General features: G+C 38.9%; 53 protein-coding genes and 1 pseudogene (1 of these 54 running past the window's edge). 29 read left to right on the forward strand and 25 right to left on the reverse strand.

Annotated features, from left to right (window positions below; all coding sequences use genetic code 11):
* Positions 1 to 856, forward strand: the 3' portion of a protein-coding gene (locus tag DHD80_RS13365; RefSeq protein ID WP_251741894.1) for a glycoside hydrolase family 27 protein. It extends 389 nt beyond the left edge of the window; only the last 856 of its 1,245 coding nucleotides appear in the window; its start codon lies off the left edge, out of view; it ends in the stop codon at positions 854 to 856.
* A gap of 53 nt (positions 857 to 909) precedes the next feature.
* Here the strand turns inward: DHD80_RS13365 and DHD80_RS13370 are convergent, their stop codons facing one another.
* The 10 genes from DHD80_RS13370 to DHD80_RS13415 form a co-directional block, all read right to left on the reverse strand.
* Positions 910 to 1,464 (reverse strand): copper homeostasis protein CutC, encoded by a 555-nt coding sequence (locus DHD80_RS13370; RefSeq protein WP_251741993.1) that lies wholly within the window; start codon positions 1,462 to 1,464, stop codon positions 910 to 912.
* A gap of 179 nt (positions 1,465 to 1,643) precedes the next feature.
* Entirely contained in the window at positions 1,644 to 3,257 is a 1,614-nt protein-coding gene (locus DHD80_RS13375; protein WP_251741896.1) for a M81 family metallopeptidase, read from the reverse strand.
* Positions 3,258 to 4,002: 745 nt separating this feature from the next.
* Complete coding sequence (locus DHD80_RS13380; RefSeq protein WP_251741897.1) at positions 4,003 to 6,735, reverse strand: glycoside hydrolase family 20 zincin-like fold domain-containing protein; 2,733 nt, start codon at positions 6,733 to 6,735, stop codon at positions 4,003 to 4,005.
* A 179-nt stretch (positions 6,736 to 6,914) separates the two neighbouring features.
* Positions 6,915 to 9,587, reverse strand: a complete 2,673-nt coding sequence (locus DHD80_RS13385) for a glycoside hydrolase family 2 TIM barrel-domain containing protein (RefSeq protein ID WP_251741898.1) — start codon at positions 9,585 to 9,587, stop codon at positions 6,915 to 6,917.
* A 138-nt stretch (positions 9,588 to 9,725) separates the two neighbouring features.
* A complete protein-coding gene (locus DHD80_RS13390; protein WP_251741900.1) occupies positions 9,726 to 10,520 on the reverse strand; it encodes a glycoside hydrolase family 16 protein in 795 nt (264 codons plus the stop codon).
* A 43-nt stretch (positions 10,521 to 10,563) separates the two neighbouring features.
* Positions 10,564 to 12,339, reverse strand: coding sequence for a beta-N-acetylhexosaminidase (locus tag DHD80_RS13395; RefSeq protein ID WP_347709973.1), 1,776 nt, complete (start codon positions 12,337 to 12,339; stop codon positions 10,564 to 10,566).
* Positions 12,340 to 12,354: 15 nt separating this feature from the next.
* The gene (locus DHD80_RS13400) at positions 12,355 to 14,025 is read right to left on the reverse strand and encodes a sulfatase (protein WP_251741904.1); all 1,671 of its coding nucleotides are present in this window, start codon (positions 14,023 to 14,025) and stop codon (positions 12,355 to 12,357) included.
* A gap of 21 nt (positions 14,026 to 14,046) precedes the next feature.
* On the reverse strand, positions 14,047 to 15,621 hold the full coding sequence (locus DHD80_RS13405) for an arylsulfatase (RefSeq protein ID WP_251741906.1): 1,575 nt from the start codon (positions 15,619 to 15,621) through the stop codon (positions 14,047 to 14,049).
* A gap of 100 nt (positions 15,622 to 15,721) precedes the next feature.
* Positions 15,722 to 17,455, reverse strand: a complete 1,734-nt coding sequence (locus tag DHD80_RS13410) for a RagB/SusD family nutrient uptake outer membrane protein (RefSeq protein WP_251741907.1) — start codon at positions 17,453 to 17,455, stop codon at positions 15,722 to 15,724.
* Positions 17,456 to 17,467: 12 nt separating this feature from the next.
* A complete protein-coding gene (locus DHD80_RS13415) occupies positions 17,468 to 20,581 on the reverse strand; it encodes a TonB-dependent receptor (RefSeq protein WP_251741912.1) in 3,114 nt (1,037 codons plus the stop codon).
* Positions 20,582 to 20,855: 274 nt separating this feature from the next.
* Between DHD80_RS13415 and DHD80_RS13420 the strand changes: the two genes are divergently transcribed.
* The 8 genes from DHD80_RS13420 (at position 20,856) to DHD80_RS13455 (ending at position 36,662) form a co-directional block, all read left to right on the forward strand.
* Positions 20,856 to 23,819 (forward strand): two-component regulator propeller domain-containing protein, encoded by a 2,964-nt coding sequence (locus tag DHD80_RS13420; protein WP_251741914.1) that lies wholly within the window; start codon positions 20,856 to 20,858, stop codon positions 23,817 to 23,819.
* 196 nt (positions 23,820 to 24,015) lie between these two features.
* Positions 24,016 to 25,185: an AGE family epimerase/isomerase gene (locus DHD80_RS13425; protein WP_251741916.1), complete on the forward strand. Its 1,170-nt coding sequence runs from the start codon at positions 24,016 to 24,018 to the stop codon at positions 25,183 to 25,185.
* A gap of 128 nt (positions 25,186 to 25,313) precedes the next feature.
* Positions 25,314 to 27,329: a family 20 glycosylhydrolase gene (locus DHD80_RS13430; RefSeq protein ID WP_251741918.1), complete on the forward strand. Its 2,016-nt coding sequence runs from the start codon at positions 25,314 to 25,316 to the stop codon at positions 27,327 to 27,329.
* A 525-nt stretch (positions 27,330 to 27,854) separates the two neighbouring features.
* Complete coding sequence (locus DHD80_RS13435; RefSeq protein WP_251741920.1) at positions 27,855 to 28,997, forward strand: sialidase family protein; 1,143 nt, start codon at positions 27,855 to 27,857, stop codon at positions 28,995 to 28,997.
* 244 nt (positions 28,998 to 29,241) lie between these two features.
* Complete coding sequence (locus DHD80_RS13440) at positions 29,242 to 30,921, forward strand: beta-N-acetylhexosaminidase (protein ID WP_251741922.1); 1,680 nt, start codon at positions 29,242 to 29,244, stop codon at positions 30,919 to 30,921.
* A gap of 131 nt (positions 30,922 to 31,052) precedes the next feature.
* Positions 31,053 to 32,549: a sialate O-acetylesterase gene (locus DHD80_RS13445; protein WP_251741923.1), complete on the forward strand. Its 1,497-nt coding sequence runs from the start codon at positions 31,053 to 31,055 to the stop codon at positions 32,547 to 32,549.
* A gap of 311 nt (positions 32,550 to 32,860) precedes the next feature.
* The gene (locus DHD80_RS13450) at positions 32,861 to 35,572 is read left to right on the forward strand and encodes a sodium/solute symporter (RefSeq protein ID WP_251741925.1); all 2,712 of its coding nucleotides are present in this window, start codon (positions 32,861 to 32,863) and stop codon (positions 35,570 to 35,572) included.
* On the forward strand, positions 35,565 to 36,662 hold the full coding sequence (locus DHD80_RS13455; protein WP_251741927.1) for an SGNH/GDSL hydrolase family protein: 1,098 nt from the start codon (positions 35,565 to 35,567) through the stop codon (positions 36,660 to 36,662). The genes DHD80_RS13450 and DHD80_RS13455 overlap by 8 nt, the downstream gene beginning before the upstream one ends.
* Before the next feature lie 260 nt (positions 36,663 to 36,922).
* On the opposite strand, the gene DHD80_RS13460 is transcribed toward DHD80_RS13455, so the two are convergent.
* The 3 genes from DHD80_RS13460 to DHD80_RS13470 all read right to left on the reverse strand — a co-directional run bounded on the left by DHD80_RS13460 (position 36,923) and on the right by DHD80_RS13470 (position 39,787).
* The gene (locus DHD80_RS13460; RefSeq protein WP_251741929.1) at positions 36,923 to 37,516 is read right to left on the reverse strand and encodes a DUF1080 domain-containing protein; all 594 of its coding nucleotides are present in this window, start codon (positions 37,514 to 37,516) and stop codon (positions 36,923 to 36,925) included.
* Positions 37,517 to 37,605: 89 nt separating this feature from the next.
* Entirely contained in the window at positions 37,606 to 38,424 is an 819-nt protein-coding gene (locus tag DHD80_RS13465; RefSeq protein WP_251741930.1) for a DUF1080 domain-containing protein, read from the reverse strand.
* A gap of 16 nt (positions 38,425 to 38,440) precedes the next feature.
* Positions 38,441 to 39,787 (reverse strand): Gfo/Idh/MocA family oxidoreductase, encoded by a 1,347-nt coding sequence (locus DHD80_RS13470; RefSeq protein WP_251741932.1) that lies wholly within the window; start codon positions 39,785 to 39,787, stop codon positions 38,441 to 38,443.
* Positions 39,788 to 40,217: 430 nt separating this feature from the next.
* Between DHD80_RS13470 and DHD80_RS13475 the strand changes: the two genes are divergently transcribed.
* The 3 genes from DHD80_RS13475 (at position 40,218) to DHD80_RS13485 (ending at position 47,128) form a co-directional block, all read left to right on the forward strand.
* A complete protein-coding gene (locus tag DHD80_RS13475) occupies positions 40,218 to 41,693 on the forward strand; it encodes a Gfo/Idh/MocA family oxidoreductase (RefSeq protein ID WP_251741934.1) in 1,476 nt (491 codons plus the stop codon).
* A gap of 89 nt (positions 41,694 to 41,782) precedes the next feature.
* The gene (locus tag DHD80_RS13480) at positions 41,783 to 43,882 is read left to right on the forward strand and encodes a sulfatase-like hydrolase/transferase (RefSeq protein ID WP_251741936.1); all 2,100 of its coding nucleotides are present in this window, start codon (positions 41,783 to 41,785) and stop codon (positions 43,880 to 43,882) included.
* Between the two features lie 105 nt (positions 43,883 to 43,987).
* Positions 43,988 to 47,128 (forward strand): glycoside hydrolase family 2 TIM barrel-domain containing protein, encoded by a 3,141-nt coding sequence (locus tag DHD80_RS13485; RefSeq protein WP_251741938.1) that lies wholly within the window; start codon positions 43,988 to 43,990, stop codon positions 47,126 to 47,128.
* 69 nt (positions 47,129 to 47,197) lie between these two features.
* On the opposite strand, the gene DHD80_RS13490 is transcribed toward DHD80_RS13485, so the two are convergent.
* Together DHD80_RS13490 and DHD80_RS13495 are read right to left on the reverse strand one after the other, a co-directional pair.
* Complete coding sequence (locus tag DHD80_RS13490) at positions 47,198 to 48,013, reverse strand: endonuclease/exonuclease/phosphatase family protein (protein ID WP_251741940.1); 816 nt, start codon at positions 48,011 to 48,013, stop codon at positions 47,198 to 47,200.
* Between the two features lie 12 nt (positions 48,014 to 48,025).
* Positions 48,026 to 49,849, reverse strand: coding sequence for a glycoside hydrolase domain-containing protein (locus DHD80_RS13495; RefSeq protein WP_251741942.1), 1,824 nt, complete (start codon positions 49,847 to 49,849; stop codon positions 48,026 to 48,028).
* 667 nt (positions 49,850 to 50,516) lie between these two features.
* Here DHD80_RS13495 and DHD80_RS13500 point away from each other — a divergent pair.
* From DHD80_RS13500 to DHD80_RS13535, 8 genes are all read left to right on the forward strand, one after another.
* Positions 50,517 to 51,656 carry an SIS domain-containing protein gene (locus tag DHD80_RS13500; protein ID WP_251741944.1) on the forward strand — a complete coding sequence of 380 codons (1,140 nt, stop codon included), beginning with the start codon at positions 50,517 to 50,519 and terminating at the stop codon, positions 51,654 to 51,656.
* Complete coding sequence (locus DHD80_RS13505; protein ID WP_251741946.1) at positions 51,653 to 52,579, forward strand: PfkB family carbohydrate kinase; 927 nt, start codon at positions 51,653 to 51,655, stop codon at positions 52,577 to 52,579. Before DHD80_RS13500 ends, DHD80_RS13505 begins: the two co-directional genes overlap by 4 nt.
* Positions 52,569 to 53,513, forward strand: coding sequence for a carbohydrate kinase family protein (locus tag DHD80_RS13510; protein ID WP_251741948.1), 945 nt, complete (start codon positions 52,569 to 52,571; stop codon positions 53,511 to 53,513). The genes DHD80_RS13505 and DHD80_RS13510 overlap by 11 nt, the downstream gene beginning before the upstream one ends.
* A 1-nt stretch (position 53,514) precedes the next feature.
* On the forward strand, positions 53,515 to 54,336 hold the full coding sequence (locus DHD80_RS13515; RefSeq protein ID WP_251741950.1) for a class II fructose-bisphosphate aldolase: 822 nt from the start codon (positions 53,515 to 53,517) through the stop codon (positions 54,334 to 54,336).
* A 34-nt stretch (positions 54,337 to 54,370) separates the two neighbouring features.
* A complete protein-coding gene (locus tag DHD80_RS13520; RefSeq protein WP_251741952.1) occupies positions 54,371 to 55,369 on the forward strand; it encodes an amidohydrolase family protein in 999 nt (332 codons plus the stop codon).
* Positions 55,370 to 55,544: 175 nt separating this feature from the next.
* On the forward strand, positions 55,545 to 56,309 hold the full coding sequence (gene agaR / locus DHD80_RS13525; RefSeq protein WP_251741954.1) for a transcriptional repressor AgaR: 765 nt from the start codon (positions 55,545 to 55,547) through the stop codon (positions 56,307 to 56,309).
* 53 nt (positions 56,310 to 56,362) lie between these two features.
* Positions 56,363 to 58,195, forward strand: a complete 1,833-nt coding sequence (locus tag DHD80_RS13530) for a sodium:solute symporter family protein (protein WP_251741956.1) — start codon at positions 56,363 to 56,365, stop codon at positions 58,193 to 58,195.
* Between the two features lie 122 nt (positions 58,196 to 58,317).
* Entirely contained in the window at positions 58,318 to 58,971 is a 654-nt protein-coding gene (locus DHD80_RS13535) for a CBM9 family sugar-binding protein (protein WP_251741958.1), read from the forward strand.
* Positions 58,972 to 59,285: 314 nt separating this feature from the next.
* Here the strand turns inward: DHD80_RS13535 and DHD80_RS13540 are convergent, their stop codons facing one another.
* The 10 genes from DHD80_RS13540 to DHD80_RS13585 form a co-directional block, all read right to left on the reverse strand.
* Positions 59,286 to 61,421 (reverse strand): thioredoxin domain-containing protein, encoded by a 2,136-nt coding sequence (locus DHD80_RS13540; protein WP_251741959.1) that lies wholly within the window; start codon positions 61,419 to 61,421, stop codon positions 59,286 to 59,288.
* Between the two features lie 318 nt (positions 61,422 to 61,739).
* Positions 61,740 to 65,129, reverse strand: a complete 3,390-nt coding sequence (locus tag DHD80_RS13545; protein ID WP_251741961.1) for a VCBS repeat-containing protein — start codon at positions 65,127 to 65,129, stop codon at positions 61,740 to 61,742.
* Between the two features lie 276 nt (positions 65,130 to 65,405).
* Positions 65,406 to 69,851, reverse strand: a complete 4,446-nt coding sequence (locus tag DHD80_RS13550) for a choice-of-anchor J domain-containing protein (RefSeq protein WP_251741962.1) — start codon at positions 69,849 to 69,851, stop codon at positions 65,406 to 65,408.
* Between the two features lie 76 nt (positions 69,852 to 69,927).
* Positions 69,928 to 71,373, reverse strand: a complete 1,446-nt coding sequence (locus tag DHD80_RS13555) for a sulfatase (protein ID WP_251741964.1) — start codon at positions 71,371 to 71,373, stop codon at positions 69,928 to 69,930.
* Positions 71,374 to 71,442: 69 nt separating this feature from the next.
* Positions 71,443 to 73,566, reverse strand: a complete 2,124-nt coding sequence (locus DHD80_RS13560) for an alginate lyase family protein (RefSeq protein ID WP_251741966.1) — start codon at positions 73,564 to 73,566, stop codon at positions 71,443 to 71,445.
* 347 nt (positions 73,567 to 73,913) lie between these two features.
* Positions 73,914 to 75,416 carry a RagB/SusD family nutrient uptake outer membrane protein gene (locus DHD80_RS13565; protein WP_251741968.1) on the reverse strand — a complete coding sequence of 501 codons (1,503 nt, stop codon included), beginning with the start codon at positions 75,414 to 75,416 and terminating at the stop codon, positions 73,914 to 73,916.
* Positions 75,417 to 75,440: 24 nt separating this feature from the next.
* Entirely contained in the window at positions 75,441 to 78,401 is a 2,961-nt protein-coding gene (locus tag DHD80_RS13570) for a TonB-dependent receptor (protein WP_251741970.1), read from the reverse strand.
* Between the two features lie 851 nt (positions 78,402 to 79,252).
* A complete protein-coding gene (locus DHD80_RS13575; RefSeq protein ID WP_251741971.1) occupies positions 79,253 to 80,191 on the reverse strand; it encodes a DUF5017 domain-containing protein in 939 nt (312 codons plus the stop codon).
* 41 nt (positions 80,192 to 80,232) lie between these two features.
* The gene (locus DHD80_RS13580) at positions 80,233 to 81,804 is read right to left on the reverse strand and encodes a RagB/SusD family nutrient uptake outer membrane protein (RefSeq protein ID WP_251741973.1); all 1,572 of its coding nucleotides are present in this window, start codon (positions 81,802 to 81,804) and stop codon (positions 80,233 to 80,235) included.
* A gap of 13 nt (positions 81,805 to 81,817) precedes the next feature.
* On the reverse strand, positions 81,818 to 84,994 hold the full coding sequence (locus tag DHD80_RS13585) for a TonB-dependent receptor (protein ID WP_251741975.1): 3,177 nt from the start codon (positions 84,992 to 84,994) through the stop codon (positions 81,818 to 81,820).
* Positions 84,995 to 85,526: 532 nt separating this feature from the next.
* On the opposite strand from DHD80_RS13585, the gene DHD80_RS13590 reads away from it, so the two are divergent.
* The 9 genes and pseudogenes from DHD80_RS13590 to DHD80_RS13630 form a co-directional block, all read left to right on the forward strand.
* On the forward strand, positions 85,527 to 87,140 hold the full coding sequence (locus DHD80_RS13590; RefSeq protein ID WP_251741976.1) for a sulfatase-like hydrolase/transferase: 1,614 nt from the start codon (positions 85,527 to 85,529) through the stop codon (positions 87,138 to 87,140).
* A gap of 366 nt (positions 87,141 to 87,506) precedes the next feature.
* Positions 87,507 to 90,599, forward strand: a complete 3,093-nt coding sequence (locus DHD80_RS13595; RefSeq protein ID WP_251741978.1) for a chondroitinase family polysaccharide lyase — start codon at positions 87,507 to 87,509, stop codon at positions 90,597 to 90,599.
* Positions 90,596 to 92,035 carry a sulfatase-like hydrolase/transferase gene (locus DHD80_RS13600; protein WP_251741980.1) on the forward strand — a complete coding sequence of 480 codons (1,440 nt, stop codon included), beginning with the start codon at positions 90,596 to 90,598 and terminating at the stop codon, positions 92,033 to 92,035. The genes DHD80_RS13595 and DHD80_RS13600 overlap by 4 nt, the downstream gene beginning before the upstream one ends.
* A gap of 1 nt (position 92,036) precedes the next feature.
* A complete protein-coding gene (locus DHD80_RS13605; RefSeq protein WP_251741981.1) occupies positions 92,037 to 92,726 on the forward strand; it encodes a DUF6250 domain-containing protein in 690 nt (229 codons plus the stop codon).
* Between the two features lie 5 nt (positions 92,727 to 92,731).
* Entirely contained in the window at positions 92,732 to 93,964 is a 1,233-nt protein-coding gene (locus DHD80_RS13610) for a glycoside hydrolase family 88 protein (protein ID WP_251741984.1), read from the forward strand.
* A 9-nt stretch (positions 93,965 to 93,973) separates the two neighbouring features.
* Complete coding sequence (locus tag DHD80_RS13615) at positions 93,974 to 95,521, forward strand: DUF4955 domain-containing protein (RefSeq protein WP_251741986.1); 1,548 nt, start codon at positions 93,974 to 93,976, stop codon at positions 95,519 to 95,521.
* 58 nt (positions 95,522 to 95,579) lie between these two features.
* A complete protein-coding gene (locus DHD80_RS13620; RefSeq protein ID WP_251741987.1) occupies positions 95,580 to 97,175 on the forward strand; it encodes a sulfatase in 1,596 nt (531 codons plus the stop codon).
* 69 nt (positions 97,176 to 97,244) lie between these two features.
* Positions 97,245 to 98,450 (forward strand): DUF4861 family protein, encoded by a 1,206-nt coding sequence (locus DHD80_RS13625; protein ID WP_251741989.1) that lies wholly within the window; start codon positions 97,245 to 97,247, stop codon positions 98,448 to 98,450.
* 28 nt (positions 98,451 to 98,478) lie between these two features.
* Positions 98,479 to 98,734: pseudogene (locus DHD80_RS13630) on the forward strand (5-dehydro-4-deoxy-D-glucuronate isomerase); the annotation flags it as partial.

The raw sequence follows: 98,734 nt of genomic DNA on the forward strand, positions 1-98,734 counted from the left end.
CTGTGCTTCTTATTGGGACAAGGATACCATTGGGGTAGGAATGGGGCTGTACAACAATGAAAGAAAAGACCTTCAGCTTATGCTCAAAGAATGGGATTATGATTTTATAAAAGTAGATTGGTGTGGTGCCGATTGGATGGGACTGGATGAAGAGGTTCGCTACACAAAAATAGCGAACATCATACAGGAGATTAAGCCCGAGGTGGTTTATAATATCTGTAGGTGGGAATTTCCGGGAAAGTGGGCAGTTAATATTGCTGATTCATGGCGTATTTCTGGAGACGTTGCCAATACTTTTGAATCTGTTATGCATATAGTAGATCAAAATGCAGAACTCTGGCGGTATGCCGGTCCTGGTCACGTTAATGATATGGACATGCTACAGGTAGGGCGGGGAATGAGTTATGAAGAAGATAAAACCCATTTTAGTATGTGGTGCATGTTGAGTTCCCCACTTATTGCCGGTAATGATCTTACCACAATGTCCGATCAAACATTGGGCATTCTAACAAATAAAGAAATGATAGCTATCAACCGGGATCCACTTGTTTACCAGGCCCGAAGGTTAAAAGATGAAGGGGATATTGAAGTGTGGGCAAAGCCTTTAAAAAGTACCCTAAGCGGAGAAGTAGCCGTAGCATTTTTAAATAGGTCCGAGAGCCAGGCATCCATTTCGGTTGAATTGAGCGATATAGGTATTGATCCATCCAAAAATTATACGGTCAGGGATGTTTGGGAACATAAGGATTTAGAACCCAATAAAAACCAATTGACAAGAAAGGTACCCGCCCACGGAATCGTGGTACTTAAAATCCAGGGCGAATCTTTAGCTTACAATGTTTTTCAATATGAATGAGAGATGAGAGGCCCAAAGCGAACAAACTTATCCTCATGATTCTTCGGAAGGTATCAAGATAAATCTCCTACGATACGTTTACCGTGATATGCTCTGGCACCAAAATACTCATGCAACTCGTGTAAGTTTTTGTTGGTTATTTTGCCGGCCGGAACTATTTCTATTCTGTCCCCACAAAGTTGGAGCATCTCCTTAATAGTTTCCTTTCCCTCCATAGCGGTTTGGCCCCCACCGGAAGTCAATACACTGGTAATACCTTTTATTTTTATTAGTTTCGCTAAGCCTTCAATAAGATTGATGCTGTGGTCTATAGCTTTATGAAAGACAACCTTCAAAGGAGCGGCCATATCGGTCAATTGCCTGATTGCCCCGAGCTCCAATTTACCATCAGAGTTCAATATTCCAAAAACGACGCCTTCTACCCCAATTTTCTTGCAAAATTCAATGGAAGCTATCATTTCCTTTAGCTCTTCAGCAGAATATATAAAGTCACCTCCACGCGGTCTTATCATTATTCTTAAAGGGATGTTCAACTGCCGGCTTGCTTCCACGATAAGCTTTCTTGAAGGTGTTAGACCATCAAGCTCTAAATTTGCACATAGCTCAATCCTATCCGCTCTTAAGGCCTGTTAAGTTAAAATCATTTTGACCGGATTCCTCACCAGACCCCTGAAAAGAGGCTTGGGAACCAACCTGATACCGCTACCTGGTTATAATCCATTTTCCATGGTCATATCGTCCTGCTAAAAACTTGTAATTTCCTTCTTTCTTGTACTGAAAAGTTATTTTATTGCACTTGAAAATGTTTTGGGATGTAAGCCTCGGATGAAGGTATCAATTTTGCTTTTAGATCGGGGTCTTTCATGTTTTCATCAAGTGGGAACATTGGCCTGTTGATCCTACTGTATTCAAGGCTTTTCAGGTCTTGATCTACCCCGCCAGGGGTAAGCGCCATGATCCAGTCTGCCTGCATATTGTATAGTTGCGGTACCAAATAGCCCATTTTCACGACTATTATGTCCGTGGCCATAGGATCGAGACCTAAGCTGTCGAAGTTAATATTTCGATTGCGATCTTTCGTGACAATAACCTGGATACTGCCCACCTTCACTACCACAGCCTTGTCATCAATAGATTCCACTGTCCCTACCAGCTGTACAGGAGGTGCAAAACGCGAATCTACTGTGGCTCCTACATAACCCTCAACTTTTCCTCCCACACCTGCTGCGGTGGCTTTTTTCGCCAACTCTAGTCCCGGTATAGATGCATAGATCATAGAAGGGCCGTTTGCGGATTTGAATTCAGGACGGGCCAGGATTTCTCTTAGCGTCCAGGTCACGTCACCAGCTCCTCCAGCAGTAGGGTTGTCCCCAACATCACTAATGAAAAACGGATGTATTTTGCTTGCCAAAGCCTTGTCCAGGCTACCATGTAAATCGTCTGTGGGGGCAACAAAATCGAATTTTGACCTTACTTCCCATAAGCTTTGCGCCAATTGCTCTGCTGTGCCAGATACTTTTTCTTTATCATCTCCCGTGACCATCACCACTGCATGATTTCGAGGTTCGTCTGCCCAGGCATAGCCAATCCATATAGCGGCATCAATGACCCCCTCTTGTGCCGTGGCCGATGGCAATTTTCCATACAGGCTTTTCGCGGGTTCTACCCGGGTACTGGTCTTTTCCCCGGGCAACAAAATTGGTACGGGAATCCAGGCTTTATAAGCAGGTTTTCCCTTTCCGCTTTCTATCCTGGACAATAGATTGTCTATGGCACGTTTCTTTGTTTCATATCGATCTTCATGGGGTGCCATACGGAAACATGTGATCAAATCGCTGTTTTGGGCCAGGCCCCAAGACACGTTGCCATGTAAATCCATTGAAGTAGATATAATGGCTTCCTTACCAATTACTTCACGAATCCGGGCGATAAAATTCCCCTCAGGATCATCCATGCCAACCACGCTCATGGCACCATGCAAGTCCAGGTACAGACCATCATAAGGTGTGTTTTTCTTAAGAAGATCCAAGGTTCGTTCCACAAGGGATTCAAAGGTTTCTCTGGTAACGGCACCTCCAGGTGACGCACTGGCTACCATTGCGGGAAACCAATTTGCCCTAGTTCGATTGAGGGAATCTTTGGACATAAAAGGATAGGAGGAGAACACAGCTTCACCTTGCAGCACACGAAAAGCATCTTCTCGGGCTAGTGCCGGTGAAAAAGTGCTCGATTCTGTTCCCATTCCCGCAATGGCAATACGAGGTTGTACTTTTTGCTTGGCATTGTCTGCCAACTCCCGGTCAGTACTATCTTTGATCAAGGTTTGTTTTTCTAAAATAAAAAAAAGAGAGGTGGATACGACCAATGTAACGAAGATGGTTAGAAGAAATAATTGTTTCATATTTTTAATGTTTTTCCCTAAATAATAATGCCTGCGGTAGGTTAGTTCGCCGAGGCATGCCTGAAAATTAACCTGCCTCCCGGTAGGTTTATACAGTCGGACTTGACCGAGCTTCGTGATTTCAAATCCCGGTAGCTCACAGGTAGAAAAACCACAAAAGCAGGGTATTTTCCAAAGTCCCGAGCTACCCAAAAAGATCCCTCCAACTGGAGCGACATCTACAATTCCTTGATGCGTATGTTCCTGAACCATACCGTGTATCCATGGCAAAGAAATCCTATGTGTCCTTTCTCACGTTTCAATCCGGGATAATCTTTACCATCCAAAGTTCCGTTTTTTCGGACATCGGAGATATTCCCATCAAGTATGGTAGTTCAATTCAATATCACCTTTATCTTTGGGCCATTCACGATCACCTCCTGATAGTTCCACTCGGCTTTAGAGAACCGCACTTTCGCGGTAATCTATTCAAGCCTGCTCTGTCCAAAATATTTTTTATTTAAAAGAATTTTAGATGTTACCCAAATAAAATAAAAATTTATTTTTATGATATTGTAAATATTAATGTGATAATATGAAAGAACGGTACTTTCAATATTTAATTTAATTAAAAAATTTGATCCCAAATAAAATTTTCTTCATTTTTCCATTTTCTTCACTTTCCATAGGTATCTCATTAAAATTTTAAAAAATTGTTTGATGTTTGAATATCCTGAAGCACAAGAAATATATGACTGAGCAGCGTTTATTCCACCACAATCTCATCAAGAAAGATAAAGCTAGATCTTCCGGCGCCGGTATGCCATTCTGGTAATGGTCCCATAGATTTCACCACAACTTTAATATATCGCGCTTTTTCTTTTAATTCTCCCGAAGAAAAATTCTCAATGATCAAGCCTGGATTTTGTGGATCTATGGGATTTTCAGCAACAGCTACTTTTTTAAAATTTTTCGCATCTTCTGAAACATAGAACTCCACGCTTTCCGGTAACATAATCCAGGATATTAAACGCTGGTAGAAATCTGCCGAAATTTCATTTATTTCGGTTTTTGTTTTTAAATCTAAAACCACTTCAATATCCTGTCCGGCATAACCCTGCCATCTGCCATCGCCAAAATCTTCAGAACCTTTTAGTCCGTCGGTAAGTCCGCCAGTACCTCCTGCGGAATAAGCAGGATTTGCAGTACTTACCCGGCCCTTAATTTCTGGCTTTGCACCCAGGGCTTTATGCACATTAAAGTATTTAGCTGAAATTTCGCCTTTTTTGGTGTTTTGAAACGCCCTTGCCTTAATCTGTGCATTTTCTGTAACACTTAACGATCCTTTATATAATTTGCTATCCCTCGTTGGTTCCCCGCCATTGGTGGTATATCTAATTTCAGTATCCGGATACAGCGTACTTAAATTCATCTCCATTTCCCCGGGTTTTATAGCCTCCCCGGCATTTATAAATACGTACGTTTCAAGGTCTAATAATTCACGAGCTGCCTTGTCATATTTATTTAGATTTTCGGTAAGCCAATACTCCCGGTTTTCAGCTTTCCACAAATGGATGTAATCTATTTTAAGTTGATGTAATTCCTTAAATAATTCATCACGGGTTTGTTTAATTTCTTCCTCAGAAACTGCCTCAGGATTCTCGTGAACTTTTTGTAATTTTAGAATGAACAAGTTCTTCTTTGCAGCAAAAGCAGCTCTTTTTGCAGCATTTTCAGCCACTTGCATAGTTATCTTTTCTGCACCTGCTTTATCGGCTTTAGCCTCAAGTTCTTTAGCCAAGGCACTTGCTTGTTTCAGCATCGTTTTATTGGCCTGCTCAACTTTTTGTGCTTCTTCTTTAGGATAGAAATCGAAAATACTACTCCAAACCGATGCGTTACTCATACTTCCAAAAACAGGAATATCTCTCAATTCCCTAAATTTATTCAGGGATTGCATTATACTTTCCCCGTTTTTCATATCAAAGAACAACAAATCCATTCCTTTATTGAAGGTACTTAATCTACTCTCTCTTTCTTTTTTAGCCTCTGCTTCTTCCTGACTTTCGATTGGATTCCAGGCCATTTCTGCACCCCAAATAATTCCGTGCCAGTTAGCATTGAATAAAGTTTCTCCATCATCATCCCAGGCAGTATTTATCATTCCCATAGCGCCGTATTCTTTTCCGTCCCTCACGTAGTTCGCAATGTTTTTTACGGCAACATCTAAATTGGGATAGATCTCACTCCAGCTTCTCACCCCGGGAGCGACCATAAAATCAAAGCCCGATTCTTTAAAAGGTAAAATAGTTTTGTCAAAACTGTCCCTGGGATCGTATCCCCAGGAAAGGATGATAAGATCTTTTGGCAGCTGATCTATAATTTCCTGGTGGTTAACAGCAATATCTCCCCACATCATAGTTCGTTTACCGTGTTTTTTAAGAATCTCATCCAGCTTATTTATATGCATCGCATACACGGCTTCCATTCCCAAAGAATCAACCAGGGCTTTGGCCTTTCCAGATCCCAGGCCGTCGGTTTCATCGGCCCCAATATTGAAAAAAGGATGGTCATAGGCGTCGGCGGCATCCCCAAGATAACCTTCCAGGAACCCATAAGTTGCGGGACTTCCTGGATTCAAATTCCATTTATTATCGGCAATATCATCATAGAAAGGAATTTTTAAAATTTCTTCCATGTGCCCAAAAGCCTGTTGGTTACCAATTAATACTAAATGATACTGCGCTGCAAATTCTTCTAACTCGTTAATTTCTTCGGGAGTAAAAGAATCTAAAGGCGCGATATCGGCAAATTTTTCATTGCGAAGTGTGTGCTCGGTATAAAGGTTTAAAAAATTAAGCTTGTATTGCGAAAGTTTACGAATGGCGTCTTTTACAAAAGCTACTGTTGGAATGGGACCCCGACTAATATCGTCCATCCAGCCCCGGTATTCCAGTGCTGGCCAGTCAGTAATTTCCAGCACGGGAAGGTTTCCATTTTCAGCTGTTTTTATAAGCTGTCTTAACGTTTGCACGCCATAAAACAAACCTTTTTCAGTATTGGCGATAAGCCTAATTTGATTTTTGTCGATTTTAAGCCAATATCCCTGTTCTCCAATTTTCTGAAGTTTTTCTGAATCGGGGAGGTGTTTTTTTATTTCTGATTCCGGATTTTTTTCTATGGAATATAAAATAATATTAGCTTTTTTCGGAGATATTACCAGTTCTGAAGCAACTCCCATTTCTTCAGATAATTCATCTTTTAACTGTTGAAGCGCAAAGTCATTATGCTTAGAGCTGTTAACCCAAAGTCGTTGATTATTATTCAGGCTAAATTCAGCTTCCGAAGTAATAATCTCTTGCGGTTTTGGAATAAGCGTAAAATCCTGCGCCTGCATTCTTAGAAATGAAAACCCAAAGAACAGTAGCATAGTTATAATGCTCAATCTACTGCTGGGACTAGTTCTTATTGTGGCATTTACCGCCTTTTGTTTATTCATATGCTAGATATTATTTAAGATTTGCTTGAATGTCCGTATTCATTCATAAGCTCAGAAAGCTGTAACCTGCACCAGACCTCACAGTCCCGATAGCAATGCAGGATCAAAAACCTGTGAGGTCTCTCGTAGAATGGCTGCTGCATACTTATTCATATTCGTGAACTTGTGACTATTATCTTTTAATTATTTATTTCTTTGCCACCAAAATCCTCTTGCTGCTGTTCCACTTCCTTGAGTTTTATCGTATTCAATTCCTGTTGCAATTTCTCAACTTTTTCTTCCAGCTCTTCCTGATTTTTGCTACTTTGCTGCAGCGTAGAATTTCTGTTTAACTTATAAGCCGCTAGTTCTTCGGTGTCATATACCATTTCCTTTTTAGCCGAAACACTGTTAAAAGTGATTTCTCCGCTTACTGGTCGTTGTGATCCTTCCAATCTTAAAGTCGCTTTTACAGTAATTTTTCCCGGGGTATTTGTGGTTTTAACTAGAACCGGAGCGGTTCCCCACCTTAATTGCTGCGGATTGGCAATAAAATTTTGATTGCCCAAAATCTCCCCTTCTCCCGAAATCTCAAATTCCAGGGTACTATTATTCAATCGCTTTATATTTCGGTTCTTATCGGTTACTGCAGCAACCACGGTCACAAAATCGGAGCCATTGGCATGCAAGTCCAGGTTCTCGTCATCTAACCAAAGCATAATTTTTTCTGGTCTAAGTGCCGGCCTTACCGTATCGGTTGCGACCAATTTTCCATCAATAAAACCTTCGGCTTTTAAAAATACTTCGTTTGCTTTTTTTGCTCTATGCTTTTCTTTGATATCCATAAAATTATAGACATCTTTAAACACAATAGGAGGGAAGGGCATGCCTTCTCTATTTTTATCTATTTTGTGCGTAAAGGTTTCCCCATTTTCAAATTTTGTCAATTTTACTTCGTCGCAATTAGAGAAAACAGTTACATCATTTGGGGAAAACGGGGTCATCTCGTTAGCGATATAAATCATGGGTCCGGTTTCGGCAATAAGATTAGATTTCTCCGGGTTTCGTTGTGCTTTAAACATATAATAGGAATATTTTGGCTGTCTATAAGCATCCATTATTCCGCCGTAAAAAGGATCGGGATGATAGCCTCTCTGGTGATCGAAAGGATGCCAAAGTGCACCACCAATATGCTGCCGACTGGTTTTATAGAAAATATCATAACTTATATAGGAGTAAGGCGGAATTGAATAATGCTGCGCCTGTACCAACATAGGATTTTCGCCCCAGGCACGGGAAACACGGCTGGGAGAATTATGCGAATTCCAATCATCTACATTGTCACCCCACTCGCGGGTGAAATAAGTTTTTGAGGGATCTGCCTCTTCTTCGGGCAACATTTCAAAAGGATAGGTATATAAAATGTCGAAATGTTCGCTTCCTTTGGCTTCCAGGTCAGAAGCCGAATGGGAATTGGGATAGGGAAATTCCTCTTCCACGATCTCCTTGGCATTCTTGGCAAAAGCATCTGGATACCAGGTTTCGTTTAAAATAGGTTCCCACAAAAATAGACTGGCCCTATCGCGGTCGCGACGCACCATATTCCGAATATCCTGGTAAACAAATTGCTCAAACTGCGGATCTTTGTTCCAGAACTGCCATCCAGGGGTGTTCACGATCACAAATAATCCCAACTCATCGGCAGCATCCATAAAAGCAGGATCCTGTGGATAATGTGCATTTCGAATTAAAATCATTCCAGCATCCCTTAGTTTTTTGGCATCTTTCCAGTGAATGTTATTGGGCACGGCATTGCCCACCACCGCAAAATCCTGGTGCCGGTTTCCACCTATAATGGGCTTGTTATAAGGTTTTCCATTAAGCCAAAACCCATCTTCACCTTTAAATTCGAGGCTGCGAATACCAATGCGTTTTCTATATCCGTCAACTACCTTTCCTTTGTTATTTTTAACTTCAATCTCTAGATCGTATAAATGAGGATGTTCCGGTGCCCATAACCGCGGATTTTTGATGTTTTCTTCGGAATTAAAATGAGCTGCGGAATTGGCCTTTAAATTGAAATTTTTAGAACCCTTGTGTATTATTTCTCCCGAAGCATCCTTGAACAGATATTCTATTTTTCCGCTGAAATCATCTGGAGTTTCATTTTTAAGCTGCGTTTTCAGCAATATTCGAGCGTTTTTTCCCGAAACTTTAGGATAGGCTACCAATACGCCACCGCCTGCGGTTTCGTCTTCATAATTTTGGTTGGTAATATGTACTTTGTTATGGGAGATCAACCAGGCATCGCGATAAATTCCACCAAAATAAGCAAAGTCTAAAACTTCCTGATCTTTTCCCGGGGGATAGGAAGGATCATTACTATTATCTGTCCAAACGGCGATCACGTTGTCCTCGTCCCAATTTAAGGCATCGGAGACATCAACAATAGCCGGTAAGTACCCGCCAAAATGCTCTTTTAGGAGCTTTCCATTTACATAAATCTTAGATTTTCCCATAATGGCTTCAAAGTGTAGAAATAACTTTTTACCTTTTAAGTTGGCACCTGGGGTAAAATGTTTCCGATACCATACTTCTCCCTGGTAATTGATGCCGCCACTTGCTTCTTGTGGCAGGTATTCAATGCCGTTGGGAAGATTTACTACAGGCCATTCTTTATCATTAAAATTTTTCTTTTCGGCTCCTACTACTGCTCCTTTGTGAAATCTCCAAGCAGGATTCATGGAAAAGGATTTTCTGCCGGTTTCTTCCAGTTCATAAAACCCCGCGGTAGAAAACTCCGGCTGGTGTTGGGCCCCTGCAGTAAATCCAATGGTAAATAATAATAGAAATAAAGTCTTTTTTATAAACATCGCCTTAATCGTATTCAGGTTAGTAATAGAATCTAAATAAAAGATGCTGCATAGGTTTTCTACAAATATTCAGTAATAATCCGACTTCGAATCCATAAACCCCGAATTAACGAATCCCCACATAATCTCATTAACCAATTATTTTTCTTGATAAACCCTTACCCAATCTACCAGCATTTCTACCGGTAGGTCTTCATCATTAATGCTGCCTACCCAGCTTCCGCCGAGCGCCTGATCTAGAATAATAAAAAATTCCTGGTCAAAAGGCCATTGTTTGGAGTCGGCATTTTCAATCTTAGGATAAGTAAAGGTTTCCTCGCCATTTAAGTAAAACTCCAACCTGTCTGGGTACCATTCCAGGCCATACACGTTATAATCATCTACCTTAAAAGCCACTGTTTTAAAATATTTTGGTTCTTCTTTTTTCTCCTGAATATCTATATAATTACTATGAATAGTTTGATAAGCTAGAGTATCAGAATTTAATTGCTCCATAATATCAATTTCCCCACTATGTGGCCACCCACCATATTCCGGGTCTTGTGGCATCATCCAGATGGCCGGCCAGGAACCTTTTCCTTTATCCAGTTTTGCCCTCACCTCAATTTTCCCATATTTAAACGAGAATTTATCGGTGGTCCTAATACAACCGGTATTGTATTTTACTGTGTCGCCTGGCCTGGTATTTAAAACTCCCCTAAGATGCAAATTGCCATTTTCCACATATCGTGTTGCATCATTATCGGCACAATAGCAAGCCCAATCTACCGGTTTCCTGGGAGCAAAAGACCATTTTTTGGCATCTGGTTTCCCTTCGTAATTAAATTCGTCCTGCCAAATAAGATCCCATTTTTCTGTGGTTTTTTCCCGGACTTTTCCTGTACCACATCCGGCAACAAGAACGATAAAAAGTAAAATGATTATTTGTTTCATCTGATTTTTTGAATATTTGAAGATATTTTTCATTTGTATTTGGTCAATATTCCGATTTTTCAAAATAATTGGGGTGGAATCGGATGCCATTATTTTTCCATCTCCTATAATGCCCCTGATTAAGGCGTTTTGTGAAATCTTCAAAGTCTTTATTATCCTTTGAGCTCCAAACTGCTTCGCTAAAGGCAGTCATTCTAGGGAGTAACATATATTCCAAATGTTCTACCGAAGAAATAAACTCAGTCCAAATTGCGAATTGAGATCCTAAAACGTATCTCGCTTCTTCAGTATTTAAAGATTCGGGTATAGGCTCATAATTATACACTTTTTTTAGAGTGTTGATAGAGTATGGGCCTGCCTGTGGCTCTCCCTCGGGATCGGCTTGATATCTGTTAAAATACAACGGATCACTTGGGGACATAACTACATCGTGCCCAGATTTTGCCGCAGCAATGCCGCCTTTTTCGCCCCGCCAGCTCATTACTGTGGCTTGTGGTGCCAAGCCGCCTTCCAAAATTTCGTCCCAGCCTAAAAGTTTGCGGTTATGCGCATCCAGAAATTTCTCCATACGTTTTATAAAATAACTTTGCAGCCCTTCTTCATTTTTAAGGTTCTCTTCCTGAATCCTGGCCTGGCAGGAAGCGCATTTTTCCCAATAAGATTTATCTACTTCGTCCCCGCCTACGTGAATATATTCTGAAGGGAATATTTCCATCACCTCGAGCAGCACATCTTGTAAAAATTGAAAAGGGGCTTCTTCCCCGGCGCAATAATTAAATGCCATATTTTCGGTATCTGTCACATCGTTCCAAAGGTTTGATCCAGGAGGATCCTGTTTTGGCTGTGCACAGGAAAACTCGGGATAAGCGGCAAGGGCTGCGGCAGAATGTCCCGGCATTTCTATCTCGGGAATTACCGTGATGTTTCTTTTTGTGGCATAAGCGACAACCTCCCGAGCTTGCTCCTGGGTGTAAAACCCGCCATAACGGTAAGGCTCCCCGGTTAGGGGTTCAGCATAAGTAGAATCTTTTTTATAAAAAACACTACCCGGAATTTCCTGCCGCCAGGCCCCAACGGAGGTCAGTTTCGGGTATTTTTTAATTTCTAACCGCCATCCTTCGTTGTCGGTGAGATGCCAATGAAAAGTATTTAGTTTGTAAAATGCCATTAAATCCAATACTTCTTTGATGGTTTCTACGGAATAAAAATGCCTACTTACATCCAGCATCATGCCTCGCCAGCCAAATGCAGGCTCATCGGTAATTTCCATCACTGGAAGAGTAATTTTTTCGTTGGTACGTATGTCCGGGAAATATTGCAAAACACTCTGCATTCCATAAAATACTCCCGCTGTTGTGGACGCAGAAATTTCAATATTGTCTTCGGAAATTTCCAGTTTATAGCCTTCTTCAACTAAACCTGATTTTTCATCTATCTGAAACCGGATTTTCTTCCCGGATTTTTCGTTGATAGGAAGCCCAATTCCGCTTAAACGCTTTACTTGCTTCTGAAAATAGATAGTCATTTCTTCCAGACCATCGTTTTTTGAAGAAAACTGAAGAGAAGTATTTTCATCCACTTCAAAAACCCCAGAACCTTTATCCATTTTAGAAGGAGCTGGAATAAGCTGAGCTTGAACCGTGCTTGTTATTCCAAAAAGTACAAGGAAAAGCATTAGGCTGTTCGAGAAGTTTCTTTTTTTCAGTAGCAACTTATTATGATGCCGCATTAAATTCACCGGGTATAAATCTCGGATTATAGTTTGAAGAAACTCCGAAGATAAAATTCCTGAGTTTCTGTGGAAATTGAATATGTGCATACTTAAAACTTAAACTTATTTATCTTCATAAACCTTTATAAACTGCTTATCCAGTTTTTCAGAATCCTTATATTTTTTACGTACTTCTTTAAGTTTTTGTACCATCTCTTCCCTTACTTCCGAGTAATCTGGATCGTAAAAAATATTGTGCAATTCTTGTGGATCGTTCTTTCGGTCGTAAAGCTCCCATTCATCTATATCATAGTAAAAATGGATTATTTTATATTCTTTGGTGGCAATTCCGTAGTGCCTTTTAACGGCATGTTCCGCCGGGTATTCATAATAATGGTAATAAACGGCATCCCGGTCCCAGGCCTTCTGTTCTCCTTTTAAAAGTGGCACCAGGCTTTTGCCTTGCATTTCGTCTGGAGCTTCAACCCCGGCAACATCTAAAAATGTTTGTGCGAAATCCAGATTTTGCACCATTTCTTCCTCTGTAATACCCGCTTTTATTTTGTTTGGCCAACGGATGAGTAATGGGGTTTTAAAAGACTCTTCATACATAAAGCGCTTATCGAACCAGCCGTGTTCGCCTAAATAAAAACCTTGATCTGAAGTGTAAACCACAATCGTATTGTCAGATAAATTATTGTCATCTAAATAATCCAGAACCCGACCCACGTTTTCATCTACGGCCGCAATGGTTCCAAGGTAATCCTGCATATAACGCTGGTATTTCCATTTCATAAGGTCTCTATCGTCCATTTCATGATAATTCTCAGCAAATTCCTTATTAATTGGGCTGTAAACTTTATCCCAGGCAGCTTTTTGTTCCTCGTTCATCCTACTGGTAGGATCGCCTAAATAAGGCTCCTTAATCCCCAATTTTTTAACCACACTGTCCGTCAACTTATTGTCGTTGGTAAGGATCATATGGGTTAGAATGTTCATTTCAGCAGTTTTGGCCGCTGTACTTTTACGGTTTTTTGGCTGCTCCAAATTTTTTTTTTGAGAAGTAAATTCGGGAGAATTTGCTTTAAGATGAATACGGGTGTAATCATCAAAAAGTGTTTCCGGTAATGGAAATTCTTTTTTTGTAAATTCTTTATAATGCCTCTCTGCTGGTAACCAGGCACGGTGTGGCGCTTTGTGCAGATACATTAATAGAAAAGGTTTTTCGGGATCCCGCTTTTTTTCCAACCAGTTCAGGGTAAGATCGGTGATAATATCGGTTACATAACCATCTATTACGGTGTCACCATCTTTAGTCATAAACTTAGGGTTATAGTAACTTCCCTGGCCGGGTAAGATTTTAAACTCATCGAAACCTTTTGGGTTATTTCCAAAATGTAATTTTCCGAACATGGCTGTTTGGTAACCGGCATCTTGCAAGAGTTGCGGAAAAGTGACATTCGTGGTGTCAAATTTACTGAGGTTATCTATTTTGCCATTCATATGGCTGTGCTTTCCTGTTAGAATTACCGCTCTGGAAGGGGCACAGATGGAATTGGTGACCGAGGCATTATTAAAGAGCATACCTTCTTTGGCAAGCCTATCGATATTTGGAGTATTAATAAGCTTATCGTTGTAGGCGCTTATAGCCTGATAAGCGTGATCGTCAGACATCATAAAGACTATGTTGGGACGTTTGTTTTCTTCTGTTTCCTTTTTTTTTTCTTCATTTTTACAGGAAAACAAAGTTGCCGCTAAACCTAGCGAACAAAGGAAAACTCTGTAATTGGCCATTGGATTAAATTTGAATTCTCGTTAATGTTTATTCTTAGTACTTGTATTTAACTCTTTAAAATCCCTAACTTTTTTCAGTGCTACTTTCATTTCTTTCATTTCTTTCATTTTTTTTGGGATTTTAGAAGCCAAATTTTCCGTTTCTCCGGGATCTTTTTTTAGGTTATAAAGTTGTGGTTTTTCTTTAAACCCGGTTTCTATGTTTACTCCCCAGGGCACCATTGATGGGCCGGGGTAAGGTTCGATATATTTATAATCTCCCTCAACGTAAGACAATACATTTCTAATGGCTTGCTGTACCAGAGATTTTCTACCTTTCGCTTGTTGTCCGGTAAGAGCTTTCCACTGGTTTTGACTGTCTATAGCTTTATCTTTGGGTACATTTTGCCCGGTGGCCGCCGCAAAAGACCTTAGGAAATCTACCTGACTTATTAAAGCCGAAGATTTACTTCCAGGACTTATTTTTCCTTTCCATTGTACGATAAGAGGCACTCGGGTGCCGGCCTCGTAAGCACTATATTTTCCACCGCGAAAACCTCCAAAAGGATTGTGTTCCCCCAATCTTTCGGTAGCGCCATCAACATAACCATCATCTAACACGGGACCGTTATCACTGGTGAAAATTATTAGGGTATTTTCTTCTAAGCCTAATTCTTTCAGCTTTTTTTGAACTGCGCCTATTGTATAATCTAATTGTACAATTACATCGCCACGTGGGCCTTTTCCTGTGGTGCCGGCAAAACGTTGATGCGGTACACGAGGTACGTGAATATCATGGGTGGCGAGATATAGAAAAAATGCTGTGTCTTTGTTTTCTTGTATAAACCCAATCGATTTGTTTACCAAAACATCGGCGATATCTTCATCTCGCCATAAGGCTTTTTTTCCTCCGCTCATATAACCTATTCGGCTTATCCCGTTGGTGATGCTTTGGTTGTGCCCGTGGGAATACATCATTTTTAATTGTTCGGGATTTTTGCTTCCAGTAGGCTTGTCATTGAAGTTTTTGCGGTAGCTTACGCTTATTGGGTCTTCAGGCTCCAGGTTTACCACCCGGTGATTTTCTACAAAAACCGTTGGCACCCTATCGCCGGTAGCGGGTAGGAGGTAGGCATAATCAAATCCTATCTCCAGGGGACCGGGTTTAATATCTTTATTCCAATTAATGGGAGCCTCTTTCCCCAGGCCAAGATGCCATTTGCCGACTACCGCGGTTTTATAGCCGGCTTTTTGCAAAACTCCCGGTAAAGTAGTGCGTCCAGGTAAAATGAGACTGGTAGCATCTCCCGGCGCCACTCCTGTACCTTTTTTTCTCCAGGCATACTCTCCCGTGAGCAGGGCATAGCGAGAAGGGGTACAGGTAGCTGCAGTTACATAGGCGTTGGTGAATTTCAAACCATTTTTGGCTAAATTGTCTATATGTGGTGTAGGAATTTGTCCTCCATAACTACTGATGTCGCCATAACCCAGATCGTCGGTATAAATAAGGATGATGTTGGGAGTTTGATTTGTTTGCTGTGCGGAAGCAGTAGTTGATGAAAGATCAATACAAATTGGGATAAATACCCCAATGATAATTTTTAAGTAAGCTTTCATAAGAAAAAGTTGTGAAGTAAATCTCAATATACCTAAAGCTGCATAAAAAAGGCAGGTCCCTTGTTAGAAGAACCTGCCTGTTTCTGGCTAATTCAAAATTTTACCAACCTGGGTTTTGAGTCACGTTGCCTTCACTTAGAACAATTTGTTCTGTTGGAATTGGAGACAAATAGTCTCTACCTAAATTAAAACCAAAACCTGATGGTATCGTGTTAATGTAAGGATCTATATAACCCTCTTGATCCACTAAAATAGATTCGTTGATTAAATCTGAAAATTCTGATTCTATATCACTACCAACAATTTTAAAACCTTTTAATCTTTTTCCAACAATTAGCTCGTCAGCAGCAGCCCAACGCATTAAATCATCAAAACGCTTTCCTTCTAGAGCCAATTCCACCCTACGTTCTCTTCTAACCTCATTGATAATATCACTCAATGCCGGAAACGCTTTATTTGGATCAGTAGTAGGGTTAATATTTAAAGATGGCATATCTACTCGAGACCTAAGTAGGTTGATGGATTTATCTAAATCTGCTTGTGTCAAGGTACCCAACTCGGCCTTTGCTTCAGCAAAATTAAGCAGTACTTCGGCATATCTAAAAATTATAGCACCTGTCCAACTATCATATCGTTGGGCATTATCTGTAATACCTCCTTTATAAATTTGAAACCCAGTGGTATTGGTTATTTCGTTATTGCCCCTAAAGGTCGGATATTCAAATATTTCGTTTGGTATCCCCGAATTTAAGGTAAGCAAATCTCCTGGAGTACCGATGGTTTGAGCAAGTCTGGGATCTCTATCTTTCACAATGTCCGTAAGACTGCTTTCCTGACTGGAGCTGTACAAAGGACTCACTCCAATTGGTTGCCCGTCAATAGCCAAATAGGAATCCACCAAAGATTTGGTCACCCCAGTTCCAGCACCTGTATGGGGAAGATAATGTCCCACACGGTGGATTAAACCTTCTGAAGGATCGTATTTTTTCCAGAACATAACCTCAGAGATTCCTGAATAATCTACTTTATTAAATAAATCCCAATAGGTTTTTTCAGTGCCATTATCATATAAGGAATAACTTTCTTGGTCCATTAAAGTTTCAGCGGCATTTACAGCCCACTGCAAAAATTTAGCACTTTCATTAACAGGTGCGGCAAATACAGTACCATCATGATATTTCTCCCAAGTGCCCTCATAAAGGGATACCGAGGACTTTAAGGACAAGGCTATACCTTGATGCACTCTAAAAGCCTCAGCAGAACCTTGTGGCTTTAATCCGGCTATCGCTTTGTCTAAGTCTTCAACTATTTTTGTCGCTAATTCGTTTCTTGGCATTCTAGCCGATAGCAATTCTGGCGAATCTGTATTAAGTGTTTTCTCAATATATGGTACTCCGCCATATCGTTTAAGAAGGTTATAATAAAACATAGCTCTAAAGAAATAGGCCTCTCCATCATAATGTGCAATCAAAGCAGCATCCCCTTTGGCGGTGCCACTATTTTCAAGATAAAAATTCACACTTCTAATAGAACTATAATTCCAAGAATTATCTGAAATGGGTGCAAGAGCGTTATTTCCTACAAACCGGTCGTTGACAAATATTTCTGCCAGATTATCACTGTTGTTGTCAAACTCAAAAATACCCCCGTTAAATCCAGAATGTACTGGAAACGATGTATAAAATTGATTTAAGAAAAGTGCCAGGTCATTGGGTGTTTTCCAATATTGCTCCGGAGATATTTCATCTTGGGGCAGTTGATCAAGTAAATCATTAGAACAGCCGACAAATGTGGCCATAAAAAAGATTAAAGTAAAAAATTTTATATGTTTCATAATGTTGTTTTATTAAAATTGAACATTTAAGCCTATAGAATAAGATTTTTGAAGCGGATATATTTTTCCATTACCCCAACGCCCCCCAGTAGCTTCTGGATCGTATATTCCAGAGATCTCAGAAATAGTTAAAAGATTTTCACCTGTAATAAATAATCTAAGCTTGCTAAGAGATAGTTCTTCTATTATGGATTCTGAGAAATTATAGCCAAGAGTTGCATTCTTTAATCTTATGTAAGATGCATTTTGTAAATATCTGGTTTGTGTTTCTTGATTTCTCCAAGCGCTTCTAAATGTTGGTCTTGGCAAAAATGCTCCAGGATTATCTGTAGACCAATAATCAGCATGCTCTGCAAGTGCAGCAGATTGCCATTGGTTTCCTACGGCCCCAAAAGTATATGGACCGCCCGCCCAAACGTCTCTTTTTGCAACACCTTGCCAAAACATTGAAAAGTCAAAACCTTTATAATCGAAACCACCATTTAAAGAATATTGATATCTAGGTGTTGAATTACCTATGACCCTTCTATCTCCTGGATCATCGGTCGTATTATCTCCCCAATCGATTTGGCCATCACCGTTAAGATCTGCATACTTCACATCACCAGGAAACCATACGCCACCATACATTGTGGATTGATCTATACCATTATCTATTTCTTCTTGATTTTGATATAAACCAAGCGTTTCAAAACCCCATATTTCTCCCAACTTTTGCCCTTCACGGTAATTGTCCAGCAAATTATTTGGGTTGCGGTACTTTTTTACTGTTGTTACAGCATCAGATAAAATAACACCAACATTGTATTTAAAATCGCCTAAATTATCCTTCCATTGTGCGCTAAAATCAAAACCTTTGGTTTCTAAAGATGCGTTATTAGCTTGTGGTGCAGATGTTCCTAATAATGCAGGGTATCGTTCTGCCGGTCCAAACATATCGTCTGTCTTTCTAATGAAGTATTCAACAGTTGTTTGTAAACGGTTGTTAAATGCACCCACATCTAAACCAATATTTTGGGTGCTCACCGTTTCCCAAGTTATATCTGGGCTAACAAGTCCAGGTGTTAAGGTATAATTTGGTCTGCCTCCACTACCTAACCACCACAGGTTAGTCCTAATTGGCATACGTGGTACATATAAGTAATTAGCTACATTTTGATTTCCAATAGAACCCGTAGAAAAACGGAACTTAAACATATTTACTTTATCTATATTCCAGAAATTTTCTTTGGCGAGGTTATATCCAACAGATAATGATGGGAAAAAATCCCAACGGCTGTTTTCAGCAAATCTTGATGATGCATCATAACGTCCGTTAAGTTCAAAAAGATATTTTTCTTTGTAATTATAGGTAAACCTTCCAAAATAACCTTGTGTGGTGTAAGTTCCTTGTGAATCATCAATATTATCCTCTCCCACAGCCGTAGAGATTGAAGGCACGCCATCTGTTATTAAATCATTTCTAGAACCACCTATAGAACTGTAGCTAGATTCCTCTTGTTGAAAACCGGCCAATGCTGAGAAATTATGCACCTCGTTTATTTTTTTCTCATATGAGACAACCAAGTTGGGGGAGATATATGAGTTTTCAGAAGCATATCTATAAAAACTATTATTGCTTCTAATTAAACGTTCCTCTTCGTTAGGCTCTATAACACCTACCTTTGCATTGTGGCTGGAGTAGTTGTAATTCGCTTGGCGATAGTACAGACTAGTTTTAATTTTTAAGTCTTCAATCGGTTCAAATACTAAATCGAGACCTATATTAGTATTTAAATCTCTCGTCTTCGTACGGCCCCCGTCTAAAAGGAATGGAATTTCGGAGCCATCACTGTATGAGCCATTTGGCATAACCACCCCGTTTGTTGGCCAACGTCTTGCAATATTGTGAAGGTACAAGCCCATGTCGTAGCTTGGTCTATCTATATCTCCTCTCGACAGTCTAAGATTAGCATTAATAGTAAACCAATCAGTCATTTTGCTTGAAACTTTAGTGTTAAGAGTATATCGTTGAAAACCATCATCTCCAAAATTCATGATTCCAGGTCCATCATAAAACGAACCTGACACATTGTAGCTTAATTTTTTTTCGTTTCCAGCGAAACTTAGGTTATGCTGTTGCCGAAGTACCAAATCTTTGTACATCACATCAAACCAATCTGTATTGGCATTTGAGCCTGTATATTGCTGCCATCTCGTACCAGCTTCATTTGCAACAGTCACCGGGGTATTCACTGGATCAGCAAGATAGTCTCTTATACGATTTAAAACTTCATCACTAAAAATAGGAGCACCACCACCGTTGGTTGCAGATAAATTAAAATAATTTGCGAAATCTAAAGAATTCATCATTTCAGGTCGGTTTAAAGGCGTAGAGTAGATGAAATTATTAGAATAAATAACTTCATGTCCAGATACGCCTTCACCACTCTTAGTCTTAACCAAAATAACACCAAACGCTGCACGCGAACCATAGATAGCCGATGATGCAGCATCCTTTAATACAGAAATACTTTCAATGTCATCTGGATTGATATCATTTAAACCAGAAGGGTCATTCAAAGGAATATCATCAACTACCACTAAAGGGGCACCGGTTCCCTGAAGGTTGCCCACGCCCCGAATACTAATGTTCATATTAGATCCTGGTTCTCCGCCACTATTTCCGACACTTAAAAGCAAACCTGGTGCAGCACCTTGAAGTGCCTGCATGACATTATTGACCGGCCTGTTTTCTAATTGTTCCGCATCAATGGTACTAATCGCTCCGGTAAGATTGCCTTTCTTTTGCGTACCATATCCAACTATGATCACTTCTTCTAGTGCTGCTGATTCTGTTTGTAATTGGATATTTAGATTAGTTCTCCCATTTACAGGAACTTCTTTAGTCGTATAACCCATGTATGATATGGTAAGAATTGCATCTGTAGGTACTTCAATATTAAACTCACCATCAAAGTTGGTCATTACACCATTGGAGGTGCCTTTTTGTACCACATTAGCGCCGGGCACAGGAACGCCAGTATCGGTTTCAGAAATTTTCCCATGTACGGTAATTTTTTCTTGAGCAGATACAATAGTATTCATAAAAAGAATGCTTAAGAAAAATAAATAAAAATGTTTCATATGATTGATTGGTTTTAATTTGAATTCAATTTTTTTCTTAATCGAAATAAAAAACTTTCGTTAACTGATTATTTCTCCTGCCAAATTAGTATAATTTGTAAATTCTCGTTAAACTTGCACTACTACATTTAGGTTACATTAACATTACTTTTAGGTTAATAATGTTATGAGAAAAGACCATAATTGCATATGTGTTATGTTTTTATCAGGACATAGGGTTAAAATAGTTAAGGTATTATCGAGTTACATTTTACTTTTCATTAAGTATTTTAATATGACCTTTTTGGTATTTTTTAGTGGAGGTCTTCTTAATGCCCAAAAGCCTGTTTTACAGTTTAAACATTTAGATATAAGAGATGGTTTTTCCGACAATAGGATAAGCCAAGTGGTTCAAGATAAAAATGGAATCATTTGGGCTGCTACCAGACTGGGTATTAATAGATATGACGGCGAAAAAGTAAGTGCTTATCCCTTAAATAATAGTGCCGAAATTTATGATTTGAAGATTATTGGAGTAGATAATATATTGATTGCTACCAGTAAAGGATTATATACGTATCATAAAAAAAGAGACCGGTTTGAACTTTTTAGTGTTGAAACAGATGATAATACCAGGAATATTTTTAATAAGGGGGTTTTTAGCATTTCCAGTTCCAATTCTTACGATTTTTGGATGGCGGGGGGAAAGGGGAAATTCTATTCTGTTCGGGAGGATCAAAAGATTTATAGCTACAGTGCTCCCCAGTTAAATAAAAGCTTTTCAAACACGAATATTATTTCCCTTTCAGAAGATACGCGTGGGAGGTTATGGCTGGGAACAAACAACGGAGAAGTTTGGGTTTTTAATCCACAAACAAAAAAACTTATTCCTTTAGAGGAAATAAATAATTCTTATCCCATAAATGATATTGTAGTTGATAATCTAAATCAATTATGGGTAGCTACCAACGGAAATGGAGTTTATAAATATAATCTAGAATCTAAATCGCTAATTCATTATACAGCTACGGCGAAGAGAGGAGAAAGTATCAATAACAATGTAGTTTTGTGTATATATGAGGGAAATAATCAACGGATTTATATAGGAACGGATGGAGGTGGTATTAATTTGTTTGAGCCAGAAAAAGACCATTTCACTTATTTTAAACAAGAAGTTGGAGAGTGGGGATTATCAGATAATTCAATTTTGTGTTTGGCCAGAGGAATGCATAATGTGATTTTTGGGGGCACCGTACATGGAGGAATCAGTTATTTCGAAGATCGTATTAATGTGTATAATATTTCTCCACAACAATTAGAGTTTGACACGGATAAGCAGGGATCCAAAATTCTGGAAGATGCTGAAGCTAACCTCTGGATTACGGCAGGGAGAAACGGTTTACGGAGATATAATCCAGAAACTGGAGAGGTCACAGTTTTTATAGATAATAAGAATAATAGTAGTGACCTCGCAGGAGATATTGTTCTGTCTATGAAAGAAGATAATAAGGGACGTATTTGGATAGGTACGCTTAGGGGCGGTTTAAATATATATGATACAAATCTGAAAAAATTACTACAATTTTCAGAGCAGGAAAACTTACGATCTATTTACGCTATTGAAGAAGCATCAGGTGAAAATATGTGGGTGGGAACCGCAAATGGAGTTGTGGTATTCAACGACCAACTTCATATTATAAAACGAATTAACACTGATAAAGGTTTAAGCAACAATGGAATTACCAGCATTTATAAGGATGTAAAGGGAGTAATGTGGGTAGGTACAGAAAAAGGACTTAATATTCTATCTAAGGAAGGTGAACAACTGCAAAGTTTTTATACTTCTAAAAAAGATACTACAAGTTTAAGTGGAAACCATATACTTTGCATTAATGAAGGTCCAGACTTGTCGGTCTATGTAGGAACCTATGGATTTGGGTTAAACAGGTATTCTCGAAGGTATAAAAATTTTGAAAGAATAGGAGAACAGGAGGGATTACATGGTAAAATTGTTCGGGGTATCCTTGTAGATAATGAGAGGAGTTTGTGGCTTAGCACAAACCTTGGGTTAAGCCGAATAAAAAGTGATACTATTAACAGTTTTGGAATTCAAGAGGGGATTCCACCTTTTCATGGTGGAAATGCCAGTTTGAGTAAAACAGGTCGTATTTATTTTGCAGGCAATGATGGCCTCTCCTATTTTGAGCCAGAAACTTTGCAGAGGGATGCATCACAACCACGTGTTTTTTTTACGAGTTTTAAGGTGGTAGAAGAAAAAGGGGCAAGAGACCTAGATCCTACAGCCGTTTTTAATAATGAACAAGCTTATAAGCTAAAGCTTCAACCCGGCTATAATCTTTTAACCGCAAACTTTTCCAGTTCCAATTACTTCGATTTAGATGACACTGAATATTTTTACAAATTAGAGGGCTTAAATAATCAATGGCATGCTTTAAATAAGCGTAAATCACTTACTTTTTCTAACCTTGCTCCAGGAGAATATAGGCTACATATATCAGCAAAAAATGGCACGGGACAACTATCTCTTCAGGAGGCAAACATTCAATTTCAAGTATTGCCTTCTTTCTGGCAACGTTGGGAAATACAAGCTTTCTTGTTGCTCTTAACGGGACTGTTGATACTTTTTCTTGCTAACTGGCGTAATAGAAATATTAGAAAACAACGAGACAACTTTAAAAAGATAGTCGCTATTAGAACAAAGGAGGTAGAAAAGGAAAAAGATAGGGCTTATAAAAATGAACTGGAATTATTGGAAACCGAAAGACAAAATGAACAGCTTAAACAGAAAAGACTGAGTGATGAACTGCGCTTTAAAACAGAAGAGCTTACCAATAGTACCCTGAGAACGGTGCATAAAAATAATTTACTAGTAGAGATAAAAGAAGATTTTATCTTGGAAGCGAAAAAAAATGTTGTACATAAACAGTTATTCGAAAACATTGTAGAAAAAATAGATGATAGTCTGACCATAGATACTGAATGGGAGCAGTTTTATACATTATTTAATCAGGTAAATCCCGGATTTATACCTGGTTTAAAAGAAGAAACTTCTTCTCTTACCGATAGGGAATTACGACTTTGCGCCCTTATAAAATTAAATTTTCCATCTCAGCAAATAGCAACTTTGTTCGGGATTTCTTTAAGCTCCATCAAAGTAGCCCGTCACCGTTTAAGAAAAAAATTGAAGATAGAAGAAGGTACTTCTTTTGAAATTTTTTTTAAGAGTAAAGGGTTTTAGGTGACTTTGAAGTTCACGAAGTATTATCCGAAAATTTTGGAATTAACGACACTACCATAATTAGTAAGTTTAGAAATATTAAATAGCGAAAATTAACTTACTAAAAAATTATGATTTCTAAGAAAGTAAGAGTTAAAAATTTTTAGTAGTCTTTCGGAATAAGTCATTATATTTGTTTTATGTATAACATATTGTAATGAATTATTCCCTACTTTATAAAGAAAGTCTCTTCTATAATGTCATCCCTTTTTGGGAAAAAAACTCTCTTGACACAAAATTTGGTGGTTATTTTTCCTGTCTCGATCAAAAGGGGGAGATCTATGACACCGATAAATTTATCTGGCTCCAGGGCCGGCAGGCTTGGATGTTCTCCTATTTGTACAACAATGTGGAACAAAAAAAAGATTGGCTGGAAATTGCCAAACTGGGCATTGATTTTTTAATTGACCATGGGCGGGATGACACGGGCAATTTTTACTTTTCCACTACACGCGAAGGAAAACCGCTGGTTCAGCCCTATAATATTTTTTCAGATTGTTTTGCGGCAATGGCTTTTGGCCAATATGCTAAGGCAACAGGGGATAAAGAAATACAGGATCTGGCAAAAAATACCTATTTCAATATCCTTGACAGAAGGGAAAATCCCAAAGGCCAATATGAAAAAAGCACGGGCAACCGACCGTTAAAGAGCTTTTCCCTCCCTATGATCCTTTCGAACCTGGTATTGGAACTGGAGGCGGTTTTGCCTGCAGAAGAAGTTGAAAAAACCATTGATTTTAGTGTAAATGAAGTAATGAAGGTTTTTCTTCAAAAAGACAACGGACTGATTTATGAGTTCTTGAATCCGGATGGAACTCCCAACGATAGCTTTGAAGGCCGACTTATAAATCCCGGGCACGGATTGGAGGCCATGTGGTTTATGATAGATATTGCGGTGAGAAGTAATGATAAGGATTTAATAAAAAAAGCTTCAGAAACGATTTTGAAGATTTTGAATTTTGGTTGGGATAAAAAGTATGGCGGGATTTTTTATTTTCTGGATGTTAAAGGATATCCTCCGCAGCAATTAGAATGGGATCAGAAATTATGGTGGGTGCACCTCGAAGCCCTGGTGGCTTTGTCTAAAGCATACTTACATACTAAAAACCCTAAAATTTGGGAATGGTATGAAAAAGTCCATCAATACACGTTAAACCGCTTCCCCGATAAAGAAAACGGGGAGTGGTTTGGATATTTAAACCGCCAGGGGGAGCCATATTTAACTTTAAAGGGAGGAAAGTGGAAAGGTTGTTTTCATGTTCCCAGAGGCTTATACCAGTGCTGGAAAAATTTTGAAAAAATTGAACAAGAAAACTTATTGAAATAGTATTTCATTGGATTTGGAAGGCATAAACTATGGAGTATTTAGAGGCAACAAAGGCATTTTGGTAATTTATTTTTAAACCGGGGAAGGCATTAGAAAGACTTCGGTTTTCAGATATTTATTGTTTTCTTATGGATAAATTAATACTTTTCTTTTTATCAATTATGGCTGCCGGGCTTGGCCAGGCCCAAACAATCAGTTTAGAGGAAAAATATCCTATAATCCCAATACCTCAGGAAATTAAATATGGGGAAAGTGAGTTGGAATTTAATTCAATTCAAATTCTTACCTCTGAATTTGTACCCGAATCCAAGCAGCTGATTACATTTTTTGAAAACAACGGCATTAATGAAGCAGTAAACGGTGTAAAAATCGAAATTATAAAAGAACATATTTCTGTCCATAATGCCGAAGAAGCTTATAAATTGAAAATTGGTTTTGAAATTAAAATTTGGGCCAGCACTTCAAAAGGAGCATTTTACGCCATAAAAACCCTACAGCAAATTTTTAGGCAGCATTCTGAAATTGGGATTTTGCCCCAAGTAGAAATCACAGATTGGCCCGCATTTAAAATTAGGGGGTTTATGCACGATACGGGCCGGAATTTCCAATCGGTCGCCCAGTTAAAAGAACAACTTGAAGTGCTGTCACAATACAAATTCAATGTATTTCATTGGCATCTAACCGATGATCCTGGGTGGCGTTTGGAAAGCAAACTATACCCACAACTTCAAAATGAAGCCGCCACGTCGCGGGGAAAAGGTAAATTTTATAACCAGGAAGATTTTAAAGATATTTTGACGTTTTGCAAAGCGCGGCATATAACCGTGATTCCTGAATTTGATATCCCGGGACATTCGCGGGCCTTTAGAACAGCTATGGGTTTTGAATCGATGCAAGATGAAAAGGCGCTCCCTGTTTTGTTGGATTTGTTTGATGAATTAGCTGGTTTGGCGAGTGCTGAAGAAATGCCCTATATTCATATTGGCACCGATGAGGTGCGCAATAAAGAAGAGTATGTTCCCGATGATTTTATTCAAAAAATTATGGATAGAGTTAAATCAAATAATCGGGAAATCATTGTTTGGAAAGAAGGTATTGAAATAGAAAAAGACTCCACCTCGATCAATCAACTCTGGGCACAACACAGCCCACGAGAAGGTCATCGGTTTATAGATTCCCGTGCCAATTATATTAATCATTTGGATCCGTTTGCAGGGATGGCACGCTTGTTTTTTCAACAACCTGCAAGACAACCCCAGGGGGATTCTTTGGCTTTGGGCGGAATTTTAGCAGTATGGCCAGATAATAACGTTGCCCATGAACGTGATATTTTAAAGCAAAACCCCATCTATCCTTCGATGGTTTTTTATGCTGATCCCATCTGGAAAGGAAGGGCTGAAAATAAACTGGAATATTGGGCTAAATTGCCCCCTGCGGGGTCAAAGGAGTATCAGGAGTTCAAAGCCTTTGAAGATAAAGTTATTACCCACAGAAACCTCTTTTTTGAAGGAAAAGAGTTTCCCTACGTTCGACAGACTGATATAAAATGGAATATTGTAGGACCTTTTAAAAATGATGGTGATGTTGATTTGCGTTTTCCGGTTGAAGATACTTTGAAGGCTTCATATAATGTGAATGGAAAAGATTACGAATGGTCTCCACCTATAGTGGGCGGTACCATTCATTTTCGGCATTTTTTTAATTTTCCGGCCTTGACGAATGAAAGAACGGGTACTTTTTATGCCTATTCTGAAATTTATTCCCCAGATGATCGCGTCCAGGATTTTTGGGTAGGATTTCAAGGCTGGTCACGATCTGGCGGTAGGCGGGTAGGGCCTTTTCCAGGTCAGGGAGATTGGCATACTACCCACCCTAAGATTTGGGTCAATGGGATGGAGATAGAACCACCTAATTGGAAGCAACCAAATTTGGGCACAAACACGGCTGAGATCCCATTTGTTGACGAGGATTATTTTTATAGGCCCCCTACAAAAATTAAGCTAAAAAAAGGATGGAATAAAATGCTGTTGAAAATCCCCCAGGACACCAACTCATGGAAATGGATGTTTACCTGCGTACCTGTAAAAATGACAAATGATGGGATTCAGGAGGAAAAGGATTTGAAGTTTAGGACGGGTTTTTAAGAAATGCCAAAGCCCTTAAATTAATATGTAATACATAATGCAATACGTTTTAATTGATTACCTTCGCTAAATTAGAAATAAATATACTAGCCGGTTCTTCTAAAATAAAGGAATATAATGAGAGTTAATTTGAATCCAAAATCTGACCCACAATAAGAAAGTCATAGTTTAAATGAAAAAAATCCTGCCTTTTATTTTGTATAAGACGAATTATAAAGAGGTAAAAGCTACCAGTTGCAGCTTTTCGGTCTTGCCGTGGGGAGCTACTGACGTCCATAATTACAATCTTCCTTAAGGCACCGATACAATCCTGGCGGAAGAAATTGTGGTAAGATCAGCAGGAATTGCCTGGGAAAAGGGAGCGGGTTCCATTGTCATTCCACCACTGGCTTATGGTGGAAAACGGTAATAATTGCATCGACGACCACATTGTGAAAGTTTCTCGTTTTTTGTATGAACTGGAATCTACCGATATAGATGAGCTTTATTAAGAATAAATACACGTAAAAATATAAAAATTCAAAGATGAAAAAGATTTCAATTTTATTAATCAGTTTTGTTTTTTTAAGTTGTGGCACCCAAAAAGTAATCCAAGATCCAGAACCTAAAAATAATAATCTCGATTTTATAAATTTATTTGATGCGCGGGAGACTGAAGGAGTGGAATGTTATAGGATACCTGCCATTGTCACTGCTCCCAATGGTGACCTCCTAGCCAGCATAGATGAACGGGTGCCGGGTTGCGCTGATCTGCGGGGCAGTAGGGACATAAACATCGTGCAACGCCGAAGCAGCGATAACGGTAAAACCTGGAGCGATATTGAAATGGTAATAGATTTTCCGGACGGGCAATCTGCTTCAGATCCTTCCATGATCGTAGATGAAGAAACCGGGGATATTTTCCTGTTTTATAATTATATGGACCTGGACAAGGAAAAAGATGTGTATTATTTACATGTCATGAAAAGCACCGATAATGGAAAAACCTGGGAAGAGCCCCAGGATATCACTTCTCAAATTTCAAAACCCGAATGGCATGATGATTTTAAGTTCATAACCTCTGGCAGGGGGATCCAAACTAAAGACGGGAGGTTGCTGCATACCCTGGTGAATTTGGAGAATGGTTTACATTTATTTGGAAGTGATGACCACGGAAAATCTTGGTTTTTGATAGATTCCCCGATTAAGCCTGCAAATGAATCCAAGGTAATTCAATTGGCCAATGGGGATTATATGATCAACTCCCGGGTCAATACGAGGGAAGGCCATCGTTATGTTCATATCTCAAATGACAAAGGAAAAACCTGGGCTACAAAACCCGAACCCCAGCTGGTAGATCCGGGCAACAACGCCAGCATCCTGCGTTATACTTCGGTTGAAGATGGATATGATAAAAATCGCCTTTTGTTTTCAAATTCCAATGACGCTAAAGACCGTAAGAATCTAACTGTAAGGATAAGTTATGATGAAGGGAAGACCTGGAGTGATGGCAAAACTGTCTATGCCGGTGGTTCAGCTTATTCATCCATGACTATTCTTGAAAACGGGGAAATAGGAGTGTTTTTTGAAAAAGACGATTATAAAGAGAATGCCTTTGTAAGCTTCTCATTAGAATGGTTAACAGACGGGGAAGATAAATATAAGCAAGCTAAAAATAAACCATATTGATTTTCATTTTAAGAATGTCTGTCTTATACATAAAGCGTAACTAAAATTTGTACAAAAGCATCTTCATAGCATTCCAAATGGGGAATGCCACATTACTTTTAAAATTTGATAATTTGCCGGACTGCATTTTTTAAAACTGAATCGAAACTAATATGATAACAAAACGAAAAAATAGATAAATAAACCTTTCATATTGAAAATTTTTAGGTTTATTTTTATCAATTATTTATAAATTCTAATTGAAATGAAAAAATTTTTAGGTTTCCTATTTCTAACCATTGCTCTAACCTCCTGTGACAATAGCAAGTCCTATGAGCAATATAAAATTATTGAGAATTCCGACATCAACTACCCAATTATTCCACTTCCAGCAAAAATGGAAATGGCAAACGGCCGGTTCCTGATAGACGAAAATACCAGAATTTATGCAGCAGCTTCTTTGCAAAGTGAAGCTGATTTTTTGGCTGAAATACTTAGTACGGCATCTGGCGCAAGTATTTCCAACATTACTGAAGAAGATAGCGCTACTCATGGCATTTACCTGAAGATTGATGCAAATATCCAAAATGAGGAAGGTTACAAACTTGATGTTGCCTACGATAAAATTGAGATTTCCGGCAAAAACCCAAAAGGGGTTTTTTATGGTATTCAGTCCTTAAGGATGTTAATGCCCCCCAAATCTGAAAATGAAGCAGTTGCAGATTTGTCCATTCCTGCAGTGGTAATAGAAGATGCTCCACGGTATCCTTATAGGGGAATGCACCTGGATGTGGGAAGACATATGTTCCCGGTAGAATTCATTAAGAAATACATCAATCTTATCGCGTTGCATAAAATGAACCGTTTTCACTGGCATCTTACTGAAGATCAGGGATGGAGGATCGAAATCAAAAAATATCCAAAACTTACCGAAGTAGGCTCCGTGCGTAAGGGAACTATGGTAGAGAAAAATTGGGATGAAAACGATGGTGAAGAATATGGAGGTTTTTATACCCAGGAAGAAGTAAAGGAAATTGTGGCTTATGCCCAAAGTAAACATATTGTGGTTATTCCTGAAATAGAAATGCCCGGCCATGCCCTTGCCGCTCTTGCTGCTTATCCGGAACTCGGCAACGATACCGGCCCTTATGAGGTGGCAACTAAATGGGGTGTTTTTAATCAAATTTATGCACCTAAAGAAGAAACTTTTAAATTTCTCGAAGATGTACTTACTGAAGTGATGGAACTTTTCCCCAGTAAATATATTCATATAGGAGGGGATGAAGCCCCTAAAAAAGAATGGAAAGAAAGTGCTCAGGCTCAGGAAGTCATCAAGCGCGAGGGGCTTAAAGATGAACACGAGCTTCAGAGTTATTTTATCCAGCGTATTGAAAAATTTTTAAATAAAAATGGACGTCAAATAATTGGATGGGATGAGATCCTGGAGGGTGGTTTGGCCCCCAATGCTACAGTGATGTCCTGGCGCGGTATGGATGGCGGTATAGACGCGGCCAAACAGGGACATGATGTAATCATGACCCCGGGCTCGCACCTCTATTTAGACCATTATCAGGCTGATCCCGAAACAGAGCCCCTTGCAATAGGTGGTCTCACTACCGTAAAGAAAACCTATTCTTTTGAACCCACCCCAGAGGAATTGTCCGAAGAAGAAGCCAAACATATTTTAGGTGCTCAGGGGAATGTATGGACCGAGTATATGAAAACTTCAGATTATGTGGAATATATGGTACTACCCAGAATGAGTGCCTTGGCTGAAGTAGTATGGACACCTCGCGAAAAGAGAGACTGGGCAGACTTTAAATCCAGGTTGAAAAAACTTTCAGAAAGATACGATACGTTGGATTATAATTACGCCAAACACGTTTTTGAAGAAGATGAAACTTTGGTGGAAAAGGACACCATCACCAGCGGTGCGGGGGAATAATTTCAATCTCTTCATAGGGATATCCGTTTTAAAAATAAATCCACAGCCTGTCCTATTTGGTCAGGCTGTGGCATTTTAAAACCACACATTAAGCTTCGGAATATAGAACAATGAGAAAACTGAATTAAAAAATGAAAATAACCTTGTTTCCCTTGCTGTTACTTTTAAGCTTTTCAGGCTTAGCCCAAATTTCTTTACCCAATAGATTTACCGATAATATGGTTTTGCAGCGGGAAGCTCCTATAAAAATCTGGGGAAAATCGGCTCCCGGGACTTTGGTGAAAGTTGAATTTTCTTCGGAAAAAAGGGAAGTCAGGGCAAAAACCGATTCTACCTGGCAAGTAGAATTTCCTTCACAACCAGCAAATACTGTGGCGCAGGAACTTAGTATTATTTCGGAGGAAGAAAAGATTGTATTGAATAATATTTTGATTGGTGATGTTTGGTTATTATCTGGTCAATCTAATATGGAGTGGCCGCTGAAATCTGAAATGCATTTTGATGAAGAAAAAAAGGAGCTAGCGGGGGATAAGCTTCGGTTCTATAATGCCAATTTTACGGGCAAAGGGATATATGCTGAAAAATATTCAGAAGAAAATTTAAAGAAATTGACCCCAAAACAGTTCTATTCCGGGAAATGGGAAGAGAGTGGGGTACCGCAAATCCATGAATTAAGCGCAGTGGGTTATTATTTTGGTAAAAAAATACTTAGGGAAGAAAAAATCCCCGTCGGTTTAATCAATATGGCCATTGGCGGGGCACCCATAGAAACATTTATTTCAGTACAAACATTACGGGAACATCCGGCATTTGACGAAAAAGTGATTGGGAATTGGCTGGAAAATGATGCTTTGCCCATCTGGATAAGGGAGCGTGGGAAACAAAATGTAGAAGGCGTGGCAATTCATACTGATAGTTTGGGAGCGAACCATGCTTATAAACCCGGCTTTGCTTATAAATCTGGAATGGAACCTGTTACCAAAATGGCCATAAAAGGGATTCTGTGGTACCAGGGGGAAAGTAATGCTCAGGAAAAATCTCGGGTAGAAGAATATCCCAAACTACAAAAATTGATGATTGAAGATTATCGTAAAAAATGGCAACAGCCTAAAATGCCTTTCTTCTGGGTACAGCTTTCATCTATTGATACTATCAACTATAAGGGGGGATATTGGCCGGAATTCAGGAATAATCAACGCCTTCTTTTGGATGAAATGGAAAATGTGGGAATGGTCGTAAGCAGTGATATAGGCGCAAAAAATGATGTTCATCCCAGGAACAAGAAAGATGTTGGGAACAGGCTTGCTCGATGGGCGCTTAATCGGGTTTATAAGAAAAATATATTGGTATCCGGGCCACTGCCCATCATGGCTGAATACGATGATGGAAAGATTACTATTTCTTTTAAATATACTGGTAAGGGTCTTTACATAAGGGAGCATGCAGTATTAAAAGGATTTTCCTTGGATGGGAAAAAACCCATTTCAGCACAGATAATGGGAGATAAAGTTTTGATATATGCTGCTGAGAAACCTAATATGGTTTATTATGGATGGCAGCCTTATTCATTGGGAAATTTGATAAACAGTGAGGGTTTACCGGCGTCCACATTCAAAATGAAATTATAAGATATTAATTGGACTTTATTGGTCTGAGGTTTGGGTTTAAAGTCTATTCTTTGAGAAGACTTTTGATAGATAACATTATAAATTTCATATTGGTTTTTTTTCAATTCGCGTTGTTAGGCTAGGGATAATATTTAGCTGTTTTAAAGTCAGAGGACTTCATTCTAGAATATAAGTAAGATCTTATGTTTCGAATATTTCAATAAAGTAATTACCTGATATGTTATACATAATACTTTTAAATTTATATATTTAGCAAAATTAAAGTATCAAGATGATCACGTTTTTTAAAGAAAACTATTAAAATAGAATTCATGTTTACAGGTGTACGTTTATTCCTTACTATCTTTCTCTGTTTCCTCTTCATTGGTCTGGGAAATTCCCAGGAGAAGGAAAAAATTGAGTTCAGTTGGGATTCAATCGCAAATTTACCCTTAAAAAAGGGCCTTAATGGCTCTTTTGTTGGGGTTCATAATGATGTATTGATCGTAGCGGGGGGGGCTAATTTTCCTGAAAATGAAGTTTGGGAAGGTGGTAGCAAGCGATGGTACAATACTATTTATGTGCTGAAAAAATCGGGGGATACTTATGATTGGCATGATGTAAAAATCGAATTGCCTAAACCTTTAGCTTACGGAGCCTCGGTGAGTACTACGGAAGGACTCTGGTGCATAGGCGGGAATAATGAGGACGGGGTCTATAAAGATGTGTTTTTGTTAAAGTGGAATCCGATTTCCGAAAAAATTGAAATAGAACAAAAACCTGAGCTCCCTGTTCCCCTGGCAAATATGGAAGCTACGACGATTGGCAATGAAATATATGTGGCAGGGGGGCAGGAAACCAACGGGGGCAAAGCCACAAAGAATTTTTTAGTTTTTTCACCTGGCAAAGGTTGGAGGCAATTGCAGGACATCCCGGGAAAAGGCAGGATACAACCGGTTGTTATATCTCAAAATAATGGTAAAACCAATGTGGTTTATGTATTTAGTGGTACCCATTACGATCCTGATGCCAAAAATCCGAATCAGTTTTTAAGCGATGTTTGGCAGTATAACCCATTATCCCGAAAATGGATACAAAAAAACTCCATACCGGATAATGGCACTCCAGGGTTAAAAGGAGGATATATTGGGGCGGCACCAGCCATTAAAATGGGGGATGCCCATATATTAATTTTTGGAGGGGCAGGAGGGGAGCAGCAAAAATGGGCTGTACGACTGGAGCTTCAACAGGAAATCGAAAAACAGAAGTCCTTACCTTCAGATACCTTAAGAGTGGCAACGAAAATTGATTCATTGCAACAAGAAGTAAAAGAGAATTTAAAAACCACATCTTTTTCTAAGACCATTTGGGCTTACCACACCATTACCGATACCTGGACCAAACATGGGACGATTGCAGGGGCATCCCCGGTGGTCACCAAAGCCTTGCAGTGGGGAGGCGATATAATCGTTCCGCTTGGAGAGATAAATCCCGGGGTACGTACCCCGCTTATTAACAAAATAAATATTACACCACGTGAAACCAGTTTTGGATGGCTTAATTACTTAACCTTAATAGTGTATTTGGCTCTAATGATAGGCATAGGCTGGTATTTTTCACGAAGGAATAAAAGTACCGATGATTACTTTTTGGCCGGTGGACGTATTCCATGGTGGGCAGCAGGTTTAAGTATTTATGCAACCATGCTCAGTGCTATAACCTATCTTTCACAGCCTGCCCTGGCCTTTAGTTATGATTGGCAGGCATATTTGGGATATTTTACTATCCTTATGATAGTACCCATTATTATTACCTATTACCTTCCTTTCTTTCGGAATTTAAATATCACTACAGCCTACGAATACCTGGAAAAACGTTTTAACGTGGTAGTGCGTATGTTCGGTAGCGGTTCCTTTGTATTGTTCCAGTTGGCGCGTATGGGGATTGTGGTTTACCTGCCAGCATTGGCACTTTCTACCGTAGTAGGGATAGATATTTACGTGGCAATTATTATTATGGGCGTCCTGGCTATAATTTATACGGTAATGGGTGGGATAGAAGCGGTGATCTGGACAGATGTAATTCAGGTAATTGTGCTTATAGGAGGCCTTATTTTAGGTCTTGTTTATATTGCAATTGATATTGGCGATGTGGGATATATTTTTAATACCGCCTACCAGGATGGGAAGCTACAACTGTTCGATTTTAGATGGAGCCTAACCGAGGTAGTTACCTGGTCCCTATTTCTGGGTACCTTTGCGCTTAATTTCGCCCCCTATACTACAGACCAGGCTGTGGTACAACGTTATTTAACCACCGCCAATGAAAAAGAAGCAAGGAAAAGTATTTGGATGAACGGGATTATTTCAATCCCTGCCGGTCTACTTATTTTCATGATGGGTACATTTTTATATGTTTATTTTAAAGACAACCCACAGTTCCTGCAGGTAGGAATGCAAAACGATGGTATTTTTCCTTTATTTATCGCAGACCATCTTCCGCCTGGGGTGGCGGGTTTGGTAATAGCCGGTGTGTATTCAGCAGCAATGTCGAGCCTGGATAGCAGTATGCACAGTGTTTCAACCGTAATTACAGTAGATTTTTATAAACGCTTTAACCGTGGCTATTCAGATGTAATGGCCATGAAAGTTGCCAGGAGGGTGACCGTAACCGTTGGTATTTTGGGTACTGCGGTTGCCTGTGTAATGGCAGCTTTTCCTATTGCCTCGCTGTTCTTCTTTTTTCAGGAGATAGTTGGTTTATTTGGGAGTGCGCTCGCAGGAATTTTTATGCTGGGTATTTTCTTTAGAAAAGCGAATTGGATAGGTACACTCATAGGTGCGGTATTAAGTGTTATTTCCTTAATTTTTGTAAAATACTTTACTCCCTTGAATTTTTATATCTACCCGCTTATTGCTATTCCCGTTTGTGTAATTACAGGTTATCTTGCTAGTTTGGCTATACCAGTAAATAAACCCGTGGCGGCAAACCTGGTGTATAGTAAAAAGGAATTCGAAAACAAGAAACGTCTATCCAATGAGTAGATTTAGTATTTTCTTTTGCTTCTTGATCGTGTTGCAGGTATCAGCCCAGGAAAATAGCGATATAAAATGGCAGGATGTTTCAAAGCTGAGCCTCCATGGAAGGCTTTCTGAAAACACCGAAAACCCCTTTCAACGTTTTCCGGAAAGCATGAAAACGAAAGTCCGGAAAGCGGTATGGAAGCTTTCTCAAAACCCAGCCGGGGTAAATTTACGTTTTACTACAACCGCAGATAAAATTATAGTAAAATATGAAGTGGAAGGAGAGCGGGAGTTCCCTCATATGCCTGCTACCGGGGTTAGTGGGATAGATCTATATGTTAAGAATAAGGAGGAGGCCTGGAAGTGGGTAAAAGGAAATTTCCATTTCGCTGATACCATTAATTATACTTTCCAACTTTCCAAAGTGGAAGCAAAAACTGAAAGGGAATTTATGCTTTATCTGCCTCTCTATGCGAGTTTAAAATGGATGAAAATTGGCTTGGACGGTTCTAATGATTTTAAGGTTAATTCCCAAACTGAAATCAAACCCATTGCTGTGTATGGTACTTCCATTACCCAGGGTGCCTGTGCCAGTAGGCCGGGCAATGCCTGGACGAGTAAATTAAGTCGAAATACAAGTCTTCCCATATTGAATTTTGGTTTTTCAGGTAACGGAAGGTTAGAGCCCGAAATAGTAAATTATCTGGCACACCTCCCTGTCCAGGCCTATATTTTGGATTGTTTGGCCAATTTCACTTCTGGACAGGGACTGGATGATTCTACAGCTTATAATCGGTTAATGGCCTCTGTGAAAACACTTCGGAAAAACAATCCTAATACCCCTATAATTTTAACCGATCACGCCGGATATCCGGGCGGAGAAATATATTTACCAAAAAAGAAAATATATGAAAGTTTGAATACGGCTAACAAGAAAGCTTTAAATGATTTGAAGGCCCAGGGAATAAAGAAAATATATCTACTTTCTTATCATCAATTAAACCTAACTGCTGAAGATTTTGTGGATGGGGTGCATCCAACAGATGGAGGCATGGAAAAATATGCCAAGGCTTATGAAAAGTTGCTGGGTTCCGTACTAAGGGAAGATTGATGGGCTATGATCTAAATTAGTGTTGTTAATCTTGATTTTTTCTCATAGTAACTAAATGGAAAAAAGCCGAAACTTCAGGTAATAATTATTGACATTCTAAATGGGAATCTTTTTATTTTTGGCTGGGGTAACAAATAATTTTTTCAATCAAAGAGCAAGCATCTACTATGTATCCCCAGGTTTAAAAAGAAAAGCTTGTTTTGGATCAAACTTAAATACCCTGCTCAAAAAGGCGATTAAATATGAAACATCTTAAGGATTCAAAGTTTTCTCAACTTAATATTTCTCCAATAGACTTTAATTCCGCCACCGTCGTGTATTTGTAAGGCTATCTTACCGTTAGCTGCTCCAATTTTTTCATCAGAAAAATCGACCATTTGCACACCATTTAACCAGCTGGTTACGTGGTTGTCTTTTACTTTTATTTTTAATTTATTCCATTCTCCATATTTAAGGACATCTTCCTTTTCTGGAGTAGGCTTAATCAACCAACCACGACCATAGGATTCATAAATACCCCCGGTGTGAAGATTTGGTGGTGCTACTTCTACCTGCCAGCCAGTTATTTTAGTTCCATCAATTTCAGACCGGATGAATACCCCGCTGTTACCTTCGGCTTCTTGCTTAAATTCTAAATTTATTTCAAAGTCCTTGTAGTAATCTTCGGTGGCAAGATATCCATATTTTTTATCTGGTCCACTCTCAGAGATTAATAAACCATCTTCTACATACCATTTTTCAGTGCCATGTACTTTCCAACCGTCCAGATTTTTCCCATTAAAAAGTTCTTTTCCAGATTGACAACTGGTCAATGTGATACAGAATAGAATGGCAACCAAATTAATTTTTTTCATTATTCTTAAATTTAAGGGGTCAATTTTTTGGTTTTTGAAACTGTTTTCTAAAATATTATAGGCTCTCTTGTTTAGTAGGCGAATAAAATTTATAATTTCTTAATTTTTATATTTCTGAACCAGAGGGGACTGGCATGATCCTGCAAACCAATAAAACCGCTCTTAAACTTACCATAATCCGGACTGTCATTCCATTTGCCCGAATTCTTTTTCTTGTTCCATTCCTGAGACCAGGGTTCAAATGAAAGGACTTTTTCTCCATTAAGCCAATGTTCTACTTTCCCAGGTGTAAAAACGATCCTACTGGTATTCCATTCCCCTACGGGATTTAATTTTTTCTTATCTGGATCGGGGGCATGCATGGAGTAATCTGCGGCTGTTTTATTTAGCGGTTTTAATTCCGAAAGATCTTCGGTATGGCCAAGGCTTTTATTATAACCCACAAGGTCATGGATTTGTGCGTAATTCTCATCGTCAATTAGTTGGTATTCGGGAGCCACTTTATAAGGAGCTGAATAGCCTTCTTTAATATGATAAAAAATTCCGCTGTTCCCACCCTTGGGAAGTTTCCACTCTACGTATAATTCAAAGTTGTCGAATTCTTCGGCTCCATAAATGATATCCCGGCCTCCTTGATAGTCTTCTTCCAAGCCGAGTTTTGTATCATAAGTAAGTTCTTTATTTTTTATAATCCAACCCGGAGGCAATGTATCTTCGTTATAGCCCCTCCAACCTTCAAGGCTGGTGCCATCAAATAAATACTGCCATTCCCCTTTATTTTTTAGGGTGTCACTTTGACTATAATCCTGTGCTACTTTTTCTTCTTCGGCATGCTCCCTGTTGTCATTTGAATTTTTACATGCAATGGTGGAAATTGCCAAGAATACATATAGTATTGTTTTATTCATAGTGATATTTTTAAGTTTAAACCTCTTTCATATTTTTAGGATCCCAGCCTATAAATCCATTTTTCTTATAGCTTTCGTTACAGAGCAGTGCCGGGGCCGCCGCACGAAAACCAAAAACAGGGTCTTCTGCTACTGATCCGTTATCCCGTATAGCATTGAAAAAATTCGCGAAATGGTCATAATGCGCTCCTTTATAACCCTCTTGGGCGGTATAGACCGTTTCTAGAGGAGAAACCATTTTTTTACGATCTGGCCGGCTTGATCCTTCTTTGGCTTTTTCAGCAAAAAACGGATCATCACTCTCACCTCCTGCGTTGCGTTTCAAAGTGACCCGTTCCCATTCAACATCCATAGAGCCTTTACTGCCCACTAGTTTCAAATAAGTACTACCACTGGTGCCATCTACAAAATTACAGCGTAGAGAAAGGTTAAAGGGCGGATGTTGTTCACTGTCCGGGTAATCAAACATCCCTAAAAGTACATCGGGTACTTCCCGTCCATCTTCCCAATAACGCAAACCGCCAGTGGCAGCAATTTTGTTCGGCCCTATAGAATTAGTAATAAAATGTAAACTGGAGAAAAGGTGGACAAAAAGATCACCTGCCATGCCCGTTCCATAATCCAGGTAATTTCGCCATCGAAAGAATCGTAGGGGATCAAAGGGACGATCTTTACTTATGGAAATATATTCCTGCCAATCTACCGTTTCCCTGGAGGCATCTTGGGGAATAGGATATTGCCAGGCACCAATTGGGGAGTTTCGTGCCCAAAAACCCTCGGCATAATTAAGTTCGCCAATAGCACCCTCCGCCAATAGTTCTTTTGCTTTTTCGTTTCCCAGGGAGGACATACCCTGGCTGCCCACCATAAAAATTTTCCCCGATTTCTTCCAGGCTTTAATGATATCCTGCCCTTCATCAATACTATGGATCATAGGTTTCTCACAATACACATGCTTTCCAGCATTTAAGGCTTCTACGCTAATTTTTTTGTGCCAGAAATCAGGGGTCCCAATGATTACTGCGTCAATATCACTTCGTTTTAAAACCTCTTTATAATTTTTGGTAAGGTACAAATCGCTTCCCCACCTTTTCTTGGCATCATCTAACCTTCCATCGTAAAGATCGCAAACGGCAACCAATTCTATATTTTTATGTTCTAATGCGGTATTGGTATCGGCACTGCCCATGCCACCGGCACCAATCAGTGCGATTTTTAGGGTTTTAAGATTGATGGATGCAGAATACTGCCTTTCCAGATAACTTATCTGTTCTGGTGCTTTGGCAAAGACAGAAGGCATCAAAGTTGTGGCAGCACCAGCCAATCCAAGGTTTTTTAAAAATAAACGTCTTTTGTTTTCCATATTAGAATTTATAAGGTTAATGTCATTGACCAGTTGGCCGTTCTGGGCCTCTAATTTAGCTATTATGGGAAAGGCCCCGCTAACATCTATATGCAGTTTTAATAGGATTGGTTACAGAACCTATCAAAAAAAATTTTTTAATTCTCTCGTTTCTTTCCTTAATATTTTTTATTCTGATATCACCCCGAGGCACATTTACACAGTTTTCCGTACAATAATTGTCTAATTTATTAAAATCCCCTAAAATAAGGCAAATTATTATGTTTTTTTAAAATAAGTATATAAAAGAAAATAATATTAAAATAATAGATATAAAAACAAAAAAAATACTTACGAAAGGTTATGTTAAATTATTTAATTAAATTTGAGAATTAAATTCGAAATAATTTCTCAGAAATTATTATTAAAAAGCATATCTAAAATAACAACTATGAGTTCAGATCGGAGATCGTTTTTACGAAATATGGCCTTAGGTTCAGGGGCAATAGCAGCAGGATCAATATTAACATCTTGTGGCAGTGAAGAAAGACTGGCGCAAATAAAATCAGCAGCAAAACGCAAGCCGACTATGCGCTTTAATATGAGTGGCTATGCAGCACCTCCATTGGATATCGTTAGAATTGGTATTGTGGGCATAGGTGACAGGGGATCTGGAGCAGTAGAGCGAATGACCTATATTGAAGGGGTTGAAATTACTGCCCTATGTGATACACGGCAGGCAGCGGTGGATGGTGCGCAGGGGATCCTGAAAAATGCAGGTTTGCCCAAAGCAGCTGAATTCGTAAATGGGGATACCGGTTATAAAGAAATGTGTCAGAGCGATCTGGTAGATTTAGTGTACGTGGTAACTTCCTGGGAATGGCATATTCCTATAGCATTGGAAGCCATGGAAAATGATAAGCATACCGCTGTGGAAGTTTCTACTGCACGTACCTTAGATGAATGCTGGCAGATCGTTGAAACTTCTGAGCGTACCCGTAAACATTGCGTGATCCTTGAGAACTGTTGCTATGATTTTTTCGAGTTATTAACTTTGAATATGGTACGACAAGGTGTTTTTGGAGATTTGATCCATGGAGAAGGGGCTTATATTCATAATCTGGATTACTGGATGTTCAATATTCCTGAAGATGATAAAATGGTAGATGGTGCCTATACCGATTTCTGGAGAATGAAGGAAAACCGGCGCCATGCCAATGTTTACCCCACCCATGGCCTTGGACCTATTTGTCAGGCCATGAATATCAACCGCGGGGATAAGATGGATTATCTTACGGCTATGATGTCTGATGACTTTAATTTTGCCAAAAACATTAAAAAACACGCTGCAGAAAATCCAATTTTTGAACAGTTTGTAGGCTGGGATATGCGTGGAAATATGGATATTCAGCTTATAAAGACCAATAAGGGAAGAACCATTATGATTCAACATGATGTTACTTCCCCCAGGCCTTATTCCCGTATCCATATGCTAAGTGGTACCGAATGTTTCGCCCAGAAATGGCCTTTGACGCACATTGCTTTTGGACACGAGGTAGCCGATGCCGCTAAAATGAAAGAGCTGGAAGAAAAATATACGCCCGAGATTGTAAGACGGGTTGGAGAGATGGCCAAGAAGGTTGGCGGACATGGAGGGATGGACTTTATTATGGACTGGAGGTTGATAGACTGTCTTAGAAACGGACTTCCTATGGATATGGATGTATATGATGCTGCTTCATGGAGCTCTATAACATCTCTTAGTGAATGGTCTATTGCCAATAAATCAAATTCTATTGAAGTACCCGATTTTACCAGAGGTGCATGGAAAATGAACAAACCTGTAAACCTGAGCCTTGATGGGGGTGGCACAACAGGGGTGAGGAATTTAGAAAATGCGGGGGCTAAGCAACTTTCCGTAGAATAATAAAAATTTTCAAGAACACTCCTCTTTGAAAATTGTTGTTCAGGCTATAGGATATTTTCTTATAGTCTGAATATTTATATTTCAAATTCATGAAATACCTTAATTACTTAACTCTTATTGTTTTTTTGGGTACCCATAATCTAGTTACGGCACAAGATAAAGGCGATGTAAGAAATAGTGCACCGAATATTATCTTTATTCTGGTGGACGATATGGGTTACGGGGATGTGGGGGTGTTTTTTCAAAACCAGCGAAAAGCAGGGAATGATTTATCACAACCCTGGATTACCACTCCAAACCTCGATAAAATGGCTGCTGAAGGAGCTATGTTAACCCAACATTATACCCCGGCACCAGTGTGCGCGCCTTCCCGGGCGTCCTTGCTTACAGGCTTGAGCCAGGGGCATACCCAGGTTCGTGACAATCAGTTTGACAAGGCTTTGGCAGATAATTATACGCTCGGGAATGTAATGCAAAAGGCAGGATATAAAACGGCAACCATTGGTAAATGGGGCTTGCAAGGCCTGGTATCTGAAGAAAATGAAAATCCTGAAAATTGGACTGCTTACCCCACGAAAAGAGGTTTTGACTATTTTTATGGATATGTTAGGCATAGAGATGGCCATGAACATTACCCGGTAGAAGGGATCTATAGAGGTAAAAAGGAAGTTTGGGAGAATGATAAGGAGGTAAGTGCCGGATTGGATAAATCATACACTACCGATCTTTGGACGGCTGTAGCCAAAAAATGGATAACTAGCCAGGTTAGTCCTAAAGAAAAACCATTTTTCCTTTATCTGGCCTACGACACCCCGCATGCGGTACTGGAACTTCCTACCATGGCTTATCCAAAAGGAGGTGGGAAAACTGGCGGAATTCAGTGGACAGGCAAACCGGGACATATCATTAATACTGCCAGTGGTACACCAGATAGCTGGATACATCCGGATTATTCCCAAGCCGTTTACGATCATGATAATAATATCAAAACCTCATTAATTCCCTGGCCAGATACTTACAAGCGATATGCTACAAGCATCAGGCGTATTGATAATGCTGTAGGCGATCTCCTGGAACTGCTGAAAGATCTGAATATAGATTCCAATACCATGGTAGTATTTGCTTCGGATAACGGACCTTCAACAGAATCGTATTTACCCGGAGGTTATACAGCCAATCAGGCTAATTTCTTTGATAGTTTTGGGCCATATGACGGGATTAAAAGGGATGTACTGGAAGGAGGTCTAAGATCACCGGTGATTGCCCGTTGGCCTGGAACGATCCCGAAAGCTAAAACGGTAGATACCCCAGGTATTTTTTATGATTGGTTACCCACCTTCACCAATGCAGCAGGTCTTCCGGCACCGGTAAATACCAATGGGGTTTCACTACTCCCGGAGCTTACTGGTAATGGGAAGCAGCAAGAGCCTAGTGTATATGTGGAATATTTTCAGGAGGGTTCAAGTCCAGATTATTCCGAATTTGCCTCTCAAAACCAGGGTCGATATAGAGGACAAATGCAAATGATCCGGTTTGGTGATACTGTTGCCCTACGTTATAATATTAAATCTCCTGACGAGAATTTTGGAATCTTTAACGTGGTAGAAGATACCCATCAAGCCCAAGATTTGGCTGCTGATGGTAAAATGACGGCCCTTCAGAATAAATTGAAAGCTAAGGTACTTCAGCTGAGAAGGCCCAATTCCACCGCGCCCAGGCCATACGATTCTATTAGCATACCAGGTATTAACAAATTAAACCTTAAAGAAGGGGTGGTTTGGAAAGCTTACAAAGGTAATTTCCCCTGGTTGCCCCAGGTAAAAGGCTTGACACCGGTTGTTCAACGAAACCTGAAAAAATCAGATTTTGAGAAATTGAAAAAAGCGGACTATGATATTTCTGTATTTGAAGCTTATTTGGAAGTTCCCCAAACGGGAAAATATACATTTTACCTAAATGCTAATAATAGAATATTCTTAAAATTTCATGAAATTAATCTTATAGATGGTGATTACAACTATAAGCCGGGAGAAACCTTAAAGGCTGATATTTTGCTTGAAAAAGGTCTTCATCCCTTCAAATTATATTATAAGACCAACAAAGAAGTACCTCCTGAAATTAATCTGGAATGGAAAGGACCAGATTTTATGAGAAGGGAAATTTCAACAACCAGGTTTTTTAGAGAATAAATAGATGATCCTTAAACACTGTTCCACCGTCTGTTTATCAACCTATTGTTTAGCGTTTAAAAGAAAAAATAAATTTGTTTTATCATCTATTAAATTAATACGTACATGCATTTATTAAATACTTCGTCTCAGAAGTTAAAAGAAATTATAGCGGTTTTATTATGTGTTTTAGCAACTACAATTGTTGCAGCGCAAGATAATGAACCGGATCCTATTTTTGAGAATCCCAATGTGCAAGCCGAAAACCGGCTTCCTATGCGAGCCTCTTATTTTCCCTACGGAAATAAAGACCTGGCCAAAAAAGATGCTCGTCAGCAATCTGAAAGGTTCTTGGATTTAAATGGAACCTGGAAATTTTTCTGGACAGAAAACTATAAAAACCTTCCTGATAATTTTGAGGCGGTAGATTTTAATGATTCTGAATGGGATGATTTTAAAGTCCCGGCAAATTGGGAATTTAATGGTTATGGTACGCCTATTTATGTGAACCACCCATTTGAGTTTGCCGTGGAAAATCCTAATCCGCCGTTTATAGAAAACGAAATGAATTCGGCAGGAATTTATAGAAGGACCATAGATTTACCGGCAGGCTGGAAAGATAAACAGGTGTTTATCCATCTTGGGGCAGTAAAATCAGCATTTAGGCTTTATGTCAACGGGAACTATGTTGGACTGGGGGAAGACAGTAAGCTGGAATCAGAATATGAGTTGACTGATTTTGTAAAACCTGGAAAAAACTTAATTACTATTGAGGTTCGTCGTTGGAGCGACGGTAGTTATCTTGAAGCTCAGGATTTTTGGCGTATTAGCGGGATAGAACGTGATGTGTATCTCTATGCAAGGCCAAAAATCCACTTTTATGATGTATTTGTAAAAAGCGAACTGATAAACAATTATACAGATGGCGATTTTTCATTTAACATCGAGTTGTGGAACCGTACCGATACCGAGCAAGGAGAAAATACAGTCGTGGCTAAACTTTTTGATGCTTCAGAGAATCAAATTTATAAAGTAGAACAAAAAACAACTGGTCTTAAGCGTAAACTTGGGAAAACCATGCTTCATTTTAAGAAGTTGGTTCCTAACGTAAAATCATGGTCTGCAGAAACCCCATATTTATACGATCTGGAGGTGAGTCTATTGGATCCCCAGGGCAACCTGCTGGAGGTGATCAATATTGATGTAGGTTTTAAAAGTTACGAAATCGATGGCTATCAATTTTTGGTAAACGGCAAAACGGTGCTTTTTAAAGGAGTAAATCGTCACGAGTCGCATCCGGAAACCGCGCATGTGGTTACCAGGGAGCAAATGCTGGAGGATATCCGTATAATGAAAGAACTCAACCTGAATGCCGTACGACTCTCGCATTATCCAAATGCCCCGCTTTGGTATAAACTCTGCGATAAATATGGATTTTACGTAATAGATGAAGCCAATATAGAATCCCACGGGATGTATTATAACCCCGAAAAAACACTGGGCAATGATCCCAACTGGGAACATGCACACATGTTGCGTATCAAAAGAATGGTAGAGCGGGATAAAAACCATCCATCGGTCGTGGCCTGGAGTTTGGGTAACGAGGCCGGGAATGGCTGGAATTTTTATAAAGCTTATCTATGGTTGAAGGGTTATGACTCCACCCGTCCGGTGCAATATGAACGCTCCACGACCGAGTGGAATACCGATATGATTGTACCCCAGTACCCTTATCCTTCATCTATGGAGCGCTGGGCAGAGAGTAGCCCGGACCGGCCATACATCATGAGTGAATACGCCCACGCAATGGGCAACAGTATGGGGAATTTCAAGGAATATTGGGAAGTGATCGAAAAACATCCCCAGTTACAGGGTGGCTATATCTGGGATTGGGTAGATCAGGGCATCTATAAAGAAGTAGATGGTAAAAAAATATTTGGTTATGGGGGCGACTGGGGACCGGAAGGTACTCCAAGTGACAATAATTTCCTTATAAATGGAGTGATTATGCCGGATCGCAGTTGGAATCCACATGCTTATGAAGTTCGGAAAGTACTTCAGGAAGTTGGGTTCAAACTGGATGAAAATCAAGATGAAATTGAAATTTTCAATAAGTATTTCTTCCGTGATCTTTCAAATTATAAGTTCAAAATAGCATTGCTGAAAAATGGGGAGGTGATAAAATCTGAAGATTTAGGTGAGTTTTCTTTGGCACCAAGGAATTCAACTACAGTGGAAATCCCTTTCAACATTCCTTCAGATACTTTAGCAGAATACCGTTTGCATATCACGGGGAAGAATATCAAAGAAGAAGGCTTGATGACACCCGGAACACTATTGGCCGAAGCCGAATTTGCTATTACTCCTCCTGTGGCAAGCAAACCGGAACTGCAAGCAGTAACATTTAAGGTAGAAGAAGATGGTAATATTATTGAATTTTCAAAAGGTTCATTTTCAATCAAATTTGATAAAACCACCGGACGGTTTTCAGATTATAAATACAAAAGGGATATTTTAATTGAAAAAGGTCCGCAATTAAGTCTTTTTCGACCCTTAGTAGATAATGATTTCGGAGCCGGACTAAATCGTAAACTGGATTATCTAAAAGAACCAGATCTCAAACTAAAAGATTTTAGCTATGGCAAAAATTCAGAAGGTGTTACCGAGGTTAAAGCAATTTATGATGTGCTGGACGGGGATGCACAATTTACCCAAACCACTAGCCTTTATGATAACGGAAAAATTAAAATTAGCAATGATTTTGACGCGATTAAAGGCGAACACGAGATGGTGCTTAGATTTGGGAACGATCTGTTACTTCCCAAGAACGTGGATATCTTTAAATGGTATGGTCGCGGACCCTGGGAAAGTTATCAGGACAGAAAGTATAGCGCAATGGTTGGTATTTATGAAGGTGCCATTAAGGACCAATATCATCCCTATGTAAGACCGCAGGAATCCGGTAACAAGACCGATGTTCGCTGGGCTGAAGTATCTAACGGCCGAAAAAATGGAATCAAAATTATGTTTATTGACGAGTTGCTGAATGTTTCAGCTTTGCCCTATAGTTGGGAGCAACTATATCCTTCCGCCCAAAAAGGACAGGAACATTCCAGGTTGTTAAAAGATGGGCCTAACACTTATTTAAACATTGATTTAAAACAGATGGGCGTGGCCGGTGTAAACAGCTGGGGCACCTTGCCACTGGAGAAATATCGCATGCCGTTTCAGGATTACAATTATAGTTATATTATTGAACCGATGTAGGAGATAATATTATTTTTTGATAAAAGAACCTGCCAGTTTTCGAAATCTAATTGAAATCTGGCAGGTTTTTTATTTTTTGGCGGGAAGTAACTGCAACACGCTTAAAAAGGCACTGTGGTCTGAAGCTATGGAATCCTGGATAACTTTAGTTTCCAGTACTTTCCATCTATTTTTCGGGTAAAATAGAATGTAATCTATTTTCACCTCCGGCTTGTTGGAGGGAAAGGTGGGTCGGGGTGAGTTTTCATCATAAGAAGACCCCCATTTTTCTTTCAATAATTGGATGGTTTTACTGGTGGGTACATCATTTAAGTCGCCCGCGAGAATGGTCGGGTAATTGTCCGTGGGAAACAGTGCGTTTAAGCTTTTGGCCTGTTCATATCTATCTATTCCATCGTTGAGGTGATCAAGGTGCGTTCCTATAAACTGTATAGTATCGCCAGATTCTAAGACCAAGCTTGCCGTTGCGGCGGCTTTGGGCTCATTTCCCTGAGAATAGGGAAGGGGGATATTCTGCGTTTTTACAAAACTTTGTTTAGATAATATAGCTTCTCCATACTCCCCGCCGTCGTAACCCATGGCTTTAGCGAAAATGGAGGTCATTTTGGTGCGCAGAGCCAATTCGGTGGTCAAATCCATCTTGTGCGCCCGGCTTGTTTTAAAATCCACTTCCTGCAGGGCCACCAGATCCGGGTTGGCATCGTTGATCACTTTTGCGATTGCATCCAGATCAAAACTGCCATTTGTGTTTGCACCATGAAGTATGTTGAAGGTCAGGACACGGAGCGTGTTATTTTTCGCTGAATTTTTCTCCTGGCCATAAGCTTCTACTGTGAAGGCCAGGATCATGATCCAAAGGAAGTGGATAGGAGGTTTAAATGTCATCCTTTGATTTTTTTAGAAGGAATTGATTGTCATATTCGCTTTTTTTACCACTTCAGAAGCAGGGATGTCGTTGAGGTTTTTTCGGTCGAAAAGTTGTAAGCTTTCCTCTAATTTGTCCAGGGCCTTTTGATTGTTGCTGCTTCTGAATTCTTCTCTTAAAATTTGGATCTTTTCATAAGCCTGGATACCGGCTAACAATTTTTCGAACCTTATCGAAGTTCTTCCACCGGGATATACAAAATAGGTATCACCAGCTGCCCAGGTCGTAAATCGACTGTCCAAAAGAGGTTCCAGTACCCAGCTGGCATAAGCCCAACGCAGGTAACCATCCATGTTTTGAGCTGCGGCATACCAGCCGTACCACTCTGTTTCTGCAGGCGGACTGAAAGTGAAACTATTTGGGGAGGCCTGGGAACAACTGGTGTAAAAGGTGCTGATCTTGCCTTCTTGTTGCCTTTTTTCTTTAACCTCCTCTGGAAAAGATTCATTCAGAGAGAGACAATAATCATCTATCTCATTAAATATTTCGGGATGCTTTCCCCCGGCAAAGGAAATTTTAAAATCCTTATCGGCAGCTTTGATCACTTTTATGGTTTTCTGCATTACTTCCATAGGGCGTTCATCCATGGAGATATAGGTTTTTTTAAACCAGCCTTTTTTCTTTAAATGTTCGGAAAAAGCTGTGAGCATCGCTCCCCACATTTCGGCATAAGCTTCTTCCCCCGGCTGGGTTTCTATGGTTTTCATTTCATTGGAAGCCTCGTCAAAATATTCGAAAGACAAGCGCCAGGGCACCATAGAGTAGCAGTTGATTTGTTTAGTCACCCCCATTTCCATCATAAATTCCACCCATTTATCAAAAGCATCAAAACCAAATTCCCAACTGCCATTTATCTTACGTTTCCAGGTGATCATGGATTGAAATGGATCCTGGGTTTGACCATTCCAGGGTTTGTTCATTATAGAAGCCGTGATAGATTTTCCGCCGGCATTTACATAATGCTGAATATCGTGTTCCATGGTTTTAAAATGGGCGTCGCTCCAGAGTTCAGTTTGATAATAGCGTGCGGCAGCATACGGGTTTTGCCAAAGATCGAGGTGAAAATTCCAATTTTCGGGAGCGGGTAAAATCCGATCCGATACAGAAACAGATAATTTCAATTTTTCAATGACATTGTTACCATCTTTTATTTTTACAGTACCGGTATATTTTCCCGCCTTCGTATTTTGAGGAACCCATATCCGTATCCATCCTGGGCGACTAGTATTTTGAGGTACAGCTAATACTTTCGTAAGATGATCAATAGGATCAGCAACCAGCGTTGAATCAAATTCTGTCAAATTTCGTTGCCCACAACCCCCTTTACCATCCTTGTTAAGCTCATCGGTCATTACGTAACGTACAAAACCACTAAAAATATTAGACTTATCGATTTTTTGGGAGCTATTTTTATGGTGAACTAAATCAGATACCTCAAAAGAAAGCTGAATTGGTTTCTTGTAAGCCGAGACTATAAATTGCGCAGAAACCCGTTCCCCTTTCCAGGCAGAAAGGTTTATTAGACTTTTTGTTTTATCAACCGGGGCTGGTTCTTCTTTTTTATAGCGTGTATAAGTGTTCCCCCAGCTAACTTTATTTCGCTTTTTCTGCTCCCATAATGCTGAGGGTGTAGCGGTAGGGTTTGGTAACTCCATATAGGTTTCCATCGGAAATTGGGGCTGCCCGGTTTTTAGTCCAGAATGGGTAATGCCTTCAGGGAGTTGGGCGGTCCCTTTTTCCGTTACACATAATAGTGAAATAACAAATAAGGCGAATTGAATATTTTTTGAATGCATAAAATAAATCTTGAATTGTTTAGGTAGGTTATCAAAATCCATTTTGGTGTCTTACCCGGATTTTTTTAGAATGCAGAATTCATTGGAGTAAAGTTATCAAAAAAGCCACAATTCTTTCGTTAGTAATCATCTTTTGTCTGCCCCTCGAATGATTTCATCATCGATTAATATTATTGGCTGTTGCATCGGCTATGAAAATTATTTTTTTTAGTTTTACCTTACGTTTTTTGTTATTATATACCCACTGGTTTTTATACTGGTCTTGAATTCCATCTTAAACGACATGTAGTTATATAAATTTACTTATCGTTTGATGAGCATTTTCCATTTTTTGATCTTTTTGTTGCGTTTCTGTATTTTGTGATGAGTTCAATTGTGCTTTAAGATTGTATTTCCTAATCAATGATTCTTCTTTTCTCGTTCTTATAGTGCTTTTTTAAAATAAAAAGAAGCATGAAAGTTCGTTCTCTATAAAGAGAAAAATTACATATAAACCATAAAATAAATATAAATATTTGCGAAATAGTAAAAATAGAAAATGAAACCTATAAAAGTTTCGAAATATTTGTTTTTTCTTGTTTTTTTGAATTTTTAGTAGTTTATTTGTTATTATATAAGTTGAAGAATTGTAATTTTCTCATTAGTATTAAGTCAATCCAAATTGAACATGCAGAAAAAAAATATATATACCCAAAAGGAAATCCAGGGCCAGCCATTATTATGGAAGTCGGTCTTTGATTTGCTTATTTCAAAACAACAGGATATAACCAAATTTTTATCGCCCATTTTAGAAATTCCAGATCTTCAAATAGTGCTTTCCGGGGCTGGGTCTTCGGCTTTTATTGGTGATGCCTCGCAAGGGTTGGTACAACAGGCTACGGGCCATTCTACCAGAGCAATAGCTACTACAGATATTGTAACTCATCCGCAATTGTTTTTACAAAAAGATAAACCTGTACTTTTCGTTTCCTTTGCCCGATCGGGTAATAGTCCGGAAAGTGTAGAGTCGGTAAAACTTGTGGATGATTTTTGTCAAGAAGCCTTCCATTTAATAATTACCTGCAACGAAGTTGGTAAATTGGTTAAATACGCCAGGCAGCATTCGAAAAAGGCTTATGCCCTCTTATTGCCTGAAGAAGCCCACGATAAAAGCTTGGCAATGACAGGTAGTTTTACTTCTATGCTTTTAAGTGTTTTACTAATCTTTCGAAAAAATAAATTAGAATCAGATAGAGAGGAAATAGAAAAAATAAGTTGGCAAGGAATTAAAATATTAGAAACACAAGAACTGTTTAAGAAAATTGCCGCAAAAAATTTTAATAGAGTAGTGTTTTTGGGGTCTGGACCCATGTTAGGAATTGCCAGGGAATGTCATTTAAAATTACAGGAATTAACTGACGGACAAGTGATTTGTAAACATGATTCTTTTCTTGGGTTCAGGCATGGTCCCAGAGCCGTAATTGACGAAAATACCTTAATGGTGTATTTGTTTTCTCCAGTTGATCACGTGTATAAATATGAACTTGATCTTGCAAAATCTATCTCGGAAGGTCCGCACAACACTAAATGCATTAGTATAGGTAGGGGAAAAGAAGAAGGACTTAATTCATGTTTGAATATTGATTTAAAACTGGAACAGAATGAAGAGTTGGCCATTATTCCTTATACCTTGATAGGACAGCTTTTAGGTATGTACAAATCCCTTGCTCTTAATCTTGACCCTGATAATCCTTCCACATCAGGAGCGATAAGCCGGGTGGTAGAAGGCGTAATTATATATGATTATCCAAAAACCTTGCAGGAATGATACTAAGCCTTTGTCCTAATCCATCGATAGATTCTTATGCCTGGCTCGAAAAATTTGAGACAGGAGGGGTGAACCGTATAGATAGAATAATTGAATACCCCGGAGGTAAAGGTGTGCATGTGGCAATAGCTCTTGCAACACTCGGTGAAAATTCACAACTAATGGGTACATGGGCTGGAGGTGCAGGGCAATGGATAAAACAAAAATGTGGAAAGTTGGAAGTGGAATGTAGCGGTATAGAATTAGCCGGTAATAATCGTAAATGTTACACTTTTAGATCGGAAAGGCCTGATTTTGATAATTCTGAATTATTAGAACCCGGTCCTTCCTTTACCACTAATAAATGGATAGCTTTTATTAAGCTTTTTGAACTGCACATTCCAAATGCGAAATTAATTTGTATGTCTGGCTCATGGCCTAAGAATGCTCCATTAGATGCATATGCACAACTTATTTTAGTCGCGAAAGAGAAAAAGGTTAAAACGATACTAGACTGTAGTGGAGCTCAATTGACCGAAGCCCTTGAAGTTGGTTTTTTCGGACTTCATTTGAACGAATTTGAAGCTGAGAAGCTTTGTGGTAGCCAGGACATTTATCGATTGCTTAAAAAATTAGAGGATAAAGTGGAATTGGTGGCACTTACCCATGGTAAAAAAGGACTTCTCCTGGCCTACCAGGGTCAAATAATTTCGGCCAATGTAAAGATAGATAAAGTGATAAGCAGTGTTGGGAGTGGTGATTGTCTTACCGCAGGGATTGCCTATGCAGTCTCAAATGGACTATCTGTTGAAGAAATAGCTGCATACGGTGTGGCATGTGGTGCCGCAAATTGCTTAACGGAAGATCTTGGAATGATAGATAAAGAAATTGTGGAGAAATTACTTCCACAGGTGAGTATAAAAACACTTACAAATGAAAGATAAAAAACTACTGATTGTAGGTGAGCTTAATGTTGACCTTATTTTAAATGATATAGGGGGATTTCCTAAAATTGGAACTGAAATTGTCGCCAATCAAATGGATTTTACTTTAGGGAGCTCTTCGGCAATTATGGCCTCCAATATTTCAGTAATGGGTACTAAAACTGCATTTTGTGGGAAAATAGGACTGGATAGGTTTGGTGAATTTGTGCAGGGAGAACTTAAGAAAAAGAATGTGGACACCCGGTTTATTTCCAATTCCCAGAACCATAAAACAGGGATTACTGTGGTGATGAACTATGATCAGGATCGTGCAAACGTCACCTATTGCGGTGCCATGGAAGATTTAACAATAAAAGATATACCATGGGATACACTAGGCCAGTATGATCATCTACATCTTTCCAATTACTTTCTGCAAAAAGGAATTCAAAAAGATATCATTCAGGTATTTAAGCAGGCAAAAGAAGCTGGACTCACAACTTCCCTCGACTTACAAGTGGATCCCGAAAATAAATGGAATTTTGATTATAAAAACGTATTGCCTTTTGTAGATATTTTTCTTCCGAATCAATCTGAATTATTAGGATTAACAGGCATGAAAAATTTAGAATCAGCTATTGCAGAAATTAAACCTTATGTCAATACTATTGTTGTAAAAATGGGATATGAAGGGGCAATGCTTATTTCAGAAGATAAAAAATATACGTTGAAGCCTTTTTTGAATAAGAAATTTAGAGATGCTATTGGAGCGGGCGATTCATTTAACGCTGGGTTTATCCATGAGTATTTAAAAGAGGCATCCTGGGAAGAATGTTTAGAAAATGCCAATCTCATGGGCTCCCTTAGTACAACTTTCGCCGGAGGTACTGCAGCATTTACTTCTACTGACGAAATACAGGAAAAGAAACAACAAATCCAGAAAAAAGAACTATAACATGAAACTAAAAGATCAACTGCAGGAATTTACAAGTCTGAAAAGAGGCCTGTTAGCTACAAATTTTTATAATTTGGAAACCTTGCATGGGGTCCTTCAGGCCGCATCAGATCAAAATGAACCCATAATCCTTCAGCTTACGCAGAGTTCCATTGATTATATGGGACTTAAAACTGCAGTTAATTTGGGGAGATCTGGACTGGAACAGTTCGGGGTAGAAGGTTGGATACATCTAGACCATGGGGGTTCTGTGGAATTGGCACAACGCTGTTTGGATGCCGGATTTGATTCGGTCATGATAGACGGAAGTGAGCTTAGCTTTGAAGAAAATATTAAGATCACCAGTGAGGTGGTAAAACGTGCTAAAAATTACGGAGCTCATGTAGAAGCTGAATTGGGATTTGTTGCAAAATTAGGGCAATCCCACGGGCAGCAAGGGTTTACCCAACCGGAAGAAGCTAGAGAGTTCGTAGAAGCAACAGGAGTAGATGCCCTTGCAGTTGCCATTGGAACGGCACACGGTTTCTATAAGGAAGAACCCAAACTTGATATTAACCTACTTTCAAAAATTGCTGAAAATACACCGGCTACTTTGGTATTACACGGTAGTTCTGGTGTTCCTCATGAACAGGTCCAAAACGCGATTTCCAATGGAATATGTAAAATAAATTTAGCAACCGAAATCAAGAATATTTTTATGAAGACCTTGAAAAGTCAGCTCAGCAATAATGAAGAAATTGATTTAAGAAAGGTGTTTCCTGTAGCAACTTCTGCAATTACGGGATTGGTAAAAGAAAAACTTAGAATGGTGAGGAATGACTAAAAGAATGGTTTAATTTTTTAACAGAACGATTATTATGATAGACAATTTTATTGATGCCCACGTTCATTTGAATACACGTTCTACTGCTAAAATTGAATTGGCTAAAGAATGGAACGCTGGCTTTTTATCCATAAATACCAATATTCCTTTTTTTGAGAGTCTGGAGAAACAGGAGGAAGTAGTACACGATCTTCAGAAGAAATATCCAGATCGAATTAAATTTATCACCAGTTTTGATACCCAATATTGGAATACTGAAAAGTGGCTACCCCATGCTTTAGAGCAAATTAAAAAAGGAATAGCTCATGGCGCGACTGGAGTGAAAATCTGGAAAAATATAGGAATGGATAAATCTGTTAAAGATGCTAACGGAGACTTTGTAATGGTGGATGACTCCAGATTTGATACTATCTACGCTTATTTGGCTGAAAATGATATTTTGCTGATTGGTCACCAGGGTGAACCCCGAAATTGCTGGCTGCCATTAGAAGAAATGACCGTTAACAGTGATAGGGAATACTTTTCTTCACATCCTGAATATCATATGTACAAGAACCCTGAATATCCTTCCTATGAGAAGCAAATGTTAGCTCGGGATAATATGTTGAGAAAACATCCCAATTTAAAATATGTGGGATTACACCTCTTTAGTATGGAATATAGTCTTGATGAGGTAGCGAAACGTTTGGATAAATTCCCGAATACAAAAACTGACCTCGCTGAACGGATTTGCCACGTGCAATTACAGGCAATGAAAGACCGGGAAAAGGTAAGAGAATTCTTTATTAAATATCAAGATAGGATTATATATGGTACCGATGTGATTGATGATGGTTCCATGGATGAAAAAGATCTTACAGAAAAATTTAAAACACTTTGGCAAAACCACTGGAGCTTTTTTGCTACATCAAAAGAACTTTCTGCACCAGAATTTAAAGGTGTTTTCCATGGTCTGGAATTACCTCAAGACGTATTAGGAAAAATCTTTAGAGAAAATGCTAAAGAAACATATGGGTTTAAATCCTGTAAGTAAAAATAACAAAAATTGATTAGATCTTCTTTGGATAGAAAAATTCTAGTCTTATGAAAAAGACAAAAATACACAAAGAGCACACCTTCACATGGAATTTATTTGAGATAGTCTAAAAATGCGAAACTTTACTAACTTGCGAAGTCTTATGTTAAAGGATTAATTAATTTTTGTATCTATGAAAAAAACAGCATATCGCAGATCTCTAATTTTAGAAAAATTGGATGAAACTGGTCAAGTAAATGTGAATGAACTCAGTGAATTATTGGGGGTGAGTGAAGTTACTATCCGTAACGATTTAGATAAACTTGAAGAAAATAAACTACTCATTCGTGCCCATGGTGGTGCTTTTAAAGCCAATAATATTGCTTTAAATGTTTCAGAAAAGAAAAAAATAAATCTTGACTTGAAGCGTCTAATCGGGAAGAAGGCAGCAAGCTTAATTAAAGAAGATGAGAGTATAATTCTGGATTCTGGAACAACTACTTTTGAGTTATCTAATAATCTCAAAGATTTTGCAAACTTAACAGTAATTAGTAATGCTCTGGATATAGTTAATAATTTGTCCCAATATAAAAACCTGGAAATATTTATGCCTGGTGGGTATTTGAAAGAATTTAGTATGTCTCTAGTGGGACCTATGGCCGACAGGAACTTCAGGCAATTATACTGCAATAAGTTATTTCTTGGAGTAGATGGGATTAAGGAGAATTCAGGTATTTTCACTCACTATATGGAAGAAGCTTACCTTAATCAGGTTATGATAGAGGTTGCTGAAGAGGTGATAGTGGTTGCAGACTCTTCAAAATTTAAAAAATCAGGATTGGCATTTATTTGTGGATTTGATAAAATCCATAAAATTGTGACAGATAGTAATGTTGAACCTGAGATGTTGGAAATAATGAAAAAAAATAATATTGAGGTTCTCCTTGCGGATAAATGATCCTAAAAAAAAACTTTAATATATCTTAATCAAAAATAAATCAATTTTAATTTATGGTTTCATTAAGTACTTTAGATTATTCTATTATAATTGCATTTTTTGCTATTACAATAATTATTGGACTTATTGTTTCCAGAAAATCAGGTAAAAGTTCTTCTGAATATTTTTTATCTGGCCGGACGATGCCTTGGTGGCTACTAGGAATCTCTATGGTAGCAACAACTTTTTCCACAGATACTCCTAATTTGGTTACTGATATAGTGAGAAAGAATGGTGTTTCTGGAAATTGGGTCTGGTGGGCATTTTTGATAACCGGTCTCTTAACTGTTTTTGTATATGCCAAACTATGGAGAAGATCCAACGTAAATACCGATATCGAGTTTTATGAATTAAGATATGGAGGAAAACCTGCTAAGTTCTTAAGGGGGTTCAGAGCTATCTATTTGGGGGTTGTTTTTAATATTATGGCCATGGCGGCAGTTACACTAGCTGCAATCAAAATAGGGCAGATTATGCTTGGTCTTAGTCCGTTAGAAACCATTGCCTGGGCAGGCTTGGTAACCGTAATATTTAGTACGATTGGTGGATTTAAAGGAGTGGTTTATACCGATTTTATATTGTTCTTTGCAGCAATGGCCGGTGGTATTGGAGCGGCTTATTATTGCGTGAACCTTCCAGAAGTGGGAGGAATGGAAGGTTTGTTGACGCATAAGGAAGTGTTGGATAAAATACATATTTTGCCAGATCTTGACAATACTGAATTAGTAGTTACCTTGCTTGTAATACCATTAGCAGTTCAATGGTGGAGTGCCTGGTATCCCGGTGCTGAACCCGGTGGGGGAGGATATATTGCTCAACGGATGTTAGCTGCCAAAAATGAGAACCACGCCATTGGCGCAACCTTCTTTTTTAATGCTTTACACTATGCTCTTAGACCCTGGCCATGGATACTTGTAGCCTTATCGTCTCTAATAGTTTTTCCTGATATAGCCAGTATACAAGAGGCATTTCCACATATTGTAGAAAGTAAATTAGGAGATGATTTGGCATATTCAGCTATGTTGACTAAATTACCCAGTGGATTATTAGGCCTTGTAATGGCTTCTCTGGTTGCAGCTTATATGTCTACTATCTCAACCCATCTGAATTGGGGATCGTCTTACGTGGTTTTTGACTTTTATTCTCGATATATTAACAGAGATGCTTCCCAAAAAAGATTGGTAAATGTTGGTCGTATTTCCACGGTACTATTGATGTTAATTAGTGCCTCTCTTGCTCTTGTACTTACGAATGCCTTGCAGTTATTTAATATAATTCTGATGTTCGGTGCTGGAACAGGTCTCATTTTTATCCTGAGATGGTTCTGGTGGCGTATAAATGCGTGGAGTGAAATAGCAGCGATGGTTTCATCCGGGATAATATCTCTACTCTTTAACTTCACGCCTCTTGGAGGATTGGCATTTGGTTTTGAAAATGAAGCAGGTAGGTTTACAGAAGGTATTTTGCCATCTTGGTCAACTTATCCAGTGGTTGTATTGTTCACTACTATAATATGGGTAAGCGTTACATTCTTGACAAAGCCTGAAGATGAAAAAACTTTAAGGAGTTTTTATAAAAAGACCCAACCCGGTGGTCCTGGCTGGAAAAAGGTTATCAATAGTGCAAAAGCGGAAGGAAAAGATATAGATAATGACGAGAAATGGAGTGTTCCTTCCGGAATTTTAGCTACTCTGGTTGGATGTTTTGTAATTTATGCCCTGTTGTTTGGCACTGGCTACTGGATTTATGGAAATTATACCTACGCAATTATTGCTTCTGTCCTTGTCATATTTGGTTCCATTGTACTAATTAAACTTTGGCTCAAAATAAAGTCAAATATTTTATAAGTCTTAAATTGGTATAACCATTAAATGGATTTTCTTATCCAGACTTATAGAGCTAAGAAATGGGTTCCGGGTACTAAAAAATCTTTAGAAGTATTTCTGAAAAGAACAATTATTGATTAGTTATGGCAACATCAAAGTACAGGGTTAGACATCTTCCCCAGAATGTAATAGATTATTCAAAGAAATTCGGAGAATTTCCCTGGATTCAAGCAAATGTTTTAGTTGATTTTAAAAATCCTTGGAGTTCAAAAAAAGTTCCAAATACAGAATTTCGTGCCCTTTGGGATTCTAAAAATTTATACTTCCGATTTGATGCTAAGGATAGTTCAATTTATATCAATGAGAATGATAATAGTGTTGAAAGTATAGGGTCATCAGATAGGGTTGAGATATTTTTCAGAAAAAATAAGGACCTTGATCCTTATTACTGCATGGAAATAGATCCAAAAGCAAGAATCATGGATTTTAAGGCCCGGCCCAATAGAAATTTTAACTTTCAGTGGAGTTATACAAAAGAGCATTTAAAAGTCACATCCCAAATGACAGAAAAAGGATATTCAGTAGAGGGAACGGTGAGTATAAAATTTTTAGAAAACTTTGACCTTTTACATAATGGAATTATAGAAACCGGAATATATAGGGCAAAATATATAAAACAGAAAGGAACAGGTTATCAACCCACCTGGATTACCTGGATAGATCCTCAAGTGAAAGAACCTGATTTTCATATTCCTTCTTCCTTTGGAATATTTGAGCTGGAAAAAGGGGAGCTATAGGCTGTTATTAATCTGTTGATATTAAAAAGAATGCATTATACATTTTATTCCATGCAACCTGGCTCTTAATTATAATACAAGACCAGTTTTGATCAACCTTTTTATTTTTTTATTTCAATAATGCCAAAGATATCTTCCTGAGGTAAAAGTAAGAAAATACGTTTACATATTAATCAATAGACAAGGTAGGGCGCTTATGAGGTCCCGGTTTTATATACACAGCCGGATAAAAAGTTCTTTTTTAATTATTAGAAACGATAAACCAATAAAAATCACCTACTTGTTTTTAGCTATTTACTTCCTAGATCACTTTATTATTTCCATAGTTTTAACTTATCTTCAAAATCATTTTGTTGATTTTCAAGAAGATTGAAGGCCGCTTGAATTTCAGAAACCGGATATTTACACGTTTTATTTTGGCAAATGTAGATCAAGGTTTCTCCTTCGACAAGTTTACTTTTTAGGAGGGGCAAATTCTCGCTTTCCCCACCCAAAAATATAGCGGTTGGCAAATATTTGTTTTGAAGGAGGTTATTTTTTACAGCAGCTTCTTCTCCTACCACCGCGATCTCATAAGTTCCAAACGCCTTTCTACCCAATAAATTCACCCAGTTTGCATAATAAGAGGGATTGGTAATAATTTCACTGTAAACCCTTTCCAGCATGTTTTTACTCATTTCCAGGTATTCCTTATTTTCGAGTAAATTCCCTAAAACATACAGGTTATGAGCCATAACGGAATTGGAAGACGGTAAAACATTATCATCAATTTCAACATTTCTCACTATTAGTTCACTTTGATTATGGTTTGTATAGTAAAACAAAGTTTGAGTGTTATCTCTAAAATTTTTAATAGTATAATTAGTTAGGTCTTCGGCACTTTCTAACCATTCTGGATCAAAAGTTATCTGGTATAAATCAATATAAGCTTCAATTAAAAAAGCATAATCATCTAAAAATCCGGACACTTGTTTTCCGCTATGTTTATAGCTCCTCCATAGGCCGCCATCCGCCTTTAAAGTATTTTTTCTTAAAAAGTTACCTGTTTTAATTGCTTTTTTCAAAAATTTGGGATTGCCCAGAGCTGTATATGCATCAATATAAGCCTGTATCATGAGTGCATTCCACGAGGTAAGGATTTTATAATCAATGGTTGGTTTTATCCTCTTTTTTCTTGCCATCAATAGCTTATTTTTTGCAGCATTCAAAGTAGATAGAAATTCTGGATACGAAAGTTTCCTTTTTCTGCTAAAATCATTTGCGGAATATCGTCTGTAAAGAATATTCTTTTGTTTTTCCCAATTACCATTAAGCTCTATATTGTAATAATCTGAAATCAAATCTACTTCACTAGGTTTCAGTAGCTCATTGATTTCTTTAAAAGACCATACATAGAATTTTCCTTCCTCACCATCGCTATCGGCATTGATAGAAGAAAAATAACCTCCTTCATCATTAGAGAGCTCCCTTTCCACGAATGCAAGACTCTGCTCAATGGTTTGTTGATATTCTTCATAACCTGAAACTTTGTATGCCTTTGAATATAGGCTTATCAATTGTGCATTATCATAAAGCATTTTCTCGAAATGCGGAATCATCCATTTCTCATCAGTTGTATATCTGGCAAATCCTCCTCCCAACTGGTCATACAAACCTCCTCTGACCATCTTATTCAGAGTGGTATTCACCATATCTAAAGCTTCCTCATTGCCTGATAGATAATAATATTGCAAAAGTGCGCTCCAGGAAACAGGCATTGGAAATTTTTGAGCCTCTCTATATCCACCATTTTGCTTGTCCCAACGTTTTTTCCAATTATCGAGCAGAGTGATATAATTTTCTTTGGAAGAAGAGTAATCTGCAGTATCAACATTCTCTATGCCATTTGTTCTTCTAATATCATTAGTTAAATCTTCAGCGATTTCAGTTATTTTTGATTTATCGTTGCGGTAAGTCTGGCTAATCTGTCGTAAAATTTTCTTCCACTGGGGTTTAGTGAAATAAGTGCCCGCAAAGAAAGGCTTTCCATTTGGCAAGCTTATAGCATTTAGAGGCCAGCCACCACTTCCATTTAATAACTGAGCTGCATGCATATAAATTTTATCTATATCTGGTCGCTCCTCCCTATCTATTTTTATAGAAACAAAATTTTTATTCATAATTTCCGCAACAGTAGAATCCATGAAACTCTCTTCTTCCATTACGTGGCACCAATGGCAGGCCGCATAACCAATACTGATAATTATAGGCTTATCTTCTTTTTTTGCTTTTTCCAGTGCTTCGGGACTCCATTCGTACCAGTTAACAGGATTATCTGCATGCTCCAACAGATAAGGACTACTTGCCTCGGCAAGCCTATTTTGTATTGTTTTATTTTCTTTTTCAACATTACATGAAAAAAGAACGGAGAAGAGGATAATACCCAAAATTGAATTAAGAAAAACTTTCATTGTCTCGAATCTTTTTTATTTTCTTTCCGTTATTTTAAACATACTTTATTCCTTCAAACACTATATTCAATTGAAAAAAGCCATAGCTTTCCAACTACTGGAATAAGAAAAAATTATCTCTCTACCTTTCTTTGAAGATTGATGATTCTATATCTTCACTTCTATTAAAGGAACTTTAACCATAAATTTAGTCAATGAAAATACAATGATGAACATTTCCTATATCAATTCTGAACTTGGATTCAGAGGGCAAAGTATTCAAGTTCTTATTAATATAAAAGATTTAAAATAATACAGATATTATTTTATTGTCTGAGATTAGTCGGTAGATTTATCGGCGTAAAATGTAAACCATTTGAAATTGCTATTGTTGTTGACAACGAGTACCGACTGAAACTTTTGATGTTGTAATAATTTTAAGGCTCTAACGTCTTGATCGGCATAAAAACCAGTCTGTGTATTGGGGAGATACTCAAATTCGCCCTTTCCTTTACCTTTTAGAAAGGTACCGGTCCCCGCATCCGATCGAGTTGTTTCTACCTCGGCCTGATAATTGTTTCCGGCCAGTAACAAGTCTTTAATCTGGTCACCATCAAAATCCTCGTAAATAATACTATTGATGGGAGACTGTTGCACCGATATATGAAAAGGCTCAAATTGGAAACCCTTACCTTGTTTATTCCAGAAAATTCCGGATCTGAACTCGTTTACCTCGTAATGCAGTGCATTTTCTAAGGTAGTTCCTAAAATTCCAGCTAAATCCTTTGAGGCAAAATCCTTATATGTGGGAATCGAGTTTCTTAGACCAGGGATTTGTTGGGACGAACATCCTTTTCCACGAACGGGTACTTGACGATCTTTGTAATACTTAGCCAACATAATATCGGTCGTACCATTGGAATCAAAATCGGAGGTGTAGACGTGAAAAGGTTTTTCGGAGGATGCGTGAAATTTGGAGTTCAACCCTAAATTGCCGGCAATTATATCCTCATAGCCATCACCATTTACATCGGTTACCTTAATTGCGTTCCACCAACCGGTAGTATTTGCCAAAGTAGGATAGGCCTTGGATTGGTTCAACCTGCCGGATTCGTTTTCAAATACCTTGATGCCGATCCATTCGCCCGTTACTATTAGCTCTAAATCGCCATCCTTGTCCAAATCTTTCCATTGAGCTGCAGTTACCATCCCCGGTTTCTCTAGGTCAGGTGCCAGGGGAGGTGTTCCAATATGAAATTTGCCTTGATCGTTAATTAAAAGATAGCTCAAAGGGGCGTAAGGATAAAGGCCTGGAATGACTCTTCCCCCAACAAAAAGATCCATATCCCCATCACCGTCAAAGTCGGCAGGGCAGACTATAGAGCCTGAAGAATGAATTTCAGGTAGAGTACCGGGTTCTTTCTTGAATTTTCCTTTTCCATTATTTATGTACAGCCTGTCCTGAAGTAACGGCGAATCCGCATTAAATTCATAACTGCCACTTACTACATAGAGATCCTGATCGCCGTCATTATCGGCATCGAAAAAAGCCGCATTTACATCTTCGTACTCCCTATCCAGATCGAAGTCCGGCTGCGAGCTTGCCTGAAAATTTCCGGAAGGATCTCCTTTCCATAAGGTTGCGGGCATTCCTTGGCCTCCCCCCACGTACACATCATCTATACCATCCTGGTCCAGATCAGAAACTGCCACTGCGGGCCCGGTTTGAGATAGTTTGTGCGGTAATAGCAATTGTTTTGAAAAGTCGTCAAAGGGAATATCCACGTGAGCCATTTCAACTTTTTTTTCGGTGAAAATAGCATCCTCTTCTTCGGTTTCTACTAGATTGCTTCCTTTAGGTGGGAGAATGGCATCGGTATATCGTACTTCTACCAATTGGTTGGTGGAGACATCGACTAATTTCTGCTGTTTGCCATCTGGCCACAAAATTAAAAGGGAGTGGATTGTTTCCATTTGGCCTAATCCGAAATGTAAACGATTGGAAACCGAGGACAAAAAACCTCTACTATTGGTCAGTTGGCGTATCTGCACCATACCTTCTTTTGACATTAATCTTGCGTTTGTCCCAACCCCAAACGGATTTTTATCCGGTCCCTTAAATTGGATTTCCAGATAGTTTCCCAGTTCCATTTCTCTGGAATTGTTTTTTAGTATGGATGCCTTTTCCTGTATATTATTGGTCACAAGATCAAGATCCCCATCATTGTCCAAATCGGCATATACAGCTCCATTAGAGAAGCTAACCTCTTGATCTGCCCATTTATCGGAAGTATCTTCAAAAGTTCTATCCCCCTGGTTCCTATAAAAATAATTCTGTAGTTTTTGTTGGGGAAGCATTTGGGTGTACTTTAGGAACTCACTATCCGTAGGACGCTTTCCTTTAGCTCTTATCTGCCGCAAGATTTCGTTGGTCATGTCTTGATCAATGACATCCCGGAAAACTCCATTAGTAATATAAATATCATTATATCCATCAAGATCATAATCGGCCAGCAAGGCTGACCAACTCCAATCGGTATGGGCGATGTTGCCCATGAGACCGATCTCGCTATAGGTGTTGTTGCCATTGTTCAATTGCAATACGTTGTGCATATACTGGTAATGATATTCATTGGCTACCATTTTTTGGAACTTGTCTATCGAAGTCATGGCCATGGTGGTCTTAGATCGTACGTAATCTTCGGGACTCATATCGAGCACGATTATATCATTTAGGCCATCGTTGTTGATATCCCCGATATCTGAGCCCATGCTATAATAGGAAGTGTGTTTGGCAATGTCTTTTACACGCTCCGAAAAAGTTCCATCGCCATTGTTGATGTATGCAAAATCAGGTATTTCAAAATCGTTGCTCACATAAATATCCGGCCAACCGTCTTGGTTAAGATCGCCCACCAAGGCATTAAGCCCAAAGCCAATGTCTGGCATGATACCCGCTTGAATTGATATGTCTTCAAATTTACCTGAGCCGTTATTTCTGTAGAGTTTATCGCTTCCCTTTAATGCAATGGTCTTTGGATCTGTTTGAACAGCTTTTAGATCTTTAATTTCTCTGTAATCTCTTGTAATTACAGGACTATTGGCGATATATACATCCAGGTCGCCATCCTTGTCAAAATCAAAAAAAGCGGCTTGAATGGACCGGTTACTGTCGTTTAGGCCGTATTCTTCTGCCTTTTCGGTAAAGGTAAGATCGCCATTGTTGATATAGAGCAGGTTGGTCAAATGGGCATCCTTGTATTTTCCTGCTCTGCAAATATAGATGTCCAAATTACCGTCTGCATTGATGTCCACCACTGAAATACCTGCATCAAAACCTTCGATGTCCTTTAAACCAGATGATGCTGTAATATCCTCAAATTTAAGATCACCTAGATTACGATAGAGTTTTTCAGGGCCTTGATTGGAGGTAAAAAGAAGATCGATGTTGCCATCGTTGTCAAAGTCTGCGGCGGCCACACCACCACCTATATAAGAGTAAATATACTTATAATAATGAAAGTCTTCAGATTCTTGTAGTTCGTTCTTAAAGCTAATCCCGGAATAATTTGCCGGAAGAATCTCGAACAATTTCTTCTCTATATTCTTGGGGGAATCGTCTGTGCATCCCAAAAAGACAAAACTCACAAAACCGAATACGAACCGGAGATGCAATAGCTGTTTTATCTGTCTAAAAATATCTACGTTTCTAATACTGATTTTCAGCATTACACTTTTATTTATTAAATAGGAAATTCTTAACCTTATAGATAAAAATAACAAAAACGAGTCTAATCCACTCTAGTTACATATCTTCAGAATGAAATCGACGGTATAAGTTCCCTCTTTATTTCTTTTGCCTAATATCATCTTTTAAAAAAAGCTAGGATTAATATAGTATTGATATGAAACCACCCCGTTTTTTGAAGGGGGTGGTTAAACCTGGATATTATAAGAACCATTAAATCTATTGCTTTAGAGTTCACTATGCCAGAACTTAATTTGTTACTTTTTGATGAACAATTTAGATCGGGTATTCCCTGCATCGTCTGTAACCTCAAGAATATAGACACCTTCATTTAGACTCTCAACTTGAATAACCAATTCCTTGGACTTTAAATTAAACTCTGAGAGTTTAACATTTCCAAAATAATCATAAATTACATAACTGGTAATTATATTTTCCAAATGGGCTGTAAAAACTGAAGTTGTAGGATTGGGGGATATTATTAATCCAATACCTTGTTTACTCAATTTGTCGTCTTCTTCTGAAAAATCTACTATTATTTCAACAGTATCAAATTTTTCACTTCCTTCATCGGTCAAGGTTATAACGGTGTTGCCCGCAGATTTACCTGTAACCTTTCCTTCCTGATCTACTGTTGCCACTGCCTCATTATTAGAGCTCCAAACCAGGGAAACTTCAGTGGCATTATTAGGTGTTACAAAACCTCTAAAACCATAGGTTTCACCAACCTCTAAATACTGAGTAGCAGAAGGAGTAATATGGACTTTTTTAGCTTCCTTGGTTTTTATCAAATCAACTTCTACCGGCATAGCCTGCTTCACCGTAAACTGGAATGTGGTGGTGCTGTCTGTAGAGTTCACTTTCGTCACCTGTGAATTCGATTTTGAAAGGGACCATTCATCGCGCAAAGTTAATTGAATATTCGTTGTTTGAGCCGGTTGATCGGACCGGGATTCAAATCCCAGGTCGGGATTTGTCATTGACAGTAAAATATGTTTATTGTCAATTTCTTCATACATGACCAAACAAGGCGTATCGTTGGCTCTTATTGCTCCATAGTCCAGTTCTGACGATGCACCAAACAAAGCATATCCCCACATATTCTTCTCATTATGCTTTACCACGTGCCTTTCCGAAGATTTCTCCAAAACGGTATAAGGTTTTTCGGCAGCAATTGCTTGCATTTCGTTCGCTGTCGCATTGGGCTTTATAACGTATTCATATCCGGTATCGGTAGGATTGGTACCATGGTCAATGTACCCAAGAGTATAGGTGCCTATTTCATTGTCATGATAAGCATTTGGATCGGTCTCATTTTCGTTAGGTGTTTGTTGATCGCCCTTCCATATTTTTAGGTCCCCGCTGCCCGATACCACATAAAAACCGGTATTGTAGTCACTAATTACCCAGTTATCCTGTGTGCCCGGGAAACTGTTTTCCCCTGTTCCGTAAAAGTCCGAATTTACCGTTGCACCGCTCTGAACGTCTGCCAGGCGTTGGTATAATGTGGTCACAGTAGGGTTGCCGGTATCATTGTTGGCAATACCAGATCCCAGACTAACGATCAGGTCATCAAAGGCAAAGTTTGATTTTTTGAAGGAAAAGCTGGCATTATGGGTATTTGGACCAAAAGTGGTGCCAAATCCTTGGTTTTCTTTTTCCTGAAAATCCATCGCAAATAGACCGTAGGTGCCAAAATTTTCCTTAAGAGCCCCTATAGTTTTCCCTTTGTTCTTGAATGCCAGGACTCCTACGAATCGTTTTTGTTGCAATTCGTCTATCCGTGAACGCTCGCCGTGGAGTTCCTCCCAGGGCAGTACTATGGTTGTGGCCCCTGGATTGTAGTTCCAGTTCCAGGTTTCTGCATCAAAACCATTTTCGCCCAGTTCCGTACCTCCAGGATACATGATTTCCAATGCACCATAACTTTGATAGCGCCCATAGCGGTTATTGGCGGGATAAAGTTCAGCACCCCACATATTGTTGCTAAAACCGTTCATAACTGCAACCCAGTTGTCTTTTCTATAAACCCCCGCGTGAGCGTGGTTAAACTGAATAAATCCTTCTTCAAAGGGAGTGACCGTAGTATAATTGAATTCGAGATTATTTCCCCAAACCCGGTTGTAATATCCTGCCAAAAGTGGATCGGCGGTAGGGAGGCCCAATATTTTTCCCCCGCTAATTGCCAATTTTGAAACTTCATTTTTTCCGGTGCTTACTTTTCTTAGAAAAGGTTTTCTGCCGGCCATGGACAATGCCCTGGTCTGCGCATCGTTTGAAAACATTTTCTGCGCATAAATAGCATCTCTTATTATGTAATAATACTCTTGATCTATCTGGAACTCTGTATCGTCAAATGCCTCAATAATATTAATCGCTGATCTAAAAGCATACATATAACTGTCATAGGCCGTCCAATGGTGAAATCCTGTTCCATCGGGTTTTACCCCATCACCAGTACCATGGGAATAGGTGAAGAAGCGTTCTAAATAACGTTTTCCGGCTTTCATATAACGTACTTTTTCTTCCTCGTTATCGGGATATCTAAAGCTTCCGTATAAGACCATTTGTTCACTCATATTGTACATCCAATCGGTATTATATTCTTCTCCTTCTGAATAATCACCCCAAAAATTTTCAAAATTCCTCGTGTGGGCATCGAGAACATATCCAAACTGATCTTTTAACTCATCTGAAAGATAATCTTTCAAATACATGGTAGGTCGGGAAAAATTCACGAAATCATAAGCGTTTCCATCCAATAAAATAGTCCCTCTACAAAATTGTTGCGATACCAGGGCGACCACATTGGATGCCTTTTCGGCTATAGCATTATCGGTAGGATCTACAAATTTGAGATGTTTGGCAAAGGCAGAAATAATACTTCCGGAAGCGCCAAAGTTGGTATCTTTTCCGTTCACCTCGTTGCCATTTTTGCTAATGTTTAGATTATCATAGTCTTCCAGTGCCTGGTCAAACTGATTTTGAAAATTGTTGTTGGGAGCAGTACCCAGATAAGTATCTGAAAGCGTATTGTAAACCTTTTCGGCTTCCACGACCTGTTGTGCCGTAACTGGCGACAACGGAATATCCGGTTCAACATCAACACCTTGGGCACAGGCGGAGTCTAATGGTGCCGGAGCGATTTTCATGTTCAGCGTAGCCCCGTTGATAGTGGCCCAGTCAATGCTGAAACTACGCACGGGGTTGCCATCATCCGATCTTAAATATCGTAGTTGCAGTTCGTCCCCGTCATCGGAAGCTTGTGTTACATATGATAACGACATCGGTGCAGTTCCGTTTGCCGGAACCACTGTCCTTCCCGTGGAGGCCAGGACTACATCGTCGGTGCTGTTGTAAAGCTGCATGTCGGTTGCTACGTAGGAATTTCTGGTATTGAAAAGAACTGATTCTATCTGTAAGGGTTCATCTGCCACCATCGGGCAGTCAAAGGTATAGAACGCCCCTTGTTCCTCATTTGTGCCAGACGACAATGAAACCACGGCCAAGGCACCATCATTCGCACCATCGCCATTATCGCCATCATCGGTCACTTCATTGATGGTTACATCTCCTATCCTTTCCCAACCTTCTTCATTACCTGTATTATCAAAGCAGGAAGAGTTTTCAGGTGTTGTTATAGTGATATCATCCACATGGAAATTACGGCTGGCATTTGAGGTACCATCAGAGGTGGCTTTGAACGCAATCCTTACATCTGCATCCCTATAAGGATCAAGGTTTATAGCTCCGGAAGAATATCTTTGATAATCAGCTGTTTCAGGTTTAGTGTAGTCCAGTTGTGTCCATTTGGTAGTGGATACGTCGCCTGTATAGGAAGTTGTTATCCACAAGCTCATTTCATTGGAATTTGAGGTACCATATCTGTATGCAGATAGGAATGATAATTCTACATTCTCCGTCGTTTGCAAATTGAGCGCCGGGGAAACCAGCCAGTTTTCGGTTTCACTGCCGTAATCTTTATTACTTCTAATCCTCGCATAGCTGCCCAGGGCATCACTTCTATATTCCCAAACGCTTGTTCCGCCGCTTACCTGGATGGAAGTCCAGTCCGCCAGACTGCCTCCTTCAAAATCTTGTGAATAGGGAAGACTGGTTTGCTCATTTGCTTGTTCGCTAATTTGAATATTGTCAATCCGCCAATTTCTGGTGGCGTTAGACGTGCCATCTGCAGCGGCTTTAAAGGCTATTGTAACCTGTTGGTTTTTGTAAGCGTTCAAAACCAAAACGATGGATGTACTGGGATCATCCCAGGAGGACGAGGCAGGAGGCACGTCAAAAGGCAATTCTGTCCAGGTTGCTAAGGAAATATCCCCATTATAATCTGTAGAGATCAATACCTGTAATTGGTTTGAATTTGCGGTGCCATACCTGTGCTGAAGGTCGAAGGTCATTTGAACAGCATTGGTAGCTGTCAGATCAACTTTTGGAGAAATTAGCCAGTCCTCATTAATTTCTTTTTGCCCCTTGAATTCGGCATACCCATTGCCATTGTAAATTTGCTGGGACCACACACTGTTGCCAGAAACACTTACCGGAGTCCAATCATCAAGCCCGGTTTCAAAATCCTGTTGATATGGTAAGTTGTTGGTGCTTGTGCTACTGGGCTCAATGCCAATTACGGTTTTGCCATACGTATGGCCTACCGTGATCAGTAATAGTAATAGGAAATAGTTTTTCATAATATTTGGTTTTTATTTTCCGCCAATTATAGACGGCGGCTCGGGTCTTTTTTTGATTTTTGATTATTAGAAGGAATCATTCATTTTTAACAGGTAAACGACTATTGGTTTTTATTATATTTTCTTTCAATTCTTGTTTTAGGGTCTCCACTTTATCAGGATATTGGTGAGAGAGTTCTTCGTCTTCGCCTATATCGTCCTTCACATTGTACAATTCATAGCTATCGTTTTCGTAGAAATGAATTAGTTTCCAATCCCCTTCGAGTATTGCGCTACCGGGGGTCCATCCGCTGCCATGATAATGGGGATAATGAAAGAATAAAGCTTTTTGGTCCGGTTCTTTCCCTTTTTCTATCAGGTCATACAAACTGGTACCATCCTTATGCTGTTCGGGTATCTTCGGGATATGTAAATAATCCAGGATAGTAGGGTAGAGGTCCATACTGATAACAGGTGTCTCCAACATCTGTCGCTGTGGGTTTTCTTTAGGGGGTTTTATGATAAGGGGTACCCGTATTCCGCCTTCATAAGCCCATCCTTTCCCGGCTCTTAAAGGTTTAACTGCAGTAGGAGCAGTGCCCCAATCCTGTTCCAGCGTTGTAAGGCCTCCATTGTCCGAGGTAAATATAATGAGGGTGTTTTCTGTAAGATGGAGGGAGTCAAGTTTATTCAGCAATCTTCCCACATTCTTATCTAAAGCATATACCATTGAGGCATACGCAGCATTAACCTGGTTTTGTACTGTATATCCAAGTCCTTCTTTTTGCATTTGAGGTTCACTTTCCCCTAATCTTTCTTTCTTTTTTTGAAACTTTTCAATATATTCTTTGTTTGCCTGAATGGGGGTATGTACAGTATAGAAGGATAAATGAACATAAAACGGTTCATTTTTATTCCTTTCCATAAAATTAATAGCCTCACTGGTGAGCCTGTCGGTAAGGTATTCCCCTTCGGGCCCATCCTCCAGCTTTTCATTTTGATATGGGGAATAATATCCCCCTGGCGGCTGTCCGTAATGAGAGCCGCCCAGGTTGATATCGAAGCCTTGATCTGTGGGTAAATAGGCATTACCTCCCAAGTGCCATTTGCCCGAAAAAAAGGTTTTATAGCCATTGTCTTTTAATGTTTCGGCTATGGTTATTTCTTCTATTGGCAAATGGTTGAGGTCATCTGGCCCTAAGAGTTTTTCGTTTTTTGGGTCGTCCCCGGGGATCCAATCTGTTATTCCTACGCGGGAGGGGTACTTCCCTGTAAGGATTGCCGCCCTGGTGGGGGAACAAACAGGGTTTGGGGTATAAGCACTGGTGAACCTGGTTCCCATTTGGGCAAGCCGGTCAATATTAGGCGTTTCATAAAAGTTACTACCATATATTGATAAATCTTTCCAGCCAAGATCATCAACCAGAAGAAAAACGACATTTGGTTTTATATTCTGGTTCTTTTTCGTTACAGCGGATTTATTTTGTCCGTTTAAAGAAACAAAGAAGAATGAAACCACTAAAAAAAGATATATTTTACTCATTTTTTTCGAGATATTTTTTCAGGTCTCACATTATCCTGAGATGCCGTTTTTTTTCTTTAGAGTCTTATTTTAAGGCTTTAGGACTATGACTTTTCTAGTATTATCATTAATTTCAACCAGCACCACTTTTCCCAGTAATGCTTCTCCTTCCACATAGAAGAAATGTGTAAGCTCATCAGATGCATCATGTGCCACCAATAGGGTGTATTCCTTATCTGGAAAACTCAATTTTAAGGCTTCCGCTTCTTCATCCAGGAGCAATTTGTCCTGCCTGTTATAGACCGGGATTTTTTTAAAGCTTACTATGGAACGTTCAGGGAAATACAGTAGGGAAATAAAAGAGCCGAAACCTTCTTTTTCAATGGAAAATTCGGCTTTTAGGCTTTCTTTTTTTAGATTATATTCCGAAGAAAACCATGCATCCTGTAAGCTGATGTTTACCGGTTTCAAAGATTGTATTACAAGGTTTTTTTCTTCGTAAGAGGTAGTGACCGAGTTGTTACCAACTATCACTTTTTTGTTCGGAAAATTAAAGAACTGAGAATAGGTATGATTTTTACCTGCTTCAAAACTATCCACAAGCAGCCAAACATCCGGTTTCAGGTATAGCATTCTTCTTTGAATTATCACCGGATCTTCCAACCGCATATATGCGGTATTAATCGCTTCGGCATAATCAAAATCTTTTTCTGTTCTTGTGAAAACACCCTCTTCTTTAGCATCAAAAACATTGCTCCAGGCAGTAGCATACATACTGTTTGGTTTTCCGTCCACAGCCAGGGTGTTATGAGAGCGACTATCTTTAAAATATTGTCGCCATTTATTATCGAGATAAGTGAACCTTCCCGGATCTATAAGATAGTCCCTTCCGAAGGCAAAGAGGGAAAAATGCAGTAAGTCATCGTGAGCGTGGCCTCCTCCCAACCTTTTAAGGTGTAAACTGCTATAAAAAGCATCTTCTTCCCAGGATGACCTGGAATATAGATCCCCTGAATTTTCGTGAAAAACCGAAAGGAAATCTGGTACCTGACCCTCTAAATTTTTAGAGGCTGTTTTTATTTGTTTATCGAAAAGGAATTCATTTTCATAATCTGCTTCGGGAAAAGCACGGCTTTTTATAGTGGGATTCATAAATACTATGCCGGCGGTGGTAAGCAGGTCTCGTAAATCGGTGTCGTCGCTATCGCCCAGAAGCGGTTGGTGATAATTAGGTTTTTGCCATGCTATATTGGCAAAAGCCATAGCCCTTGTTTTTTTAGTTATAATTTTAGGTAATTCAATAGCTTTGCGCTGTGAAAGCAGCACTACATTTAAAAAACTGTGAAAGACCTCGTTGTGGTACATTGGGGATTGCTCCCATTGAGTGCCATCTTCTAATATTTGGTATTTGGCCGTGCGCGCAAGGTTTTTTATGGCGTTTTTCCTCCAGGTTTCAGCTTGCTTAAATTCGGGTATAAAAAGAGCAATTTGAAATAAACCCTGAAACTCCAGAACTCCCCAGTTACTGGTTTGGGAAAATTTACTAAAATCTTCATTGAGATATTCGGCATGTTGAGCCAAAGAGTTTAAAAACATTTGAAGAAATTCTGGCGTAATATGTTTTGATCCTTTAAAATATTCGTAACTTTTTATCCAATTCTCGGTCCTAATCCCGGCTTCAATGCGGCGCCAGGAGCTTTGTTTGGTTTTTTCGGAAATGGGGTTGTTGGTTATCCAATGCGTTACTTGTTTAATAAAAGTTTTGGCATATTTTTCTTTACCGGTAAGTAGATAAGCTTTCCCTAAATCCTGCCAATAACGATGCCTATTGAGCATAAAGGTCCATTCGGGGTCTCCAAAGGGATTGGCTTCCCAATCTATTTCCTTTTTAAACTGAAAGGGAATATTGGTCTTCTCCATATCCCAGGGATAACGGAACAGGAAATACCGATTGCTTATTTCGTCTGCGGTTGCAAGAGAGCGTTCCGCATCCTGTAGGAATTCCTTTTTTAGTTTTTGTGTGTCTTCTGCGGAAACTTTAATGTATAGATTTTCTTTTTGCTGAAAGTAATTCAGAAAAGCTGTTTTTGCCGATTTCTGATCTTTTTCATCAAGTGCTCTCTGTACTTTTTCTAGACCGGGATAGTTTGAGTGAATGTTTCTAAGAATTGAAGTTTCTTCCTGCCCTACTATGTAATAGGGAAATGAATACATTACGACTAAACAAAAAAACAAGGTAATCTTCATGTTTATAAGCTAAGGTTATAATCATTGAATTTATTTGTGACCATTCTTCAGTCTCTATAGAAAGTTCATTTACTCCCGAAGCACTAGAATGATATATTTATTTTAAATTCAATAAAATAATTGTGTGTAGTCATCTGATTTATAAAGAACAACATATCATAAATCTAATTTTAATATGTTGTTCTCTTTTGATTGCTTTCAGAAAGGTTTCAATACACCATGGAAATATGAATTATTTAAATATATTCCCTTAAATGTCTACTTTAGATTTGAATTCAATTTTAAATTAAAAAGAGGTAGGAGCGCGATCTAAATTATTCCCTCAATTGCGGGGATGTGATTAGTTCTTCCTCTGGAATCTCTGCAAAATAATTGGACGGACTAGTATCTCCGGTAATTGGGCCTACCAATTCCTCAGAGGAGCGATTTGCCAAAGCTTGAGCTACACGTTCCATACGCGTAAGATCGTCCCAGCGTTTAAATTCGCCTGCCAATTCCCATTTCCTTTCCATATAAGCTAGTTCAGCCAAATCTCCACTCGTCAAATCTACGGAAGCATCTGGCGTATTGACAGGTAATCCGTGAGCCCTTCTTCGTACCTTGTTCAGGGCCTCCCAAGCATCTGGACTGGTACCACCAGATCTTCCTATCGCTTCTGCGTAATACAGTAACAAATCAGCATAACGCATATTATAGGTGGTCATAGAGGTGACCGAATTGGTAGTTGATATTTCATTCTGATATCCAGTGACCTTTAGGAACAATGGATGGCTTTCGTTCTCAAAATCTTTCCAATTAATAGTTTCTCCTCTGAATTCTACCTCCGTACGATAAGTGTCCTCTTTTCTTTTTCCTTCCGGGAAGTCCTCAAAAAAGGCGATTTCGGCAAAATTTTCAGACCAACCCTGTACATCACCTGGGTAACCCAACCTGCCAGTATGTCTATTAGCAAATTGATTGCCCAGTGGTTGCGCATGCCCTAGGCCGAAGACGATTTCAGAATTAAATCTATTTTCATCGGCTATGGACCAGAGAGTCCCCATATCGGGCACCAACGCAAACCCATGGGCTGTTGCGTTGTCGATAACAGTCTTGGCACTACTGGCCGCCATAGCGTATTTTGAATTATCCTTTAATGGCCAACCCGCCCAATGCATATAGAGTTTGGCCAGATATGCACGTGCTGAACCGTTATTGGGACGTATGGCAGCAGGCACCCCAGGATATTTGTCTGGGAGTAAACTTTCGGCCTTTAATAAATCACTTTCGATCTGTGTATATATTTCAATCAATTCGGCCCTTTCCAGGTTTACATTATCTAAAATGTCGGTAGACAAAATTAAAGGCACCTTACCAAAAACCCTGGTTAGGTGAAAATAATTATAAGCCCTAAGAAAATAGGCCTCTCCCAACAATGCATTGATATTTTCATCATCCCCGGTTGAAAAATTATCTTCGTTAGCAATTATATTATTGGCTTCCTTGATTACTCCATAGGGAGGGCCATAAGATAAACCAATCCCGGCGGTCAAAGAAGTCATCACCATTTTGTCTGAATCCCTAAATCCTTGTTTGTTCAAACCGCTATGGGTGGTTACATCGTCACCTCCGTAAGACCGGATCCAACATTGATTCCATTTATTGACCTCCTCAAACTGGCGATACATACCAGCAACTGCCGCTTCTAATGCCTCTGGTGAGTTTAAAGCTGAAGGATCCAATTTTGCGTCGGAAAGATCTTCCTCCAAATTACAACTCATAGCTATTAGAGTTGTGAGCAAGATCAGAAAAATATTTTTTATTCGTAATGTTTTCATTTTTTTTGCTTTTTTATTTTTTTATTAAAATCCTAGCTTAACACCTATGGTAAATGTTCTGGAATTAGGATAGGCGCCATAATCTATTGATGATGCTGTACCTTCACCAGTCGAAACCGAACTAGCTTCTGGATCGTAACCTTGATAATCGGTTATGGTGAAAAGGTTTTGCGCACTGGCATATACTCTTAGAGATTTAATATAGGTTATGTCTTTTAGATTATACCCTATGGCTAAATTACTTAATCTTATAAAATCCCCTTTTTCAACAAATCGTGTAGAATTAATGAAATGATCTCCGCCAATTGGTACATCGGTCTGGTTTTCTGGGGTCCAACGATTTCTATTTTCACCAAAAGTAGGTAAAGATTGCACTCCACCAGATTGTGAAATAGCACCACGGGTAACATTCAATACGTCAAAATCATGTACGCCTCGCAAAAGGAAGTTGAGATCAAAATCACCCCATGAAAAGGTATTGTTTAAAGCCCAGGTATGCTTGGGCACTCCGTTTCCTATAATACTAAGAGCGACGGAACCGTCCTCATTCCTAAGATATTTTGCCTCTCCCGGGGTTCCCTCTGGATCACCTGTTTTATAAGTACCTAAAAAGGTGGCTCCGTAAAAATCACCCAGGGGCTGTCCCTCCGCTACGCGAACATAAGGCCCCGCTGAATTAGTAAGCCCCCCTGCAGGTTCGAAAAAAATCTCGTTCTGGTCATCAGATAAACTTTTTACCTCACTCTGGTTGTATGAGTAATTCAAGTTGAAATCCCAAACGAACCTTTCCTTGTCCATTGCAATTACATCCAGACTTGCTTCCCAACCTCCGTTAAAAACCTCTCCTACATTTCGCGTAATACTTCCACCACCTGTAAAAGTTGGAAGTGGTACGTTCAATAATAAATCTGTGGTGTTTTTCCAATATTTGTTTAGTGAAAGGTTCAATCTTCCATTCCAAAAAGTAGCATCAGCTCCTATATTGGTTTGTTTGCTTGTTTCCCAGGTAAGATCTGGATTACCCAAATTTCCTAGTATAAAGCCCCTGCTCAGTGAGGTACCATTCAATGGGTAGTCCTGACCTGTAGCTAGATCGCTAAAGGTTGTATAGGGCGGGATGTTCTGATTGCCTGTTTCACCATATCCACCCCTTAATTTAAAACGCTCCACAGTCCCGTTGAATAAGTCTTTAAACTGGTATGCTATACTACCCGATGGGAAATAACCTACTTGATTGCCTGGTCTAAAACGAGAAGATTTATCTGATCGAATTGTAGCGGTAAGATACAACTTACGATCAAAGTTATACTCGCCCCGTCCCATCCAAGATTCTATTCCACTGGGTCGTAAGCTTGCGTTTACTGATGGATTTGTACCCAGATCCAACGAATAAAAATTGGCTGGAATAGAATAAGGCCCTCCGTTCGCATTCAAACTTTTAATTGTCGTGCTTTGGATCTCATATAGCCCCGTAAGCTTTAAATTGTGATTTTCGAAATTCTTGTTCCAGGTCAAAATATTACTATTTTGAAGAGTGGTGGCATTTCTGCTACCTCCCCCGCCCACTGGGGGACCTAGTACAGATCCAGCTGGAATTCCGAAATAACTTTCACTTAAAATATTGTCATACAATATACCTCCAATTACGGTAAAATTCAGATCGTCGGTTATATTATAAGAAAGATTAATATTGGCATTGACACTATTAGTTGTCTGGAATGCTTCTGATTCTTGGCGCTGTGCAACAGGATTGATCAATCCGTTACCGTTTACAGAGCTAAGGTTATAATTTCCGTTCGAATCCCTAATTGGTAAGGTTGGATCCCAGCCCAAGATGGATGTAATACCAGCCCTAACATCGGGACTGGTGCGTGTTCCATTTGCTACAAGGTTCAAGGTTTTTTCGTTACTTCCATATAAGTTTACTTGTGCCGATAATTTATCTGTAAGATCTATATCTAAATTGCTTCTTAGGGAATATCTTCTATATTCGGAGTTAATAGCAGTACCTGTTTGGTCTAAAATATTACCGGATACGAAATATCCTATTTTTTCACCCTTACCTCTCGCGGAAACCTGGAGATTTTCAGTTACACCGGTCCTAAAATAGGCGTCCTGGTAATCGGTGCCTCCATCCACTACGGGGATATCAAAGAGAGATCCAAATTCTGTTGGAGACAGGATATCCACTTCGTTACTAATGGCTGAAAATGAGCTAAACATATCGATGTTAATTACCGACTCCCCACTACCACGTTTAGTTGTAACCAATATAACTCCGTTAGCCCCTCTTGAACCATAGATGGCGGTGGCTGATGCGTCTTTAAGGATCTCCATCGATGCGATATCGTTAGTATTAATCGAACGCAGGTCTGCGCCAATAACCCCATCGAGTACAACCAGAGGTTGGTTGTTTCCATTTATGGAGTTGCTCCCACGTACTCGAATGCGTATGTCTGAGCCCGGTGCGCCTGAGTTCTTGGTCACCTGCACCCCGGCAGCACGCCCCTGCAAGGCTTCTTCAACTCTGGATACTGGTTGTTTTTCGAAATCATCAGCAGATACTGAAGATATAGCTCCTGTAAGATCACTTTTTCGTTGGGTACCATAACCTACTACCACAACTTCATCCAGGGCAGCCACATCTTCCTGAAGGCTAACATTAATTTGTTGACGTTCATTCACCTCAATTTCCTGTCGGAGAAAGCCTATATAGGTAAAAACCAATACAGCATCTGGAGAATTAACTAAAATTTCATAATTACCATCAAAATCGGTCACCACCCCATTGTTGGTATTTTTTACCATTACCGTTACTCCCAGCAGTGGCATGCCTGATTCATCAGTTACTATACCTGAAACATTATTTTGTGTTTGCGCAAATATAGTTTGATTTCCTGCTGAAAATATTAGAAGAAAAAGATATATCCAAATGGATAGAGGAATTCTCCTCCCGATAATTGAACTAAAACTATTTTTAATCATAATAGCATATTAATTTTATAGTTGACTTGTTAAGATATTTAATAAAAGTAAATAATTTTTTTTTATTACTTGTTAAAATGGTTATTTTTATTTTATAGTACACAAAAAGAAATGATATGAAAGATAATATTTTCTTTTAAAATTATATTTATATTGAATAATTAGGCCATTCTGAAAAATACTAACAAAACATTATGTATATTATCTTCTTTTCTAGGTGTTTATTTAAAGAAGATAAGTTCAATTATTAAATCTTATGTGCTACGTGTAAATGGAAAATAAAACAAAAGTAAAATGTTTCGTTTAACATTGTTAAATGATATCTGAAGGCATGAAGAAATAAAAAGTTCTTGAAATTTACTATCCTTGAGGTGGCCGCCGGGAATATTCTTAGAGTAATTATTTTTAATCGTGGTAGTTAAATTATATGTTCCGAATTTTTTGATTCTATACTTCAAGAATATTATTCTTGCGCAGGACAATATTTAGAAATCTAATGCGAATAATTACCTATGGATAGGATCAGGGGAAATCACGAATCTAACATTGATAAATGGTCGGGAAAGAATTTATATCAATATTATACCCCTAGGTTCTATCCTTTTTTTAGGTAGCCTAATATTTTTGAAATTCTGGGATGAGTATGTCGACCGGTGGGAGTATGCTTGGTGGTAATGGTCTACATATATGAAGTTGACGGAGACCTCATTTAGTTGAGAAAAATTCAAAAAAAACCGGAGACCATAAAAAGACTTTTCAAAATATTCAAATCCCTCTTGATCTCCGGTTTGTGATAATATCACTGAAAAACTCTAAACAGTGAAATTAAAGTCATTTAGCTTATAAATCCATTATTCTGTAACTTCAAGGGTAAACTCCTGAATTTTTGTTTTATCCCCGTAAATGGTAGTGTTGTTCCCCACAAAGGTCACGGTATATGTTCCTGGTTCCGTATAGGTATGTGTAAAAGAATCCAAAGGTGTAGAATATGTTTTTAAGGGCTCCCCTTTATCTGGAGCGACACCTGTTAGGTTTATAGAGTTGCTAATTAGCCAATCTTCATTAGGGTAGTCAGTGGGTCCACCTCTGAACCTCCAGATGTTCCTGCCTGTATCGTAATACCATTTTCCTACATTCCAGGCTTCGTCTATCCCTTGTACATCTATTGAGTTAAAACCCGGATCAAAAAGCGTAGCCACCTGAAGGGGTGCAGCTGCATCTTCTGAATCCAACTGGATGTTAAAATCACTTATCCGCCATTCGGGCTGCCTGTTACCATCAGATTTAATATCTTCGCTAAAGAATTTAAAAGCAAAATAGATAGGTTCCCCATCGGCAAGGTCCGTTATTTCAGCTGAGCCAGACTCAGTCCATGCAAAATCATAAGCTGTAGCAATATTAAATTTATCGGTTATATCTGTCCAAGTGGCGTTGTTTACCCCCTCTACGGTGCTGGAGCCATCATAATCTGATGATGCTAACACAAATAAGGTGCCAGTGGCGTTTGTTCCTAGCCCAAACTTCTGAGCATTTTTAAACGACATGGAAACAATTCCTTCAGCTTTGGTCCTCTCCCTGAATTTGTATTTATGGCCAAGTTCTCCCGAATAGAACATGAGAAAATCAGGTGCATTCTTCACCATAAACTCTACAGGTTCCCCTACAGTTGCCGAAAGCGAAACGGGAGTTACCTCGAAATTAGGCTCTTTGACTGTTTCAGGATTTTCACAACCATACAAGATAAAGGCCAAAAGAAATATATTCGATATTAATATTTTTATGTTTTTCATTTTCTATAATTTTTAGACATTAAAATTCTGCCCGTAGAGCCTTACCAGTTTGGGTTTTGCTCTATGAGGCTGTTTGCACCAATCTCCTGTTCCGGGATAGGTAGTAAATTATGCTTACTACTATCGTAATTACGGTAAACATCCAAATAATAGGACTCTAATGAATTGGTTGGAGCGGGTCCTTCCCCTTGGAACCTTTCCCAATCTTCATTGATAGTTTCATCTTGAGCCAGGTGTGCCGCCAAAGTTTCGTTTACCGTCTCTTCCATAATTCCCCAACGAACCAGATCATATTTCCTAAGCCCTTCATAGCAGAGCTCTAACCTGCGTTCTTCCTGAATCAGCTCTAAATCAATGTTTTCCAGCGGAGTGGCATTGGCTCTGTTTCTTACTTGATTTACCGCAGCTAAGGCTTCGGTAGAACCTGGATTAAGCTGATTTTCAGCTTCTGCAAACATCAGTAATACATCAGAGTATCTTAATACAGGCCAATGGTAAGGTCCCCAGCTTCCTGCACCCTGTTCGGTTAAATAACTACGATATTTTGAGCAACCATACCTAAATTGATTAGAGCTCAATTTAAAATCACAAGTATCACTGGGAATAAAATATGGTGAGGCATTCCATACGCCACGCTCATCCGAGGGATCTTCCCTGTAAGCATCTATTAATGTTATAGAACTGGATATCAATGAATATCCTCGTCTGGAACATTGTGAATTGTCAATTCTCATTCCCACAGATGATCCTATTTTTCCACCTTGCTGGTTGTCCTGATTACCGTAATAAAATGCTATTTGCATCAAAACTTCTTTGGTGTCATATTGCTCAACAGCTAAATTTTTGAAAATGTCGGAATAATCTGGATTGAGTTCATGATACCCTCCATCTATTACTTTCTTGGCCCAATTTCTGGCTTGTGTATAATAATCGCCATCATTGGTAAAAGGTTCGCCGGCGCGATATAAATTTGCTCTGGCCAAAAGGCCTTGAGCAGCGGACTTACTTGCTCTTCCCGGAGTCACTTCCTGAATAGTGGGTAAATTTTCCTCTGCAAACTCCAAGTCTGCAATAATCTGGGTATAAACATCCTCACCGCTAGTTCTAGGTAATAGTTCTTTTAATGTATTCTCAAGGGGCATAGGTATACCTTTTTTACCACCAAAAGCCCTTTCCAAATCCATAAATAAATATGCTCTAAGATACCTGGCCTCGGCTACAAAAACCTTTTTACGATCTTCAGGTATGGGAGAGTTTTCTAGCTCAACGAGCATGATATTGGCGGCATTGACGCCTGCGTATAATAGTGACCACGACTCCAGTATAAAGCGTTCGCTTGAAGTGTGTGCATTCTCAAGGAATGTCCTTGTTCCATTTCGATTTTCAAAACCTTCGTCGGTACCGGAAAGCGGATACATTGCATTGAAGTCTGTTTGTCTATAAGCGCGGAATATGCGGCTATAGATTCCCATGAGACCGGCCAGGGCGCCTGCCTCATTTTTATAAAGGGTTGCAGAGCCTATTCCATCTTCTGGTGGGATGTCCAACTTGTCATCACAACTTTGGGTGAATAAGGCACTAAAAATGATGATTATAAGGAATTTGTTTTTCATGATTATTTTTATTTTAGAATGATACTTTTACACCAAAACTATAGGTTCTACTTCTGGGATAAGCTGAATAATCTACACCCGGCATTATGGCAGAGTTGTTTACAGATACTTCAGGGTCATAACCACTATAATCTGTCCATGTAATTAGGTTTTGGCCTGCCAGATAAATATTTGCACTGGTAAGACCTATTTTATTTATATCTTTTCTAGGAAGATTATAAGAGAGATTTACCGTTTTTAAACGTAGGTACGATCCATCTTCTACAATCCTTGAAGATATATCTTCAAAACCTCGCCCGCCTGCTCGGAACATATCTGTATCCTGATTGGTTGGGGTCCATCTATTAGTAACAGTAGCATATTGATTCTGGTGACCATATTGTACTTCTTCAAAAACTAACCTATTGGCGTTAAGAATATCGTTTCCATACGACCACTGTAAAAAAGCACTCAAGGTAAAGTTTTTATATATAAAGGTGTTGTTTAAGCCCCCAAAGTGCTCGGGAAGGCCATTTCCAATGATTGTCTTATCTGCAGAGCTTATCACACCATCCCCGTTAACATCTTTATACTTCTCATCACCCGGCTGATGTGTATTTCTGTAGCTAGGCTGAGTAGGGTTTAATGTAAAGGAGGCGGCATTTGGATCATAATTCGCAAAATCTTCCGGTTGATAAACTCCGTCGGAGATATAGCCATACATATTACCTAATGGTTTTCCTTCTTCAACGATAAACTGATTGGATGCATATCTGGAGTAATAATTTGGATTACCAAATATAGGTTTACCCTCAGGGAGTGATATCACTTCACTTTCGTTGAAGGAGATATTGAAATCTGTAATCCATTGAAAATTTTCCGTAGAAATATTCACCGTGTGCAAGGCAAACTCTATCCCTTTATTACCCACAGAACCGATATTTTTCCATACTGATGTGATTCCTTGAGAAGGAGGAGTATCCGCATTGATTAGTAGATCTTCAGTTGTTTTTTTATAAATCTCCACAGATAAGGAAATTCGATCTTCCAATAATCCCAGGTCTAGACCTGCGTTATACTGCTCGGTTGTTTCCCATTCCACCCTAGGATTAGCTCCAGCTGCAGTTGGGCGTTGTCCCAGCACTTCCTCGCCATTTAAAAAATAAGAAGCCAAATTTGAAGTGAAGAGATCAAATCTTACATTGTTGGGGATTCTATCGTTACCCGTTTTACCGTATCCAGCTTTAAACTTCAACTGGGAAATAAAATCAATATTTTTAATAAATTCTTCTTCCTCGGCCTTCCATGATACTGCTAAAGATGGGAAGTAGTCAATATTATAACCGGGAGCAAACGCAGATGATCCATCTCTTCTTATCGAGGTGGTTAATAGATACCTGTCTTTATACGAATAATTTAGCCTCGCCAAAACAGATTCTATTCTTTCGCTCTGGCTGCCGTTGAAATCACTTGTGGTCCCAAGTTCACCTTCATCCAAAGCGTTGATGCCCTGACTTTCTGCATACTGAGGAATTTGAAGTGCATCTATAATGGTTCTTTCTACAGTTTGGGTATTCAGCGTATAACCTAATAGTGCCGTTATCCCATGATCACCGAATTCTTGATTGTAGGTAAGGGTATTTACAGTAGATAGAGTTTTAAAATTCTGATAGTCTAAGGATCCATTTATACCATTAATAGGGTTTACCAATCTTCCATAGACTGTTTTACTATTATTGAAACGTCCCGTTTTCCTAAACTGGCCATTATAGCTCCCCCTGGTTTCAAAAGTTAAAGAAGGAAGTATTTTGTAACTTACAGATAGATTAGTTATGATTCTATCCCGCTCTCGTTTCCTGTACTCGTTGTTTAAGGACAAAATTGGCTGCCAGTTAAATATCGCATCTTCATAAAATTCATCTGTAATCTGGTATAACGGATTTGCGTCACCATAATCTATAAATTTATTGGCTACAGGAGCATAGCTTATTAGGTTTCTCATAAAGGAATAGGTCGAAGTTCCTTGCGTATCGAGTCCTAATTGTTCTTCATTGGAGTAAATAACATTAAGGGAGACATCTGTTTTATCGTTAACTTCTTGTTTTATATTGAGTCTACCATTAATCCTTTTATAATGAGATTGAATAAGGGTGCCTTCTTCGTCCAGATAATTGAGGGACGCATCTACTTTGGTCTTATCACTCCCTCCAGACATTTTAAGACGGTGGGTCTTGGTATAGGCAGTTCTAAAAGCTTCATCTTGCCAGTTTTCAGTCGGGCTATTCCTGTAATCTTCGACTCCACCTACGACTTCATCATTCTCATTTACAAAATAATTACCTTCTGCCCGGGTTGGGCTAATCTCGTTGGCGAGTTTTACAAATTCGTAGGAACTCAGAACGGGAATCGTATTATTTACTTCATTGACATCTATACGAGTTTCAAATGAAACTTTTGTTTTCCCAGATTTTGCCTGTTTTGTGGTGATAAGTACCACTCCATTTGCCCCACGTGCCCCATAAATTGCTGTAGCAGAGGCATCTTTCAAAATATCGATACTTTGAATATCTGTTGGATCTAATAACCCTGGGTTAAAATCATCAATTATAAAACCATCTAAAACATACAAAGGAGAATTATCACCATTTACTGTATTACCCCCTCGAATTACAATTTCTGAACTTTGACCCGGTTCGCCAGAAGCTGAGCTTACCTGTACTCCAGTAGCTCTACCGGCCAAGGCTTCATCAAAACTTGAAACAGGAGCTTTATTGAGTTTGTCCATATTTACCGATGCGACCGAACCTGTCAAATCTTTCCTTTTTACGGAACCATAACCCACTACTACAACTTCATCTAAAGATGCTACATCTTTTTCCAGTGTAAGATTAATTTGATTACGGTCATTTACTTCAATTTCTTTTCGGAGATAACCTATATAACTGAAAATCAATACAGGATTTAACGAGTTTATTGAAATTTTATAATTACCATCAAAGTCAGTGATCACACCATAACTGGTATCTTTAACCATTACCGTTACTCCGGGCAATGGTATCCCTGTTTCATCAGTTACTATACCTGAAACAGTATTTTGTGATTGCGCAAATATGGTATGATTTCCTGCTACAAAAAGTAAAAGAAAAAAGAATAGGGAAAGAGTCAAATTTGCTCTCTTTCTAGTAATAGGCTTAAAAAGATGATTTACCATAATAGGATATTAAATTCTTAGTTATTTTGTTATAATAATTTCTTAAAATTAATAAAAAAAATCAATACACAAAGAAATTAATTGTTTTTTTCTTTTTAATAGCTTTTTTTTATTATTAAATCTCCTTAAAAAAACAAAACGAAAGATAAATATTTATTTTTTAGGTTTTACCTTTATGATTTTACGATTCTAATTTAATTTTGTGCTGGTCGATTTTTTTTTAAAAAAGAGAGAATTGTTTTCAATACTGCAATTCTTTTCTCTTTGATAGTAGTTTTAAGCTGTGGGTGTTGAACTCCATTTACTCCTTTCAAGAAGGCAAAGTTTTCCGTACTACTTATACTCTTTAAATGGATACTATAAACCAATGTTTTGAGATTATATATAAGCTAATTTTGCTTACAACTTAATTAATCAAATTATTACTTTTAACATAGGGTTAGATTAATTTTATTAGATTTACGTATAAAAGTAAAAAAACGAAAATAAATTATTTCAAAAAGAGAATAATATTCAAAATTAATTTACACTTATGAAAGATCTAAAATATTTTATAATTATTTTTTTTGCATTTACTTTGGGTGCTCAAGCACAGAGTCATTTTGCTAGTTCAAATGGTCAAAAAAATATTAGTAAACCGAATGTCATTATTATTTATGCCGACGATCTTGGCTATGGCGATCTTAGTAGCTATGGGGCCACTAAAATAGAAACGCCAAATGTAGATAAGTTGGCTACCGAGGGACTTAAGTTTACCAACGCTCATTGTACGGCTCCTACCTGTACGCCTTCCAGATATTCTCTGCTTACCGGCAACTATCCTTTTCGACAAACAGGTACAGGTATTTTAAGCGGAAATGCAGGGATGATTATTCCAACTGATAAAAAAACTTTGGCTAAAGTCTTTAAGGAAAGTGGATATAGTACGGCTGTAGTTGGAAAATGGCATTTAGGACTTGGTGATGGTAGTCCAATTAAATGGAATGATTCCATTAAACCGGGGCCCAATGAGGTAGGTTTTGATTCTTCATTTATTTTTCCTGCGACTGCTGATAGAGTACCAACTGTGTATTTGAGAAATCATACTATTATTGGTTTGGATGAGGAGGATCCAATTGAAGTAAGCTATAAATCTAAAGTTGGGAATGAACCGACCGGAAAAAAACATCCGGAGCTTTTAAAAATGCACCCTGCTCCGGGTCTGGGACATGATGGCACCATCGTAAACGGTATTTCCCGAATAGGGTGGATGAAGGGTGGTACCCGGTCACGTTGGACCGATGAAGAATTAGCACATGATTTTTACGCGGAATCAGAAAACTTTATAAGAGATAATAAAAAGAAACCTTTTTTTCTTTTTCTTTCGTTAAGTGATATTCACGTTCCCAGAATGCCTAATACTCGTTTTAAAGGGGCTAGTGATTTAGGTTATCGTGGAGATGCAATTTTGCAAATGGACGATACTGTTGGAAGAATTATGCGCTTATTGGAAGATTTAGATATTGAGGAAAATACCATGCTAATTTTTACTAGTGACAATGGTCCTATCCTTAATGATGGTTATATAGACGGTTCTATTACCAAGAATAATGGTCACGATGCTTCAGGTAAATATCGCTCTGGAAAATATAGTATTTATGAAGGTGGGACTCGCGTACCTATGATTATTAGATGGCCCAAAGAAATAGAGCAGGGGGGGAGCTCTTCAGCATTAATTAGTCAGGTAGACCTTTTGGCTACTTTTTCCAATTATTTTAATCAGTCTCTTGAAAAAGACGAAGCTCTCGATAGTTTCAATCTTTGGGATGCTCTTATAGGTCGTGATAAGAAAGGCAGAGAGAGTATGATAGAAGATGCTACAATAAAAATGATTGATGCATCTACTCAAGCTCTAGTAATTGGCAATTGGAAATATATTGCACCTGAACAGGGGCCGGTTCGGCTCAGTTGGGCGATAGATATTGATGGGGGGCAGGAAACCGGATTAAGTGCAGAGCCACAGCTTTATAATCTTGAAAAAGATCCCGGGGAACTAAATAATGTAGCTAAACAACACCCCGAAAGGCTAAAACAAATGAAAAACACACTTCAAGAAGCTATTAAATCGGGGCATACTAGAAAACACTATAATAATAAAGTTAAATAAAAATATGGACGACTTAGTGAAGCTCTCATGTTTCGCTCGTTGAGTCTTTCGAATCTTATTCAAATAAAAATTCTTTGAAATAATTAAATCGAAAGTAAATACAATATAAAAATATATTTTATTTAATAAATACGGTATAGAAAGATAAATAATAATGATACGAAATAAAAAACCTATATAAACCTTTGTTTTAGAAATAATTGTTTGTAATATTGTTATGGTGGGTATATAACCGATTACTATTCCTAAAAATAGTTCCAGAAGGCTCTTGAATTTAATATATGGAATTGTCTTATTCTCTAGAAAAGGTATGGGAGACGGTAGGCTCAAAATAAAAATTCAAATAATTTTTTCAGTCCTTTTATAATGATAAAGTATCAAAACAAATATTTAGGTTTCTTATTCCTTTTAGTCGTGACCATGCATTTTCCTGGTTGTGGTTATGGCCAGGAAGATAAAAGAGCTTTTAAAGAATCTTTTGAAGATAAATCAATTCTCCCAAAGTATGAAACTTCAGGGAAAAGTGAACTTTCCCTTACCAAAAAACACCGTTACTTTGGCGAATCTGCGCTGCAATGGGAGTGGATTGGTAATGCATCTTTTAAAACTTCAGCCTTCCGTATTTTACCAAAAGAGAAAAGTCCTTTGCAGTATGGAAATCATTTTCCTGCCAGTCCAACATTTATAATGTCGCTCTATAATGAGGAAGCTCAGGGAGACCAAATAAAAATTGCATTTCTTGATACAGAGGGAAATGAAAAGATGTGGTTCACTTTACCACTTGATTTTACGGGATGGCGGACAATTTGGGTGCCTTTCTATGAAATGAAAGGGAGTGTTCCGGAGAAAACAAAACCGGTGGATTTCGAGACTATGAAAATAGTTTCAATGACCGAAGACGGCTCAGGAAAACTTTATTTTGACGATATTGTTTTCTCGCAATATCAGGACGACCGTCATTCTTATCCCGATAGGTTGGTACCTTTTATTAAAGCAGATATTCCCGCAGGAAGCGACCACTGGATGCCTTTGATACGGGATATGGAACGCATAGATAATATAGCTTTAGAAGTGGTAACTCAGGAGGAAAAACAAGATTTAGTTAAGATAGAAAAGAGAATTGATACTGAATTTGACATTTCAAAGAAATCTGAAATTTCATATGATCACGCGCTAAAGGAATTTAATAAATTGAACCTTGGTTCCAAAAAAGACCAAATTTCAGGACCGCCACTCACCTTTCAGATCGATCAGGTTTACTTTAACGATGCTTCAAATTTAAAAGCGGAAGCCCTGGACATCAAAGAATTTGGTTCAATTATAAAAAAGTTGGCCAACTTCTATCAACGCGCTTCCGAAGAAGACAAAGCTCGAATAGCAGATCTTTTTACAACCGCCTCAAAATATTACCTGGACCAGGGGTGGCAGGCGGGTTCCTCTGGCGGGACACGTCACCATATAGGATATGGGGTAAGGGATCTTACCGATGCTTTTTATATGATGAAGGAACCCCTGAAAAAAGCGGGAATCCTAAACGAAATAGGAAACAGTTTAAAATGGCTCTTTAACCTGGGCAAAATTTTGGGTCCGGAAGGAGAATTCCAGGCCAATGTAGATTACTACAATACCCAATCTTTTTATCACCTGATGCTCATTTTTATGACCGAAGATATCAGGGAGCAGGCAGCATTGCTGGAAGCTTATTCAAATTATATGTCTATCACTCTAGCCCAAGACGATGAAAAAGGGGTTTTTAAAAAAGATGGGACCGTATGGCACCATCGTGGGCATTATCCTGCTTATGGTTTAGGTGCCTTTACCAGTGTCCCACCTGTAATCAATATTTTGTCCGCGACCGAATTTCAAATTTCGACCGAAGGCCACAGAAACTTCAAAAAAGCCTTTATGACCACCAGGTTGTATAGTCAGTTATATGACTATGGCTTTGGCAATGCAGGGAGACACCCTCTGGAAGACAATAGTATCAAACCCTTACGTCAAGCTTTTTTGAAAATGATATATGCCGGGAGTCCTGAACATACTTCAAAAATAGACCGGGAAGTAGCCGCCGCTTATCTAAGATTGTGGGGCAATAAAGATCCTGAGAACACTAAAATAATTTCCGAGGCCTACCATGTGAAGGCGGAGCGGCTTCCGGGTTATAAAGTTTTTCCTTTTGCGGCCACCGCTGTGCACCGAAGGGATCAATGGGCGGCCATTCTAAAAGGTTATAGTAAATATGTATGGGCATCAGAAATTTATGTGGATGAAAACCGCTACGGAAGATATCCCGCAAACGGAAGTATCCAGCTCCTGAACAGGGAAGGAGAAGCTGGAAGTGGCTTTAACCAGAATGGGTGGGACTGGAACCGCTACCCAGGAACCACGGTGATCGTCTTGCCCTTTGAGGAATTGGAAATTGAAGAGCCCTTGCTGATGTTCAAATCTGCGGAAAGTTTTGCAGGTGCGGTGCGCCTGGATAAAAATGGGGTTTTCGCAATGAAACTCAACGAAAGCAAAGGAGAGAATGCCGATGGCGCGATGCAGCAAACCGGGTTTCCGGGAAAATTGAAGGCCAATAAATCAGTGTTTTCCTTTGGGGATAAATTAATTGCTATAGGAACCGGGATTTCCAGTGTGGATGAACAACACCCCGTTCAAACCAATTTATTTCAGAATTATTTGTTAGATAACAATATGCCCATATACGTTGAGGGAGAAGGGATGTTTTCCAAATTCCCCTTCATGGCACATTTAGAAGGGGATACTGAAAATGGAAAATGGCTGTTGGACGTATATAACAATGCGTATCACATTCTTTCGGCTAATTCTGTGCAGGTGAAAAAACAGGAACAAGAATCCTATCATAACAAATATTCCATTAGGACCGGAAAGAAAAATCCAAAAGGTAAAGGCGCCGATATCACGGAAGGGGATTATGCGGTTGCCTGGCTGGATCACGGGAAAGCTCCCAAAGATGCCTCTTACCAGTACGTGATCTATCCGGATCTTTCCAAAAACGAACGTGATGATTTCCCCGAGAATATAAAGGGCAAAAACAATTTTGAGATTCTTCGTGCAGATAATGTGGCCCACATAGTAAATAATAAAGAGGGTGCCATGACAGGTTTTGTGGTTTTTGATGCCGAAAAGGAATTAAATAATCCTCTATTGAAAAATGTTTCGGCACCTTCCATTATAATGATAAAAAATGAAGGAGAAGATAAATTGATGATCAGTGCCCTAAACCCGGATCTCAATATGCCAAATTTTGAGGACAAGACGAAAAGTGGCTTGAGCCTTCCCGTGGAACTTAGTTTTACGATTAACGGCAATTGGGTTTTGAACGGGGATGCTGCAGTAAAATCAATTTCTTCAGGAGATGGAAAAACCGCAATTACAGTAGAAAACCATGATGGCTTTGCCAAGAATATTCTATTGAAAAAAGTAGAAGAATGATAAGAGGAAGAAACTTTTCGGTAAAAATACTGTTCTTTTTGGAGCTGCTGGCTGGATTGAGTTTCTATAATCCGGTACAAGCCCAGGAAAAAAAACCCAATATCCTGCTGATCATGACCGATCAGCACCAGGCGGAGGCTATTGGGGCAAATGGTAACGAATTTGTAAAAACACCAAACCTAGATAGATTGGCCAGGAGCGGGATGAATTTTAGCCGGGCCTATGTGACCTTTCCGCTGTGCACGCCTTCCCGATCCAGCATCTTTACCGGGAAAATGCCGCACAAGTTACAAGTTTTGTCAAACGAGCCACACGAGGAAAGAATGCCTGATGCAGAACAAGCCAAGGGCCTGGGACTGGCCATGCAGAAAGGGGGCTATCATACTGCCTATGGTGGTAAATGGCATGTTCCAGAACCAGAGATGGTGAACGGCAATGGTTTCAAAAATATAGCGCCCTTTGGCGATATAGGACTTGCTGAAAAGAGCATCACATATATGGATTCGATAAAAGACAGGGAAGAACCATTTTTTTTGGTCGCATCTTTTGATAACCCGCACAATATTGCCGAGTGGGCCCGGAATCAGCCTTTACCTTACGGAAATGTAAAGAAGGTGCCTTTGGAACAAACCCCGCCATTGCCCGTAAATTTTGAAAAAGGCTCAGGTTTTCCGGAAGCCCTGCAAATAGAACAAGATGCCAGCAAAAGGATCTATCCTACGGCAAATTATACAAAGGAAGATTGGCGCCAGTACCGTCACGCCTATTATAGCCTGGTAGAAAAAGTAGATGCTGAAATAGGTAAAATCCTTGATGCTGTAAAAGATCTGGGACTGGAAGAAAATATGCTGATCATCTTTACCAGCGATCACGGAGACGGTAATGCTTCTCATCACTGGAATCAAAAAACAGCTTTATTCGAAGAATCAGTCCAGGTGCCTTTCATAGTGAGTTATAAAGGAAAAATAACTCCTATGGAGAAAGACCAAAATACCCTGATTTCAAATGGACTGGATCTTTATCCCACAATCATGGATTATGCAGGTATAAAAATCCCGGATGAGCTTGATGGGAAAAGCCTTAAACCTCTGTTTGAACAAAATAAAACCGGGCTGGACCGCGAATTTGTAGTAGTGCAAACCAAATTTGCCGGTAAATCTGCTTTCAATACTAAAGGAAGAGCTCTTGTTGGTGAAAAATATAAATATGTAGTGTATAGCTGGGGCAAAAACCGAGAACAACTATTCGACTTAGATAAAGACCCTCAAGAAATGAATAATTTGGTGTATTCTAAAAAGTATTCATCGGTATTGAATGACCAAAGGAAAAAATTATATCAGTGGTGCAAATTTAATGACGATCCTTTTTTACGGAAAATAATGTTACCGGAAAACAGCGATATTGAGTCCAGCACTTTATTTGATAAACCCTATTAATATGAAACGGAGAGGTCAGCTTCTATTTTTATTCATTGTCATTTTCCTGATCATGGATTTCACTGGTTCGGCTCAGGTAATTTCTGGTTCGGATTATATGGCACCAGAACACTTGGTAATAGAGCAACAACCAGGTGGTAGCGTTACTTTTGATGATGGGGCGATGGAAATAACCGATGTGAATGGTTGTACAGTATGGTTTAAAAATAAACTGGAATCACCGGTAAAAATCGAATATGAGGTTACTTTCATAGATGAGGGTGGACCTTTTGATCGGGTATCCGATTTAAACTGTTTTTGGATGGCGACAGATCCAAAAAATCCCGATGATTTCTTTGCCGCTTCTGAAGAACGAGCAGGGAAATTCACCAATTATCACGGCTTGGAACTTTATTATGTAGGCTATGGTGGCCATAACAATACAAAAACACGTTTTAGACGTTATAATGGTACTATGGACAGGCCACTTCTACCTGAACATGATTTAAGCGAAAAAAAGTTTATGATCAAGGCAAACATAAAAATCCATGTCTGCCTTATCGCAGATGGTAATCAAATAAGCTACGTTCGAAACGGGGAAACCGTTTTCTCCATAGATGACGAGGAGCCTTATACAGAAGGATATTTCGGGATAAGGACAGTTAATAACCACATGAAAATCGAAAATTTAAAAATATCAAACTTAAATTAATTTCAATGAAAAATTCAAAAACTGCCTTTTTAGCCTGTGTTTTAACAGTGCTTTTTTCTTGCAAGGAGAAGGATAAGAATAAGGATGAAGCAATGCCATCTACTTCACAAACAGAACAAAAGAATTTTCCAGATAAAGAACTGGATTTGGCTGTGGAACAATATGATTTACTTCTGGAAGATGCTCGGGAAGCAGATAAGATTCCCCGTACTGTGAACGAACAGGGAGAATTGCACTGGGTAAATGAAGGTTTTGACTGGACCAAAGGTTTTTTTCCGGGAAGTTGCTGGTATTTATACGAAAATACAAGTAATGAAAAATGGAAAAAAGCCGCTGATCATTTTCAATCAAAATTTGAAGATTTTAAAAATAGCACCCGCTATCATGATTTAGGTTTTGTTTTTAATTGTTCTTATGGAAACGGTTATAGGATTACCGAAAAAGAAGCTTATAAAGAAGTTTTGGTCACTGCGGCCAATTCGCTGATGGAGCGTTTTAACCCAAAGGTTGGATCAATTATTAGTTGGGATGTAGACAAAGGCTGGCAATCTGAAAGAGGATGGAAATTTCCTGTAATAATAGATAATATGATGAACCTGGAAATGCTCTTCGAAGCCAGTAAATATACCGGTGATAGTAGGTATAAAGAAGCTGCTATAGCCCATGCCAATACAACCCTTAAAAATCATTTTAGAGAAGACTATAGCTCTTATCATGTGGTAGATTATGATCCTGAAACAGGCGAAGTGAGGAGCAAACAAACTGCACAAGGCCATGCCGAGGAAAGTTCCTGGGCCAGGGGACAAGCCTGGGGGATTTATGGATTTACAATGTGCTACCGCTATACCAAAGATGAAAAATACCTGGAACAAGCTAAAAAGATCGCTGATTTTATTTTGGATTACAAAGACACACCCGATGACATGATCCCTTATTGGGATTACAATGCTCCCAATATTCCAGATGAACCAAGAGATGCTTCGGCAGCGGCTATCACCGCTTCAGCATTAATTGAACTAGCGGGGTATGATGACCAGAAATATATGGAATCTGCTGAGAAAATATTAAAATCCCTAGCTTCCAGTGAATATACCGCCCAGATTGGAGAAAACAATCATTTCATATTAAAACATAGTGTGGGAAGTATCCCACATAACAATGAGATTGACGTGCCACTGAATTATGCAGATTATTATTATATCGAAGCTTTGTTGCGCTATAAAAATGCTTCCAAATAAAAAAAGAAGATGAAAACCCTCACCCTTATTGTATTTTTATTTTCCTTCGGTTTTATGGCCGCACAGCAAGAGGAAAGCGCGCTATGGAAAGATTTTGTCATGGCTAAAGAGCAGGGCAACGAACCTATTCTGCCAGATTTCTCCTATGCAGGTTATCGTTATAGTGAGGAAGCTATTCCCTTGGTGAATTATAAAGAATATAATATCCTCGATTTTGGAGGGATTCCCAATGATGGTATGTCGGACAAAGCGGCCATTGAAAAGGCCATAAAAGCTGCTTCAGTGCATGGCGAGGGAATCATTTATTTTCCAAAAGGAACATATCATATAAATACTGATAAAGATGCTGATGATATCATAACAATCCCTTCTTCTAATATTGTTTTCCGCGGAGAAGGAAACAGGGAAAGTATTTTGTTTTTTGAAAATGATCTACCCCCAAAAGATCCTGAAAAATTATGGACAGTTCCCTATGCGATGGAAACAGAAGCCAGGGGTAAAAGTAAATTATTGGCGAATGTAACTGCTGATGCCCAAAGGGAAACTTTTGAGATTCATGTGGATCAGCCTTCAAACTTTAAAAAAGGAGATTGGATAGTGCTTAAAGTACAGAATAACAGCAAAGACTTGATTGAATATGATTTACAGCCGGCTGTAGCCCAGCCCGAATGGACTTCTATTCTTGAGAAAGGGGTGGGGGTAAACGAGCACCATCAGGTAAAGGACGTAAATGGAAATACCATTACTTTTTTTGAACCTATTCATTATGATATTCAAAAGAAACATGGCTGGACCATTTACAGTTTTCCACACCTGGAAAATATAGGTTTCGAAAATCTGGTTTTTGCAGGCAACTGGACAAGAGACTTTGAACATCACCGGTCTGCACAAGATGATGGTGGCTGGAGTATTCTTAACTTAAAAAGAGTGGTCAATTCATGGATCAAAGACTGTAGTTTCAAAAATGTTTCCAATGCAGCTAAATTTTCGATCTCTGCGGCCAGTACAGCTTTAAATATAGATATAGAAGGTAACTTAGGCCATAGTAGTATTTCTGCTGCGGGTGGTTCTACCGGTATTTTATTGGCCAGGGTGAACGATAAGGCCGGTATGTGGCACTCTGCCGGAGTGGGTGGTGGCAGCACCACGGGTACCGTTATATGGCGTTCAAAACATCCTGCTAACACATCTTTTGAATCTCACGCCTCACAACCACGGGTTACGCTCTTTGATCAGGTAAAAGGAGGTTTTTTCCTTGGAAGGGCCGGAGGTGCCAGACAAAATTTACCAAACCATGGCCGGTATCTCGTCCTTTGGAATTATGAAGAAACCGATGAAGCAGAAGAAAATTTTGAATTTTGGTCTTCTAAAACTTGGTATTGGAAGATTGTACCACCCATTGTGGTAGGTTTTCACGGTTCTGGAACAACTTTTAAGGAAGATGAAATTCAGGTACTGGAAAGCCTGGGGAAACCTGTAAATCCCGCGTCACTTTTTGAAGCCCAACTTGAATTAAGGTTAGGGGAATTACCAGAATGGATTGAAGATTATAATTAAAAAAAATCAATTAGCATGAATAAAGTTTCTAATTGAGAATGGGGAAATTGTAAAAACTATGAGATATACTTTAAAATATAGTTACGCCTTGGTTTGCTTGTTTATTGTGGGGTTTTTAGGATGTAATTCAGCTAAGAGCCAAAAGAAGGAACTCGACAATAAAATAGTAAAGCCAAACGTGATCATTATATATCCAGATCAGTTGCGCAGGTATAGTGCTGGGTTCTGGTCAGAACCGGAATATCGTGATGAAGTTATTGGAAAACCAGATCCAGCAATAACTCCTACTATAGATGAACTGGCTAAGAATGGGGTGGTTTTTACGCGCGCGATTGCAAATTATCCTTTGTGCAGTCCTTCTCGTGGAATGTTGTTGTCTGGTATGTACCCGGAACAGAATGGGATTTGGAATAACGCACGTATTGGAAGGGACGATGATCTAAAAGAAGACATCACCTCTATCACCAATTTATTTCATAATGAAGGCTATGATATTGGGTATTTCGGAAAAGCGCATTATATAAAACCAGTCCCCGAATTTAATGAGCAGGGCGATTATGTAGGCACACAGGAAGATCCGGGAGGACACTACGTGAACGATTATGATACCTATGTTCCCCCGGGAATAGACCGGCATGATATCGACTATTATTACCAGGTGTTAAAAGATCAGCACACTAATCCTTTGGTATATTCCAACGATCCTGCTGTGGTAGATGGTAATGAAGACGGCGAGCTGTATCAGCCTCATGAATTTTCAACAAAAATAGAATCGGAAACTATTATTGAATATCTGAAAAATAATAGGAATCAAAGAAATGCCGATAATCCGTTTTTTATGCTTTGGTCCATCAATCCGCCGCATAGTCCCTGGGATGATGCCAATACAGATATGGAAGAATATCATAAACATTATGACACCGATAAATATCCTAGTATAGACAGCAGCCTGGTAGTAAGGCCTAATGCCGATATTGAGGTTGCCAGTTATGCACGTAATTATTTTGCCAATGTAACAAGCATAGATAAATATATAGGCAGGGTATTAAGCCAGTTGGAAGAAATGAATGTTTTAGACAATACCATTGTGATTTTCACCGCAGATCATGGTGAAATGATGGGCAGTCATGGACTTACCGATAAAAATGTACTTTATACCGAGGCTATGGCAGTTCCTTTCATTGTGCATTGGCCAAAAGGATTAAAACCTGGAAAAACCGACGTGCTCTTAGGAAGTCCAGATATTTATCCTACCGTGGCGAGTTTAGCAGGTTTAAAGGAACAAACGCCTGAAGCTGTTGAAGGTAAAGACCTTTCAGCTTTTGCAGCAAATCCTCAAAAAAATGATACTAAACCTGAAAGTATCCTGCTAATGCTTGGGAATTCCCGGGGATTACAGACTAAACGTTATACCCTGGTTTTGAGAGAGAATAAAAAACAATGGGATGAACAGGATGGAACTAAAATCGCGGAAGCCTATATTTTTGATAATAAGAAAGATCCTTATCAAACTGAGAAGGTTCCTTTTGAAGAAAGACCAGAGTTATCTGCAAAACTCTTAAAAGAACTAGCAATAAAACTTAAGGAAGCAAATGATCCCTGGTTTCAGAAAAAAAAATATAAGGATTTGATTCCTTATGCTAAAACAAAATGAAAATAGTCAGGTTTAACTTTCTGAAGAATTAAAAATAAATCAACGATTATTTAAATTTTAAACATAAATATGAAAACAATAACGAGAGGCTTATTCTATTTCTTAACATATAGCTGCGTAATCATGCTGTTTATTAACTGCCGATCTGAAAAAAAGGAAAATGAAACGCAGGTTGTGGAGGTGAAAAACGAACTGGATTTCTCCCGCAATGAAGTTGTTGCTATAAAGAAAGAAGACTTAGCAGGGTTTTTAGAGAAAAAAGCTGAAGAAAACCTTCGTATCAAAAAGGAAAGTGAAGATAATTATCTGCATACACAATGGATTGACAATGACCTGGACGGAGTTATGGACGAATTGCTTTTTCAGGCAAAGGTGGAAGGCAATTCTTCTGTTAAATATATAATTGTTGAGGATAGTAGCAGGAAAGCTCCAGAAAGTGATGTCGTAGCTTATTCCCGTTTTGTTCCCGAACGTATTGACGATTATACTTGGGAAAATGATAAAGTGGCTTTTAGAACCTATGGGCCGGAGGCTAAAACAGCAGCTTTAGAAGGTATCCCCGGCGGCGTGATTTCAAGCGGAATAGACCTGTGGTTAAAAAGCACCGATAAGTCTATCATTGATGAATGGTATCAAAAGAACACAGAAGAGGAAGGTTACTACCATATAGATCGTGGTGATGGTTATGATCCCTATCATGTTGGATCAAGTAGAGGGACCGGAGGAATAGGAGTTTGGAAAAATGACAGTTTGTATGTTTCAGAAAATTTCGTTGACTATAAGACAATTGCAGATGGTCCTCTTCGTACGGTTTTTGAATTGACCTATGCCCCATGGAGTCCTTATAATATCTCAGAAACAAAAAGAATCACACTTGATTTAGGTTCAAACTTTTCAAAATTTGAAAGTGATCTTTCTTCAGCTCAAAAAGTTCCTAATTATACCATTGGAATTACTTTACATGAAAAAGAGGGGGAAGTAAAAATTAATGAGAAGAATGGTTGGTTTTTGCATTGGGAACCAATTAAGGGAAGCCGGGTAGGAGAGGGAATATTAATTACCCCAAAAGTTGTTGATTCCGCTTTTAGCCACAAATCTGAAATTCGGGATCGAAGCCATCTCTTAATAGTTACAGAACCTACAGAAAAATTGATTTATTATGCAGGATTTGCTTGGGAAAAAAGCGGACAAATTTCCAACTTAAAAGATTGGGAAGAAATGTTGGATCACCAATCCCAAATAATCAATAAACCTTTAGAGGTTATTTTAAAATAGAAATTAATAATACCAAAAATTAAAAATTATGACAAAATCAGATTTTAGATACGCGCATCATCCCGAAGATGCAAAAAAATATACGACACAAGAATTAAGAGATCATTTTTTGATCCCGGAGCTATTCAAGAAAAATGAAATTAACCTTACCTATACTATGTACGACCGGTATATAGCAGGAGGGGCGTTCCCGGTAGATAAAAAAATTAGCCTGGAACCTATAGACGATCTTAAAGCCGACTTTTTCCTGGAAAGAAGGGAATTGGGGATTATCAATGTAGGCG

The organism is Gramella sp. AN32 (genome assembly GCF_023718305.1).
GTDB lineage: Bacteria > Bacteroidota > Bacteroidia > Flavobacteriales > Flavobacteriaceae > Christiangramia > Christiangramia antarctica.

What these genes read in the sequence shown, in the direction of transcription:
- DHD80_RS13485 (WP_251741938.1), top strand. Translation starts at nt 43,988, where the DNA reads ATGCATTTATTAAATACTTCGTCTCAGAAGTTAAAAGAAATTATAGCG.
- DHD80_RS13530 (WP_251741956.1), top strand. Translation starts at nt 56,363, where the DNA reads ATGGTTTCATTAAGTACTTTAGATTATTCTATTATAATTGCATTTTTT.
- DHD80_RS13390 (WP_251741900.1), bottom strand. Translation starts at nt 10,520, where the DNA reads ATGAAACAAATAATCATTTTACTTTTTATCGTTCTTGTTGCCGGATGT.
- DHD80_RS13575 (WP_251741971.1), bottom strand. Translation starts at nt 80,191, where the DNA reads ATGAAAAACATAAAAATATTAATATCGAATATATTTCTTTTGGCCTTT.
- DHD80_RS13625 (WP_251741989.1), top strand. Translation starts at nt 97,245, where the DNA reads ATGAAAACAATAACGAGAGGCTTATTCTATTTCTTAACATATAGCTGC.
- DHD80_RS13620 (WP_251741987.1), top strand. Translation starts at nt 95,580, where the DNA reads ATGAGATATACTTTAAAATATAGTTACGCCTTGGTTTGCTTGTTTATT.
- DHD80_RS13435 (WP_251741920.1), top strand. Translation starts at nt 27,855, where the DNA reads ATGAAAAAGATTTCAATTTTATTAATCAGTTTTGTTTTTTTAAGTTGT.
- DHD80_RS13415 (WP_251741912.1), bottom strand. Translation starts at nt 20,581, where the DNA reads ATGAAACATTTTTATTTATTTTTCTTAAGCATTCTTTTTATGAATACT.
- DHD80_RS13580 (WP_251741973.1), bottom strand. Translation starts at nt 81,804, where the DNA reads ATGAAAAACAAATTCCTTATAATCATCATTTTTAGTGCCTTATTCACC.
- DHD80_RS13420 (WP_251741914.1), top strand. Translation starts at nt 20,856, where the DNA reads ATGACCTTTTTGGTATTTTTTAGTGGAGGTCTTCTTAATGCCCAAAAG.
- DHD80_RS13425 (WP_251741916.1), top strand. Translation starts at nt 24,016, where the DNA reads ATGAATTATTCCCTACTTTATAAAGAAAGTCTCTTCTATAATGTCATC.
- DHD80_RS13610 (WP_251741984.1), top strand. Translation starts at nt 92,732, where the DNA reads ATGAAAAATTCAAAAACTGCCTTTTTAGCCTGTGTTTTAACAGTGCTT.
- DHD80_RS13555 (WP_251741964.1), bottom strand. Translation starts at nt 71,373, where the DNA reads ATGAGTAAAATATATCTTTTTTTAGTGGTTTCATTCTTCTTTGTTTCT.
- DHD80_RS13380 (WP_251741897.1), bottom strand. Translation starts at nt 6,735, where the DNA reads ATGAATAAACAAAAGGCGGTAAATGCCACAATAAGAACTAGTCCCAGC.
- DHD80_RS13465 (WP_251741930.1), bottom strand. Translation starts at nt 38,424, where the DNA reads ATGAATAAAACAATACTATATGTATTCTTGGCAATTTCCACCATTGCA.
- DHD80_RS13410 (WP_251741907.1), bottom strand. Translation starts at nt 17,455, where the DNA reads ATGAAACATATAAAATTTTTTACTTTAATCTTTTTTATGGCCACATTT.
- DHD80_RS13510 (WP_251741948.1), top strand. Translation starts at nt 52,569, where the DNA reads ATGAAAGATAAAAAACTACTGATTGTAGGTGAGCTTAATGTTGACCTT.
- agaR (WP_251741954.1), top strand. Translation starts at nt 55,545, where the DNA reads ATGAAAAAAACAGCATATCGCAGATCTCTAATTTTAGAAAAATTGGAT.
- DHD80_RS13505 (WP_251741946.1), top strand. Translation starts at nt 51,653, where the DNA reads ATGATACTAAGCCTTTGTCCTAATCCATCGATAGATTCTTATGCCTGG.
- DHD80_RS13540 (WP_251741959.1), bottom strand. Translation starts at nt 61,421, where the DNA reads ATGAAAGTTTTTCTTAATTCAATTTTGGGTATTATCCTCTTCTCCGTT.
- DHD80_RS13490 (WP_251741940.1), bottom strand. Translation starts at nt 48,013, where the DNA reads ATGACATTTAAACCTCCTATCCACTTCCTTTGGATCATGATCCTGGCC.
- DHD80_RS13480 (WP_251741936.1), top strand. Translation starts at nt 41,783, where the DNA reads ATGAAATACCTTAATTACTTAACTCTTATTGTTTTTTTGGGTACCCAT.
- DHD80_RS13585 (WP_251741975.1), bottom strand. Translation starts at nt 84,994, where the DNA reads ATGGTAAATCATCTTTTTAAGCCTATTACTAGAAAGAGAGCAAATTTG.
- DHD80_RS13455 (WP_251741927.1), top strand. Translation starts at nt 35,565, where the DNA reads ATGAGTAGATTTAGTATTTTCTTTTGCTTCTTGATCGTGTTGCAGGTA.
- DHD80_RS13560 (WP_251741966.1), bottom strand. Translation starts at nt 73,566, where the DNA reads ATGTATTCATTTCCCTATTACATAGTAGGGCAGGAAGAAACTTCAATT.
- DHD80_RS13545 (WP_251741961.1), bottom strand. Translation starts at nt 65,129, where the DNA reads ATGCTGAAAATCAGTATTAGAAACGTAGATATTTTTAGACAGATAAAA.
- DHD80_RS13440 (WP_251741922.1), top strand. Translation starts at nt 29,242, where the DNA reads ATGAAAAAATTTTTAGGTTTCCTATTTCTAACCATTGCTCTAACCTCC.
- DHD80_RS13375 (WP_251741896.1), bottom strand. Translation starts at nt 3,257, where the DNA reads ATGAAACAATTATTTCTTCTAACCATCTTCGTTACATTGGTCGTATCC.
- DHD80_RS13605 (WP_251741981.1), top strand. Translation starts at nt 92,037, where the DNA reads ATGAAACGGAGAGGTCAGCTTCTATTTTTATTCATTGTCATTTTCCTG.
- DHD80_RS13615 (WP_251741986.1), top strand. Translation starts at nt 93,974, where the DNA reads ATGAAAACCCTCACCCTTATTGTATTTTTATTTTCCTTCGGTTTTATG.
- DHD80_RS13385 (WP_251741898.1), bottom strand. Translation starts at nt 9,587, where the DNA reads ATGTTTATAAAAAAGACTTTATTTCTATTATTATTTACCATTGGATTT.
- DHD80_RS13570 (WP_251741970.1), bottom strand. Translation starts at nt 78,401, where the DNA reads ATGATTAAAAATAGTTTTAGTTCAATTATCGGGAGGAGAATTCCTCTA.
- DHD80_RS13535 (WP_251741958.1), top strand. Translation starts at nt 58,318, where the DNA reads ATGGCAACATCAAAGTACAGGGTTAGACATCTTCCCCAGAATGTAATA.
- DHD80_RS13400 (WP_251741904.1), bottom strand. Translation starts at nt 14,025, where the DNA reads ATGGCCAATTACAGAGTTTTCCTTTGTTCGCTAGGTTTAGCGGCAACT.
- DHD80_RS13395 (WP_347709973.1), bottom strand. Translation starts at nt 12,339, where the DNA reads ATGCACATATTCAATTTCCACAGAAACTCAGGAATTTTATCTTCGGAG.
- DHD80_RS13405 (WP_251741906.1), bottom strand. Translation starts at nt 15,621, where the DNA reads ATGAAAGCTTACTTAAAAATTATCATTGGGGTATTTATCCCAATTTGT.
- DHD80_RS13595 (WP_251741978.1), top strand. Translation starts at nt 87,507, where the DNA reads ATGATAAAGTATCAAAACAAATATTTAGGTTTCTTATTCCTTTTAGTC.
- DHD80_RS13520 (WP_251741952.1), top strand. Translation starts at nt 54,371, where the DNA reads ATGATAGACAATTTTATTGATGCCCACGTTCATTTGAATACACGTTCT.
- DHD80_RS13600 (WP_251741980.1), top strand. Translation starts at nt 90,596, where the DNA reads ATGATAAGAGGAAGAAACTTTTCGGTAAAAATACTGTTCTTTTTGGAG.
- DHD80_RS13515 (WP_251741950.1), top strand. Translation starts at nt 53,515, where the DNA reads ATGAAACTAAAAGATCAACTGCAGGAATTTACAAGTCTGAAAAGAGGC.
- DHD80_RS13460 (WP_251741929.1), bottom strand. Translation starts at nt 37,516, where the DNA reads ATGAAAAAAATTAATTTGGTTGCCATTCTATTCTGTATCACATTGACC.
- DHD80_RS13430 (WP_251741918.1), top strand. Translation starts at nt 25,314, where the DNA reads ATGGATAAATTAATACTTTTCTTTTTATCAATTATGGCTGCCGGGCTT.
- DHD80_RS13470 (WP_251741932.1), bottom strand. Translation starts at nt 39,787, where the DNA reads ATGGAAAACAAAAGACGTTTATTTTTAAAAAACCTTGGATTGGCTGGT.
- DHD80_RS13565 (WP_251741968.1), bottom strand. Translation starts at nt 75,416, where the DNA reads ATGAAAACATTACGAATAAAAAATATTTTTCTGATCTTGCTCACAACT.
- DHD80_RS13450 (WP_251741925.1), top strand. Translation starts at nt 32,861, where the DNA reads ATGTTTACAGGTGTACGTTTATTCCTTACTATCTTTCTCTGTTTCCTC.
- DHD80_RS13495 (WP_251741942.1), bottom strand. Translation starts at nt 49,849, where the DNA reads ATGCATTCAAAAAATATTCAATTCGCCTTATTTGTTATTTCACTATTA.
- DHD80_RS13550 (WP_251741962.1), bottom strand. Translation starts at nt 69,851, where the DNA reads ATGAAAAACTATTTCCTATTACTATTACTGATCACGGTAGGCCATACG.
- DHD80_RS13500 (WP_251741944.1), top strand. Translation starts at nt 50,517, where the DNA reads ATGCAGAAAAAAAATATATATACCCAAAAGGAAATCCAGGGCCAGCCA.
- DHD80_RS13590 (WP_251741976.1), top strand. Translation starts at nt 85,527, where the DNA reads ATGAAAGATCTAAAATATTTTATAATTATTTTTTTTGCATTTACTTTG.
- DHD80_RS13475 (WP_251741934.1), top strand. Translation starts at nt 40,218, where the DNA reads ATGAGTTCAGATCGGAGATCGTTTTTACGAAATATGGCCTTAGGTTCA.
- DHD80_RS13445 (WP_251741923.1), top strand. Translation starts at nt 31,053, where the DNA reads ATGAAAATAACCTTGTTTCCCTTGCTGTTACTTTTAAGCTTTTCAGGC.